General features: G+C 68.1%; 110 protein-coding genes and 3 tRNA genes (2 of these 113 only partly in view). 46 read left to right on the plus strand and 67 right to left on the minus strand.

Translation table 11 applies throughout. The annotated features are described in order from the left end of the window. On the minus strand, window positions 1-2,512 hold the 5' portion of the coding sequence (gene aceE / locus AB0H50_RS19095; protein WP_357454042.1) for a pyruvate dehydrogenase (acetyl-transferring), homodimeric type. Its footprint begins 407 nt before the window's first position; only the first 2,512 of its 2,919 coding nucleotides appear in the window; the start codon lies at window positions 2,510-2,512; its stop codon lies beyond the left edge, outside the window. Between the two features lie 278 nt (window positions 2,513-2,790). On the opposite strand from aceE, the gene AB0H50_RS19100 reads away from it, so the two are divergent. The 8 genes from AB0H50_RS19100 to AB0H50_RS19135 all read left to right on the plus strand — a co-directional run bounded on the left by AB0H50_RS19100 (window position 2,791) and on the right by AB0H50_RS19135 (window position 8,554). Then, complete coding sequence (locus tag AB0H50_RS19100) at window positions 2,791-3,342, plus strand: hypothetical protein (protein ID WP_357454045.1); 552 nt, start codon at window positions 2,791-2,793, stop codon at window positions 3,340-3,342. 121 nt (window positions 3,343-3,463) lie between these two features. After that, a complete protein-coding gene (locus AB0H50_RS19105) occupies window positions 3,464-3,886 on the plus strand; it encodes a DUF3052 domain-containing protein (RefSeq protein WP_357455297.1) in 423 nt (140 codons plus the stop codon). Window positions 3,887-3,958: 72 nt separating this feature from the next. Then, on the plus strand, window positions 3,959-4,423 hold the full coding sequence (locus AB0H50_RS19110) for a peroxiredoxin (protein ID WP_357454047.1): 465 nt from the start codon (window positions 3,959-3,961) through the stop codon (window positions 4,421-4,423). 32 nt (window positions 4,424-4,455) lie between these two features. After that, window positions 4,456-4,527: transfer RNA gene (locus AB0H50_RS19115), tRNA-Val, on the plus strand. Window positions 4,528-5,125: 598 nt separating this feature from the next. Continuing rightward, the gene (locus AB0H50_RS19120) at window positions 5,126-5,995 is read left to right on the plus strand and encodes a metal ABC transporter substrate-binding protein (protein ID WP_357455300.1); all 870 of its coding nucleotides are present in this window, start codon (window positions 5,126-5,128) and stop codon (window positions 5,993-5,995) included. After that, window positions 5,992-6,741, plus strand: a complete 750-nt coding sequence (locus tag AB0H50_RS19125; protein WP_357454050.1) for a metal ABC transporter ATP-binding protein — start codon at window positions 5,992-5,994, stop codon at window positions 6,739-6,741. The genes AB0H50_RS19120 and AB0H50_RS19125 overlap by 4 nt, the downstream gene beginning before the upstream one ends. Before the next feature lies 1 nt (window position 6,742). Continuing rightward, on the plus strand, window positions 6,743-7,612 hold the full coding sequence (locus AB0H50_RS19130; protein ID WP_357454053.1) for a metal ABC transporter permease: 870 nt from the start codon (window positions 6,743-6,745) through the stop codon (window positions 7,610-7,612). A gap of 189 nt (window positions 7,613-7,801) precedes the next feature. Beyond that, entirely contained in the window at window positions 7,802-8,554 is a 753-nt protein-coding gene (locus AB0H50_RS19135; protein WP_357454055.1) for a TIGR02206 family membrane protein, read from the plus strand. 975 nt (window positions 8,555-9,529) lie between these two features. Here AB0H50_RS19135 and AB0H50_RS19140 read toward each other — a convergent pair. Continuing rightward, window positions 9,530-10,066, minus strand: a complete 537-nt coding sequence (locus AB0H50_RS19140; RefSeq protein WP_357454058.1) for a DUF3145 domain-containing protein — start codon at window positions 10,064-10,066, stop codon at window positions 9,530-9,532. Window positions 10,067-10,158: 92 nt separating this feature from the next. Further along, window positions 10,159-10,989, minus strand: a complete 831-nt coding sequence (locus tag AB0H50_RS19145) for a serine hydrolase domain-containing protein (RefSeq protein ID WP_357454061.1) — start codon at window positions 10,987-10,989, stop codon at window positions 10,159-10,161. A 111-nt stretch (window positions 10,990-11,100) separates the two neighbouring features. Here AB0H50_RS19145 and AB0H50_RS19150 point away from each other — a divergent pair, with 111 nt between their 5' ends. After that, window positions 11,101-12,291, plus strand: coding sequence for a serine hydrolase domain-containing protein (locus AB0H50_RS19150; RefSeq protein WP_357454064.1), 1,191 nt, complete (start codon window positions 11,101-11,103; stop codon window positions 12,289-12,291). Between the two features lie 573 nt (window positions 12,292-12,864). Further along, window positions 12,865-13,218 (plus strand): DUF1801 domain-containing protein, encoded by a 354-nt coding sequence (locus AB0H50_RS19155; RefSeq protein WP_357454066.1) that lies wholly within the window; start codon window positions 12,865-12,867, stop codon window positions 13,216-13,218. Between the two features lies 1 nt (window position 13,219). Here the strand turns inward: AB0H50_RS19155 and AB0H50_RS19160 are convergent, their stop codons facing one another. The 3 genes from AB0H50_RS19160 to AB0H50_RS19170 all read right to left on the minus strand — a co-directional run bounded on the left by AB0H50_RS19160 (window position 13,220) and on the right by AB0H50_RS19170 (window position 16,216). Beyond that, on the minus strand, window positions 13,220-14,350 hold the full coding sequence (locus AB0H50_RS19160; RefSeq protein WP_357454069.1) for an NDMA-dependent alcohol dehydrogenase: 1,131 nt from the start codon (window positions 14,348-14,350) through the stop codon (window positions 13,220-13,222). Between the two features lie 144 nt (window positions 14,351-14,494). Continuing rightward, complete coding sequence (locus AB0H50_RS19165; protein ID WP_357454072.1) at window positions 14,495-15,079, minus strand: DinB family protein; 585 nt, start codon at window positions 15,077-15,079, stop codon at window positions 14,495-14,497. Between the two features lie 72 nt (window positions 15,080-15,151). Then, complete coding sequence (locus AB0H50_RS19170) at window positions 15,152-16,216, minus strand: phosphotransferase family protein (protein ID WP_357455303.1); 1,065 nt, start codon at window positions 16,214-16,216, stop codon at window positions 15,152-15,154. 80 nt (window positions 16,217-16,296) lie between these two features. Between AB0H50_RS19170 and pabB the strand changes: the two genes are divergently transcribed. Then, complete coding sequence (gene pabB, locus AB0H50_RS19175) at window positions 16,297-18,621, plus strand: aminodeoxychorismate synthase component I (protein ID WP_357454075.1); 2,325 nt, start codon at window positions 16,297-16,299, stop codon at window positions 18,619-18,621. A 6-nt stretch (window positions 18,622-18,627) separates the two neighbouring features. Here pabB and AB0H50_RS19180 read toward each other — a convergent pair whose 3' ends face one another. Next, a complete protein-coding gene (locus AB0H50_RS19180; protein WP_357454078.1) occupies window positions 18,628-19,122 on the minus strand; it encodes a hypothetical protein in 495 nt (164 codons plus the stop codon). Window positions 19,123-19,255: 133 nt separating this feature from the next. Here AB0H50_RS19180 and AB0H50_RS19185 point away from each other — a divergent pair, with 133 nt between their 5' ends. Together AB0H50_RS19185 and AB0H50_RS19190 are read left to right on the plus strand one after the other, a co-directional pair. Further along, the gene (locus tag AB0H50_RS19185; protein ID WP_357454081.1) at window positions 19,256-21,166 is read left to right on the plus strand and encodes a TerD family protein; all 1,911 of its coding nucleotides are present in this window, start codon (window positions 19,256-19,258) and stop codon (window positions 21,164-21,166) included. 127 nt (window positions 21,167-21,293) lie between these two features. Next, entirely contained in the window at window positions 21,294-21,731 is a 438-nt protein-coding gene (locus tag AB0H50_RS19190; RefSeq protein ID WP_357454084.1) for a group II truncated hemoglobin, read from the plus strand. 73 nt (window positions 21,732-21,804) lie between these two features. Here the strand turns inward: AB0H50_RS19190 and AB0H50_RS19195 are convergent, their stop codons facing one another. Further along, window positions 21,805-22,098, minus strand: a complete 294-nt coding sequence (locus tag AB0H50_RS19195; RefSeq protein ID WP_357454087.1) for a hypothetical protein — start codon at window positions 22,096-22,098, stop codon at window positions 21,805-21,807. Between the two features lie 208 nt (window positions 22,099-22,306). On the opposite strand from AB0H50_RS19195, the gene AB0H50_RS19200 reads away from it, so the two are divergent. Continuing rightward, window positions 22,307-22,582, plus strand: coding sequence for a hypothetical protein (locus AB0H50_RS19200; RefSeq protein WP_357454090.1), 276 nt, complete (start codon window positions 22,307-22,309; stop codon window positions 22,580-22,582). A gap of 57 nt (window positions 22,583-22,639) precedes the next feature. On the opposite strand, the gene AB0H50_RS19205 is transcribed toward AB0H50_RS19200, so the two are convergent. Next, window positions 22,640-24,058 carry a VWA domain-containing protein gene (locus tag AB0H50_RS19205; RefSeq protein WP_357454093.1) on the minus strand — a complete coding sequence of 473 codons (1,419 nt, stop codon included), beginning with the start codon at window positions 24,056-24,058 and terminating at the stop codon, window positions 22,640-22,642. Between the two features lie 197 nt (window positions 24,059-24,255). Next, window positions 24,256-24,729, minus strand: a complete 474-nt coding sequence (locus tag AB0H50_RS19210) for an SRPBCC family protein (protein WP_357454095.1) — start codon at window positions 24,727-24,729, stop codon at window positions 24,256-24,258. Window positions 24,730-24,898: 169 nt separating this feature from the next. Between AB0H50_RS19210 and AB0H50_RS19215 the strand changes: the two genes are divergently transcribed. Continuing rightward, a complete protein-coding gene (locus AB0H50_RS19215; protein ID WP_357454098.1) occupies window positions 24,899-25,096 on the plus strand; it encodes a KGG domain-containing protein in 198 nt (65 codons plus the stop codon). Window positions 25,097-25,145: 49 nt separating this feature from the next. Here the strand turns inward: AB0H50_RS19215 and AB0H50_RS19220 are convergent, their stop codons facing one another. The 3 genes from AB0H50_RS19220 to AB0H50_RS19230 all read right to left on the minus strand — a co-directional run bounded on the left by AB0H50_RS19220 (window position 25,146) and on the right by AB0H50_RS19230 (window position 29,495). After that, on the minus strand, window positions 25,146-25,811 hold the full coding sequence (locus AB0H50_RS19220; RefSeq protein ID WP_357454101.1) for a trypsin-like serine protease: 666 nt from the start codon (window positions 25,809-25,811) through the stop codon (window positions 25,146-25,148). A gap of 114 nt (window positions 25,812-25,925) precedes the next feature. Next, window positions 25,926-27,542 (minus strand): ABC transporter substrate-binding protein, encoded by a 1,617-nt coding sequence (locus AB0H50_RS19225; protein ID WP_357454104.1) that lies wholly within the window; start codon window positions 27,540-27,542, stop codon window positions 25,926-25,928. Between the two features lie 24 nt (window positions 27,543-27,566). Beyond that, window positions 27,567-29,495: a hypothetical protein gene (locus AB0H50_RS19230; RefSeq protein ID WP_357454107.1), complete on the minus strand. Its 1,929-nt coding sequence runs from the start codon at window positions 29,493-29,495 to the stop codon at window positions 27,567-27,569. Between the two features lie 355 nt (window positions 29,496-29,850). Between AB0H50_RS19230 and AB0H50_RS19235 the strand changes: the two genes are divergently transcribed. Further along, window positions 29,851-30,783, plus strand: a complete 933-nt coding sequence (locus AB0H50_RS19235) for an alpha/beta hydrolase (protein ID WP_357454109.1) — start codon at window positions 29,851-29,853, stop codon at window positions 30,781-30,783. Here AB0H50_RS19235 and AB0H50_RS19240 read toward each other — a convergent pair. Then, window positions 30,761-31,357, minus strand: coding sequence for a TetR/AcrR family transcriptional regulator (locus tag AB0H50_RS19240; protein WP_357454112.1), 597 nt, complete (start codon window positions 31,355-31,357; stop codon window positions 30,761-30,763). The genes AB0H50_RS19235 and AB0H50_RS19240 overlap by 23 nt on opposite strands. A 146-nt stretch (window positions 31,358-31,503) precedes the next feature. Continuing rightward, a complete protein-coding gene (gene mraY / locus AB0H50_RS19245) occupies window positions 31,504-32,580 on the minus strand; it encodes a phospho-N-acetylmuramoyl-pentapeptide-transferase (RefSeq protein WP_357454115.1) in 1,077 nt (358 codons plus the stop codon). Between the two features lie 238 nt (window positions 32,581-32,818). Between mraY and AB0H50_RS19250 the strand changes: the two genes are divergently transcribed. After that, window positions 32,819-33,097 (plus strand): hypothetical protein, encoded by a 279-nt coding sequence (locus AB0H50_RS19250; RefSeq protein ID WP_357454118.1) that lies wholly within the window; start codon window positions 32,819-32,821, stop codon window positions 33,095-33,097. Between the two features lie 140 nt (window positions 33,098-33,237). On the opposite strand, the gene AB0H50_RS19255 is transcribed toward AB0H50_RS19250, so the two are convergent. Next, window positions 33,238-33,822 (minus strand): helix-turn-helix domain-containing protein, encoded by a 585-nt coding sequence (locus tag AB0H50_RS19255; protein ID WP_357454121.1) that lies wholly within the window; start codon window positions 33,820-33,822, stop codon window positions 33,238-33,240. 79 nt (window positions 33,823-33,901) lie between these two features. Here AB0H50_RS19255 and AB0H50_RS19260 point away from each other — a divergent pair, with 79 nt between their 5' ends. The 5 genes from AB0H50_RS19260 to AB0H50_RS19280 all read left to right on the plus strand — a co-directional run bounded on the left by AB0H50_RS19260 (window position 33,902) and on the right by AB0H50_RS19280 (window position 37,332). Next, window positions 33,902-34,327 (plus strand): tautomerase family protein, encoded by a 426-nt coding sequence (locus AB0H50_RS19260; RefSeq protein ID WP_357454124.1) that lies wholly within the window; start codon window positions 33,902-33,904, stop codon window positions 34,325-34,327. Next, entirely contained in the window at window positions 34,327-35,454 is a 1,128-nt protein-coding gene (locus AB0H50_RS19265; protein ID WP_357454127.1) for an alcohol dehydrogenase catalytic domain-containing protein, read from the plus strand. The genes AB0H50_RS19260 and AB0H50_RS19265 overlap by 1 nt, the downstream gene beginning before the upstream one ends. 180 nt (window positions 35,455-35,634) lie before the next feature. Beyond that, on the plus strand, window positions 35,635-36,312 hold the full coding sequence (locus AB0H50_RS19270; protein WP_357454130.1) for a class I SAM-dependent methyltransferase: 678 nt from the start codon (window positions 35,635-35,637) through the stop codon (window positions 36,310-36,312). A gap of 209 nt (window positions 36,313-36,521) precedes the next feature. After that, window positions 36,522-36,595, plus strand: a tRNA-Ile gene (locus tag AB0H50_RS19275). Window positions 36,596-36,900: 305 nt separating this feature from the next. Next, a complete protein-coding gene (locus AB0H50_RS19280; protein WP_357454133.1) occupies window positions 36,901-37,332 on the plus strand; it encodes a nitroreductase/quinone reductase family protein in 432 nt (143 codons plus the stop codon). Window positions 37,333-37,336: 4 nt separating this feature from the next. Here AB0H50_RS19280 and AB0H50_RS19285 read toward each other — a convergent pair whose 3' ends face one another. Together AB0H50_RS19285 and AB0H50_RS19290 are read right to left on the minus strand one after the other, a co-directional pair. Continuing rightward, window positions 37,337-37,489 carry a hypothetical protein gene (locus AB0H50_RS19285; protein WP_357454136.1) on the minus strand — a complete coding sequence of 51 codons (153 nt, stop codon included), beginning with the start codon at window positions 37,487-37,489 and terminating at the stop codon, window positions 37,337-37,339. Window positions 37,490-37,541: 52 nt separating this feature from the next. Further along, complete coding sequence (locus AB0H50_RS19290; protein ID WP_357454138.1) at window positions 37,542-38,537, minus strand: zinc-binding dehydrogenase; 996 nt, start codon at window positions 38,535-38,537, stop codon at window positions 37,542-37,544. A 548-nt stretch (window positions 38,538-39,085) separates the two neighbouring features. On the opposite strand from AB0H50_RS19290, the gene AB0H50_RS19295 reads away from it, so the two are divergent. Next, window positions 39,086-39,565, plus strand: coding sequence for a hypothetical protein (locus tag AB0H50_RS19295; protein WP_357455305.1), 480 nt, complete (start codon window positions 39,086-39,088; stop codon window positions 39,563-39,565). On the opposite strand, the gene AB0H50_RS19300 is transcribed toward AB0H50_RS19295, so the two are convergent. The 3 genes from AB0H50_RS19300 to AB0H50_RS19310 form a co-directional block, all read right to left on the minus strand. After that, window positions 39,558-41,330: an SDR family oxidoreductase gene (locus AB0H50_RS19300; protein WP_357454141.1), complete on the minus strand. Its 1,773-nt coding sequence runs from the start codon at window positions 41,328-41,330 to the stop codon at window positions 39,558-39,560. The two genes, AB0H50_RS19295 and AB0H50_RS19300, sit on opposite strands and share 8 nt — an antisense overlap. Before the next feature lie 37 nt (window positions 41,331-41,367). Continuing rightward, window positions 41,368-42,399: a PDR/VanB family oxidoreductase gene (locus AB0H50_RS19305; RefSeq protein WP_357455308.1), complete on the minus strand. Its 1,032-nt coding sequence runs from the start codon at window positions 42,397-42,399 to the stop codon at window positions 41,368-41,370. 71 nt (window positions 42,400-42,470) lie between these two features. Then, entirely contained in the window at window positions 42,471-43,373 is a 903-nt protein-coding gene (locus tag AB0H50_RS19310) for a metal-dependent hydrolase (RefSeq protein WP_357454144.1), read from the minus strand. A 275-nt stretch (window positions 43,374-43,648) separates the two neighbouring features. Here AB0H50_RS19310 and AB0H50_RS19315 point away from each other — a divergent pair, with 275 nt between their 5' ends. Further along, window positions 43,649-45,046: a wax ester/triacylglycerol synthase family O-acyltransferase gene (locus AB0H50_RS19315; protein WP_357454146.1), complete on the plus strand. Its 1,398-nt coding sequence runs from the start codon at window positions 43,649-43,651 to the stop codon at window positions 45,044-45,046. Window positions 45,047-45,156: 110 nt separating this feature from the next. Here AB0H50_RS19315 and AB0H50_RS19320 read toward each other — a convergent pair whose 3' ends face one another. Then, complete coding sequence (locus AB0H50_RS19320; RefSeq protein WP_357454149.1) at window positions 45,157-46,050, minus strand: alpha/beta hydrolase; 894 nt, start codon at window positions 46,048-46,050, stop codon at window positions 45,157-45,159. 177 nt (window positions 46,051-46,227) lie between these two features. Between AB0H50_RS19320 and AB0H50_RS19325 the strand changes: the two genes are divergently transcribed. Continuing rightward, window positions 46,228-46,968 (plus strand): glucose 1-dehydrogenase, encoded by a 741-nt coding sequence (locus tag AB0H50_RS19325; RefSeq protein WP_357454152.1) that lies wholly within the window; start codon window positions 46,228-46,230, stop codon window positions 46,966-46,968. A 148-nt stretch (window positions 46,969-47,116) separates the two neighbouring features. Here the strand turns inward: AB0H50_RS19325 and AB0H50_RS19330 are convergent, their stop codons facing one another. Further along, window positions 47,117-47,746, minus strand: coding sequence for a LysE/ArgO family amino acid transporter (locus tag AB0H50_RS19330; RefSeq protein WP_357454155.1), 630 nt, complete (start codon window positions 47,744-47,746; stop codon window positions 47,117-47,119). A 68-nt stretch (window positions 47,747-47,814) separates the two neighbouring features. Between AB0H50_RS19330 and AB0H50_RS19335 the strand changes: the two genes are divergently transcribed. Then, window positions 47,815-48,699, plus strand: a complete 885-nt coding sequence (locus tag AB0H50_RS19335) for a LysR family transcriptional regulator ArgP (protein WP_357454158.1) — start codon at window positions 47,815-47,817, stop codon at window positions 48,697-48,699. Between the two features lie 107 nt (window positions 48,700-48,806). On the opposite strand, the gene AB0H50_RS19340 is transcribed toward AB0H50_RS19335, so the two are convergent. The 4 genes from AB0H50_RS19340 to AB0H50_RS19355 form a co-directional block, all read right to left on the minus strand. Beyond that, the gene (locus AB0H50_RS19340; protein WP_357454161.1) at window positions 48,807-49,274 is read right to left on the minus strand and encodes a DUF4442 domain-containing protein; all 468 of its coding nucleotides are present in this window, start codon (window positions 49,272-49,274) and stop codon (window positions 48,807-48,809) included. Window positions 49,275-49,609: 335 nt separating this feature from the next. Continuing rightward, window positions 49,610-49,921, minus strand: coding sequence for a pyrimidine/purine nucleoside phosphorylase (locus tag AB0H50_RS19345; protein WP_357454164.1), 312 nt, complete (start codon window positions 49,919-49,921; stop codon window positions 49,610-49,612). 170 nt (window positions 49,922-50,091) lie between these two features. Next, on the minus strand, window positions 50,092-51,267 hold the full coding sequence (locus tag AB0H50_RS19350; RefSeq protein ID WP_357454167.1) for a serine hydrolase domain-containing protein: 1,176 nt from the start codon (window positions 51,265-51,267) through the stop codon (window positions 50,092-50,094). 134 nt (window positions 51,268-51,401) lie between these two features. After that, the gene (locus AB0H50_RS19355) at window positions 51,402-51,749 is read right to left on the minus strand and encodes a helix-turn-helix domain-containing protein (protein ID WP_357454170.1); all 348 of its coding nucleotides are present in this window, start codon (window positions 51,747-51,749) and stop codon (window positions 51,402-51,404) included. 68 nt (window positions 51,750-51,817) lie between these two features. Between AB0H50_RS19355 and AB0H50_RS19360 the strand changes: the two genes are divergently transcribed. Beyond that, window positions 51,818-52,636 (plus strand): SDR family oxidoreductase, encoded by an 819-nt coding sequence (locus AB0H50_RS19360; RefSeq protein WP_357454174.1) that lies wholly within the window; start codon window positions 51,818-51,820, stop codon window positions 52,634-52,636. A 416-nt stretch (window positions 52,637-53,052) separates the two neighbouring features. Further along, window positions 53,053-54,606, plus strand: a complete 1,554-nt coding sequence (locus AB0H50_RS19365) for an acyl-CoA carboxylase subunit beta (protein ID WP_357454177.1) — start codon at window positions 53,053-53,055, stop codon at window positions 54,604-54,606. 1,173 nt (window positions 54,607-55,779) lie between these two features. Here the strand turns inward: AB0H50_RS19365 and AB0H50_RS19370 are convergent. The 5 genes from AB0H50_RS19370 to AB0H50_RS19390 all read right to left on the minus strand — a co-directional run bounded on the left by AB0H50_RS19370 (window position 55,780) and on the right by AB0H50_RS19390 (window position 58,979). Then, on the minus strand, window positions 55,780-56,133 hold the full coding sequence (locus tag AB0H50_RS19370; protein ID WP_357454180.1) for a DUF6086 family protein: 354 nt from the start codon (window positions 56,131-56,133) through the stop codon (window positions 55,780-55,782). Next, window positions 56,133-57,554: a hypothetical protein gene (locus tag AB0H50_RS19375; RefSeq protein WP_357454183.1), complete on the minus strand. Its 1,422-nt coding sequence runs from the start codon at window positions 57,552-57,554 to the stop codon at window positions 56,133-56,135. Before AB0H50_RS19375 ends, AB0H50_RS19370 begins: the two co-directional genes overlap by 1 nt. 5 nt (window positions 57,555-57,559) lie before the next feature. Then, window positions 57,560-57,862, minus strand: a complete 303-nt coding sequence (locus AB0H50_RS19380) for a WXG100 family type VII secretion target (RefSeq protein WP_357454186.1) — start codon at window positions 57,860-57,862, stop codon at window positions 57,560-57,562. Then, window positions 57,862-58,200, minus strand: a complete 339-nt coding sequence (locus tag AB0H50_RS19385) for a WXG100 family type VII secretion target (RefSeq protein ID WP_357454189.1) — start codon at window positions 58,198-58,200, stop codon at window positions 57,862-57,864. The genes AB0H50_RS19380 and AB0H50_RS19385 overlap by 1 nt, the downstream gene beginning before the upstream one ends. 497 nt (window positions 58,201-58,697) lie before the next feature. Further along, window positions 58,698-58,979, minus strand: a complete 282-nt coding sequence (locus AB0H50_RS19390; RefSeq protein ID WP_357454192.1) for a hypothetical protein — start codon at window positions 58,977-58,979, stop codon at window positions 58,698-58,700. A 288-nt stretch (window positions 58,980-59,267) separates the two neighbouring features. Between AB0H50_RS19390 and AB0H50_RS19395 the strand changes: the two genes are divergently transcribed. Beyond that, window positions 59,268-59,885, plus strand: a complete 618-nt coding sequence (locus AB0H50_RS19395) for a hypothetical protein (RefSeq protein ID WP_357454195.1) — start codon at window positions 59,268-59,270, stop codon at window positions 59,883-59,885. A gap of 268 nt (window positions 59,886-60,153) precedes the next feature. Then, window positions 60,154-61,026 carry a hypothetical protein gene (locus AB0H50_RS19400; RefSeq protein ID WP_357454197.1) on the plus strand — a complete coding sequence of 291 codons (873 nt, stop codon included), beginning with the start codon at window positions 60,154-60,156 and terminating at the stop codon, window positions 61,024-61,026. Here the strand turns inward: AB0H50_RS19400 and AB0H50_RS19405 are convergent. Then, window positions 61,023-61,499, minus strand: coding sequence for a DUF488 domain-containing protein (locus tag AB0H50_RS19405; RefSeq protein ID WP_357454200.1), 477 nt, complete (start codon window positions 61,497-61,499; stop codon window positions 61,023-61,025). The two genes, AB0H50_RS19400 and AB0H50_RS19405, sit on opposite strands and share 4 nt — an antisense overlap. A gap of 478 nt (window positions 61,500-61,977) precedes the next feature. Then, window positions 61,978-62,988, minus strand: coding sequence for a DUF3644 domain-containing protein (locus AB0H50_RS19410; protein WP_357454203.1), 1,011 nt, complete (start codon window positions 62,986-62,988; stop codon window positions 61,978-61,980). A 397-nt stretch (window positions 62,989-63,385) separates the two neighbouring features. Between AB0H50_RS19410 and AB0H50_RS19415 the strand changes: the two genes are divergently transcribed. Beyond that, a complete protein-coding gene (locus tag AB0H50_RS19415) occupies window positions 63,386-64,840 on the plus strand; it encodes a hypothetical protein (protein WP_357454206.1) in 1,455 nt (484 codons plus the stop codon). A gap of 458 nt (window positions 64,841-65,298) precedes the next feature. On the opposite strand, the gene AB0H50_RS19420 is transcribed toward AB0H50_RS19415, so the two are convergent. Next, window positions 65,299-65,371, minus strand: a tRNA-Asn gene (locus tag AB0H50_RS19420). Between the two features lie 222 nt (window positions 65,372-65,593). Between AB0H50_RS19420 and AB0H50_RS19425 the strand changes: the two genes are divergently transcribed. Next, window positions 65,594-65,839, plus strand: coding sequence for a hypothetical protein (locus AB0H50_RS19425; protein WP_357454208.1), 246 nt, complete (start codon window positions 65,594-65,596; stop codon window positions 65,837-65,839). A 280-nt stretch (window positions 65,840-66,119) separates the two neighbouring features. Here AB0H50_RS19425 and dnaG read toward each other — a convergent pair whose 3' ends face one another. From dnaG to AB0H50_RS19475, 10 genes are all read right to left on the minus strand, one after another. Further along, window positions 66,120-68,030, minus strand: a complete 1,911-nt coding sequence (gene dnaG, locus AB0H50_RS19430) for a DNA primase (protein ID WP_357454211.1) — start codon at window positions 68,028-68,030, stop codon at window positions 66,120-66,122. Between the two features lie 67 nt (window positions 68,031-68,097). Further along, window positions 68,098-69,243 carry a Fic family protein gene (locus AB0H50_RS19435; RefSeq protein WP_357454214.1) on the minus strand — a complete coding sequence of 382 codons (1,146 nt, stop codon included), beginning with the start codon at window positions 69,241-69,243 and terminating at the stop codon, window positions 68,098-68,100. Between the two features lie 32 nt (window positions 69,244-69,275). Beyond that, window positions 69,276-70,535, minus strand: coding sequence for a deoxyguanosinetriphosphate triphosphohydrolase (locus tag AB0H50_RS19440; RefSeq protein ID WP_357454217.1), 1,260 nt, complete (start codon window positions 70,533-70,535; stop codon window positions 69,276-69,278). A 4-nt stretch (window positions 70,536-70,539) separates the two neighbouring features. Then, a complete protein-coding gene (locus AB0H50_RS19445) occupies window positions 70,540-71,118 on the minus strand; it encodes a YdcF family protein (RefSeq protein ID WP_357455310.1) in 579 nt (192 codons plus the stop codon). A gap of 323 nt (window positions 71,119-71,441) precedes the next feature. Next, window positions 71,442-72,425: a hypothetical protein gene (locus AB0H50_RS19450; protein ID WP_357454220.1), complete on the minus strand. Its 984-nt coding sequence runs from the start codon at window positions 72,423-72,425 to the stop codon at window positions 71,442-71,444. Between the two features lie 8 nt (window positions 72,426-72,433). Continuing rightward, on the minus strand, window positions 72,434-72,649 hold the full coding sequence (locus AB0H50_RS19455) for a hypothetical protein (protein WP_357454223.1): 216 nt from the start codon (window positions 72,647-72,649) through the stop codon (window positions 72,434-72,436). Window positions 72,650-72,703: 54 nt separating this feature from the next. Further along, window positions 72,704-73,702: an alpha/beta hydrolase gene (locus tag AB0H50_RS19460; RefSeq protein WP_357454226.1), complete on the minus strand. Its 999-nt coding sequence runs from the start codon at window positions 73,700-73,702 to the stop codon at window positions 72,704-72,706. A gap of 121 nt (window positions 73,703-73,823) precedes the next feature. Further along, window positions 73,824-75,074 (minus strand): helix-turn-helix domain-containing protein, encoded by a 1,251-nt coding sequence (locus tag AB0H50_RS19465; protein ID WP_357454229.1) that lies wholly within the window; start codon window positions 75,072-75,074, stop codon window positions 73,824-73,826. A 32-nt stretch (window positions 75,075-75,106) separates the two neighbouring features. Then, on the minus strand, window positions 75,107-76,252 hold the full coding sequence (locus tag AB0H50_RS19470; RefSeq protein ID WP_357454232.1) for a serine hydrolase domain-containing protein: 1,146 nt from the start codon (window positions 76,250-76,252) through the stop codon (window positions 75,107-75,109). Window positions 76,253-76,283: 31 nt separating this feature from the next. After that, window positions 76,284-76,961, minus strand: a complete 678-nt coding sequence (locus AB0H50_RS19475; RefSeq protein ID WP_357454235.1) for an MBL fold metallo-hydrolase — start codon at window positions 76,959-76,961, stop codon at window positions 76,284-76,286. A gap of 50 nt (window positions 76,962-77,011) precedes the next feature. Between AB0H50_RS19475 and AB0H50_RS19480 the strand changes: the two genes are divergently transcribed. Next, window positions 77,012-78,994: a TPM domain-containing protein gene (locus AB0H50_RS19480; RefSeq protein WP_357454238.1), complete on the plus strand. Its 1,983-nt coding sequence runs from the start codon at window positions 77,012-77,014 to the stop codon at window positions 78,992-78,994. Window positions 78,995-79,049: 55 nt separating this feature from the next. After that, window positions 79,050-79,868: a MerR family transcriptional regulator gene (locus AB0H50_RS19485; RefSeq protein ID WP_357454240.1), complete on the plus strand. Its 819-nt coding sequence runs from the start codon at window positions 79,050-79,052 to the stop codon at window positions 79,866-79,868. 25 nt (window positions 79,869-79,893) lie between these two features. On the opposite strand, the gene AB0H50_RS19490 is transcribed toward AB0H50_RS19485, so the two are convergent. Next, on the minus strand, window positions 79,894-81,333 hold the full coding sequence (locus tag AB0H50_RS19490; protein WP_357454243.1) for a molybdopterin-dependent oxidoreductase: 1,440 nt from the start codon (window positions 81,331-81,333) through the stop codon (window positions 79,894-79,896). A gap of 88 nt (window positions 81,334-81,421) precedes the next feature. Beyond that, window positions 81,422-82,753: an acyltransferase gene (locus tag AB0H50_RS19495; protein ID WP_357454246.1), complete on the minus strand. Its 1,332-nt coding sequence runs from the start codon at window positions 82,751-82,753 to the stop codon at window positions 81,422-81,424. A 63-nt stretch (window positions 82,754-82,816) separates the two neighbouring features. Here AB0H50_RS19495 and AB0H50_RS19500 point away from each other — a divergent pair, with 63 nt between their 5' ends. After that, window positions 82,817-83,428 (plus strand): TenA family protein, encoded by a 612-nt coding sequence (locus AB0H50_RS19500; protein WP_357454249.1) that lies wholly within the window; start codon window positions 82,817-82,819, stop codon window positions 83,426-83,428. 76 nt (window positions 83,429-83,504) lie between these two features. Beyond that, window positions 83,505-84,230, plus strand: coding sequence for a DUF899 domain-containing protein (locus AB0H50_RS19505; RefSeq protein ID WP_357454252.1), 726 nt, complete (start codon window positions 83,505-83,507; stop codon window positions 84,228-84,230). A gap of 93 nt (window positions 84,231-84,323) precedes the next feature. On the opposite strand, the gene AB0H50_RS19510 is transcribed toward AB0H50_RS19505, so the two are convergent. Continuing rightward, entirely contained in the window at window positions 84,324-85,709 is a 1,386-nt protein-coding gene (locus AB0H50_RS19510; protein WP_357454255.1) for a glycine--tRNA ligase, read from the minus strand. A gap of 332 nt (window positions 85,710-86,041) precedes the next feature. On the opposite strand from AB0H50_RS19510, the gene AB0H50_RS19515 reads away from it, so the two are divergent. The 3 genes from AB0H50_RS19515 to AB0H50_RS19525 all read left to right on the plus strand — a co-directional run bounded on the left by AB0H50_RS19515 (window position 86,042) and on the right by AB0H50_RS19525 (window position 87,902). Beyond that, entirely contained in the window at window positions 86,042-87,025 is a 984-nt protein-coding gene (locus AB0H50_RS19515) for a hypothetical protein (RefSeq protein WP_357454258.1), read from the plus strand. Between the two features lie 94 nt (window positions 87,026-87,119). After that, window positions 87,120-87,470 (plus strand): metalloregulator ArsR/SmtB family transcription factor, encoded by a 351-nt coding sequence (locus AB0H50_RS19520; RefSeq protein ID WP_357454261.1) that lies wholly within the window; start codon window positions 87,120-87,122, stop codon window positions 87,468-87,470. A 3-nt stretch (window positions 87,471-87,473) separates the two neighbouring features. Further along, window positions 87,474-87,902 (plus strand): Fur family transcriptional regulator, encoded by a 429-nt coding sequence (locus AB0H50_RS19525; RefSeq protein ID WP_357454264.1) that lies wholly within the window; start codon window positions 87,474-87,476, stop codon window positions 87,900-87,902. Window positions 87,903-87,968: 66 nt separating this feature from the next. Here AB0H50_RS19525 and AB0H50_RS19530 read toward each other — a convergent pair whose 3' ends face one another. Beyond that, window positions 87,969-88,949: a hypothetical protein gene (locus AB0H50_RS19530; protein WP_357454267.1), complete on the minus strand. Its 981-nt coding sequence runs from the start codon at window positions 88,947-88,949 to the stop codon at window positions 87,969-87,971. 103 nt (window positions 88,950-89,052) lie between these two features. On the opposite strand from AB0H50_RS19530, the gene AB0H50_RS19535 reads away from it, so the two are divergent. Next, complete coding sequence (locus AB0H50_RS19535; RefSeq protein ID WP_357454270.1) at window positions 89,053-89,661, plus strand: TetR/AcrR family transcriptional regulator; 609 nt, start codon at window positions 89,053-89,055, stop codon at window positions 89,659-89,661. A 29-nt stretch (window positions 89,662-89,690) separates the two neighbouring features. On the opposite strand, the gene AB0H50_RS19540 is transcribed toward AB0H50_RS19535, so the two are convergent. From AB0H50_RS19540 to AB0H50_RS19560, 5 genes are all read right to left on the minus strand, one after another. Continuing rightward, window positions 89,691-90,101 (minus strand): hypothetical protein, encoded by a 411-nt coding sequence (locus tag AB0H50_RS19540; protein ID WP_357454272.1) that lies wholly within the window; start codon window positions 90,099-90,101, stop codon window positions 89,691-89,693. 14 nt (window positions 90,102-90,115) lie between these two features. Next, on the minus strand, window positions 90,116-90,925 hold the full coding sequence (locus tag AB0H50_RS19545; protein ID WP_357455312.1) for an isoprenyl transferase: 810 nt from the start codon (window positions 90,923-90,925) through the stop codon (window positions 90,116-90,118). A gap of 121 nt (window positions 90,926-91,046) precedes the next feature. Then, window positions 91,047-91,808: a DNA repair protein RecO gene (recO, locus tag AB0H50_RS19550; RefSeq protein ID WP_357454275.1), complete on the minus strand. Its 762-nt coding sequence runs from the start codon at window positions 91,806-91,808 to the stop codon at window positions 91,047-91,049. 45 nt (window positions 91,809-91,853) lie between these two features. Continuing rightward, entirely contained in the window at window positions 91,854-92,453 is a 600-nt protein-coding gene (locus AB0H50_RS19555; RefSeq protein WP_357454278.1) for a helix-turn-helix domain-containing protein, read from the minus strand. Beyond that, window positions 92,440-93,306, minus strand: a complete 867-nt coding sequence (locus AB0H50_RS19560) for an alpha/beta hydrolase (protein WP_357454281.1) — start codon at window positions 93,304-93,306, stop codon at window positions 92,440-92,442. The genes AB0H50_RS19555 and AB0H50_RS19560 overlap by 14 nt, the downstream gene beginning before the upstream one ends. Before the next feature lie 225 nt (window positions 93,307-93,531). Between AB0H50_RS19560 and AB0H50_RS19565 the strand changes: the two genes are divergently transcribed. Then, the gene (locus AB0H50_RS19565) at window positions 93,532-94,980 is read left to right on the plus strand and encodes an amidase (RefSeq protein ID WP_357454284.1); all 1,449 of its coding nucleotides are present in this window, start codon (window positions 93,532-93,534) and stop codon (window positions 94,978-94,980) included. 49 nt (window positions 94,981-95,029) lie between these two features. Here the strand turns inward: AB0H50_RS19565 and AB0H50_RS19570 are convergent, their stop codons facing one another. The 7 genes from AB0H50_RS19570 to AB0H50_RS19600 form a co-directional block, all read right to left on the minus strand. Beyond that, window positions 95,030-97,927 (minus strand): hypothetical protein, encoded by a 2,898-nt coding sequence (locus tag AB0H50_RS19570; RefSeq protein ID WP_357454286.1) that lies wholly within the window; start codon window positions 97,925-97,927, stop codon window positions 95,030-95,032. An 87-nt stretch (window positions 97,928-98,014) separates the two neighbouring features. Then, on the minus strand, window positions 98,015-98,932 hold the full coding sequence (era, locus tag AB0H50_RS19575) for a GTPase Era (RefSeq protein ID WP_357454288.1): 918 nt from the start codon (window positions 98,930-98,932) through the stop codon (window positions 98,015-98,017). Further along, window positions 98,925-99,284 carry a cytidine deaminase gene (locus tag AB0H50_RS19580; RefSeq protein ID WP_357454289.1) on the minus strand — a complete coding sequence of 120 codons (360 nt, stop codon included), beginning with the start codon at window positions 99,282-99,284 and terminating at the stop codon, window positions 98,925-98,927. Before AB0H50_RS19580 ends, era begins: the two co-directional genes overlap by 8 nt. After that, window positions 99,277-100,629: a hemolysin family protein gene (locus AB0H50_RS19585; RefSeq protein ID WP_357454292.1), complete on the minus strand. Its 1,353-nt coding sequence runs from the start codon at window positions 100,627-100,629 to the stop codon at window positions 99,277-99,279. The genes AB0H50_RS19580 and AB0H50_RS19585 overlap by 8 nt, the downstream gene beginning before the upstream one ends. Continuing rightward, the gene (ybeY, locus tag AB0H50_RS19590; protein ID WP_357454295.1) at window positions 100,626-101,180 is read right to left on the minus strand and encodes an rRNA maturation RNase YbeY; all 555 of its coding nucleotides are present in this window, start codon (window positions 101,178-101,180) and stop codon (window positions 100,626-100,628) included. The genes AB0H50_RS19585 and ybeY overlap by 4 nt, the downstream gene beginning before the upstream one ends. Before the next feature lie 168 nt (window positions 101,181-101,348). After that, on the minus strand, window positions 101,349-102,407 hold the full coding sequence (locus AB0H50_RS19595; protein WP_357455315.1) for a PhoH family protein: 1,059 nt from the start codon (window positions 102,405-102,407) through the stop codon (window positions 101,349-101,351). 139 nt (window positions 102,408-102,546) lie between these two features. Continuing rightward, complete coding sequence (locus tag AB0H50_RS19600) at window positions 102,547-103,479, minus strand: LysR family transcriptional regulator (RefSeq protein ID WP_357454298.1); 933 nt, start codon at window positions 103,477-103,479, stop codon at window positions 102,547-102,549. 100 nt (window positions 103,480-103,579) lie between these two features. Here AB0H50_RS19600 and AB0H50_RS19605 point away from each other — a divergent pair, with 100 nt between their 5' ends. Then, window positions 103,580-104,815 (plus strand): MFS transporter, encoded by a 1,236-nt coding sequence (locus tag AB0H50_RS19605; protein ID WP_357454301.1) that lies wholly within the window; start codon window positions 103,580-103,582, stop codon window positions 104,813-104,815. Window positions 104,816-104,822: 7 nt separating this feature from the next. Here the strand turns inward: AB0H50_RS19605 and AB0H50_RS19610 are convergent, their stop codons facing one another. The 4 genes from AB0H50_RS19610 to AB0H50_RS19625 form a co-directional block, all read right to left on the minus strand. Further along, window positions 104,823-105,563 carry a 16S rRNA (uracil(1498)-N(3))-methyltransferase gene (locus AB0H50_RS19610; protein ID WP_357454304.1) on the minus strand — a complete coding sequence of 247 codons (741 nt, stop codon included), beginning with the start codon at window positions 105,561-105,563 and terminating at the stop codon, window positions 104,823-104,825. A 4-nt stretch (window positions 105,564-105,567) separates the two neighbouring features. Further along, on the minus strand, window positions 105,568-106,722 hold the full coding sequence (gene dnaJ, locus AB0H50_RS19615; RefSeq protein WP_357454307.1) for a molecular chaperone DnaJ: 1,155 nt from the start codon (window positions 106,720-106,722) through the stop codon (window positions 105,568-105,570). 140 nt (window positions 106,723-106,862) lie between these two features. After that, a complete protein-coding gene (hrcA, locus tag AB0H50_RS19620; RefSeq protein WP_357454310.1) occupies window positions 106,863-107,894 on the minus strand; it encodes a heat-inducible transcriptional repressor HrcA in 1,032 nt (343 codons plus the stop codon). A gap of 245 nt (window positions 107,895-108,139) precedes the next feature. Beyond that, on the minus strand, window positions 108,140-108,355 hold the full coding sequence (locus tag AB0H50_RS19625) for a hypothetical protein (RefSeq protein ID WP_357454313.1): 216 nt from the start codon (window positions 108,353-108,355) through the stop codon (window positions 108,140-108,142). A 143-nt stretch (window positions 108,356-108,498) separates the two neighbouring features. Here AB0H50_RS19625 and AB0H50_RS19630 point away from each other — a divergent pair, with 143 nt between their 5' ends. Continuing rightward, a complete protein-coding gene (locus AB0H50_RS19630; protein WP_357454316.1) occupies window positions 108,499-109,254 on the plus strand; it encodes an NAD(P)H-binding protein in 756 nt (251 codons plus the stop codon). Between the two features lie 30 nt (window positions 109,255-109,284). Here AB0H50_RS19630 and hemW read toward each other — a convergent pair whose 3' ends face one another. Next, complete coding sequence (hemW, locus tag AB0H50_RS19635) at window positions 109,285-110,445, minus strand: radical SAM family heme chaperone HemW (RefSeq protein ID WP_357455318.1); 1,161 nt, start codon at window positions 110,443-110,445, stop codon at window positions 109,285-109,287. A gap of 301 nt (window positions 110,446-110,746) precedes the next feature. On the opposite strand from hemW, the gene AB0H50_RS19640 reads away from it, so the two are divergent. Next, window positions 110,747-111,520, plus strand: a complete 774-nt coding sequence (locus AB0H50_RS19640) for an SDR family oxidoreductase (protein ID WP_357454319.1) — start codon at window positions 110,747-110,749, stop codon at window positions 111,518-111,520. Window positions 111,521-111,692: 172 nt separating this feature from the next. Here AB0H50_RS19640 and AB0H50_RS19645 read toward each other — a convergent pair whose 3' ends face one another. Beyond that, entirely contained in the window at window positions 111,693-112,100 is a 408-nt protein-coding gene (locus AB0H50_RS19645) for an SgcJ/EcaC family oxidoreductase (protein WP_357454322.1), read from the minus strand. A 214-nt stretch (window positions 112,101-112,314) separates the two neighbouring features. On the opposite strand from AB0H50_RS19645, the gene AB0H50_RS19650 reads away from it, so the two are divergent. Together AB0H50_RS19650 and AB0H50_RS19655 are read left to right on the plus strand one after the other, a co-directional pair. Beyond that, a complete protein-coding gene (locus tag AB0H50_RS19650) occupies window positions 112,315-112,407 on the plus strand; it encodes an Ms4527A family Cys-rich leader peptide (RefSeq protein ID WP_355000761.1) in 93 nt (30 codons plus the stop codon). Between the two features lie 127 nt (window positions 112,408-112,534). Beyond that, window positions 112,535-113,773: the 5' portion of a nitrite/sulfite reductase gene (locus tag AB0H50_RS19655; protein WP_357454325.1), read on the plus strand. It continues 558 nt past the right edge of the window; only the first 1,239 of its 1,797 coding nucleotides appear in the window; the start codon lies at window positions 112,535-112,537; its stop codon lies beyond the right edge, outside the window.

Raw genomic sequence — 113,773 nt, forward strand, 5'->3', positions numbered from 1 at the left:
ACGAGGTCACCGACCAGACATCGGCCTGCACACCCCACTCCTCGGCGAGCAGCGCCTGCGCGCGCAAGCCGTCGGGCACCGTGACGCCGGAGACCAGAATCTGGGCGCGCACGTCGCCCTCGCCGCCGCGCCGGTACAGGTACAGGCCCCTGAGCAGGCCCGCGACGTCCAGGTCGTCCGGCTCGGCCGGCTGTTGGTACGGCTCGTTGTAGAGGGTGATGTAGTAGAAGATGTCCTCGCCGCCGAAGGTGTCGGTGTCGGGCCGCTCCATGGGCTCGGTGCCCGGCAGCGCGGCCTGATGCGACGGCGTGACGCCGCCGCCGTACATCCGGCGCAGACCGTCGCGCACGATGTGGGCGATCTCGAAGGCGAAGGCCGGATCGTAGGTCACCACCGCGGGATTGGTGGAGGCGAGCAGCAGCGAATGGCCGTCGTTGTGCTGCAGGCCCTCACCGGTCAGCGTGGTTCGCCCGGCGGTCGCTCCGAGCACGAATCCGCGCGCGAGCTGATCCGCGGCCGCCCACAGTCCGTCGCCGGTGCGCTGGAAGCCGAACATCGAGTAGAAGATGTACAACGGGATCATCGGCTCGCCGTGCGTGGCGTAAGAGGTGCCCGCCGCGGTGAACGACGCCGTCGAACCGGCCTCGTTGATGCCCTCGTGCAGGATCTGTCCGATCGCGCTCTCTTTGTAGGCAAGCATCAATTCCGCGTCGACCGATGTGTACAACTGGCCGTTGCGGTTGTAGATCTTCAACGAAGGGAACCACGAGTCCATACCGAAGGTACGGGCCTCGTCGGGGATGATCGGCACGATCCGCTTGCCGATCTCCTTGTCCCGCAACAGTTCCTTCATCAGGCGCACCAGCGCCATCGTGGTGGCCACATTCTGCTTGCCCGAGCCCTTGCGCACCGAGCGATATGCCTCGTCGCCCGGCAGTTGCAGAGGCTTCGCCAGGCTGCGCCGCTCGGGCAGGAAGCCGCCGAGCGCCTGGCGCCGGTCCAGCATGTATTGGATCTCGCGGGCCTCCATGCCGGGGTGGTAGTACGGCGGCAGGTACGGATCCTTCTCCAGCTCGGCGTCGGAGATCGGGATGCGCTGCAGGTCGCGGAAGTCCTTGAGATCCTGCAACGTCAGCTTCTTCATCTGGTGCGTGGCGTTGCGGCCCTCGAAGTGCTTGCCGAGGGTGTAGCCCTTGATGGTCTTGGCCAGGATCACCGTCGGCTGACCCTTGTGCGCCATCGCGGCGGCGTAGGCGGCATACACCTTGCGGTAGTCGTGACCGCCGCGCTTGAGATTCCAGATGTCCTGATCGGACATGTTCTGCACGAGCGCCTTGGTGCGCGGATCGCGGCCGAAGAAGTGGTCGCGGACGTAGGCGCCGTCGTTGGCCTTGTAGGTCTGGTAATCACCGTCGGGGGTGGAGTTCATCAAGTTCACCAGCGCGCCGTCGCGATCGGCGCCGAGCAGCGCGTCCCACTCGCGGCCCCAGATCACCTTGATGACGTTCCAGCCCGCGCCGCGGAAGAACGACTCCAGCTCCTGGATGATCTTGCCATTGCCGCGCACCGGACCGTCCAGGCGCTGCAGGTTGCAGTTCACCACGAAGGTCAGGTTGTCCAGGCCCTCCATGGCGGCCACGTGCGCGAGGCCGCGCGACTCCGGCTCGTCCATCTCGCCGTCGCCGAGGAACGCCCAGACGTGCTGGTCGGAGGTGTCCTTGATGCCACGGTCGTGCAGGTAGTGGTTGAACCGCGCCTGGTAGATGGCGTTCATCGGGCCGAGACCCATGGACACCGTCGGGAATTCCCAGAAATTGTTCAGCAGCCGCGGGTGCGGGTAGGACGGCAGCCCGTGGCCGAGGCCGCCGTGGCTGTACTCCTGCCGGAAGCCGTCGAGCTGGTCGGTGCTGAGCCTGCCTTCCAGGAAGGCGCGCGCGTAGATGCCGGGCGAGGCGTGACCCTGGATGAAGATCTGGTCGCCGCCGCCGGTGTGGTTCTTGCCGCGGAAGAAGTGGTTGAAGCCCACCTCGTAGAGCGCCGCGGAGGAGGCGTAGGTCGAGATGTGGCCGCCGACGCCGATGCCGGGCCGCTGCGCGCGGTGCACCATGATCGCCGCGTTCCAGCGGATCCAGGCCCGGTAGCGCCGCTCCACCTCCTCGTCGCCGGGGAACCACGGCTCGTTCTCGGTGGGAATCGTGTTGACGTAGTCGGTGGAGGTCAGCGACGGGATGGCAATCCGGCGTTCACCGGCCCGCTCCAGCAGGCGCAACATCAGGTAGCGGGCCCGGCCGGGGCCCTCGCGATCGAGCATCTCGTCGAAGGATTCGAGCCACTCGCTCGTCTCCTCCGGGTCGATGTCAGGCAGGTAGGACGCCACCCCTTCGCGGATCACCCGCACACGTCCACCCGACTGCGGCTGCGAACCGTTCGATTCGCGTCCGGCGGCGGTGGCGGGGGCGGCGGCGTTCGCAGCGGATTTCGCTGGAACGGAAGAGTCGATCAGGTCGGTCAAATCTGCTCCTCGTACAGGGGTGGACATGCTGTGGCGTCTGTTTCCCCGGGCGGGCGCGCTGGTGGGCGGACCACCCGTTACGTAAGGTTCGGGCGCACCCTCCATCCTTGCCGAGGATGCGTCCCAGGTCATCATGTCAGCAGGAAATCCAGTACCGTTTGCAGGAAACTGGTTACTCCCCAGTTGCCCCGGCAAGCGCCGGGAACTTGGCGTCGCTCAGCCGCCTGAACACCTGTTTTTCGATGACCGCCGATGGACCACCGAGAGTGGAGAGGACGATGAAGCTGCTGAACCCACGCGGGTTCGGACTGGTGTGCGCGACCGCCGCCGTCGCGGCCGGATTGACGGTCGCAGGCTGCGCCGATCGGGTGGCGGGGAACGCCTATCCGAACACGTCGGAGCTGGCCGCGTACAAGACAGAAGCGGCGGCATCGTCGGCCGCCGCCACCTCCTCACGGCGGGCGGCGGCGCAAGCCCAGGCGATCAGCGACAACTGCGCGCAGTTCCCCGCCATCACCGGCGCGGGCGTGACGAGCTACAACGCCTTCGTCGACGCGCATGATTCCAACGCACCCGACTACGCCGCGAAGCGCGACGCGGCAGTGCAAACCCTCGAAGACGCCGCAACGAAGGTCGAAACCGGAGTGAACACCGCCGCGGAGCCTCTGCCGCCGGATCTGGTCGCGAACCTCACCGAATATGTCGCCGCCGCACGCGCGTTGGCCGCGGAGACCCGCACCATGACCTACACCGCGCCCGTCGGCGCGCTCAACGAGGCGAGCAAGCGGGTGAACGACGCGCGCAACGCCGTCCGCACCGCGTGCCCGTAACGCGGACGACACGGCGTCCGACGCGACATTCGTGATCATTTCGGCCGATCGGCTTGCGCTCGAGCCGATAACCATGTTCGCTTGCAACTATCTACTGTCTGGAGTTGAGGAGGACACCACCGTGGTCGCCGCGGCGGACGCGCAGAACTACGCTCAGAAGCTTGGCATTACACACGGCATGGTTGTCCAGGAGCTGGGCTGGGACGAGGATACCGACGACGACCTGAGGGCCGATGTCGAGGACGCCAGCGGTGGTGAAATGGTCGACGAGGACTCCGACGAGGTCGTCGACGCCGTACTGCTGTGGTGGCGAGACGGGGACGGCGATCTGGCCGACGAGCTGATGGAGGTCATCAGCCCACTGGCCGACGACGGTTTCATTTGGGTCCTCACTCCCAAGACCGGCCAGCCTGGCCATGTCGATCCGAGCGAGATCGCCGAAGCAGCGCCGACCGCCGGTCTGACCCAGACCTCGGCGATCAGCCTCGGCGCCTGGACCGGCAGCAGACTGGTACAGCCGAAGGCTCCGTCGAAGCAGCGCTGAGCCTTTCGCTATGGTTTCGCCGGGCGGTGTTACCGCCGCCCGGTGGAGACCCGAACCGATGGAGGATCGCGTATGCCGCTCGAGGTGGGCACCCTCGCGCCGGATTTCACGCTGCGGGACCAGAACAACCAGGACGTCACGCTGTCGGACTACCGCGGCAAGAAGAACGTGCTGATCGTGTTCTATCCGCTCGCGTTCACCGGCATCTGCCAGGGCGAGCTGTGCAAGGTGCGCGACGAGCTGCCCAAGTTCCAGAATGACAACGCCGACATCCTCGCCATCTCCGTCGGCCCGCCGCCAACCCACAAGATCTGGGCCGCCGAGCAGGGCTACACCTTCCCCCTGCTCTCCGACTTCTGGCCGCACGGCGCCATCGCCCAGGCCTACGGCGTCTTCAACGAGAAGTCCGGCTATCCCAACCGCGGCACCTTCGTCGTCGACCGCGACGGATACATCCGCTTCTCCGAGATGAACGGCCCCGGAGAGCCCCGTGACCAGGCGGCTTGGGAGAAAGCGCTCTCCGCGCTAGATTCATAGACCGTTGCCCGTCGGCCCCACCGACGGGACACGGGCGTATAGCTCAGCGGTAGAGCACTGGTTTTACACACCAGCGGTCGGGGGTTCGATCCCCTCTGCGCCCACTTCACTCGATGCGAGACCCATGCCCACGGAGGGCGCGGGCCTTGTCTCGTTTCGTCGTGTTTTGCGGGGGCGGAGCCCCCACCCCCCACCCGGCGGGCTCCGCCCCCGGACCCCCGCCTCTGGCTCACCTACCCAAAGCCGCTCCCCCCGGACCCTCATGCTTGTGGTTGCGTCGGGTGGTCAGTGTCCGGTGGGTGTTCGCTCGGCGGGCGCTGCTCTAACCCGGACCGCAGCAAGCCGTGACCACTGCTTTCCTGACTGCTGATCGGATGCGCACGGGCCTCAAAGGAAGCGCTCGGAGGGTGGTCGACGGCGGACCTCGACGGCGCACGTCATCGGCCTTTGCCATCTCGCCGACAGTGCTGTCGAATACCGTTCGAGGCAGCAGACACGGCGGCCGCTTTGCTGGACGCCGCTGACCCCGGGGTTCCCAAGTTGTCACCCTCGGCACCGGGCGGGAGCGAAAGCACTGTTCGGAACGCTCCAACTTGAAATTTAGGTACGCCGAACTTTACTATTCGGCCTGTGAAGGTTTGGCTCCATCCGTTGTTCCGCACCCCCGCTCGTGCGCTCGCCGCCCTGCTCGGCACGGTCGCGATGACCGCTACCCTCGCCGCCTGTGGCGAGTCCGCGAACCGGAACGAGAAGCCGGTGGTGCTGACCACGTTCACCGTGCTCGCCGATATCGCTCGTCAGGTCGCGGGTGAGCATCTCGCCGTCGAATCGATTACGAAGGTGGGCGCGGAGATTCACGGCTACGAGCCGACTCCGGGCGATGTGCGCCGGGCCTCGACCGCCGATCTCATCCTCGACAACGGCATGAACCTCGAGGCTTGGTTCGCGCAGTTCGTCGAGGATGTCGACGTGAAGCACGTCGTCGTCAGCGATGGCGTGACGCCGATGTCGATCACCGAAGACGCATACCAGGGCAAGCCGAATCCGCACGCGTGGATGTCGCCGCTGAACGTGAAGGTCTACGTGGACAACATGATTCGCGCGTTCAGCGAACTCGATCCGGAACATTCCGCCGACTTCGAAGCCGCAGGCGCGGCTTACCAGGCCGAACTTCAGAAGATCCACGACGAACTGGTATCCACCCTCGCCACGCTGCCACCCAACGAGCGCGCTCTGGTGACCTGTGAGGGCGCGTTCTCCTACCTGGCTCGCGACGCCGGGCTCACCGAGAAGTACATCTGGGCCGTCAATGCCGAACAGCAGGCCACACCGCAGCAGATCACCTCGGCCATCGATTTCGTCCGTGCGAACCGGGTGCCCGCCGTGTTCTGCGAATCGACGGTCTCGGATGCGCCCATGCAGCGCGTGGTCGAGGCGACCGGGGCACGGTTCGGCGGCGTGCTCTACGTGGACTCGCTGTCGGAGGCGAACGGCCCGGTGCCCACCTACCTGGATCTCATCAGGCACGACGCCAAGACCATCAGTGCGGCGTTGACGGGAGCCCGGCCATGACGCCCAGCATCGAAATCCGTGATGTCACAGTCCACTACGGCGAGGTGCTTGCGCTCGACGGCGTCGATCTGACCCTGCAACCAGGACGCGTGTGCGGACTCGTCGGCATGAACGGCTCCGGCAAGTCGACGCTGTTCAAGACGATCATGGGTCTGGTGCGACCCGATCGGGGCACGGCGCGCATCGACGGAGCCGATCCCGCGGCCGCGCGGCGCGCCGGAAAGCTCGGCTATGTGCCACAGAGCGAGGCTGTCGACTGGAGTTTCCCGCTCTCGGTGCGCGATGTGGTGATGACCGGACGCTACGGCCATATGGGTTTCACCCGCCGCCCCCGTCGCGCGGATCGCGAGGCCGTGGCACACGCTCTCGAGCGTGTGGAACTGACCGACCTGGCCGACCGCCAGATCGGTCAATTGTCCGGCGGACAACGCAAACGCGCCTTCGTGGCGCGCGGAATCGCCCAGGGCGCAACGATTCTGCTGCTCGACGAACCGTTCGCCGGAGTCGACAAGCGCTCCGAAGCCACCATCACCACGCTGCTGCGTGAACTCGCCGCCGACGGCGCCACCATCCTGGTGTCCACCCACGACCTGCACGCACTTCCCGATCTCGCCGACGAATCGGTACTGCTCATGCGAAAGGTCCTCGCGCACGGCGACACCCACGAGATCCTGCGCCCGGAGAAACTGGCCCTGACCTTCGGACTCGATGTGCTGGAACGCGATTCACTTCCGAAGGCGGGTTGAGATGTCCCTGGTCGAGTTCTTCGTCGATCCGCTGCGCTACGAGTTCATGGTCCGGGCGCTGACCACCACCCTCGTCACCGCCGTGGTGTGCGCGACGCTGTCGTGCTGGCTGGTGCTGATCGGCTGGTCCCTGATGGGCGATGCGGTGTCGCACGCGGTGCTACCCGGTGTCGTCCTCGCGTACATCGTCGGCGCGCCGTTCGCGGTGGGCGCGGTCGTCTTCGGCTTCCTCGCCGTCGGACTCATCGGCGTCGTCCGCAATACCAGCCGGGTCAAGGAAGACGCGGCGATCGGCATCGTGTTCACCACGCTGTTCGCCTTCGGCCTGGTCCTGGTCTCGGTGACACCGAGCCAAACCGACTTGAACCACATCATCTTCGGCAACCTGCTCGGCGTGAGCCGTGACGAACTCGTCCAGATCGCCATCCTCGCCGTCATCGTCCTCACCGCCCTCGTCCTGAAGCGACGCGACTTCACCCTCTACGCCTTCGACGCCACCCACGCGCACGCCATCGGCCTGCGCCCTCGCATTCTCGGCACCGCGCTCCTCGCGCTGCTCGCCTTGACCGCGGTCCTCGCGCTCCAGGCGGTCGGGGTCATCCTGGTGGTGGCCATGCTGATCATTCCCGGAGCCACGGCGTACCTGCTCACCGATCGCTTCGGCCGCATGCTGCTGATCGCCCCTGCGGTGTCCGCGCTCTGCTCGGTGATCGGCCTGTACGTCAGCTACCACCTCGACACCGCACCGGGCGGGATGGTGGTCGTGGTCCAGGGTGTTGCGTTCACGCTGGTGTACCTGTTCGCCCCACGCCAGGGCGTCATCGGCCGCCGCATCACCGCGGCGCGCCGCCGCACCGCGGTCGCGGCCTGACCACGCGATCGCGGACCGGCTGACCTGCCCCCAGTTCCACGCCCTGGCGAATGCTCGACGTGGAGTTGTGCACGCCGGGTGGTCGGACTGAACGCAGACAGACCAGCCGACGCCATCGATGCGCTGCTCGGGGACTCGCCCCGCACCGCGTCCACAAAATCCACGCCACGGCACCACTAAACTGGCTAGGTGGACGCACCCACGGCGCAGCGGGATTTCTCCGCATACGGGCTGTCGCACTGGATCGTGCTGGCCTTGTTCGCGGTGGGCGCGGTGCTGGTCGTCGTGATCGGACGAAAGCACCGAAACGACACCGCCGCACGCCGTTTCAGCCGGACGTTCGGGGTGGTGACGCTGGGGCTCTATCTGGCGATCTATCTCTCCACCCTGTTCCCGCCAGCCCTCAGCCGCTCGGTGCCGCTGCGCCTGACCGATCTCGCGACCATCGTCGCCGGCTACGCGCTGCTGACACACGAGCGCTGGGCATACGCGCTGACCTACTACTGGTGCCTCACCCTGAGCACACAGGCGCTCATATCACCGGCGCTGCAGAGCCCCGACTTCCCGAACTACGAGTTCCTGGCTTTCTGGGCGATCCACCTGGCCGTCGTCTGGGCCGCGATCTACTTGACCTGGGGCATCGGCATGCATCCGACCTGGCGCAGCTACTGGTTCGCCGTGGCGGTCACCGTGGCGTGGGTCGCGGTCACGTTCGTCTTCAACTCCCTCGCCGACACCAACTACGGTTTCGTCAACCGGAAGCCCTCGACCCTGTCGCTGCTCGACGTGCTCGGACCGTGGCCTTGGTACCTGGCGACCGTGGCCGGTTTGCTGCTCGCCGCGTGGGCTTTGATGACGTGGCCGTGGGTGCGGTCCGCGTCGAGGTCGGGGGCGCTTGCTCCGAGCCATCGGGTGAGTTCGCAGCGGACCGAAGACAGCTGATCCTCATGGGCTTTCGCGGCTGGCATGTGAGGCCACCCGGAAGCTAGCCGGTTGGTGTTACCCAGGCTGAGGCGGTGAGGGCTTGGCGTGGCATGTCCGGTTCGTCGACGGTTCCCAGTGCTGGGGCTCGACCGGGTGCGCCTACCGTCGGGTCCTTGGGTTTCGTTTGGGCGGAGGATTGCGTCGGGTTGACGGGCCCAGCGTTGGGGGTTCCCAGAGGGTGGGCCTGCCCGGGTTTCGGACCCAATGTTGCCGGTGCTCAGTAGGTCTACCTACCCAGGTTTGCCTCGGAGCAGTGCTGGGCACGTCGTGTGCCGTACCCGGCTTACCTCCCGCAGTTGTGGTGCGCGATCCGGGCTTCCGGCGTGGTCGACGGGCTGTGGTTGCGTCCAGAGAGTGCAAATGTGAAGAGCTCGTCGGTCTGTCAAGGCCCCAACCACCATTTGACTACGGTCGATAGAGAAATGGATTCGACGGTAGTCATATGGTGGCCGTTCAAGATCGAATAGCCACCATATGACTACCGTCGATTTTCCGAACCGGCACGTGCTCACCCGCGACGCGCGCCACCGTCGCACCGACTGCCTCACACGCACTTACCCGTCACAGCGCCAGTGCGAGTGTCAGGAGTGCGAACTCCGTGTGCGATCACCGCACCCACCGCACTCCGACGCCGGAACCCCGCCCGCTCCCGACCAGAACGGGACCGCAGCCAGATGACTACGCCGGAACTCGAGCCCACGCCCACCGACTGCGGGAGGTAAGCCGGGTACGGCTCCCGACGCGCCCAGCACCGTTCGAGGCAAACCTGAAACAACCGCGCGTGAACTAGCAGGCCAAGCCCCCGGAACCACGTTCCCCAACGCAACGACCAACCCCAACGCAACCCATGAACGCCAAAGCCAACGAAACCCCACACCGCACCACCGGAAACCCAAGCGGCGGAACCCAATTCGCGCGGGTCTAACCGAAGACCTACCCCACGTCCCGCCGCAACCACGTCACTTCCGCACCCGCACCACACTCCCCGGAGCGGAAGACCTCCAGATCCTCATCCCACGCGGTCCCCAACGCGCGATCGATCTCTGAAGCCAGGTCGTACGCCGAGTACTTCCCCAGCTCCCGCGCCGCCTGAAGCATCGCCCGCAACCGCATCTCGCCAAGGGTGACATCACCATTGGCACTGGTGGACCCGTGCCACAACCCCAGCCCGGGCACGAAGCTGTAGCGCTCCCCGTCCACCCCGTCGCTGGGGTCCTCGGTGATCTCGAATCGAAGCACCGGCCAAGAGCGCAACGACTGGGCGATCCTGGCGGCGGTGCCGACGGGTCCGATCCAGTCGCTGGTGGCGCGCAGTTGACCGTCGGCGGGTTGGGTGGTCCAGCGCAGTTTCGCGGGGGAACCGAGTGCCGAGGTGAGTGCCCACTCGACGTGCGGGCACAACGCGGCGGGCGACGAGTGGATCCACACCACACCCGCCGTCGCGTCCGCGAACTGACTCGATGCGCGCACCACTACCTCCAGCTCAGACGAGGGACGTCTTCCCCAACGACCCGTCCAGCTGGCGTTGCCTGAGTGTACTGGAGTGCCCGAAGTTACGTATGTTACTTCGCGAGCGTGTTGCCCGCGAGTCTCGCTTCGGCGATCACCGCGTCACTCAGGACCGGCCACACCTCCCGTGCCCAGTCGCCGAAATTCTCGTCCGCCAACGCGACACACGCCACCCCAATTGCCGGATCGACCCACAGGAAGGTGCCCGACTGGCCGAAATGGCCGTAGGTGCGCGGGGAGTTCGCGCCGCCGGTCCAGTGCGGGGATTTCCCATCGCGGATTTCGAAACCGAGTCCCCAGTCGTTGGGCCGCTTCGAGCCGTAGCCCGGCAAGATGCCGTTCACGCCGGGGAATTGCACGGTGGTCGCCTCGGCGTGGGTCTGCGTGGAGATCAGCCGCGGGTTCAGCAGTTCGGCGGCGAACAGCAGCAGGTCGGCAACGGTGGACCGGCAAGCGTGTCCGGCGGATCCGGTGAGCACCGAGGATTCCATGCCGAGCGGTTCGAACACCGCGTCCCGCAGGTACTCGTCGAACGCGATACCGGTTTGCTCGGTGACGAATTCGGCGAGCACCTCGAAACCGGAACTCGAGTAGATGCGGCGGGCGCCTGGTTCGGCGAGCACGTCGGTGGTGTCGAAGGCTAGGCCGGAGGTGTGCGCGAGCAGATGGCGGACGGTCGCGCCCGGCGGTCCCGCGGGTTGGTCGAGCTCGATCGCGCCCTCTTCCACCGCGACGAGCACGCCGTAGGCGACCAGCGGCTTGGTGACCGAGGCCAGCGGGAAGACGCGCTCGGCGTCGCCCTGCGAGACCGCGCCCGCGCCGGTGACCACACCGGCGGCCGCGTGTCGAACCGGCCAGTCCTTGATCTGCTCGAGTGCACGCACGAAACGAGCCTAACGAGACCGCGCCGGCGCCGTGCCACCGCGACCGGAAATCGGTCCGGTGTGCACAGCCCCGGGGGAAGATCTCGGTACCGCCGGTACCATCGACGCACCATGACTGCACCCACGATCCACGGCGAGGTGGCCCCCGGCTTCGGCCCGGTCGCCGACGCGTTCCGTCGCAATTTCTCCCGGCACGGCGAAATCGGCGCGGCCGTAGCCGTTTTCGCGGGCGACCAGCCCGTGGTGGACCTGTGGGCCGGGTACCGCGACCGGCATCGCACGCAGCCGTGGGAGCGGGACACGATCGTGCCGGTCTTCTCCTCGACGAAGGGCATGGCGGCGTTCGTGGTCGCGTCCGCCGTGTCGAAGGGCGTCCTGGACTACGAGAAGCCGGTCGCCGACTACTGGCCGGAGTTCGCCGCGCACGGCAAGGGCGCGATCACGGTACGCCAGCTCATCGATCACCAGGCCGGACTGTCGGGACTCGACACCATCGTGAAACTGTCGCAGATCGCCGATCTCGACGGCCTCGCGAAGATCCTCGCCGCGCAGAAGCCCGCGTGGCGGCCCGGCACCCGGCACGGCTATCACGCGATCACCCTCGGGCTCTACCAGGGCGAGCTGGTGCGCCGCGTCGATCCTCGTGGCCGGACGCTCGGACGCGTCTTCGCCGAGGACATCGCCGAGCCGCTCGGCGCGGACTTCTTCATCGGCCTGCCCGCCGACGAGCCGATCGAGCGCGTCGCCGTGCTCTCGGCCACCAAGGGCATGGACATCCTGCGCTACGAGCGCGACGTGCCGCTGCGCATCGGCGTCGAGGTCTTCCTGGAGCGCGGGTATTCCCATGCGGCACTGACCAACCCGCGCTGCGGCGCGCCCGCGCGAGCGACTCGCCGCGAGTTCCTCGGCGTGGAATTGCCCGGCCACGGCGGCGTGGGCAATGCCCGCTCGCTGGCCAAGATCTACGGTGCGGCCGCGGCACGCACCGGCGCGCTGCCCATCGCCGACGACTTGCTCGGCCTGCTCGCCGCGGCCGACACCGCCGACGACGTGCCCGCCGAGGATCTGGTGTTGCACACCAAGAGCCGCTATCACCTGGGCTTCCGGAAGTCGCGCGGTTCGTTCCGGTTCGGCTCCGACAAACGTGCCTACGGCACCACCGGCCTCGGCGGCTCGTTCGGCTTCGCCGATCCGAGCACCGGTCTCGGCTTCGGCTACACCATGAATCGCCTCGGCATGGCCGTCCTCGACGACGTGCGCAGCCGCAACCTGCGCGAGGCACTGCTGCGCTGCAAGGTCTGATCGCACGCAGCGCTACTGATCGGTCCCACACTGCTGATCGCACGCGGCCACGTACCGGCGACGCCACGCCGCCTCGGCATCGCCGTCCTCGACCATGCGCAACCGCACCGCGCGCGAAGCACTGCTGCGCTGCAGAGTCCGATCGCCGCAGCGCTACTGATCGGCCCAGCGCTGCTGATCGCATGCAGCACGCGGCCACGTACCAGCGGCGGCGATGTCGCCTCGGTATGGCCGTCCTCGACCATGCGCAATCGCACCGCGCGCGAAGCACTGCTGGGCAGCAGAGTCCGATCGCCGCGGCGCTGCTGATCGCACGCAGCACGCAGTCGACCGGCGGTGTGGACGCCGATCCGACATACAGGACCGGGCGATTCCCGCGACATGGCCGTTCCGTGACACGGTCCGGATCGGCAGCGATCGTGCGTCGCCGAGATCACCTCGACCGGTGACTGCGACACGACCGACGCGACCACGGCCGATTCCGCCTGGATGAGCCGGGTAACCCGCCCATGGCTGCGTACACTGACGACGCTCGACCTACTCGTCGGATCGATCACCCGATCGGAGGACCTCGTGGCAGGGCGTCCCGCGACCATCGACGCCTACATCTCGGGCTTTCCGGAAGAAGTGCGCGCCGCCCTGGCCGAGCTGCGCAGGACGATCCACACCGCCCTGCCCGGCGCCGTCGAGTCGATCAGCTACGACATCCCGACCTTCAAGCTGCACGGCCGTAACATCGTGCACTTCGCGGGATGGAAGGAGCACGTCAGCCTCTACCCGATCCCGGAGGGCGACATGGCTTTCGAGCGCGCGATCGAGCCCTACCGCGCGGGCAAGGGGACGTTGCGGTTCCCGCTCGGCGCGCCGATGCCGCACGATCTGATCACCCAGGTCGCGGTCCGGCTCGCCGAGCGGGTCGGCCGCTGATCTACCAGTCGGCTTCGGTGTAGCGGATGATGCCGCGAATATTCTTGCCGTCCAACATGTCCTGGTAGCCCTGATTGATCTCCTCCAGCTTGTAGCTGCGAGTCACCATGTCGTCCAGGTTGAGCTGGCCGGACTTGTACAGCGACAGCAGGCGCGGCGCGTCCTGGCGGGCGTTGCCGCCGCCGAAGATGCAGCCCTTCACCGTCTTCTGCAGCATGGACAGCAGGAAGCTGTTCATCTTCACGTCGCCGGCGTCCATGCGGCCCATGGAGGTGACCACCAGGGTGCCCGCCTTGGCGGTGAGGATCAGGCCCTCTTCGATGTAGTCGCCGTGCATCTCGCCCATGGTGAGGATGACCTTCTCGGCCATCCGTCCCTCGGTGGCGTCCATCAGCGGCATGATGGCCTCGGCCATGCTGGCGTAGGTGTGGGTGGCGCCGAACTTCTGCGCCTGCTCCCGCTTCCACGGGTTGGGGTCGATGGCGACGACCTTGGACGCGCCGGAGAGCACCGCGCCCTGCAGCGCGCTCATGCCGACGCCGCCGATGCCCGCGATCACCACGGTCTCACCTGGCATCACGTTGGCCACGTGCGTCGAGGAGCCGAACCCGGTCGGCACGCCGCACCCGACCAGGCAGGCCACCTCGAACGGGATGGTCGGGTCGATCTTCACCACCGAGGTGTGGTGCACCGTCATGTACGGCGCGAAGGTGCCGAGCAGGCACATCGGGATGACGTTCTGGCCGCGCGCCTGGATGCGGTAGGTGCCGTCGCTGATCGCCTGGCCGAGCAGCAGACCCGCGCCGAGGTCGCACAGCGCCATGTTGCCCGAAACGCAAGCCGGACAGCGGCCGCACGCCGGGATGAACGACAGGATGACGTGGTCACCGACCTGGAGATCGCTCGGCACGTTCGGCCCGAGTTTGGTGATCACGCCCGCGCCTTCGTGGCCACCCATCACGGGGAACGCGGGCATCGGTGTCGCACCGGTGACGATGTGGTGATCCGAGTGGCACATACCGGCGGTTTCCATCCGGATCTGCACCTCGCCGGCGACCGGATCGCCGACCTCGATCTCTTCCACCGACCACGGCTCGTCGATCCCCCACAGGATCGCGCCCTTCGTCTTCATTCCTGTCGACCTCTCGCGTGCACAGTGCTTCAATGTGACTGCACCCACAGTACGAGAAAAGTGGAACGCGTTCTAGTACCGGCCGTAAAAATCATCGGTGCGAAAGGACGCGATGCCCGAACACGTTCTAGAATTGGCCCCCGTTCAGCCGCGAACGTCGTGGACGTGATGGACGAGGTCGTGCACGAAGTACTTCGCCAGCGAGTCGACGGTGAAGAACGACCCGTCGCCGCGCCGCACCCGCAAACCGCGGTCCGCTATCGGCACCGCTTCGAACGCCCGGGCCGCCGTCTCGGCCGCCAGCGCCAGCTCACCCGAGACCGCAGCAGGCTCCTGCGTGTCGTAGCGGTCGGCGATCGCGGTCGCGTCCTGATCCCAATTCGAAAAGACCGGAACGCCGTCCGGCGTCTCGTCCGCGGCGAGCCCGCGAGCGTCGAAGGCGGGCACCCGCGGATCCACCGCGGCGGTGCGCGTGGCCACCGCGGCCCGGTACGCGAAGATCCGGCACACATCGCGCACGTGGGCCGCGTACTCCAGTGGCGCCCAGGTCGACTCGTCCGGCCGATGCCGCGCATCGGGGCGTTCGAGTACTGCGCGCAACCGGTCGGCGCTCTCCCGCGCCAGCGCGGGCACCCGCTCGTATACGGTCGCGGCGGCGTCGAATCCGCATTCGGGGCAGGCGCGCTCCAGCACCCAGGTCCAGTTCTTCACATCGGGAACGATCGGCATGCGTCGAAAATAGAACTGGCCGTATATGAATCGCCATCCATATACGGCCAGACTTCGTCGAGATACGGTCCGTCACTCCATCAGACGATGCGCCCGCTCGAACAGCTCCAGGGTGATGGCGTGCAGAAAGTCGCCGACCTGCTTGGGCGCCTTCCCCGCGAAGGCGCGCGCGTGCGTGCCCTCCAGCACGATGCCCAGCTTGAAGCAGGCCAGCACGGTGTACCAGGTGACGTGGCTCAGATCGCGATCGGAGAACCGGCCGTAGTGCTCGACCATCTCCTCGGGGGTCGGCAGACCGCCGACCGCGCCGAGCTTGCCGACCAGCGCCGCTCCGGTGGTGCCCGGCTCGGGCCGGGTCGCGATCTGCCAGCCCAGATCGAGCAGCGGATCGCCGATGGTGGACATCTCCCAGTCCACCATCGCCGCGACCTCCGGCCCCTCGTAGGAGAACATCATGTTGGCCAGGTGACAGTCGCCGTGCAGGATGCCCGGCGTCCAGTTCGCGGGCCGGTTGCGGTCCAGCCACTCCCCGACCTGCCGCACGCCGGGAATCTCCGGACCCGGGTAACCCTCGTTGACCGAATACGATTCGAGCTCGCCGAGCCAGCGCGGCACCTGACGCTCCAGGAATCCCTCCGGCTTGCCGTAGTCCTCCAGGCCGAGCGACCGGTAGTCGAGCGCACCGAGCCGGGCGATCGCCTCGACCGCGGACAGGCCCATCTGCCGCCGGATCTCGGGATCGTTCGCGTGCAGCTCGGGCAGCTCGTTCTGCGGGTTGAAGCCGATGATCGGCTCCATCAGGTAGAAGACCGCGCCGATGACCGACTCGTCGGTGCAGGCTGCGACGACCTCGGGCGCGCGAACGCCGGTCCCGCTGAGCGCGCCGAGCAGTCGCGCCTCACGACGGATGACCTCGTTGCTCTTGGCCCGCAGATGCTTCGGCCCGCGCCGCAGCACATAGTCCCGGCCGCCGCGCTGGAACCGCAGCATGATGTTCTGCGTGCCGCCGCCCAGCGAGGTCACCCCCTCGAACGCGCCGCCGGGCAGGCCCTGTTCTTCCATCCATTTCCCGACGATCGCGAAATCGACGACCTCGCGATCCACTTCGACCGGTTGCGCAACAGACATGCCCCACATTCTGCACCACTCGCCCACAGCAACTGAAGGCATGTGACAACAGTTCGCGCCGCCGGGCCAGGCGTAGGGTTTGGCACACCATGCACACGCTGTTGATCGACAACTACGACTCGTTCACCTACAACCTGTATCAGCTGATCAGCGAGGTGAACGGCGTCGAGCCGACGGTCGTGCGCAACGACGAGGTCGACGACCCGGCCCGGCTGGATCTGCATCGCTTCGCCAATGTCGTCGTCTCCCCCGGCCCCGGCCGTCCCGACATCGCGCGTGACGTCGGCATCTCCGCCGCCGTCATCGCCACCACCGAGCTCCCGTTGCTCGGGGTGTGCCTCGGCCACCAGGGCATCGTCGTGGCGGCGGGCGGTCTCGTCGCGCCCGCCCCGATCGCGCGACACGGTTACCTCGACCAGGTCCGCCACGACAACAGCGAGCTGTTCACCGGTCTCCCGCAGAACTTCACCGCCGTCCGGTACCACTCGCTGTGCGCGATCCGGCCGTTGCCCGGCGACCTGGAGATCACCGCGAGCACCCGGGACGGCGTGATCATGGGCGTGCGCCACCGGATCAGACCCCAGTGGGGCGTGCAGTTCCATCCCGAGTCCATCGCCAGCGAGCACGGCGCCACGCTGCTGCGCAATTTCGCCGAACTCACCGCGGCGCACCACGAACGCTCGAGCACCGGCACTCGACGCAGACCCGTCGGCGTGACGGCCGGCCGAACGGTGACCGTCGAACTCCAGCGACCAGCCGAAGCGGCGAACATCACCACGGCTCGACAACTCCCGGCGGTGTCCCTTTCGGCCGCGGCGACCCGCCACCGACCGGCCCGCGCGGCCGATGCTCCCGAACCCGCCTGGCCGGCCGACAGCTCCGGCTTCGCCACCGAGCGCACGGTGATCGACCTCGGCCCCGGCGCGGTCAAGACGCCGCCCCGAATGTCGCCGGAGTCCGACATCGAAAGTCCTTATCGCAGCGGCGAACCCGAGCGGCCCTGGCAGCTGCGCCACGAGATCATCGATCGGGCCGTCGACACCGAGGCCGCGTTCCTGCGCCTCTATCGTGATTCGCCGACCGCGTTCTGGCTGGACAGCGAGCACGTCGAACCCGGCCTCGACCGCTTCTCCTTCCTCGGCGACGCGAGCGGGCCGCTGGCCGAGGTGGTCCGGTATCGCGTCGGCGACGGTTCCGTTGTCGTGGAGACCGCCGACGGCGAGCGCCGCACCGTCGCGGGCGACGTGCTCGACTACCTCGCCGCCGAATTGCGCTGGCGCACCGTCGAAATCCCCGATCTGCCGTTCGACTTCGCGTGCGGGTACGTCGGCTATCTCGGCTACGAGGTGAAGGCCGACTGCGGTGCGAACGCGGCGCACCGCGCCCCGACACCCGACGCGCAGTGGATCTTCGCGGACCGGCTGGTCGTGGTCGACCACGTCGCCGGACGTACTCATCTGCTGGCCCTCACCGATCCCGCAGGCGACACCGCGCGGGCGGCGGCGGACTGGCTGCGCGATACCGCCGAGGCGCTCGCCGCCCTGCCGACCTGGTCCAATCCGCCTACGCTCGAGGTCGATTCGGATATCGCGGCGGTCGAAGGGCTGCTCACCCGTGGCCGCGCGCGGTATCTCGCCGACATCGACGTCTGCCTGGACCGGCTGCACGCGGGCGAGTCCTACGAGATCTGCCTGACCGACAATCTCACCGTCGCCGCCGACACCACCGGCCTCGATTTCTACCGCACCCTGCGCCGCTGCAACCCGGCGCCGTACGCGGCGTTCCTGCGCTTCGACGACCTGGAGATCGCCTGTTCGTCGCCGGAACGCTTCCTCAAGGTCGACCGGGCGCGCACCGTGGAGAGCAAGCCGATCAAGGGCACCGCGCCGCGGGGTGGGAACCCGGCCGAGGACGAGCGCCTGCGCCGCGAACTCGCCGACAGCCCCAAGACCAGGGCAGAGAACCTGATGATCGTCGACCTGTTGCGCAACGATCTCGGACGCGTCTGCCAGATCGGCAGCGTGCACGTGCCGAAACTGATGGCCACCGAGACGTACACGACGCTGCACCAACTGGTTTCGACGGTGCGCGGGACACTGCGCCCCGACGTCGACGTCATCGACTGCGTGCGCGCCTGCTTCCCCGGCGGCTCCATGACCGGCGCGCCGAAGCTGCGCACCATGGAGATCATCGACGAACTGGAGACCGAGGCACGCGGCGTCTATTCCGGCACCATCGGGTTCCTCGGTCTCGGCGGCACCGCGGACCTGAACATCGTCATCCGCACCGCGGTGCGGCACGGCGGCGAGTGGCGCATCGGTGCGGGCGGCGCGATCGTCTTGGACTCCGACCCGGAGGAGGAGTACCGCGAGGTGCTGCTGAAGGCGGCGGCCACCTATCGCGCCGCCTGCTGAATCCGGTCAGCGCCGCCGTTTCGGCGGCTTGGGCGGCGGTTCCTCCTCGCCGGGCCGCCTGCCGCCCAGTCCCGTCACCTTGCCGAGCATCGAAATGCCGGGCAGCCTGGCGAGTTTGCCGAGCACGTCCTCGCCGAGGGCGATCATCGCCTCCAGTCGCGGCAGCAGCCGGTCGTAGGCCGCGAAGGCCGGGTCGGCCAGCGCCAGCGTCCGGTCCAGCCGGTCGATGGTCGAGTTGAGCCTGTCGATGGCCACCGAGAGGCTCTCGATCAGATCGGGCAGCTGCGCGGCCAGCTGGGCCGAGGCCGGTGGCAGCCGGACCGCGGCGTCGAAGGCGTGTTCCGCGGTCAGCTGCGCCGATTCCAGCGCCTGACCCGCCACCGACTGGGCCGCCTCCACCGCCGACTGCGCGGCCGCCAGAATCTCCGCGGGGCCGGGGACGCGCGGTCCCGCTGTCTTCGGGGTCTGCTTCTTGCGGCCCGACCCCCTCGGGGTAGTCATGGCACTACTGTGCCCGACCGGACGCCTGAACACCGGTAATTCCCCGACCGCCCGGTCTGTGTCGCCTCGGCGCGCCCGCGCGCGGACCCGACGAATTCGGCGTGTCGGAGGGGCGTGGCAATATTCGAGCACGATGAAACTGAGCAAGGGCGCGCACGCGCCGGTACCGACATCCCTTCTAGCCGTTGTCGTTTCATGGCGGTCGGAGCATGTCGTCGACGCGAACGCGCTGTTGCTGGACGACACCGGCACGGTGCGCACGGACCGGGATCTGGTGTTCTACAACGCGCCTCGGCACGTGTCGCAGGCGGTGACCCTGGACCAGGAGCCCGAGCCGGGGACCGCGCGGCTGAGCGTCTCGCTGCCCCGCACCGAGAGCGACGTGGACCGGATCGTGGTCAGCGGCTCGCTCGACCACGGAACATTCGGCGAGATAGCGGGTTTGACGGTGACCGTCTTCGCCGCCGACGGCCCGGTCGCCCGCTTCGACATCGAGGACGCCGACGCGGTGGCCGCCATGATGTTCGGCGAGTTCTACCGCCGGGAGGGGCGCTGGCGGTTCCGCGCCATCGGTCAGGGGTGGAGCAGCGGCCTGGCCGGGCTGGTCACCGAGTTCGGCGTCGCGGTGGACGATTCGCCGCGTCGGGCCCGCACACCGCGGCCCGCGGATCCGTTCTCGGACCGGCATCTCCCTTCGGGCGCCCCTTATCCGGCGCGGCCGGTCCAGGAGACCGTGCCGCACCGAGCCGAGCACGGCGATGCCGCGGGAACCTCCGCGCGCCACGCGGGCGCCGCGCAACCTGTCGACTCACAGGCGACATCGAGGCGAGCGCTGTCGCCAGGACACGAATCCGCCGGAGCGGCGGGCCCTGCGTCCTCCGCGCCCTCCCAACCCTCCGTCGCGGGCGGACCGCCGCGCATCCCGCAGCACGTCGACCTGACCCGGCGCACCAGCCAACCGGCTCCGCCACCGCCACCGCCGAATCCCGAACGCGCCGACTGGCATTCGGACCCCGAGGACCCGACGCGCCTGCGCTGGTGGGACGGAGCCGAATGGACCTCGGCGACCTTCCGCCGTATCCCATCCGGCCCACGTGCCTGCGCACGCTGTGGAAACGCACTGCGACGCAAACTGTTCGGCGGCGCAGCGCCCTGTCAGTTCTGCGAGGCCGAGATCGAGGAGTTCCTCACCCATTGGCACACCAGAGCCTGGCGGGTGCTGATCGCGTCGGGCCCGCAGGGCGAGCCGTGGGAGGCGCTGTGGGCGTCGCTGCGGTACCAGCGCATCGACGAGAACATCGGCCGCACGGCGCTGCGCGAGGTCGGCCTCAGCTATGTGGAGCGGCTGGTCACCTTCGCGTTCGCGGACGGTGCGATCCAGCAGGACGAATACGACACCTTCGAACGCGCCATCGGCGAGCTGCTGCTGACCGGCCCGCTCGTCGAGGATCTGCGCAGGCGGATGCACCGCGGGCGCACGCTGTGCAGGCTGCGCGAAGGCGATCTGCCGGTGGTCCGCACGCCCGGCCTGCACCTGGACTCGGAGGAGAAGGTGCATCTCGACCTGGTCGCCACGCACGTGCGCCAGCTGGCCCGCGGACCGAAGCTCACCGAGGGCAGGCTGATCGCCAGCAACAAGAAGCTCCGCTTCGTCGGCAGCGGCGCGGGCGTGGAGATGCCGTGGTCGCGGGTCGTCTCGGTGCACGTCGAGGCAGGTGTCGTGATGATCGCGGCGACCTCGGCGCGCGGCGGCGCGAGCTTCGAAGTCGCCGACCCCGATTACGTCGCGGCCGCGTTGGAAGGCGCGCTGCGGGTCGCGAAGCGCCTGGTGCTCACGCCGGGGCAGCGCGACACGCGCAGCATCTCGCAGGAGGTGAAAGCCGAAGTGTGGCAACGTGACGGCGGCAAGTGCGTCGAGTGCGGCAGCGGTCACTACCTCGAGTTCGACCACGTCATTCCGCTCAGCCGCGGCGGCGCGACCAGCGCGAGCAATTTGCAGATCCTCTGCCGCGCTTGCAATCGCGCCAAGGGCGCGCGTATCTGAAGGCGGGAGCGCGGACCCGCGGCAACGGAGGGCGGATTTCGGGTCCGCTCTGCGCGAAACCACACGCGAACTCCGGCGCGCGGGCCTCTAATGGTTGGCACAGCCGTACGAAGGGGAGAGGTCACCCATGACGAGCATGTACGAACACGCCGGAGGCGAGGAGGCGCTGCGCCGAGTGGAGTCCGCCTTCTACGACAAGGTGCTCGCCGATCCGGTGCTGAAATCGCTGTTCCCCGAGCGCCGCCCGACCCACGTCGACCACCTCACCTGGTTCACCTCGGAATCGTTCGGCGGCCCGGATCGATTCAGTCGCGAACTGGGGTTCGATTACCTCATCGAGGTGCACCGGCACCTGAAGATCACCGACGAACAGCGCGAGCGCTTCGCCGAGTTGTACCTGGCGTCGTTCGAGGAGGCGGGCCTGCTGGAGTCGGAGGCGTTCCGCGACGCGGTGCGCTCGCACGTGGAGTTCGGTGCGCAAGTGGCGCAGCAGAACTCACACGCGAGCACCGACGAGGAATTGCACCCGATCCGCGCGGTGCCGCTCTGGACCTGGGAGAGCTGAACCGGCCCATTGCGCTGAACGGCCAGTTGCCCAGAGAACGCACGCGAGCGCACTCCGGGGCAGCCGGTCTCCGTCAGCTGCCGACGACGGCGTTCATGATGGTGCCCGCGCTGGTCGCGACGACACCGCCGAGCATCGCGCCTGCCACCATCTTCGGCGACTGCAACGCCCCGCCGGACCATTTCTCCCAGGCGAATCGGCCGCCCGCGTAGATGATGCTCGTGACGCCGGACAGCATCGCGAACCAGGTCCCGTAGCGGACGAACTGCATCAGCTTGTCCGACAACGGCGGCGCCTCGGGAGTCGGGTTACCGATCTGCGCCAGGATGGAATACGTGTCCCCGACCGACATCAAGATCATGCTCATTGTTGGTTACCTCGGGATTCACCGGTTCGTGGCGACCGGGTCGACCACCACGTTCCCACCCATGATCCGGACGGACCCGGTCGCTCGCAAGACGCTGAGGGACAACGGCGTCCGCACGACGTCACGAGGTTTCTGCGTCACGCCGAAGAACCGGATACCATCCATTCAGCGATTCTTCTTGTCCCGAACCCGGAATGAGCAGCACACGATGATCCTGGCCATCGCACACGACACCCTGGCGCAGATCGGCAATCCGACGCCCGAGGCGCCGCCGGTGTCCGACAAGATCCTCCAGCTCGTCCGCTACCTGACCTGGTTCGTTCTGCTGTCGGGTGTCTGCGGCATCATCTACGCGGGCGGCCGGTTCGCCTGGGAGAAGTGGTCCGGCGGCGGCCTCGAGTCGCCGAAGATGGTGGCAGGCGCGATGATCGGCGGCGTGGTCGCCACCAGCGCGGGCACCATCATGAACGCCGTCATCGGCTGAGCTTCATCAGCGGGTGAATTCGTCATCGGCTGAACTCGAGAGGCGCAGCGGCGCGGGTCAGCTCGCCACGCCCGCGGCCCGCGCGGCGCGCAACCACTGCGGGAACTCGCCTAGCAACCTGGCGTAGAGCTGCGCGTCGTCGACGCGGTCGATGTCATCGAGCGCGAAGAACCCGGCGTTGTCGATTAGCCTGCCGTCCATCTCGTCGATGCTGCGCAGCAGTCCGTAGTTGGCCTGACCGAGCCCGACGAACTGCCAGAACGCGGGCAGCCGAGAGGCTTCCCGCATCAGGGCGGTGATCTCCTGCTTCTTTGCGAAGCCGCCGTCGGTGAAGAACAGCACCAGCGTCGGACGGCCGCCGGGCCGCAGCGTATCGATGACCGCGCGCATGATCGGCAACTCGTCGTTGCGGCCGCCGAGCCCGCTGTAGTCGATGCCCGCGTGCGTGCCGCTGAGATGCAGGTAGGTCTCCGACCAGCGATCGCCCTCGGCCACCGCGATATCGGGCAGCCTGGTGTACGACAGCGCGTACAGGTAGGCCTCGAGCGTTCCGTCGTCGTCGAGCTGGGTGGCGATCGGAATCATCCGCTCCACCACGCGGTGCACCACCTTCTTCCGGTACTGCTTGACCATGCTGCCGGTCTTGTCGATGACCAGCACCACCCGCGCCCGAACGCCAAGCGCGTCCTCGTCGATCAGCACCTTGGCCACCTCGCGCTTGCGCAGATCCAGCACGGTGCGCTTCTCGAAGGAGAGCATCGCCTCGCCGGGCACGGTGCGCACGTCCGGCTCGCGCGTCCGGTTCGCCTGAGCCGGGACGGTTTCGGGATGCTGCGCGGCCGCGGGGATCGGGACGAACTCGGACGCCGACGACGGCAGCGCTCCGGCCTGGGGGTGCGGTGCCTGCCGTGCGGCCGGGTCGGCCGCAGCCTCGCGGGACGGTGTCGCGGGCGACAACCGCGACGCGGGGTCGGCGGGTTCGTCGTCCACGACGACACCGTGATCGGTCACGAGCGCCGCGAACCCGCCCGCGTACCCTTGCCCGACCGCGCGCACCTTCCACTGCGCACCGCGCCGGTACAGCTCGAGCGCGATGACCACCGATTCGGTTCCGAGCCCCTCGATGACGTACTCGTACAGCACGTTTCCCCGGTCGTCCGCGACGGTGGCGATCGGCGGCGCGAAGCGTCCGAAGGTGTCGGCGGAATCGTCCAAGGTGAGCACCGCGCGCACCTGCGCGATCTCATCCGGCAGCGCCCCGGGGGATATCGCCAGCGCGGCGGGCACGCCCGAGGTCAGCTCGACGCCGGGCGCGACAGGCTGGTTGAAGAACACGAAGTCCGCGTCGGAGCGCACCGCGCCGGATTCGGTGACCAGCAGCGCCGACAGGTCGACCGCCGCCTCGGTACGCACCGACACCACGACCCGCGCCGCCGCCACGGGCCCGTTCTGCCCCTTGACCAAGGATGTAACCACCGAAACTCCTGTGCTCGCGACCGGCTCAGCCTACGACAGGCAGCGCGGCGTCCGGATGGTTCTCACGGCGGCGGTTGAGTCGGCGCTCGCGTCGGTCTCAGCGCTCGGATCGTCTCCGGGCACGGTCGTCCTCGACGCCAGCGTCGTACTCAACGCCCGGATTGTCGAGCGCTCGGTTGTCTCAGTGCTCGGTTGTCTCAGTGCTCCGGTGTTCTGTCGAGAGACTCCCGGTATGCGGCCAGCACCTGCTCGCGCAGGCTGTTCTCGGTGTGCCGGATGGCCGGACCGACGAACGCCTGGATGATCTTGTCCAGTGCCCGTCCGGCCAACCCGCCCGGCACCCGGTAGTCGACCACAACGCCGATCTTGGTGCTCCGCTCGCCGACGGCCTCGAAGCTCCACCGGACGGTGCCCTCGATGCCTTTGATCGCGTGCAGCGAAAGTTTCGCGCCGTCTTCCCATTCGATGATCTCGGCGCGCAGCTTCAGCGTCGTCGGGCCAAGATGCACCGCCGTGTCGAACACCGCGCCGACACCGGAGGTCTGCGCGCCGACGGGCGTGAAATGCCGAACACCGAACATCCACTTCGGCACAGTGCGATAGTCGGCCACGTAGTCGAACGCGAAATCCACCGGCGCTTCGCCGATCCCCGAATGCTCGACACGACCCATGATTACTCCCCTTCCACGGTTCTCCGCCGATGTCGAGAGTAAGCGGAACCGACGACAAGCGCTCGACATCGGAACGCACACGTTTGCTCGCCACGGTCCCGGGTAGCGCCACGAGTGGTGGCGGGATCCGGCGCCATCGCAACCGCCGACCTTCCGAGGGAGGATGAGCATGGCAGGCAACCAACGAGGTTTCGCGGCAATGGATTCCGAGCAGCAGCGCAGGATCGCCAGTCAGGGCGGCAAGGCCGGCGGCGGCAGCTTCGACAACGACCCGAGGCGGGCCGCCGAAGCGGGTAAGAAGGGCGCCGCGGCCCAGCCGACCGAGGCCAAGCGGCTCGGCGGGCTGAACAGCCACCAGGGCCGCTAGCGAGCCGTGCCGGGAGAGCGGGACGGCCTGTCCCGTTCTCCTTTCCGAATCACTCGACGTACCAACGGAAGTGGTCGGACCCCTGTGCATGGGCATCGATGGTGTCGCGCAGATAGTTGGCCGACTCGACCAGCACTCCGCCGGATTCCAGGGTGCCGATCACGATGCCGAGAAAGGCCGCGCGGCCCTGCGGCGTCGGGAAGTAGACGATGCCGCCCGAATCTCCCTTGTCGGCCGCGAAATCCGCGACGAAGAAGGTATCGCCGGCCTCGCTGACCCGGCCGCAGGTCCAGTTGGTAGCCCAGCCGACGTGGCAGACCTCCTGTCCCACTTGGGCATCGGTGTAGGTGGACTCGATGCCGAAGTTGCCGAGCGAGGCCGAGACCCCTACCCCTGCGGCCAGCCGGATGAGCGCGAAACCGATCCCGCCGATGGTGGCGTCGTCGCCGTGGCTCTGCTCGTACCGGCCGATCAGCCTGCCGTTCTCGTCGTAGACGCGCCGCCCTTCTTGGAAACAGTGCGCGGCGGTCACCGCGTATTTCGCTTCGCCCATGTGCCCGGTCGCACCGACCGAGCAGATGCTCTCGCCGGTCGTGATCGTCATGCCGGGATAGGCGACTCCCTGTGCGTGCGCGGTCGCGGGGAACACCGCGCCGAGACCCGTCGCCAAGACCGTCGCCAGCAGGAGCTGCGTCAGTTTGTTGCGATAGATCATGTTCAGGCACTCCCCCTCACCCGTACGGACGACCTTTCGCCGTCCGCGCCGTACCGTATCACGCACCCCCGACGGATCCGCTCAGCTGTCGAATCGTCAGCGCCCCTTGCGAAATCACGCTCCGCGCACACACTCGGGCGTCGGCTCGCCGGGCTTCGCCTCGACGGTCGGCACGTACGACCGAGCGCCGGAAATGTCCACCGGACACAGCCGGACAACCGCCGGGACGGAATCGACGCGGTTACCGCTTTTGTCGAAGACAACGCGGTTACCGCTGTTGTCGAAGAAGATGGGGCCACCCGCGCCTGCCACGGCCAGCTCGGGCGAGGTGAACCCACCGATGGTGATGTTGACCTGACTGCGCTGCACCGTTGACGCGGCCGGGAGCGCGCGCACCGCCGTGACGACGGTGCTCAGCGCGTCGTAGGCGTTGACCGCCCAGCCGTCGCCGGTGTGCGCGAGATCGAATCCCGCTGCGGCATAGGCCTCTTCGAATGCGAACCACTGCGGGTTGTCTTGCTCGGGCCCGTCGGCGCCCGCCACGAGGGTGAACAGCAGACGTACCCGTCCGCCGGTGAAGCTCGGCGAGCTCAGCGCCTTGCTGCGCAGGTCTTCCAGCGCGGCATCGGATTCCACGGTGCGCAGCCGGTTTCCGTCGGAGGTACTCAGCACCGTGATCGAGGTGGCCGCGCACTGGCCGTTGGCATAGGCCTCGTCCAGGCTGTAGAGCAGGCGGCCGAGGTCGCGTCCGCGAGCCAGATAGGCGATCGTCACATCCTTGGCTGTCGCGCAGACCCGCCGGGCGGTCTGCGACACGGTGGTCGGCTCCTCGGCGTCGAATTTCACCTCCAGCAAATCGCCGCCGTACTGTCGATGCAGGAACGGCAGCGTCGTGCAGGTGTAGGGGTCCGATCCACCGGTGGGGACCATCACGAAATCCGGCCTGATCGGCGCCACCGCGCCGAGCGCGCGGACCTGCACCGCGACACGGAAGGCGACCCGGTAGAAGTAGTCCTTGCCGATGCCCTGCGGGTAGGTGATGTCCTTGTCGCACCGGGTGAAATCGGGATCGTCGCCCGCGGAGCCGGACTGGTCGAAGCCCTCGGCGGTGACCACGTCCGACACCATCGGAATCTTCTCGGCGGCAAGCAGATCGGCAACCTCCGCCGTGGTCTGGTCGCTCAAACCGATGCCAGCTACGGCGACCACGTCGCCGCGCTGCGCCAGCTTTCGCGCCACTGCCGTCGCCGCGCTGTCGCCGTAGTCGCCGAGATTGCCGACGACGAGCCGCATCGGATGCACGCATCCGGTGTCGTTGGCCCGCCGCTGGCCGACGGCCATCCCTTCCAGTTCGTGCACCGCGCGGCTGCCCGCCAGCTCGTCGGTCATGGTCAGCAACACACCCACGGTCACCGGTGTGCCGGGACATCCGTCGGGCGCGGTGCGGTTCTGCTCGTCGATCACCCGCATCACGTGTTCGAAGGCGGGCAGCCCGAAAGAGTAAGGCCCCTCGGACAATCCGACGCACTCGTCGCCCGCCGCCCACGCCGCCGTGCTCGGCCACCCGTCGTTGCAGGTGGCCAGGCGCCGCAGCGGGTCGCGGGCCGCGAACCCGCTGAGCGTGCCGACCACCAGAATCACCACCGCGCCCAGCCGCACCCAGTCCGTCCACGGGCGCGGCATCGACCTGCGTCGCTTCGGGAATATGCCTGCCCAGTAACGCGACTCCACAACGGGCTCCTCATCGAGGTCGGGTCAACGGGATCGGCGCGCACGATCGTGATAGTCGTTGGCGCGCAGAAGGATCGGAGTTCGGTCCGTGGCGTGGTCGGCGAGCCGGTCGAAGCTGTGCGCCGCCCGCGCGCACAGGATCTCCCTGCGCCGCACGGTCGTGATCCGCAGGTCCGACTCGATCGCGGGCACGACGGCGAGCAGCACCGCGATGTGCTCGGCGGGGCTGGTGGCGTGGTCGCTGCCGTCGATGAGCGCCGCATCCGGTCTGCGCGGATCCGAGATCTCCACGATCTCGTCGAACAGCGACAACCACTTGCTCGTGTCGGAGGCCGACAGCAGTTCGGCGAGTTCGTCCACGATGGCGCCGCCGCCGTGCAGCAACCGGGTGTAATGCAGCCTGCTCGCGCGATCGCCCGAGCCCACCGTGTCGAGCAGCATGCCGAACACACGGTCCCAGCCGGGCGGCGTGTCGAGTCTCCGCACGCCGAGCTCGCGCAGTCCCATGCGCCGCGCGAAGGCCGGCAGTACCCCGTCTTCGGTGGGTGCGCTCCACAGCGTCGGCGATCGGAACAGCGGTGAGCGGTCCCCGAATTCGGCAGGCAACAGGGTGAGCAGCCGAAGCGCATGGCCTTTGGTGCGCGCCGCGGACACCGTGACGAGCGCGTCGATGCTGCTTTCGTCGAGTTGCTTGCGCGGATGCAGATCCCTGGCGAAGAGCCCGAGCAGATGGCGTTGGACGCTGGTCGCCGGCCCTGCGTGGTTGTCCCGTAACAGCGATTCCAGGTCGTCGGCCCGATGACGCGCCTGCTTGATCCGGTTCAGCACGTAGCCGGTCGCGGCGGGGTGGCCCTCGGTGAGCCGATAGACCTGCGCGCCGATGCGATCCGCCTCGATCGTGGTGACGTCCTTGGCGAGGGTCTTCACCTCGAATTCGGAAAGATCGCTCAGCGGCAACCGCGCCCACGCGTCGCGGGCGGCGGGGTCGGCGCGTTGCCGCGGCGTCCATGCCGCGGCGGCCGGAACCTGTCCGTCGAGTTCCTCGGCCAGGACGCCGGAGCTCGTGGTGATCAGCGTCAGCGGATCCATCAGCGGTGATCCGGCGGCGGCCATCGCCTTGCGCGAGCGCAGCAGCGCGCTGGTGAACGCGACCGCGGCAGGGGCGTCGCCGTCATCGAGCAGCACGACGACGTTCGACGGGCGTCCCGCGACTCGCGCCCCGCTGTTGCGCAGGTCGGCGAGGAAGGCGCTGATCAGCAGGTCGTCCACGCCGCGCCGGATCTCCAAATCCTCGCTGGCCGCTTTGATGGCGAGTTCGATGAGCTCGGTCTCGGCGTCGGCCCGCAGCCCGAGATCCTGGTGTCCGTACCACGAGACCGCCGAACCCCAGGTGATCTTGGTGATCAGCCTGCCGCGGGTGAGCCTGCCGACCACGAGGTTCGACAGGTGCTGGCTCAGCGTCGGCGCGATCACCGCGGCGCCGGGCAGCTTGATGTTGGCGGCCTGCGCACCGACCAGCCCGACCAGATCGCCGATGAAGCCGACCAGCGCCGCGCGGTCCCGGTACCGATTCAGCACCGTGCGCAACCGCTCCCGATGCTCGGTCGCCGGAACATCCGTGAAGTTCTCGTTGATCGCGAGCTGCGCCACCAAGATGCGCGGAAACGCGATCGGAAAGCCGGGCAGATCCATGCTCAGGCCGAGCATGGCCGCGGCGAGTACCGGACGGGCCGGATTGTGTTGGTCGTAGGGACGTTCCAGCGGCCGGACCAACACGGTCGGCGTCCGTCGCTGCCACCGGTCCAGTACCTGTTCGAGCACGGTGGTGCGCCCCGCGCCGCCGTACCCTTCCAGCACCAGCACAGGGTTCCCGGCCGTCTCGGTATTCCCCCTCGGAACCCGCACCAGGGTGTCGATCAGTTCGAGCAGCTCGGCGCGCCCCACGATCACCAAGCCTCACCTCCCTCAGGCTTGCGCGCGACTCTAGCAGCGCGACGCCGATCCCGCTGTGAGACAACTCGATCCGTGACAACCCGCCACTCGCGACGACCAACGACGCCTACTCCCGGCCTCGCAGAGGTTTCCTACGCTTCGCACAGGCTGCAACCTCTGCGAGGCGTACGAACAGCCTGCGAGGTCAGCCGGCTACGGCGAGGTGGTCGGTGTAGCCGACGCCATGAATGTGAGCCGCAGGCTCCGTCGCCGCGCTTTCCGATTGATCGGCCCAGGTCACGGTGGTCGCGCGGGGCGCAGGAGGCGGGGACGAACGCGAGTTGTCCGCGAGTCCGCCGGGCCCGAGGCTGAAGGCATGGAATACCTGCGATACGCCGAGTTCCTGCCCGCTGAGTACCGGCGCGAACCGCTCGTCGAACCGGTCTCCACCTGGTGGCCGTGGCGGGGTCGGCGCGTGCACGTCGCCAGGGCGGCGCGCCCCGACGCGACGGTGCGGGTGCTGGTCGTCCACGGCGCGGGTGGGCATGCCGGACTTCTCTGGCCGTTCGCGGCGCTCGCCGCGGCCGAGGGCGTCGACGCGATGGCCATCGACCTGCCGCTCTACGGCGACACCACCGAACCAGCCCCGAGCTCGGTGCGCTACTCCGACTGGGTGCGGTTGCTCACCGAATTCGTCCGTGCCGAACGGGAATCCGATGAACGACCGCTGATCGTGTTCGGCGCGAGCATGGGCGGGATGCTCGCCTACGAGATCGCCGCGCGCACCGGGGCCGTCGCCCACGTAGTCACCACCTGCCTGCTCGATCCGGCCGATCCCGCGGCCCGGCGCGCGGCGGCGCGCTGGTCGTGGACCGGCGGCTTCGCTCCCCGGCTGCTCCGCTCGCTTCCGCCGCGGGCTCGGCGACTGCGGGTACCGATCCGGTGGTTGGCCGATATGCGGAACATGAGTCTCGATCCCGCGCTGTCCGCCCTGTGCGGCAGCGATCCCCGGGGCGGCGGGGTCCACGTCCCGTTGGGATTCCTCGCCGACTTCATGAATTACCGGCACACGCCGCCGGAGGAGTTCACCTCGACTCCGGTCACGCTGGTGCACCCGGCCGAAGACCGGTGGACTCCACCGGCGCTGAGCCTGCGGTTCCTGGCCCGGATCCCCGCGCCGACGAGAACCGTCCTGTTGGAAGGCTGCGGACATTTCCCGATCGAAGAACCCGGCCTTGGCCAGCTGGCCGCCGCACTGCGCGACGTGCTCGCAGGCACGGCGACCGTCACGCCGCCGGATCGGCGGTGATTCGAGAGACCAACTCCAGCAACGGCTCGGTGTCGAGCCGATGCGGGATCAGCACGCGGTGCACCTGGACGTCGACGGCGTGCACGACGGTGCGCGCCAGGTACACCGGATCGTCGCCGCCCCGGCCGCACCGCACGAGCTGACCGGCGATCTCCTCCACCAGCCGGTCCTCGAACGCCCGCAGCGCGGCCAACTCCCCCACCGACCGCGGCGCCACCCGATGCAGCAACGCGTGCAGCGTGGGCCGATCCCGATGCAGATCCACGACGACGTCCAGAATCGCCCGCATCGTCTGGTCGAAACCGGGCTCGGTTTCGCGCACCTCGGCGAACACCGCCTCCAGCCGCACCATCCCCTCGGCCACGTGTCGTTCCGCCAGCGAGTGCAACAGCGCGTGCTTGTTCGGAAAGTATTGGTAGAGCGACCCGATCGACACGCCGGCCCGCTCGGCGATCCGGTTCGTCGTCGTCGCCAAACCCTCGCGCCCGAACATCTGCGCGGCCGCCTCGAGCAGCGTGTCCACGGTCTCCCTGGACCGCCGCTGCCGCGGCGCCTTACGCGGTGAATCGGTCATGATTCCTTCACGCTAGCCCAAACGCGTACTCGACACCTGACCTCCGACCCCTCCGAGCCCGTTCGCACCCCACTCCGGCCTCGCAGAGGTTTCGTACGCCTCGCACAGGCTGCAACCTCTGTGAGGCGTACGAACAGCCTGCGAGGTCAGCCGACAACGGCGAGGTATTCGCCATAGAAGAGCATGAGGCCGAGGGCGGCGGCTATGCCGGCGAGCAGCCAGAAGCGGATGATCACCGCGGTTTCGGCCCAGTCGCTGAGTTCGAAATGGTGATGGAACGGCGCCATTTTGAAGAAGCGACGGCCCGTTGTGCGGAAGACGGCGATCTGCAACAGCACCGAGAGGATCTCGGCGCAGAACAGTGCGCCGACCACCGCCATCAGCACCTCGGTGCGGGTGGTGATCGAGAGCCCCGCGAGCAGGCCGCCCAACGCCAGCGAACCGGTGTCACCCATGAAGATCTTCGCCGGCGCGGCATTCCACCAGAGGAATCCGATGCACGCGCCAACGCCCGAGGCGCACACCATCGCCAGATCGAGCGGGTCGCGGACCTCGTAGCAGCCGACCGCGGGCCCGGTCGAGCACGCGTTGGTGTACTGCCAGAACGTGACGATCACGTAGGCGCCGAGCGCGAAGCTCATCGATCCGGCCGCCAGCCCGTCGAGGCCGTCGGTGATGTTCACGGCGTTGGACCAGGCCACCACGAGGAAACAGACCACGAGCAGAAAGGCGATCAGCCCCAACGACACCGCGGTGATATCCCGGACATAGGACACGTGCCGACTGGCAGGCGTCAGCCCGGTGCTGTCGGGGAAGCGCAATGCCAGCACGCCGAAGAGCACGGCGGCGGCGAGCTGGCCGACGTACTTGCCGGTGGCGGTCAGACCGAGATTGCGCTGTTTGCGCAGCTTGATGGAGTCGTCCAGGAAGCCGACGACGCCGAGCGCCGTCGCCAACCCGAGGACGAGCAGCGCGGAAGCCGACAGACCTTCCACGCCGTCGTCCCCGACCAGCAGGTGTGCGCCGAGGTACCCGGCCCATAGACCGGCGATGATGGCGATGCCGCCCATCGTCGGTGTGCCGCGCTTGGCCTGATGGCTCGCCGGTCCGTCGACCCGGATCTCCTGGCCGAAGTTCCTGGTGGCGAATGCCTGAATCAAGAAGGGCGTCACCATGATCGAGACCGCCAACGCGATCATCGCCGAGAACAAAATCTGTTTCATGGGCCCCCGTGCCGCCGCTGAGCTTCCGCCCATTCCGCCAAAACCCGTACGTTTCGGTCAGATGCTAGCCAAAGCGCGCCTCGCACGCGCGAATCGGGCAAGTCCGCTATCGATCGACCCACTGCGCACGACTCGATCTGCGCGGCTCCGCGTACCGGTCCGATGTCCAGCCGGACAACGCATTCCGTCATACTCTGAGATTGCAAGGGGCACACGGTGATACAGGGGAGGACGCGCGATGCGCAGTCTGGAAGACCGGTTCGGCGACGCCATCGATGAGCTCGAGCAGTTGGGCGAGCAGCCGTCTTTGGCAAGGATCGAGGAACTACTCCGCCAGGTCGACGATCTCGACTACGAGCTGCAGACCACCACGAGCCTGGGAGCTCGCCGCTACGAGCTGACCAAGCGCAGCAGGCACTCCCACGCTCTCCTCGCCGCAGCCCGACGCCGCGCCGAGAACGCCCTCGCCATCACCGACGAATGGGAGATCCAGGAAACCGTCGACCGGCGCTACTGACCGGCGGCGGTGTCGGCCATAGGACGCGAGAGCGCCGGCCTGTTCGAGATCGTGGCCGCCTCACTCGCGGCCGCGCGCCGGCCGACCGCGTTGCACCTCGACCACCGGTCCACTGAGTACATCGGACCCGGACCAATGGCTCAGTCCCCGGCGGAATCGGTGACGGCGCGGACGACCGATTCGAGGGCGTCCGCGGTCTTGTCGAGCGCGTCGATGCTGCGCTGAGCCCGGCACATCGCGACGGTTCCCTCGATCGCGGCGACGATCAGCGTGGCGGTCTGCTGCGCGGCGGCCTCGGTCGCGCCGTGCGCGCGGAGTGAATCGGTCAACAAGGCCGTCCACCGATCGAAGGCTTCGGCCGCCGCGCGGCGCGGTTCGTCGTCCTCGTCGGGCTGATCCTCCACCGAGACCGCGAGGACCGGGCATCCGGCCCGGAACTCGCTGTCCAGCACGACCTTTCGCCACATGTCCACGAATGCCCGCAGCCCGGCGATCGGCCCGGCGTGCAGTTCCTCGGCCAGTTTGCGCGCGGCAAGGGCGTCGGCGAAGCGGACCGCCTCGGCGGCCAGCTGCGCCTTGCCGCCGGGGAAGTAGTGATAGGTCGAGCCGAGCGGGGCGCCGGAGTGCTTGGCCAGCTCCCGCACGCTGGTCGCGTTCAGGCCACGCCGCCGCAGCATGTCGGCCGCACCCGCCACCATCCGATCCCGCGCCTCCGACTGCGCCATCACACACCTCTCTTGCCCATAACGACTGTCATAGCGTACCGTCCGCACTTATAACGGTCGTTATAACGGAGGTGTTGTCATGCCGATGATCCAGCTCACCCTGCCCAGCGGCATCCTGTCCGCCGAGGTCCGCAGCGGGTTGCAGAAGACCCTCGCGGCGACGCTGCTGCACTGGGAGGGCGCGCCCGACACGGCGTCCTTCCGCGCGCAGGCCTGGTGCCGGATCGACGAGACCCCCGAGGGCGCGTTCGTCAACGCGGAGGACGACTTGCCGCGCTTCCGGGTGGACGTCACCGTGCCGGAGGGCGCGCTGTCCGATCGCCGCAAACAGGGCCTGGTCGAGCAGGTGACCGCAGAGGTGCTTGCCGCCGCCGGTCTCGACCAGACCGCGGCGTTGCGGGTGTGGGTGCTCATCCACGAACAGCCCGAAGGCACCTGGGGCGCGGCGGGAAACATCGTGCGCTTCGCCGAACTGAAGGCCATGGCGCAGGGACAGCGCGGCTGATGCGGGAATTGCAATTCATCCGCGCAAACCACCTCGAGTGGCGGGAACGGCCCGACCCGGTGCTGCAAGGACCGCGGGACGCGATCGTTCGCCCATTCGTCGCGGGCCGCTGCGACGGGGACATCATGCCCATCCACCGGCATGTCTCACGGGCCATGCAGATCGGTATCCGCGTCGGCATGATCGACCCGGTGGTCGCGACCATCTGCGGACCGGTCCCGTTCCAGGGGCCGTTCGGCATCGGGCACGAATGCATCGCCGAGGTGCTCGAGGTCGGCCCGGAGGTCACCGGCCTCACCCGCGGCGATTTCGTCGTCGTGCCGTGGGCGGTCTCGTGCGGGGACTGCCTCGAATGCCTGCGCGGACTCACCGCCAAGTGCGCCACCACCCGCACCGGCACTCTCGCCGCGTTCGGATTCGGATCGGCCAGCGGACCCTGGGGCGGCATGGTCGCCGATCGCTTGCGCATCCCGTACGCCGACCACATGCTCGTGCGCCTGCCCGAACGTCTCGACCCGCTGCGCGTGGCCGCCGCCAGCGACAACCTCGCCGACGCCTGGCGCTGCGTCGTCCCGGCGCTGGCCACACGGCCGGGAGGCTCGGTGCTCATCCTCGGCGGCGCGGCACAGAGCATCGGGCTCTACGCCGCCGGGCTGGCCGCCGCGCACGGCGCCGAGGTCGTCGATTACGTCGACCACCGCCCAGAGCGTCTATCGATCGCCGAAAGGCTCGGCGCCCGAGCGCATCCGGTCAGCAAAGGCAAACTCCGCCGCAAGGATCTGCCCGCGCGCCGCTACGACGTCGTCGTGGAAGGCACCTCCACCGCCGCCGGCGTCGACCTCGCGCTGCGCGCACTGCAACCGGGCGGAATCTGCGCACCGGTCGGCTACTACCTGCCGCCCGGGACGAAGGTGCCGCTGATGCACATGTACGCCAATGACGCGACACTGAAAATCGGTGTCTCGCATGTACGTCCGGTTCTGCCGGACCTGCTCGACTTCGTCGCCAGCACCGGCTTCTCCGCCGAGGACGTCACCACCCTGCTCGCCGACTGGGAAGACGCACCCGAGGCGTATCGAGCGCACACCACCAAACTCGTGCTGCACCGGGCTCCGCTCGGCGCCTGACCTTCTCGGCTCTCCCGGCCCTCGATGACGCGCCCGCCGAGGGCGGGGACAGCACCAGTCCGCTCGTCTCCGTGCGCTATCAGGACAGGTCGCCGACCAAGTCCGCCGGACGCTCTCGACCGAGAGTCGAACCACTCCGCCTCTGCGGACCGGCCGGGACACGTGGCGATAATGGTGACCGTGACGAACGAGGCTGCGGCGAGCGGCGACGACGCTGACCTGGGTGATATCCAGCGTCAGCACTGGCAGTCGACCTATCTGGCCAACCCCGGTATGTACGGCGAGAAGCCCTCGACATCCGCGATACAGGCCGCGCAGATCTTCGGCGCGGCCGGCGCCCGCACGATTCTCGAGCTGGGGGCGGGCCACGGCCGGGACGCACTGCACTTCGCGCGGGCTGGGTTCACCGTGCACGCCACCGATTTCAGCGACGTCGGACTCCGCCAGCTGCGCGAACGCGCCGACAGCGAATCCGTCGAGGGGCTCACCACCGAGATCGTCGACGTCCGCGCGCCGCTGCCGCTCCCCGACGCATCGTTCGACGCGGTGTACGCCCACATGCTGCTGTGCATGGCACTGTCGAGCGAAGAGATCGTCACCCTGGTCCGTGAGATACACCGTGTGCTGCGCCCGGGCGGCACCCTCTTCTACACGGTGCGCCACACCGGCGACGCGCACTACGGCAGCGGTATCGACCACGGTGACGACATCTTCGAACAGGGCGGATTCGCGGTGCACTTCTTCGCACGCGCCTTCGTCGACGAACTCGCCGAGGGCTGGGAACTGCGGCGGATCGATGACTTCGAAGAAGGAGCCTTGCCGCGACGGCTGTGGAGCGTGGTTCAGACGCGGCGTTGAGCCTTCGATTCCGCCGCCGAGGACAGCTCGATCACCGACACGCCCGACCAGAATTGTCGAATCATCCGCACTAGCAGTCGTATTCAGTCGAGCCGACCGCACAGCGCCACCGAAGCCAGGACGGCCGGAGACCGTGCTCGGGGAGTCAACTGGTGCCCGCCCCGCCACTCCCGGTAGCATCCCTGAGGTCGCGGTTCCACCGCGAAAGCGGGGCGGTAGCTCAGTCGGTTAGAGCCGTGGACTCATAATCCATTGGTCGCGGGTTCGAGCCCCGCCCGCCCCACAAATTATCTTCTACCAGCGGAAACGTTCGAGATTGCCCCGGAGTCGGCGCCTCGCCTGCCGCGCATTCGGATGGTGCGGTCGATCGCCGGTGTTGCCGGATGCTGTTCCACGTCCGCGGTGTAGAGCGCCCGGTTGTCGCTGCCTCGACGGTGGCAATCCAGCTGCGGACGCTTCTGAGTGGCTGACCTCTTCTCACTTCCGGCGGACGGGCGCAGCGGCGGTCACGCGCGGGGTTTCGTACGGCGTTCGGCCGCCAGAGTCCACTAGGGTGGGCCGAAACCGAAACTTACTGGAGGGTCAGATATGGCCAGTGTGTTCGCGAATGTGCTGTGGGTTCATCAGTGGGTGTACGAGAACAGCGGTGGGCTGGTCGGCCACAAGCTGTTGTTCGGGAATCCGACCCTGTTGTTGCGGACGGTGGGGCGGAAGACGGGTCAGCAGCGAACGTCGGCGTTGACGTACGGGCGCGACGGCGAGGCGTACTTGGTGACCGCGTCGAACGGCGGCTCACCGCGCCCGCCCGGGTGGCTGGCGAATGTGAAGGCGACGCCCGAGTGTGAGATACAGGTCGGGCGTCGCCGAGTGAAAGTGGTTGCAAGAGCGACGTATCCGGATGATCCGGACTATGCACGACGGTGGGCGATCGTCGACAAGGTGAACAAGGGCCGCTACAGCGCCTATCAGCAGATGACCAAGCGGCCTATCGCGCTGGTGGTGTTGACGCAGGCGAGGTGACCGGTCAGTCGCCGCCCTCCCCCCACTGCCCCTTGTCCACCGGCACGCTGTCATCCCATCGGCTCTTCATTCTCGGTGGGCGGCTTGCGAATTGGACGACGGCGAAAACGAGAAAGAGGACAGCGGCGACAACACCGATAACGATCAGAGTTTGCACGGCAGGCACATTAGCGCTGTCTCAGACCGAGTGCACAGAATGCCTGGACATGTCACAAAATGAGCAGCGTTCGTCCGAGAGATTTCCTGAATTCGATTGCGGCATGGGCACTGTGGGCGTCTTCGAGCGGGAAGGTCTGACCGATCACGACCTCGACGTCACCGGCGAGAACGGTCGCTTGGATGCGGCGCGAGAGCGCGTTCCAGTCGATGTCGGCGCCGGTGAGGTCGAACAGGCCGAGGACGGCGACATCGCGGGCGGTCAGCGCGTCGCGATCCAACTCGGCGAATTCGCCTGCTGCGGCACCATATCCGAGGAATCGGCCGTGGTCGGCGATGGTTTCCGCGGCCGCCGTGCCGAGCTCGCCACCCGCGCCGTCGAGCACGATGTCCACCCCGGCTCCTCCGGTCGCGGCGCGCGCCTTGGCGGTCCAGTCCGGTTCGGAGTAGTCGACGACGGCGTGCGCGCCGAGCCGCTCTGCGAGCTCGAGCTTGGCGTGGCCGCGGGCCGCCGCGACGACGTATGCCCCTGCGGTGCGGGCCAATTGGATGAGAAGCGTGCCGAGCCCACCGCCCGCCGCGGTGATGAGGACTCGCTCCCCCGGCTGGATCGCGGCGCGATCGAACACGGCGAGTGCGGTCTTGCCGTCGTGAGTGAGCGCGACGGCCTGGGTCAGCGAAAGTCCTTCGGGCACTTCGATGAGAGTCTCGGCCTTGGCGAGCGCCTTCTCCGCGTAGCCGCCGATGGGCTGTCCGCCGCCGATTCCGCTCGCGGCGGTGCTGGTGGCGACGCGCTTGCCGAGCCACGCGGGGTCGACGTCCGCGCCGACCTCGACGACCACCCCGGAGATCGCTCCGCCAGGCACGTAAGGGGTTTCGATCTTGAAGTATTCGCTTCCCCAACCCGCGCGCAGCCGGGTGTCGAGGAACATCACGTCGGCCGCCGCGACCTGGACGACCACCTGCCCCGGACCTGGGGCGGGATCGGGTACTTCGCGGACCACGAGTACCTCCGGTCCACCGAATTCCATTGCCTGCACTGCTCGCATCACTGATCTCCTGACGACATCCGGTCGAACAGGACCCAGCATGAAACCTGAAGTTTGGTCGAGGTCAAGCGCCGGGAGCGAGATCACTCGAGCGCGCGGGAGGGCATGACGCCGCGGTTCAGGAACCCCCGCCGCAACTACTGCCTCCACCGCAACTGCTACCACCGCCGCCACAGCTACTGCTGCCCCCTCCGCCACAGCTGCTGCTACCCCCGCCGCACCCGCTGCCGCCGCCGCTGCCGCCCGAACAGCCGCTCCCCGAGTCCCCGGCGCCGCACCCGCTGCCGTGGCTGCGGTGTCCCATCCCGGCGCCGCCCGCGAACCAGGGACCCTGGCCGTGATTCGGCGGCCACCCGGGGTGCCGCGGCGTGCTGGCCGCCTTGACCAAACCCACCACGAGCGCCACGACAGCACACACGAACAGCAGGGTCAGGATGAGAGTCAGGACGATGAGCGCAGCCGCCATGACGGAATGGTAGCGGCGCGCCGCCGTACAGTGAATCGTGCAGTTCTTCCGTTCCCGACAGCGCCTCCGCCGCCAGGCGGACCTGCGCGACGTCGAGCAGGCCGTGGCCGCGCTGGAACTTTCCGAGGCCGTCTTCAAGACGTGCCCGTGGCAGCCGCGCGAGCTGGTGGAGACCGGGCTGCGCCAGTGGCTGCGCTGCTGCGGCGCGGCGATGCGCGACGGCCAGGTCATCGGCATGCCCTCGCACGCGGTGGACGAGGCCTGGCACGGCCTGATTCTGTGCACCGAGCGGTACGCCGCGTTCTGCACGGCCGCTTACGGCCGCTTCCTGCACCACTATCCGGACGAGGACGCGCCGCGTGAACCCGCCGCGCACGGCTCGATGGCCGAGCAGCTGGGCCGCACGGTGGTGGCGTGGTCGATGGTCGCGCGACCGGACGAGACCTGCGTGCTGTGGGATCTCGACAGCAAGGTCGGGGTCGACCACCCGTGGGGCATCGACGCCCGGCGCGTCGCGGCGATCGAGGCCGAACTGCACCGGGCGTCGACGGACCCTAGGTGAGCTTCACCCGCGCCGCGAGGAACCGCACCACCGCGGGAGCGAAGCGGTTGAACTGGTACTGCAACCGCGCCTCCGGGGTGACCGGCACGATGCTGCGGTCGCGCCGGACGGCCCGCACGATCTGATCAGCGACCTTGTCCGGCGTGTAGCGGCGCATCCGGTACAGGTTGTCGTACTTGGCCTGCTTACGCTTCTCCTCCTCGGCGCTGACGCCCGAAAAGGTCGTGGTGGCAACGATATTGGTGTGCACGATGCCCGGGCATATGGTGTGCACCGAGATACCGCGGCCCGCCAGCTCGGCGCGCAGGCAGTCGGAGAACATGAACACCGCCGACTTGCTGGTCGAGTACGCGCTGAACCCCTGCTGCGGGCTGAAGGCGGCCATGCTGGACAGATTGACGATGTGCCCGCCGAGGCCCCGCTCGGCCATGGCGGCGCCGAAGGCGCGGCAGCCGTTCACCACGCCGCCGAGGTTGATCCGCAGTACGCGATCGAACTCCGCCGAGGGCGTGTCGAAGAACCCGCCCGCCTGGCCGATGCCCGCGTTGTTGACCAGGATGTCGGGCACGCCGTGCGCGGCGATCACCTCGGCCGCGTGCGCGGTCACCGCGGCCTCGTCCGAGACGTCGAGCCGATAGGCGTGCGCCACACCGCTTTCCGCGGCGATCAGCTCCGCGGTCTGCTTCGCCGCGTCCAGATTGATGTCGGAGAGCACGATTTCGGCGCCGAGCCGGGCGAACGCCAGCGCGGTCTCGCGGCCGATGCCGCTGCCGCCGCCGGTGATCACCACCAGCTGGTCGTCGAACTCCTTTCGGGTCCCGTCGGTTTCGGCGCGGCGCAAACCCCGGGGCGCCGCACCGCCGTCGAGGGTGTCGATCAGCTCCGTGGTGGCGGTGGCAAGCAGTTCGGGATGCGAGAACGGCATCCAGTGCCCGGCGGGCACATCGCGCCGCCAGAGCCGCGAGACCCACTTTCGCTCGTCGTCGAAACCCGCGGGGCGCACCGCCACGTCGCGTCCGGCGACGATCAGTTGAACCGGCACCTCGGTGTGCCGATCGCGCGGAGCGAGCATCCGCTGCACGATATTCGCGCGGTAGATGAGCAGACCGTCGACGATGTCGCGCCGGAAGGTCGGAGCTAGGGTGACCGTCGACGTCGGCGTGTCGTTCATCAGGGAAACCGCACGCCGCCAACGCTCTTCGGTGCCGAACGCGCCGAAGGCGGCCCGCGGCAGTCCGGGCGACATGAAGAAGGCCATGTACGCCGAGGACAGCAGCTGGGTGAACGGCTGCCACACGTTGCGCGGTGTCGGCCGGGACAACCTGGCGCGCACCCACTTTCCGATGTGATCGAGATTCGGGCCGGACACGGAGGTGAACGACGCGATCCGAGCGGCGCCGCGCGGGTCGCAGACCGCCTCCCACACCTGGATCGAACCCCAGTCGTGTGCGAGCACGTGCACCGGCGCGTCCGGGCTCACCGCGTCGGCGACGGCGAAGAAGTCGTCGGCGAGCGCGTCCAGCCGGAAGTCGGCGGTGCGCCGGGTGCGAGTGGACCGGCCGTGCCCGCGGGTGTCGTAGATGACGACATGGAACCGCCGCGCCAGCAGCGGCACCACGGCGTTCCAGAGGTGGTGGGTGTCCGGCCAGCCGTGCACGAGCACCACGGTCGGGGCCGCCGGATCGCCGTATTCGTAGACAGCGAGCTCGAATTCACCGTTCCGTACGATCCGTTCGATCGCTTCCGAGTCGATATCCGTCGTCATCGATCATCTCCTTGTTCTCCTGGTCGGAGGGGTCCCGCTACAGGTCGAGCACGAGACGCCCACCGTCACAGCGCGATACGCAGGCCAGCATGTCGCCGTCCGCGCGTTCGTCCTCGGTGAGCACAGTGTCGCGATGGTCCGGATCGCCGGCCAGTACGCGCACCTTGCAGGTCCGGCAGAAGCCCTGCCGACACGAATATGGTTGATTCGGACGGGATTTCAAGAGGGTGGCCAGCGCCGACTCGTCGGCGGGCACCTGGAGCACCTCCCCGGTGGAGGCGAGCTGGATCTCGAACGGCCGCCCGTTCACGACGGGCGGCGGCGAGAAGCGCTCGGAATGCAGTTCCACGCCGCGCATCCGGCGCACCGCGCCCGCGACGGTTTCGGTCATCGGCACCGGGCCGCAGCAGTAAACCGCGGTGCCCGTGGTGACGCCGGGCAGCAGCGCGGCCGCGTCCGGCAGTCCGTGTTCGTCGTCGGTGCGCACGGTGACGCGGTCGCCGAACGTCTCGATCTCATCGAGGAACGGGATGGTCTCGCGGCTGCGGCCGACGTAGACCATGGACCAGTCGAGGCCGAGCCGCACCGCCAGCCGCGCCATCGGCAGGATCGGGGTGATTCCGATGCCACCCGCTACGAAATGCAGGTGCACCGAGGGCGAGCCGTAACCGGGCACCGCGAACGGGAAGGCGTTGCGCGGACCACGCACCACGATCGGCGTGCCGACCGGCAGAGCGTCGTGCACCTCCACCGAACCGCCGCCACCCTCCGGGATGCGGCGCACCGCGACCCGATACGCGCGGGTGTCGGCCGGGTCGCCGCACAGCGAGTACTGCCGCAGCTTGCCGGAAGGCAACTCCAGATCAAGGTGCGCGCCAGGCCGCCACGCGGGCAGTTCACGCCCGTCCGGCGACTCGAGCCGCAGACTCACCACGTCCTGGTCGTGCGCTTCGACCCGGCGCTCGGTGACGACGAGCGCAAGCCTCCGGTCGTCGACCTTCGGTCGCAGATCCCGCCGGTTGACCAGCGTGGCCCAGCGCAACCGGGCCGAGGCGACCGCGTCGAACACCCGCACCGCCCGGTCCCGATCGCGCTTGCCGAACAGATCGGCGGGCAGTTGCTCGGGGACGGCCCGCGGGCTCACGAGGCGACCGCGCGCGCCGCGGGCGACGTCGCCAGGTACGCCACCGCCTGCGCGGTGGAGCCGACCGTCTCCGGGTTGTAGCCGGGCTCGAACGTGGACAGCGCACTCCACAGCAGCGAGGGTACGCCGGGCAGGGAGCCGCGCCACATGGCTCCGAAAACACGCTTGATCAGCCGCGGGTAGCCCAGATCGGGCAGCGCGGGGTCCTGCTGGACCATGAACTTGGTGCCGCGAACCACCAGCGAGATGAAGATCGGGAACACCAGCACCATCAGCGCCGACCTGCGGACGTATCCCGCGCCGAAATACACCGCCACGTCGTGGGCGACATGCCGGTGCTCCACTTCCTCCGCACCGTGCCAGCGGAACAGGTCGGCCACCCGTGGATCCGCGCCGAACTTCTCCAGGTCGGCGTTGAGCACCCAGTCGCCGAGAAAGGCGAAGAAGTGCTCGAGGCAGGCGATGAACGCCAGCCGCTCGACCATGATCTGGCGCTGCGCGATGCCCTCGGCGCCCTTGGCCCCGAGCGTCTTGCGGAACAGGTATTCGGCCTGCCGCACATAGGGCGTCGGGTCGATGCCATTGGCCGCGAGCACCTCGTGCAGCACTTTGTCGTGAGTCTCGGCGTGCATCGATTCCTGGCCGATGAAACCGAGCATCGCCTCGCGGAGCTTCTCGTCTTTGACGTAGGGCAGCGCCTCGGCATACGCGGCGCAGAACATGCGCTCGCCTTCGGGGAGCAGCAGGTTCAGCGAATTGATCAGATGCGAGGCGATCGGCTCGTCCGGCATCCAGTGCAGCGGAGTGCCTGCCCAGTCGAACTGGACATTGCGTGCGTGGAGGGCCACCTCGCCCGGGTCGGTGTCCGAGCGCTGGTGAGCCCTGCGAAGTAGCTTCATCGGTACTCCTCGATCCTCATACATGCACCTCAGCGGCAAATCGGCACGGCGGCGCGCCGGTTCCTGCGCTGGTGTAGAAATGATCATACACATATATGCAACTAGCGGTAACATACATGCGCGTCACCGAACGGGCTCGAGAGCGCTACAACGGGCTATCGCCGGGCATTCGTCCGATGAATTTCGTTATCCAAGTTGACAATAGAGTTCGCCACTGTGACCGATCTCCCGCCGTTCCGGCCCGAAATTAGAACACGTTCTAGTAGTCTTTCGCTATGGAACGTTTAACCGGATTGGACGCCAGTTTCCTCTATCTCGAGACCGGGACACAGCATTTGCATGTGTGCGCGCTGCTCATCCTCGACCCGACGGCGGACGGCGTGCGGTACTCCTTCGACTCCTTCAAGGCCGAGCTGGGCCGCCGGGTGCCCTTGATTCCACAGATGCGGCGGCGGTTGCACGAGGTGCCGTTCAACCTGGACCATCCGGTCTGGGTGGAGGACCCCGACTTCGATCTCGACTACCACATCCGCCGCATCGGCATCCCGAGTCCGGGCGGCAGGAGCGAACTGGCCGAACTGGTCGGCGACATCGCCAGCAGGCCGATGGACCGCGACCGGCCGCTGTGGCAGATGAATGTCGTCGAAGGCATCGACGGCGACAAGGTCGCGGTGATCTGCAAGTACCACCACGCCGCCGTGGACGGCATCACCGGCACGAACATGATGATGCATCTGTGCGACATGGAACCGGGCATGACGCGACCGGAGCCGACCGAGGAATGGCGGCCCGAGTCCGCGCCGAACGACTGGAAACTCTTGGCGGAGGCGGCCGTTCGGCTGCCCGGCAAGGCGGGCATCGTCGGCATGCTGCCCAAGACCGTGGGCATGCTTGCCGGTTTCGCGCAGCGACGGCGAAACAACCAGGCGGGCATGGCGATTCCGCTCACCGCGCCGCGCACCCCGTTCAACAAGGCCATCACACCGCATCGCACGATCGCCTTCGCCGAGGCGGATCTGGCCGCCATCAAGGAGATCAAGACAGCGTTCGACGTGAAGGTCAACGACGTGGTGCTGACCGTCGTCGGCGGCGTACTGCGCGCCTATCTCGACAAGCACGACGAGCTGCCCGATCGCTCGCTCATCGCTTCGGTGCCGGTCTCGGTACACGAATCATCCAGGCACAAGGCCGGAATCAACAAGGTCTCCTCGCTGTTCTCCGAACTCGGCACCGACATCGCCGACCCGGTCGAGCGGCTGCGCACGGTGGCCGCGGCGAACCGCAACGCCAAGGACGAACACGACCTCATCGGCGCCGACTTCCTCCAGGACTGGTCGCAGTACGCCCCGCCCAACACTTTTCAGCTCGCCGCGCGGGTCTACTCGTCGCTGAAGCTGGCCGAGCACCATCCGGTGGTGCACAACCTCGTCGTCTCGAACGTGCCGGGACCGCCGATGCCGCTGTACTTCCTCGGCGTGAAGGTGAACGCGATGTATCCGTTCGGGCCGGTCTTCCACGGGGCCGGACTCACCGTCACGGTGCTGTCCAACAACGGCGATCTGGACTTCGGGTTCATCGCCTGCAAAGAGCTCGTGCCCGATCTCGCTGCGATGGCCGATGCGGTGCCTGGCATCATCGACGAATTGCTTTCCGCGGCACGCGAAGCGCAGTGATGACGAATTGCACACTGCGGCAGGCGGATCGATACCTGCTCAGGTGATCCGGTGCCGCCCTGTTCGCCACCGGAGTCGAACAGGGTGCTCCCGCTATAGGTTTCGCGGCTTCAACGTCGCGAGGCTACCGACGCGCAGCCGTCCAGCAGTGCGGGAACGAAGCGCTCCGCGCCGAAGACGCAGCCCGTATGTCCCGTACCGGCCAGGTGGATGGTCGCGCTGGGAATCATGGTCGCCATCTCCAGCTGCCGATACACCGGAATCGCCCGATCGCGGGTCGTGATGACCACCGCCGTCGGCGCCGTGATCGTGTCGAGCCAAGCGGACGAGTCGAAGCGACCGACCTCCGCGATCACCTGGGCCAGCGCCCAAGCGCTCGTGCTGCGGAATTCACCGAGTGCCCACTTCTCGAAGCCACCCGGCGGCCACGAATGTTCCGGCAGCTCGGACAGTTTGGTCGCGAATCTCTCGATGCGCCGCAGCGAATACGGTCCGATGGCGTCGGCGAACGCACCGAACGCCTGGTGAAATGCCTGCTCGCGCCACTTCTCCCGGAACCGGTACGGCGTCGCGCACAGCACCAGCCCGCCGACACGGTCCGGGTGCCGGTGCGCGGCGGTCAACGTGACGACGCCGCCGAGCGAATAGCCCGCGCAGATCGGGCGCTCGACCCGCATGGCATCGGCGACCGCGATGACGTCGTCGGCGCAGTCGTCCACCGAGAAGCGCGGGGATCGGATGCCGCGGCCGTGCCAGCGCTGGTCGAACAGGATCACCCGGTACCGCTCGGCGAGTGCTTCCAGCGCGGGAAACCAGGTGAGGCAGGCGGTGCTCGCGGTGCCGTGCAGCAGGATCAGGGTTTCCGCGCCCTGGGGGCCCGGCATGTCGACGACGTAGGTGCGTCCCCGGCCGGGCAGGTCGACCAGTCGGCCGCCTGGCACCTCCGCGATGTCGGGGACGCCCGCGTGCCGGATCAAGCGTCGGACCCGGTCGGGATTCACCATCCTCGGTCTCCTCCGGACGAGCCAATATTGAAACACGTTCTATTCGATGATGCCATACGGTTGACACCGGTCGTTGCTGTGCCATCGACTCTTCGGGGTGCAAATACCCGGACGTTATGTAACGTGTTCACGTCGGCTTCCGCCGGCAACTGTTCCGCGACGGACGGAGGTATCGCGATGGGGCGACTTACCGGCAAGGTGGCGTTGATCAGCGGCGGAGCTCGCGGCATGGGCGCCGCACACGCCAAGAAGTTCGTGGCCGAGGACGCGCACGTCGTGCTCGGCGACATCCTCGACGACGAGGGCATGGCGCTGGCCGAGGAACTCGGCGGCCACGCCGCCTACGTGCACCTCGACGTACGAGAAAAGGCCGACTGGCAGGCTGCCGCCGCCGAAGCCGTGCAGCGGTTCGGCGCGCTGAACGTTCTGGTGAACAATGCCGGGATCGTCAACGGGAACCTGCTGATGGATTTCGCGCTCGAGGAGTGGCAGCGCATTATCGACATCAACCTGACCGGAACCTTCCTCGGCATGCAGGCGGCGACCCCCGCGATGATCGAGGCGGGCGGCGGCTCGATCGTCAACATCTCCTCCGTGGAGGGCATGCGTGGCAGCCCCGGCCTGCACGGGTACACCGCGACCAAGTTCGCCGTCCGAGGGCTCACGAAATCGACCGCGCTCGAGCTGGCGCAGTACGGGATTCGGGTGAATTCGGTGCATCCTGGTCTCATCAGCACGCCGATGACCGAGGGGATTCCGGCGGATTTCCTGCAGATTCCACTGGGGCGGGCGGCGGATCCGGAAGAGGTGTCGAATTTGGTGACGTATCTGGCGAGTGATGAGTCGTCGTATTCGACGGGGGCCGAGTTCGTCATCGACGGCGGGCTGACGGTAGGGGTGCCGCACAAGACGTTCTAGAGGTCTGGCCAGTCGGTCGCGGCTGATTGCTCACAGCCCTTTCACACGCTTCGCAGAGGCTTTGACCTCTGCGAGGCGTTGAAACGGTCTGCGAAGGCTTGCGTGGCCTGCAGCGTGAGCGCGATCGTGGGGCCGACGGGCTCGGTCGTCAGCCGGCGAGCAGCAGACTTCCCGCTAGCGCGAACATCACCAGCGCGATCGCCGAATCCAGTACCCGCCAGGCCGTCGGGCGCGCGAAGAGCGGACCGAGGAGGCGGGCGCCGAAACCGAGCCCGACGAACCACAGGATGCTGGCCAGCATCGCGCCCGCGCCGAGGAACCAGCGGTCGGGCGGGGCGTAGGTGTTGGCGAAGGAGCCGAGCAGCAGGACCGTGTCCAGGTAGACGTGCGGGTTCAGCCAAGTCAGTGCGAGGCAGGTGAGGATTGTCGCGCCGAGTGCCACCGACGCACCCGCGCCGTCGGCGGTGAGTGTGCCGCCGGACAGCGCGCGCCGCGCGGCGAGCACGCCGTAGCCGATGAGAAACGCCGCACCCGCGTAGCGCACCGCCGTCACCACCGAGGGCAGTGATTCCACCAGCGCCCCGAAGCCGGCGATGCCCGCGGCGATCAGCACGATGTCCGACAGCGCGCACACCGCGACCACCGCGGCGACATGCTGACCGCGCACGCCTTGACGCAGCACGAAGGCGTTCTGCGCGCCGATCGCGACGATCAGCGACAGCCCGAAGCCCAAACCGGAGAGTGCGGCGAAGCCCGCCGAGGAAACCGTCACGTGCATCGACGCTAAGGCCGGGCCATCTAGTCAGACAAGCTAAAGATTCTGAAGCATCATTAGACTTTCTTAACATGGATCTGCAGTTCGAACAGCTCAGGGCGCTCAACGCGGCGGTCACCGAAGGAACCTTCGAAGCCGCGGCCCGCAGTCTCCGGGTCACCCCGTCGGCGGTCAGCCAGCGCATCAAGGCGCTCGAGGACGCCGCGGGTCGCATTCTGCTGCAACGCACGAAACCGGTGCGCGCCACCGAATCCGGGCTCGCCGTGCTGCGCCTCGCCCGCCAGATCGACCTGCTCACCGGAGACACCGCTCGCGAACTCGGCGACGCCGACCACCCGGTCGATCGCCCGATCCGTCTCCCCATCGCGGTCAACGCCGACTCACTGGAGACCTGGGTCATGCCGGCCCTCAGCGAGGCGCCGCCCGGCGTGTGCTTCGAAATCCATCGCGAAGACGAGGAACACACCACCGCACTGTTACGCGACGGCACCGTCATGGCAGCCATCACCGCCACCGCGAAGCCGGTGCAGGGCTGCAAAGTCGACAAGCTCGGCGCCATGCGATACCGCCCGATGGCCAGCCCGGCGTTCGCCCGCAGCTGGTTCGCCGACGGGCCCACCGCCAAGGCTTACGCCGCCGCACCCGTCGTCCTGTTCGACCGCAAGGACGACCTGCAGGACCGTCATCTCCGTCGCCGAACTCGGCAGCCGATCGATCCGCCCCGTCACTACGTCCCCTCGTCCACCGCCTTCGGCACCGCCGTTCGCCTCGGTCTCGGCTGGGGCATGATGCCCGATTTGCAGACCGCCGACGACCCGGTGGCGAGTTTGGTTCCGATAGACGGGGATTCGTCTATCGACGTGCCGCTGTACTGGCAGCAGTGGAAGTTGCACTCCCCCGCGTTGAGCGCGATTGCGGAGGCAATTGCAGAGGCGGCGGCAGCGGCGCTGCGGTGAGTTGCCGGGCGTGCTGAGCCGATCCTGGCCCGCGGTATGGCAAGCTGCTCGGCGCGCGGCGGAACGTCACGATGCGGGCTCCACAGTCAGCCGCGCGCTGCGGTGAGCTACCGAGAGTGCTTGCGCACGTATAGTTCCTGGCTCGTGCGAGCGACCAGCTCGCCATCGGCGCTGACGAGATCGGCGGAATGGTTGGTGCGAGAGACGCCGTCCACCTCGAGGTTTCCGCGGATCTTCGCCATGTCCTCCGGCGGCATCAGCATCGTCACGCGCACCAGCCCACGGCCCGGGCGGACGAAATCCGTTGTGGCCGTGGTGTTCCAGACCCGATGTCCGTCACCCAGCTGCCACAGGGCCATCAGACCGAAGAACGGGTCGGTCATCATGGACAGGATGCCGCCGAACGCCACGCCTGCGTGGTTCTTGTTCCAACCGCTCACCTTGTGCCGCACGGTGATGCTGGACCAGTCGTCGGCCACGTGCTCGATGCGGATGCCACCCATCAGGAAAACCGGGTAAGCGTTCGTCATGAGCCGGAACTGCCCGGCCGACAACTTCCGCAGAGTATTCGCCATGACCATGGGTCCCCCTCGGCTGTTCGATACCGATCGAGACAGTACCCACACCCCAGGGCCGCGTAAACCTCTTGCGGCACACCGGCTTTTGCTCCGAGCCGCAGGGAGGATGGAATCGACGGGAGAGAAATGGTGGTCCCAACCGGGGGCTGAACCACCATTCGACTACGGTCGGGACCATTTCTCTATCGACGGTAGTCGAATGGTGGTTTGCGGCGGTTCGGGCGCCGCTGACTCACCGTGCCCGTTGCCGAGGACACGGGCTTCCCTACCACCGTCGGCTCGATTGCTCGCGCGGATGTTCAGCGTCAGGCGCTGCGGCCGCCCTCTAGAGCTCAGCCGAAGTGGCAGACGTAGTGCACCGTGTCGAAAACCTCGATCTGGAACGAGCTGTCGCCGGGCACGCTGAACGACTCGCCGCCCTTGTAGGTGACGGCCTCGGTCGCACCGGCGAGGGTGACCTTGCACTCCCCCTCGATGAGTTCCATGGTCTCCGGCGCGCCGGTGGTGAAGGTCAGAGTCGAGGGCAGGATGACGCCCACCGACTTGGCGGTGCCGTCGGCCAGCTCGATGCTGTGGCTGACGCATTTCCCGTCGAAGTAGACGTTGGCCTTCTTCGTGACGCTGACGTTCTCGAACTGCGACATGGTCTCTTTCCCGTGCTGAAGTGGAGCCGTCAGCCTACTGCAGTGGCGCGGCGGCGCCCGCGCCTACCTGGGAGAACCCGAGCCGCCAGGCCGGTCGTTGCACGCTCGCTCTCCCGGCTCAGCCAACCGCGTCCTCGGTCCACGGCGCGGGATCACGGGGGTGCGGATCGTCACCCGATAGGCCACCATGTACCGACCGCAGGCATTCCGGAGCCGGCGGGGCCGCACAGCGCCGTGAACAGCAGCCGCATCACGGCTACGGCGAAGGCGCCGCTCAGCGGGTCCGGAGCTCCTTCGGTGACCGATACCGTCACGCGCGCGCGGCCGTCGTCGGTGCCGTACATCTTGGAGGTATAGCCGGGCATGCGGCCGTCGTGCCCCTGCGCGACGCACTCGGGACGGAACGCGTACTGCGCCATCCCCAGGCCGTAACCCACGATGGACTCCACCGGGTGAAAATCGCGCATCGCGGCGACCAGGGCGGGCGGAAGGAGCCGACCTCCCTGCAGCGCCGCCAGGAAGACATCGAGATCTTGTGTGGTGGAGATGATTTCGCCGGAAGCGCTGACAAAGGATGGATTCAAGCGAGTGACGTCCACGAGCGTCGCATCCTCGCCAGGGGACGCCAGGTACCCATGGGCGTGGGGCCCGAGGATCTCCCTGCCGGTGCCGGGCAGCTCGGTACGCCACATGCCGAGCGGCGCGACGATTCGCAGGTACACCTGCCACGCATACGGGGTTCCGGTGAGTCTCTCGATGAGCAGTCCCGCCAGCACGTAGTTCGTATTCGAATACGCCCAGCTCGTGCCGGGCTCGAATTTCAACGGTTTTGCCGCCACGAATCGCACCGTGTCCGCGGGGAGGTAAGTGCGTTCGAGATCGTCGACCAGCCCCGGTTCGTATGACCCGTCCGGGTTCAGCTCCGTCGTATGGGTGCGCAGGCCGCTGGTGTGCTGCAGGATCATCCGCACGGTGATGCGCGGATCCAGTCCGAACTCGGGTAGATACCGATGCACCGGATCGTCGAGCTGGAACCTGCCCTCGGCGACCAGCTGCAACACTACGGTCGCGATGAACGTCTTCGTGATGCTGCCGACCCGGAACCGTCCGTCCGTCGGAACACCCTCGGTACGGCCCCTTTCCGCGACGCCGGCACTGCTTGTCCAGTCACCCGATTCGTCGTGGATTCGAATCTGGACACCGGTCGCACCGGCCGCGATGACCTCCTGCATCGCCTGCCGCACCGCGCCTCGATCGGTACCGGGCGCGGCAGCGGCGCTCGTCGCGACCGAGCCGGTCAGCGCGACGACGGCAACAATGGCCGCAGCACATCCTCGTATTCTCAATGTCCCCCCTCGACGTACACCGCTTCGACGAGAATACCGATATAGCAATGTGGTTCGCGTTCGAGTGCCTGCGCCCCGTGCCGCGCCAGGGTCGCTGTTCGCGGGCGATCGGCGGCGCTACACCACCCGCCCGCTCAGTCGACCACCTCAGGGAACGACGACGCCCACCGCCGCGACCACTCCCACACCGGACGCAGCGACTCGCCGAGTTCCCTTCCGGCCGTGGTCAACTCGTACGACTTGTCGGGCTTCTTGACGATCAACCCCGCGGCCTGAAGGTGCTGCAACCGCACCGACAGCATGCTCGACGAACACTGCCCCATGCGGCGCCGCAGTTCGAGAAAGCCCAGCGTGCCGGGCTCCAGCTCCCACACGATGCGCAGCATCCACCGCTGGCCGAGCAGTTCCATGGCGGCCAGCATCGGTTCGTTCGCGGGGTCGGCCTCGCCCCGCGACGGCTTCGCACCGCTTGCGCTTCTCATTTCGAACTACCATAGTGATTCTGATTTAGAAGCAACGGAGCGGGCGGTGGTCCGCGGAGGAAAGGAACGTGGTGCACGAACGGGACAGCTCGACCGACCGGCGAATCGCCCTCATCACCGGCGCCTCCCGCGGCATCGGCGCCGACGCCGCCCGCATCCTGGCGGCTCGCGGCGACCACGTGATCGTCAACTATCGCGAGAAGCGCCGCCGCGCCCAGACCATCGCCGACGAGATCGCGGCAATCGGCGGAAGCGCATCGATCGCGGGCGCGGACGTCTCCGACGAAGCCGCTGCCCGCACCATGATCACCGACATCGCCGAGCGCTTCGGCCGTCTGGATGTCTTGGTGCTCAACGCATCCGGCGGCCTCGAGCGCGACGCGGCACCGGACTACGCCATGTCCATCAACCGCGACGCGCAACTACGCCTGACCCGGCTTGCCTTGGCGCTCATGCCATCCGGGTCCCGCATCGTCTTCGTCACCAGCCACCAGGCCCACTTCCACGGCCGCAAACCCGTCCCCGCCGACTACGAACCCATCGCCGCCAGCAAACGCGCAGGCGAGGACGCCCTCCGCGCCCTCATCCCCGAACTCGCCACCCGCGGCATCACCCTCACCGTCGTCTCGGGCGACATGATCGACGGCACCATCATCGTCCGCCTCCTCGAACGCCGAGATCCCCACGCCGTCACCACCCGCCGCGACCACGGTCCTCTTCCCACCATCGAAGAATTCGCCACCGCCATCGCCGACGCCACCACGGCCCCAACCGAATCCGGCCACACCGTCTACATCGGCGGACAGGATTACCTGGCGATGCCCGAGCCGACCGGCCGCGGCGACCAGCAGTTCGGCAACGACCGGGGGCGGATGCTTCGCGATTAAGCTCTTCCGCCGCAATCAGCTGACGCTGGCACGGCTCGGTCTGTGCCTCGACGATCCACACCCGCAGCGTTTGTCGACCTGCCCGGATCCGCGCATCTCGCCTTGCCCGAAGGGCGTCGCGCTCGGTTGTCAGTGGCCACTAGCCGACCGATGGACGGGCTCATGGGGGCGGCATTGGTTGGCCTCCTGAGCTGGGAGAGGTTGGCCTGAGGGTGGCGGACTGCCGCCGCTCAGGCGACTCTCCCGAGGTGGCCAGCGATAACCGCTGACTGTGTTCGACCTTGTTGGGTGGGAGGTGATGTGTGCCCGGCCTCGACTGTGATTTATCCCGTATCTCCGGTTCAATGACGCGTTCGGCGTCGATACCGCTTAACGTCGCGACGGCACAACAGTTGGTTTGGAAGGTGGCAGCGAGCGTGGCAGGTACTCAGGCGAAGATCGATGAACTGGTCAAGATCCTGACGATCGCTGAGGAACCGGCGGGTGAGGCCGGCGTCGCCAAGCGGGAGAAGAAGGGCGTTCCGAGCGTTCGCCAGCGTGTGGACATGCTGCTCGACCGCGGGACGTTCATCGAGACCGGTGCGTTGGCTCGTCAGCCCGGCCAACCGGATGCTCTCTACGGTGACGGGCTGGTCACTGGTCGCGGGCTGATCGGGGCCCGTCCGGTCGTCGTGATCGCCCACGATCAGACCGTGTACGGCGGGTCGGTCGGTATCACGTCCGCCCGCAAGTTCATGCGGGCGCTGCAACTCGCGTTCGACAACGCGTGCCCGGTGGTGACGATCAATGATTCCGGCGGTGCGCGAATCCAGGACGCGGTGGGTTCGATCGCTTCGTTCGGTGATATTTCCCGGGTGTTGGAGAAACTGTCCGGGTATGTGCCGCAGGTGTCGATCATTCTCGGCAAGTGCGCCGCGGGTTCGGTGTACGGGCCGATCAACACCGACGTGCTCATCGGCACCAAGGATTCCTACATGTTCGTCACCGGGCCGGAGGTGATCAAAGCCGTCAACGGTGAGGACATCACCGCCGAGGAGCTCGGCGGCGCCAAGGTACAGGCCGAACGCGGCACCCTGCATCACGTCGCCGACACCGAGCAGGAAGCCTATGACTGGGCCCGCAACTACCTGAGCTACATGCCGACGAGCTGCCTGGAGCAACCGCCGATCGTGAATCCCGGACTGGAGCCGGAGATCACCGCTTCCGATCGGGAGCTCGACAAGATCATCCCGGATTCCGATCGCTCCGGTTACGACATGCACGAGATCCTGCTCCGGATCTTCGACGACGGTGAGTTCCACGAGGTCCGCGAGGCGTTCGCCCCGAATCTGATCACCGGGTTCGCCAGGGTCGACGGATATCCGGTCGGCGTGATCGCCAACCAGCCGTTGGTGCTGGGTGGTTCCATCGACGCCGCCTGCTCGGACAAGTCGACCTACTTCATCCGGCTCTGCGACGCGTTCAACATCCCGCTGGTGTTCGTCGCCGACACCCCGGGCGTGCTGCCGGGGCTCGAGCAGGAAGCCAATGGTGTGATCATCCGCGGCGGCCGGGTTCCGCGCGCGATCATCGAGGCGACGGTCCCGATCATCAACCTGGTCGTACGCAAGTCCTACGGTGGCGCCTACGGCATGATGGCGGCCCGGCAGGTGGGTGCCGATATCAGTTTCGCCTGGCCGACGGCCCGGATCGCGGTGATCGGCGCCGACAGCGCGGTCGACCTCATCGGCAGGCGGCAATTGGCGGCGGTGCCGGAGGAGCATCGGGCAGCGGCGCGCGAGTTCATGGTCAACCAGTACAACGAGACGATCGCCACCCCGTGGATCGCGGCCGAGCGCGGCTACATCGACGCGGTCATCGAACCGGCGACCACCCGTCTGGAGATCCGGCGCGCGCTGCGCCTGTTGCGCGACAAGCCGCCGGTCAAGCCGGAGTTCAACCCGCGCAAACACCCGGTGTACCCGATGTGATCTTCCCGGACCACTCATCGGTCCGGGCAGTGACAGGATGATCCATCGTGGCTATGGATTCCGCCGTTTGCATTCAACAGGTTTCGGTCCCCGTGCCGCGCACGACCGCGGGCGGGAATGGGCAGGGCGCCCGCCGCTGAGCAAGCACAAGTCAGTGGCGGGTAGCCGGATTCCCTTGGGGCTGTACGGGATCAGCGGGCATGGTGGCAGCGGGTCATCCAGTCGGAGATGAGCATGGCCTGTCCGCCACGACGCCATCGACCGCAACCCGGTCCGCAATATTCGGTTCGGAGTCGGCGCTGTGCGACGGCGACGGACAGGTCGCGGGTTCTGGCGACTTTCTGGCCGCTTTTCGCGGTCTGGAAACGAATCCGGCCCCTGACCATGTACGCTAAGCGCTGGTCAGGGGCCGTTCTCGGCTCCCCCATCTGGACTCGAACCAGAAACCTGCCGATAACAAGCTCCGGAAACGCACTGGTCACGCCAAGCATTGAAGGCATTGCGCGCTTACGGGGTCGAGTTGAAACGCACGAAACGCCCCGCGTACCCAGGAGGTTTCGCACAAGGAACCCCCAGGATCGACTCGAATCTTTGGCGAATATTTGGGCAGGGGTCGAATCCGAACGCGCGCCGATCACACCGAAACAATGGACGAGCGGCACGTGATCGACATCCGCACCCCCATACGGCCAGCCCGAGTGTGAGGCAGGCATGGGTGATCTTGCCGACGTTCCCGAACTTGGTGGGCACCAGGTGGATTGGTGGGCCTGCGGTGCGGATGACGGATACATCGGGTGGGCGGGTGCCGGTCCGGGTTGTGGCCGCGAGGCCACGTGCCGGTCAGTACTGAGCAGTTCAGGCCGGTGGTACTCGCCGTGGCCGCATCGCAGTTCGCGATGCGGCTGAGCGGACGCCTCGTAACGCGTGGATGGACCACAACGGACGGGTTCGAAGGCAGACGAACAGCGGCGACCATGGCATGCAAGTAGTGACTGGCCAGCTCCGCCGCGGTGAGCCGAGACCACCCCCGCGCGCCGACCGACCGCTGAATCGCCCCCGCAACGCGATAGCGCAAGACGGCTGTCGACCCGGGCCGCCTGACCGCTTCTCCACGAGCCGCCGCAGCACGCCCAGCAGCTTTCCGCAACGCGCGGGCGATCTGTGCGACCAGCACTATCTGGGCATACTGAGGCCATTCGCCCAGGAGATAAAAGCGCTTTCTTCATCAGACCTAGGGGTCAGTGGACGCTGGCAGTAGGTGAGGATATTAACCGCTGGGCCCAGCGTTGCGCCCAGCATCGCCTTGAAAGTGGCATTCTGGGACGAGGAGTACTCATTGAAGACGACCAACGTCGCGCGTTCAAAGACCTCGATATCTATCTCGTACATATCGCTGGCGATCGCTGTCAAGCCGGTTGCAGTACCCAACACTGAGCAAGTGTCGGTATGCATGCGTACGAACAGGTCGCCTACCCGCAACGACGGACTCCATACCGTCTGATCACCAACCTCGAATGCGTAGCTCATCATGCCCACTCTACTAGAATCTGGACGCCGGGATTTTCGGCACGCATCTTCTCAACTGCAGCCTCTACCTGCGCCCGGAAATTCGGATCGGCGCCAGGGGTCGTGAACCGGAGTCCGATGGGAGCCTGCTCATAGCCATCGATATACTGTCGAGCCTCGATGTAGGACCCCAACTTCTTTTCCACCTGTTTCGCAATCCATTTGTCAACATCGGCGGCATTCGTGGCCGACTTCTCCTCCCATAGGACTCCATTCTTGACCTCATCAATATCGGTGATTGTCTTGGACGTATCATTCGGATTGTCGATCTGTACTTCTCGATCCCCATCCTTCACATGATATTTTCCGTCGCTACCCAGGTGTGGTCGGCGTGGATCAGTGAACGTGACATCCGTTTTCGGGTCCGATGTAGTGAGGAGTATCGGTAGCTCGACAATGGTGGGCAGCCCGCCCGTCGTCAGAACAGCCACGGAAAAGGTGAAGCCGCCGAGCGCGGTGAGGAATGTGTTGGCAGGACCAGCCAAAGCTCCGGCAGCCTGGTTCAGGAAGTCAATCTCTTCTTGGCGATCGCTGGGTGTTTTTTGCCCATTCGGTGTCTTTTGCTTCGTTGGTGGCTCTTTTACCTGCACCATCGAACGCCCGATCTGAATGGCGGTGACGACCACCACCATGGTGAACTGGGTGTTCATGTCCGAGCGCATTGTCGTCAAAGCGACCTTGTGAGTGTCGACCGCGGCTGCGATGTCTTGGGCTGCGGTGAAGATGTCGCGGAGGCTGTGGGCGAGTGTACGAAGGTTGGCTACGTGGTTCGGAATGTCTTTCGGTGCGTTGGAACCGTAGCCACGCTCAAGCCCGGAGGCGACCGTCAGTAGTCGTGATGTGCCGTAGTAGACAGGGTCCGACTGGGCGAAGGTCTTCCATGCGGTTGCGGCGCGCGCCAGCTTGTCGGTGTCCCCGTCGGGGACTTCGCCGCCAGAGACAAGCGCGGTAACCTTGTCCTGCAGTTCGGTCCAGTCCGTCTCGAGTCCGCGACTGTAAGCCCCCGACGACGCGACACCAGTAACTATGCCCGCGCCGTAGGGTAGTTCCGAGGGGAAACCGCTGGGCAACGATGGTGGAGCACCCTTGTTGGGGTCGCGGTTGGCCTTGTACTCTCCACACTTCCAGTTGTAGCCAGACGCGGTCAATACGTCGCCGAAGTGCTGCAATGCCCGCGCGAAGCTGGTCGCCACCAGCGTCACTGCGGCGGCGCGGTCGTCGTAGGCTTTCGACCACGTCTTGACCGCCTGGTAGCCACCGGCCATCGCGCCGGTTTCCAAAAGGACGCCTTGCAGCGCGTTGTAGACGGTTTGGAATTTCTCCGAGAGGTCATAGCATTCTTTGGCCGCGCTCTCATAGGACTGCAGGGAGATCGAGCCCACCGAGCTCAGCCACCACTCATTCTCAAATTGATTTCCTCTGCCGCACTATAGGCGTCTCGGGCGGTGACGGCGGCGGTGTACATCTCAGTGATTCCTTCAACCACTGCGGCAGCTCCGATCGCCCATTCTCGGTAGGCTTCCTCCTGGGCGGTGGCAGCGGCTCCCTGCCAGTTATTTTGAATGGTGGCGATTCGACGGTTGAGTCCGTCGAGACTTTCGGTGAGGAACCCGACGAATCCATTGACGCGGGTCACGAGCTGGTCCAACTCGTCGATATCGAACGTGAAGTCCCGGAAGTCGTCGACCATTACAGGTTCAGTTTTGGCAGGTCCAGCGACGACAAGTTCGTGGCACTGGATATATCTTGGTCAGCGATGGCCTTGCTCGCCACGCCGAGAAGTTCGCCCATGGCCGCGAGTGCATCCAACACCGTGGCGGCACCATCCTTGGCGCCTGTCCAGCCGTCACCGAATGCGTCTGCGGCCGCACCTTTCCAATTATCAAGGACACTCGTGACCTCGCGGTCGAGCGAATTGAGTCCGTTGATCAGTGAGGTGGCGACTTGCTCGACGTAGACGCCCGCGTCGGTCACCTCGGCTGGAACAATCGCGAAATCTGTTCCCGGCGTATCCTGTTCGGTTGACACCCGTGCCCCCTCCTCACGACAACATCGCAAAGCCTAGCCACAACAGAGCCGAGGAGGCAACGGCGTCGATCTCGCGGCTCCTACAGTACGCCACGGGAAGGGCGATCCAACCAGCGGTCGGGCACAGCGCACCGATGTGCGCGGCCGATATTTTTGGGCCACCGAGCCGATACGCCGTCAAACCTGGAGTAGTGGCCGAGGACCCGAGAGGAAGACCTCATCGGGGCTCAGCCCAAGGCGAGATCTTTCGACTACCAGTCGACCAGAGCAGATTCCCAGGTCGCTTGCGTTCCCATCTTCGATGTGCCCCGCCGGGGCGCCAACCTGCGCATCATTTGCGCAGGTCAGGGCGATGCATGGAGAGACCAGTTATACGAACCTCACAAGAAACCCCAGGTCACGCGTCGCAGGTTCGCGCTAGGCACGCATGACACACCGACCACACTGCCATGACACGCCGATAACCAGATCGGCTGCCTGGCCAGCACCGTCCGGATTCAGCTCACACCGTCGCCATCTCCATGATCGCGGAGCCGGACCAACAGCTCGGCAATCGCCTTGGCCTGCACCGCAGCGAGGCGCTCTCCTTCCGCGCCGTCGACGTGGCGAACATCTAACGACGCCGAGAAGCCACCGCGCACACCAGGTCGCTCGCCCAGACAATCACGACGGGCATCCTGGCCTTCCGCACTTGTGGCACCAGCCAACCCCTCACTCGGCGATATCTCCAACCCCGATGCCGTCGAGTCGGCGGGATCGCCCTGTTCCTCGCCAGCCATACCGACGATTATCGGCGATCCATGCACCGAGCGAGGGCAACTACGCGACCATTCTCGCCGACAAGCTCACACAACGCGGTCGACTACCCACATTTCGCAACGGCAGCCGACGACCGTCGTGAACCTGGCTCCATGCGAGTACCCGAACTCGAAGCTGTGCTGAATGCCTGGAGTGGACCAGGCTTTCGACGCTCGCAGCCGTCCACCGAAGGCCCTACGATCAACGGAACGGGTCGCGTGCCACTTCGCCTGTGGCGGGCGAACCATGGACGCGCGAGGGAGCCCGCTGTGGAGAACATCGACATCGAAACCCTGCGCGCGGCATTCCGGAGCACCGTCGGTGACGAGGCAGATCCGGTGCTATTTGCCGCAGCAGCGATCGCTCAACGGGCGTGGCGCAACTCCGAGGTCGAGCTCGCTCACGCCGGTGACGGACTCAACCGGATCAGCGGCGAGATGTTCGCGGCGAACGTCGTGATGTTTCGGATCGTGCGTGATCATCTGCGCATGGCCGGGAGTGAGTGGTCAGAGCTGGAATCGGAATTGATTCGGGTAGACAGAATGATCGCTGGCCGCACGGTCGCCGACCTCCTCGGCACCCTCCACGAGCCCTGGACCCACACCGTCACAAGCGTGTTCGACACCTGTTCGCAGATAGAAGGCCAGCACGGACGCGGCTACTTGATCGCGATGAACGCTGCGCTGGCGTTGGTAAACGTCCGTGACACGGCCTGGGGGATGCCGCGATGGCCCGCCGTCGTCGAGGCTTTCATCAACGACCTCGACAGTACGCCACCGGTGAACGCCGAGGATCTCCGTCGCGGGTTGCTGACGGCTCCTGACACGCTTGGAGGGAAGGTTCTCCAGTGGTGCATCGACAAAGGAATCGGATTCATCTCTCCCTGAGACCCGCGGGACTCCCACATCTTCGGCGCAGCAGACCCGCGCACCGCAACGTTCATGTTGCAGGCCAGCGGATTCGGCGACGAGTCGCTGAACTCGGCGATCTCGTTGGCTAGGTTTCCTGCGCGAGATAGATTGCGCGTGACCTCGCAACCTTCGATGGATGTGAACTGCTGTAGCCCAGCAAGCCCAGCAATAGTCCCGGAACGCCGCGAGTGCAGTGATCCGCACCACCGATTTCAGCGTCAATGCTCGATGAGCATTACTCTGGTTGAGCGAGGACAGCCATCGGCCGGATTCGGGGGGTTCAATGGGCATCAGGTCACCGCGCGCGGGCGACGTGACAGCAACGGTGATGATCACGGTCAAGACCTACCCGAATCCCAGCGACACCTATGGCGAGACCGTCTGTGTCGCGGGGGTGCGGCTCGATCGCGGGCGGCCGGAGTGGATCCGGCTGTATCCGGTCAAGTTTCGTAACGAGGACTTCGACAAGCGGTTCAGGAAGTACGAAATCCTACGGTTGAACGGAACATACGAGACGAGGAACGACAATCGGCCCGAATCGTTCCGTCCACGGCAGGACGAGTTGGAACACGTCGACCAACTGGGCACTCGGGGTAACTGGCAGCAGCGACGGATGAACCTCGACGGCCTTCTCGGTGCCACCACGATGTGCGAGCTCCTCGAAGCCAACCCTGCGGGCGGTATGGGCACCCCCTCACCGTCGCTCGGACTGATCAAACCCACCAACGTTCAGGTGAGCGTAGTCGCCGGGGACCCGTGGAGCGCAGCGGAACAGGCCAAGGTCGAGGCAGCATCCGCGCCGGATCTGTTCGGTACTTCGCTCAAACCGCTAGAACCGGCTCCCTACGCAGTGCGCTACAAGTACCGCTGCCAGTCACCGACCTGCGGCGGCCATGATCAGAAAGTGCTCGACTGGGAGACCGGGCAGGCTGGTCGGCGGTGGCTCCGAGACAACGGTGACCGCCGGGCGCGAGAGATGCTGATCGCGAAATGGGGTGACGAGATGCTGTCTCCCGACCGCGACGTCCACTTCTATGTCGGCAATCAGAATATGCGCCGCCGGTCGTTCTCCGTCCTGGGCGTCTGGTATCCGAAGACCGAGTTTGCCTTGTTCTAGACGTGCACCACCGCAGCGTTAGGCCGGGCCTCCAGGAGTCGATGCACAACGATCTCTCGGTGGCACTCGGCATGATCATGCTCGAAGCACAGCAACGCCACTACCCCACCGTCGAGAAGCTCCGTCACATGCGCGAGCGCGTCGGTCGCGGCGGCGGTGTCGAGCACATCACGGTACCGGGCACGCGACTCCGGCTCACCGGCACGGAACCCCTCCCGGTTGCTCTTCGGATTGCCGAGTGCACGATGGTGAACGTAGGCGATGCCCACTGCGGCAAGCGCCTCAGCCAACCTCGTTTTCGACAATCCAGGCTTGCGACTCAGCGGAGTCAGACGTACATCCACGAGCACCTGCACGTCCTGTGCGATGAGCTGGGCAACGAGATCCGCGGCGGTCTTGCCCTCGTAGCCGATGCTGACCAGTGTTGCTCCTCCGGCGGCATCGTGCTCGTCGGCGGTATCAGAGGCTCCCATGGCTACCTATCGTGCACCAAACACCGCAACACGACGTTGCGGGACCCGCAAAAGGCCGCGACCCATCGAGCATTTGTCGACCGCTGCCCGCTCGCCCGAGCACGATCACTACTACAGGGTGTAATCGCGGTAGCCGTGGGTGCCGCGTGGAGCGACGTGCACCTTGAGGATCAACCCGGTCAGCCACTGGCACCTCAGCTGGGCGGGTGTGGTCTGGAGCCGGTTGTGTTTGTAGGAGGTCCGGCGGGTGATCCCAAGGATTCGGCAGCATCGGTCCACAGCTGCACCGGCAACCACGAGAGCGTCGATTACCGGGTAGCGCCGTTTGGGCGCGGCTTGCCCTCACCGAGGAACTTCGCGGCCTGGCGATCCAGGCCTGGGCTAAAACCGCTTGACACATTCCGGAACGGCACAGCAGGAGGCGGGGCGCATCCGGGCCGTATCCGACCGACGAAGTTGCTCATTCGCGCAGATCTGGCTACTCATCCTTCGCGTCTCGCGTCTGCTGATACTGCCGGTATTCCGCTCGGAGCTTGTCGAACCGTTCGTCGGAGATCGAACTCAGATAACTGACCGCGTCGCCGGACCAGACGTGGGTCGCGGCATTGCTGTGTTTCCACGCGTACCGTCGGTTGTCGCGCAGCGATTCCTTCCAGCAGACCACCAGGAGGTCATGGCCGTTCAGTGCACGGCCCGACCGCTTACCGTTTACTCGCCGCATCAGCTCGGTCGCGCTGAACGGATGCGTTTGATTCGGGTCGGTCTTCTGGATCGCGATCTGGCCGTCGGCGGTCGTAGACACTGCGACGACGAGATCAGCGCTGGTCATCTTCTTCTGAGACTGTAGGTGGATGTCGTAGACCACCGCCAACCGTCCCATGTCCGCGCCACCGGCCTCCGCGTCATCCATGAGCTTGCGCAGTTCGTTGATGAAGTCCTCGACCTCGGCGACCATCGTCGAGCTCTTGTCCGCCCTCATGAACTGCACGGCGTCGGCCGGCGCGGTCGCCCCGAGCGGCAGCAGTTGCCTGGTCATCGAATCGGCCAGGTCCTTCTTGAACTTCGCCAGCACAAAATCGCGGTAATTGAGAACGTTCTGTTGCAGGAACGGGTGAATCAGCGCACCCAGACCCTGTGCGTTGTACAGGTGAATCGCGCGGTCCCGGTACTCCGTGAGCGCCTTGATGTTGACCATCGTCGCGGTGCCGTCGACTCCATCCGGCCATAGGTTCTGTGCGTTCATCCGCCCGAGCGCGTCATCAATCGAAACCGACAGGTACCGCTGTCCCGGCTTCTTGGGGTAGAAGATCGACTGCCTCTGCTGCCGCAGCGCCGCCTTCAGGGCGAGTTCCCACGCGTTGACCACGAGCATCACGGTCACCTCGTCGCGGTAGGTCATTCGCGGCTTGTTGTAGACCTCAATGGCCGCAAGCATCGCGGCAAGTGAGTTGTCAGCCAGCCGGTTGATCGAGACATAGGGCGCTCCCACGTCATCCTCCGATTTCCTCGAGAAGAGACTACCGTCGGCCTGCATAGACGAGCGCATTACTTTGCCGTACTGATGTCGGTCGGCTCTGGATCGCTCAGCGTCCAAACGCCCTGCGCACGGTGTAGCCACCATCGGTGTCCTCGGCACCGTACGCGACCGAATGGCTCGCACCCAGATCAACGCCCACCACTTGCTGATGACTGTGAAGAGTCACCGACCCCGGTACACGCAAGCTGGTATCGGCTGGCCGAGCTGGTCGACGGCTGCACCGATCTCGCCGAGACGCTGATACAGCGAGCGGCCCGGCCGCCCGCGGTCAGCATCGTTTCATCCGCGCCTCCGGACCGATCCAGCGAAGTCCCGGACGGCGGGAAGCCAGGCCGCGCACCATAGTCAGATGACGCGGCGAAGCGATCAACTCAATGACCGGCAAGGCGATCTCCTGGAACGGATTGCAGACGGCGACGACCTGAGCAGCCCGGAGAGTGCACCCCTGCGGGTCTCGGCTCACGCACTACATTCGCGCGGCCTGATCGCGATCTCGAAGCGCAAGGGGCTCTTCGCGGCCAGCATCACCGACGTCGGCAGATACTACCTCAGACATGGCTACCATCCCGAGAACGATCGACCATCAGGCTGGCACGCCCCCGGCGATTCGGAGAACGCGGAGGAACTGATCAGTCGGCTTGGCAAGACATCGAACGGGACCGTGCGGGTTGTGGAACCGGACGAGAAGACGCGAGCCGCCTATCGTGGTGCCGTAGACGCCGCTCGGCGAAGAGGACTCGTCCCGGAAGGTCAGGCGATCCGATACACCGGTCGATCAGAGGGTGACATCGTCGTGCGCCTGCTCAATACCGACGAGGACACCGACACCGACTGGTACCGGATACGACAACAGGCTCGAAAGTCGAAGGCGGAGAACAAGAAGATTACACCGCAGGATCTGCGCCAACTGCTGATCGACAATCCGGCAGCGCTGCAAGTCAGCAACGGACAGCGGGAGCGGGCGATGCAGTTCCTGATCGATCTCAATGTCGCAGCAGCCAAACATGATCAAGAAGTTCGGCTGACTCGTCGCGGTGAGCACGCCAAACTGGGCTATCGCATCGGCACCGAAAAATGGGAGCTGACTTTCGACGAGGAGCATCTCAACTCCCACGGCCGCCCTGCCGACTACTGGGAGATCAAGTCCTCGTACAGCAAGACGACGCCGACAGGAAAGCTCCGACTGAAGATCGGCGCGTACCAAGGGTCTACGAATACCCACACTTGGCAAGACCAGAAGCGTTCACCACTCGAACGACGAATCCGCTCGATCATCACCGACATCAAAGCCAGCCACGAGGAAGCGGCACGCAAGGCAGAGGACAACTATCCGAAGCACCAAGCGTACTTGGCTGAGGCGAATCGCAAACGGATGGAGGAGCGTCGACAATGGGAACAGATCACGGCTTCCGCGCGGCCGCAGGCACAAGCAATGCTGCAGCGCAGAACCATGGTCGCAGCGCTGGATGCATGGCGCAATGCCCAGGACCTGCGCGAAATCTGCACCATCCTCGACGACGCCGCCGCTGCCGCGGAGCAAACGAACGCCCCGCACTCGGCGACGAACCTGCGCAACTGGTGCATCGTTGGCCGCGAACTGGCCAACCGCCTCGACCCCACGACAGGCCCGGCCTCTCTGGCCAACATAGCGTTCGATATCGAGCCCGGCGTCGACGACTTGCGGCCGTATCTCGAAGGGTGGAGCCCAGACGGCCCGCACCAGGACTACCAACGAAAACCGGTCGAGCAGCTGACATTGAGCAAGCCGTGGCCCTCAGACTGGGAGCTCGGAACGCTTCCGTAGATCATCGGGCACAGAGGTGAAGGCGCTGTTCATTGAAAGTCAACAGCGGCGCTCCGCTCACACTGAGTGGCGTCGGCGACAAACCCAATACGCCATTGAGGCCCCGGGGCTGACGAGGAGGCATACTGCTGGTACCCGATGGCTGACGCTACTCGGCGCCCGGACGGCGCCGCGCGGCCGCCAGGCCTTCCCTGGCCGCGCAAGAGGCCGAGCCGTCCTCAGCTCTACTCACCCGAGAGCGAAATCGGCCTCGACAATCAGCTGACCGGAGCAGATCCCCAGGTCGACCGCGTTCCCTTCTTCGATGTGCCCCGCCGAGGGCACGAACCTGCGACGGACGATCGCCAGGCCGTACAACTGAATGGAAGTCTGGCGCGGAAACTTTGGTGTATTCCTGGTTAAATACCGAGAAAAAAAGCAGGTCAAGCCGAGCTATCGGGCTTGACCTGCTGTTTCTGCTCCCCCATCTGGACTCGAACCAGAAACCTGCCGATTAACAGTCGGCTGCTCTGCCAATTGAGCTATAGGGGACTATCCTGGGTGGCTCTCCCGTACTGGGCGGGCCGAGGAGAAACTTTAGCGTATTGCTGGGCGGGTTCCCAAATCGCGCGTCTACCTGGGGTGATGGCGGGGTGCGCGTGGGGTTGGTGGGGTACCTGGTGTCTCAGGGGTAACTCGGTGCCGGATCGACAGGTGGACCGAGCGTCGGGCAGGATAGTAGCCGCGCACAGGCGATTGGGAGGAGCTCGAGGAATGCTGCGGTTGATCATCGGCATCGCGGCCGGTTACGTGCTCGGCAGTAAGGCCGGGCGGGCTCGCTACGAACAGATCAGCGCGGCGACGCGCGCGGTCACCTCGAGTCCGGTGACCCGCACGCTGATGCAGGCGGGGCGGCAGAAGCTGTCGGACAAGTTGAGCACCCGCCCGAAGCTGGAGCCGATGGTGCCGTTGGACGAGCGCACCACCGTACTGGTGCCGCACGATCAGCTGCGCCGCTGAGCTGCTACATCGCCGAGCTGCTACATCGCCGAGCTGCGCCGCTGAGCTATCCCGATCGGGGCACAGCTGCGCCGCTCGGTGATCTCGACCGGGAACAGTGCTCAGTGAATCGAACAGGGCTCAGTTACGCTGCCGAAAGATCCTGAGCGTGAACTGCTGCGCCACAATCGATCCGAACCGAATCGACCCAAGCAGCGCCGCCTAGGGGCCGAAATGCGCGAACCCCGGCCAACCAGGACGATGTAACCAGTAGCCGACACCGCTGACCAGCCAGCGCCGCTCAAGCAGGCGCGAAATCGTCGGAGTTGCCCATCGCCTGAGCTTCCAGGCTCTTCCGGTACTGCTCCAGCGCGACGAGATCGCCGAACAGCGCCATGTAGGCGTCGGTCTGTTCGGTGGCGGACAGCCGTTGCAGCTTGGATTTCAGCGTCGCGATCTGACGGCCGACCCACGCCTCCTGCGCGCGGGCGAGCACGCCGGTGATGAAGCGCGGGATGTCGTCGACGGATTTCACCGGCAGCGGCTCGTTGGCGAGTTCGGAGACCAAGGCGCGCAGGGTGAGGTCGTCGGTGGCGTCGGCGACCGCGTTGACCCATTCCGCGCCGCTCAGTCCGGCGGACGCGCCGCCCGCCTCGGCGACCATGGTGCGGACCGCGACGTAAGCGGGGTGGGTGAACGCCTCGGTTTCCAGCGCGTCGAACACCGTGCCCGCGATCGCCGGGTATTGCAAAGCGGCGCACAGGACTTGGCGTTGCGGCAGCAGCACCGGATCGTTCGGGCTGGGGCGGGCGGCGGGGTGCTCGGTGACCTTGGTGGCCGGGGTCGGTGCTTCGGCGCGGCGGGGGCCGCCGAGGCGGACGCGCTTGGCTTCCTCGCCGACGCGGCGCACCACGGTCTGGATGTCGTCCCAGCCGACCCAGCCCGCGAGGCGAGTGGCGTAGGCCTTGCGGGTGGCGTTGTCCTTGATCTGCGCGACCACAGGGACGGCGCGGCGCAGCGCCTCCACCTGACCTTCGACCGTGTCCAGGTTGTGTTCGGCGAGCAGGCCGCGAATCACGAACTCGTACAGCGGGGTTCGCCGCGCGATCAGGTCGCGGACCGCGCCGTCGCCGGAGCGCTGGCGCAGCTCGCACGGGTCCTGCCCGTCGGGCGCGACGGCGATGTAGGTCTGGCCCGCGAGCTTCTGATCGCCCGCGAAGGCCTTCAGCGCCGCCGCCTGACCGGCCGCGTCGCCGTCGAAGGTGTAGATGATCTCGCCGCGCCAGAAGTTGTCGTCCATCAGCAGGCGGCGCAGGATCGCCATGTGCTCGTCACCGAATGCGGTGCCGCAGGACGCGACGGCGGTCTTCACGCCGGCGAGGTGCATGGCCATCACGTCGGTGTAGCCCTCGACCACGACGGCCTGGCGGCCCTTGGCGATCTCGCGCTTGGCGTGATCGAGTCCGAACAGCACCTGGGACTTCTTGTACAGCAACGTTTCCGGCGTGTTCACGTACTTGCCGGGCATGGTGTCGTCGTCGAAGAGCTTGCGGGCTCCGAAACCGATGACCTCGCCGCCGAGATTGCGGATCGGCCACAGCAGGCGGCGATGGAACCGGTCGATGGGGCCGCGTTTGCCCTGCTTGGACAGGCCGGCCGCCTCCAACTCCTTGAAGTCGAAGCCCTTGCGGAGCAGGTACTTGGTGAGCGCGTCCCAGCCGTCCGGTGCGTAGCCGCAGCCGAACTGGAGGGCCGCGTTGCCGTCGAAGTTGCGGTCGGTGAGGAATTTGCGCGCCGCCTCGGCCTCCGGCTCGCGCAGCCGCGCCATGTAGAACTCGTGCGCGGCGGCGTTGGCGGCGACCAGGCGGGTGCGGGTACCTCGGTCGCGCTGCACCGAGGTGCCGCCGCCCTCGTAGTTGATCTGGTAGCCGATTCGGTCGGCCATCTGCTCGACGGCCTCGACGAAGCCGATGTGCTCGATCTTCTGCAGGAACTTGTAGACGTCCCCGCCCTCGCCGCACCCGAAGCAGTGGAAAAGGCCGTGGTTCGGCCGCACGTGGAACGACGGCGACTTCTCGTCGTGGAACGGGCACAACCCCTTCATGGAGTCCGCGCCGGCACGCTTCAGCGCGACGTACTCCCCCACCACGTCTTCGATCCGGACGCGTTCGCGTATTGCCGCGATATCGCGATCAGGGAGTCGTCCGGCCACCCGACGAGTCTAGCCAGTCCGGGCGGAGTCGTCGGACGCACTCCATCGAAAGCTCGCGCGCTGCCGGTTATCGGTGCAGCGCGCGGTATGGCTCAGTCAGGGACATCGGCGTACGAGCGATCTCGAGCACTGATTCGGGGAAGCGCGACCCCGCGACGTAATAGCGTGCGCGCGTCCGACCGACCGGTTCGAGCACACCGGCGTTGGTCAGATCGCGCAGATCCCGCTGCGCTTGCTGAAGGTTCAATCCCTCGGCCTGCTCGTAGCGGGAGCGCCGGACACGTCCGGACAGCGCGACATCGTGCAGGGCGCTGACCACACGGTCGTCCATCCGCAGACCGCCGGCGAACTCGGCGAGCTCTGCCCAGACTCGACCGGACCGCTCGAACCGCTTGTGCACCGTTTGCGCCTGCTGGTGATACGCGGTGAGGTTGAATCGGATCCAGTCGGCCACGTCCTGGTCGGGCTGATACTCGCTGCCGCACGATGAGAGTTCGCGGTAGTACTCCCAGGTGTTGCCGGGACGGCCGAGCCACGCTTCGATCGAGGAGAACTCCGGAGCGAGCACGCCGTCGCGGGCGATCATGAGCGTCTGCAAGGAGCGCGACATCCGGCCGTTGCCGTCGGCCCACGGGTGGATCGAGACCAAGTGCAGGTGCGCCATCGCGGCGCGGACTAGCGGGTGCGAATCGTCATCGGTGTTGAGCCAATCCACGAGTTCGGAGATCAGCGCGGGCACGTCCTCGGCGTCGGGCGCCGTGTACGCCGCAATGCTCGGGTCCCGAGCGTCGGTGACGTAGACCGGCCCGCGCCGCCATTGCCCGGCGGGCTTCCGTGCCGTATGCCGATGCCCTTGCAACATCCAATGCAACCCGTTGAGCAGACCCTTGCTGTAGGAGAAGTCGCCGACGTCGTGCAACGTCTGGATATAGGTCATCATCTGCTGATAGGCCAGCGTCTCCGCGCGGTTCTCGTCGGAGACATCGACATCGCGCTCACCCGCCATCAGGTCTTCCACATCGACCGTGGAGACCCGGAATCCTTCGATCGAATTCGAGGCGGCGACCGCGTCGGCGGTGAGAAATTTCCGGAGTCCCCCTGTCCATTTGGTCAGGGCGCCGTACAGCTGATGCCGTAGTTCCTCGCGCATGCGATCGACCTGGCCCAGAACCTCCAGGTCGTCACTCGTCAACGTAGGCGTGGGGAACAGCACGCATTCAATGATGCAATGACGTAATGATTACGTCAAACGCCGAAGTAGTCGGCGAGGCGTTCGAGGCGGCTTTCGGTGTAGGAGGCGATCTGGTCGACGATGACGCGGATCTCGGCGGTGGGGGTGGTGGCGGCGTGCCACCACGGGAGGAGTTGGGGGTCGAGGTGGCGGGGGGCTTCGGCGTGCAGGCGGGCGGCGACGGCGAGGAGGCGTTCGCGCTGGGCGGCCTGGCGGCGGCGGTGGTCCGGGTCGGACATGACGTAGCGCAGGGCGACGGTTTTGAGCATGGCCACTTCGGCGGCGGCGACCGGCGGGATCTCGAGGTCGGCGGCGTAGCGGGACAGCGGCCTGCCGCCCGCGACGGTGCGGGTGGCCATGATGGCGGCCGTGGCGAAGCGGCCGACGAGCTCGCTGGTGAGGCGTTTCAGGGCGACCGAGGCGGTGAGGGTGCCGTCGTAGCGGAAGACCGCGGCGACCACCGGCAGTTCCGACAGGCGCTGGGCGGCCTGGATCAGTTCGTCCGTGGTGAGACTGCCGTGCTGGGCGTGGCCCATCCGAGCGAGCTCGCACCGTTCGGAGGGGTCGGCGAGGGCGCGCAGATCGATGCGGCCCGCGATGATGCCGTCTTCGACGTCGTGCACCGAGTAGGCGACGTCGTCGGACCAGTCCATGATCTGGCATTCCAGGCTGCGCCTGCGGTCCGGCGCGCCTTTGCGTATCCACGCCAGCCGATCGAGGTCGATGTCGTAGGCGCCGAACTTGGTGCCGGATCCCGTTCTGCCCCACGGGTATTTGATCGCCGCGTCGAGGGCGGCGCGGGTCAGGTTGAGCCCGGCGCTCGCGCCGTCGGGGGTGAGCACTTTGGGTTCCAGGCGGGTGAGGATGCGCAGGTTCTGCGCGTTGCCCTCGAATCCGCCGTGCGCGTCGGCGAATTGATCGAGTGCCATCTCGCCGTTGTGGCCGTAGGGCGGGTGGCCGATGTCGTGGGCGAGCCCGGCCAGGTCGACCAGGTCGGGATCGCAGCGCAGACCGTCGGCGATGCTGCGGCCGATCTGGGCGACCTCCAGCGAGTGGGTGAGCCTGGTGCGCGGGGTGTCGCCGTCCCGCGGGCCCATCACCTGGGTCTTGTCCGCGAGCCTGCGCAGCGCCGCCGAGTGCAGAACGCGGGCGCGGTCGCGGGCGAACTCGGTGCGGTGGCCGTTCTCGAACTCGCTGCGGGGCGGGGCGAGGCCTGCGGTCTTGGTGCTCTCGGCGGCCATCCGTTCCCGGTCGTGGTCGGTGTAGCTGTCCATCGAGTCACTGACCCGCGGTATAGGGGAAATCGGCGGAGAAATGCGTCAGCTGATACCACAGCAGCGCGAAGGTTTCCCTGGCGATGCCGTGTGCCTGGGATTCGCGGGTGTAGACGGCGGGACCGGTGCGGGTGGGCGCGGTCCACGCGTGCAGCCCGGCATCGCGCGCCATGGTGCGAGTGCGCAGTGAATGCCACGGGTCGCTGACCAGCACGGCGGAGGACATGTCGCGCGCCTTCATGGCCAGGGCGACGGCCTCGACGCTGCGCAGCGTGTCCGAGCCGGTCTCGACGGCCAGGATGCGCTCGGCCGGTACGCCGCGCTGCTGGAGGTAGTTCTTGCCGGAGGCGGCCTCGGTGTAGAGATCGCCCTCCTGCTTACCGCCGACGGTGATCACCTGCGGCGCGACGCCTGCTTCGAACAGCTCATACGCCTGGTCGAGGCGAGCCTCGAACACCGAGGACGGTGTGCCCGAATACTGCGCGGCGCCGAGCACCACGATCGCGTCGGCCTTGGTGTAGTCGTCGATCCGCGCGACCTGCCAGACCCGGAAAGCCGTGCCGCCGACCAACACCAGGCCCATCAGCACCGCACCGATCAGGATCCGCCGTGCCCAGCGCAGCACCCCGGCTCCGGCCCCGCGCGCGAGGCCGGATTCGTGCGCCGAGGCCGGCGTGCTGCGCGGGGGTGCCGAAATCACGCCACCAAGTTTGCCAGGTCACCCCGACACCCGGCGGGGCTGCGCCGCGGGCGTGGCCGCATCGGTACGCGGCGGAATCCGTTCCGCAGCGCGCAGCCACCGCCGGGAAATGCATCGGCCCGGCCCGGCCGTCGCGAATCGCACTGTCGCCCCGGCGAATCCGCCCTCGCCTAGCGATACGAGGCGGAGGCGCGACGTTAGGGTCCTTATTTCGTCCGTTCGACGAGATCGATGAGATCAGCCCGCTCGGCAGGCTCGAGCAGCTCGCCGATGGCATGCAGCGTGCGCCGTGCCGCCGGCGTGGTCGCCTGGTCGAGCAGCGCACCGACCACCGCGCCGTCGCCTCGGCTCAGCTGTTCGGCGATGGCCCGCAGATGGCGTCCGTCCACCTCGGACAACACGGTGAGCAGCTCGACCGCCGCTTCGTCTCGGGTGGCCACGGTGAGCAGCCGGTCCAGCCCCGCGTCGTCGAGGTCGTCGAGGAGTTCGTCGCCGAGTTCGCGGCGCAGCTCCGGCTCCAGCCGGGACAGCACCGAGATGCCCGCGATCAACGTCTCGTCCGAGCTCGCCGAGGCGGCTCGGACGATAGCACCGCGACGCGCCGGGGGCAGCACCCGGACGACGTCGTTGAGCCGATCCGCCGACGGTGTCAGTGCGGCGGTGCGCAGGAGCCCTTCGTCGTCGGCGATGCCGCGCTCGAAGCCGCGGACCAGCTCGTCGGTGGCGTGCTCGAGGAACCGCGACGCGGTGACGTAATCGCGCCTGCGCAGCAGCTCGTTGGCGGTGGGAACGAGTACCTCCGCGGGCACCCGAGGGGCGAGCACCGGGATGACCCGCGGATCCAGATAGGGCGCGGCGTCGGCCAGGTACTCCGGGGTGAGCTCGCCGAGCATTCCCGCCGCCCGCTCGGGGTGGTCGAGGCCGAGCGCTCCCCCGGCCCGTCCGCCGACCTCGGCGGGCACCGCTTGGAGCGTCACCTTGGCGGCCAGAGCGTTCGGCATCAGCGGTGCGAGCTTGCTCACCCTGGCGAAGGTGGCCGCGTGCGCATCGAAGAGCCGGTCGGAGATGCGCTCCCGCAATTCGCACAGATTCTGCGCGCCGAGGCGGGTCAGTCCGGCGAGGTCGGCGGGGTCGGCGTTCAGCGTCTGGGCCAGCATCTCCAGCTGGCCGCGCGTCAGCAGATCGGTCATCGTCTCGTCTACCTTCCGAACAGGATCTTGCGGGCCGGGATGCGCACGAGCCGGGGCAGCACGTCGAAGGCCGCGTCGATGGCGGCGTCGAGGCTCTGCCGTTGCTGTTCTTCGGCGCGGCGCAGCAGGGTCAGCAGGGTCGTGGCCTCCTCGTCGGTGAGCTGGTCGAGGATCTCGCGCGGCTCGGTCAGTTCGGCGAGCAACTCGCTTTTCGGGTCGGTCATCCCGGTGGGATCTCCTGAGTGTCGAAATACAGTGGGCTGAAGTGGTATTCGGAATCAGGCGCTGCGGCGTTCGGAGCGCTGCCACAGCGTGCGATCGAGGAACCCGCCGATCTCCGCGACGGCTTGCGCGGCTTCCGGCACGATCGAGGCCGCCGCCTGGAACACGTGCACCTGTCCCGGCCAGATGTGCAGTTCGCACGGCACGCCGTGCTCGGCGAGGCGGGCCGCCATGAGTTCGGCGTCGGGATAGACGAATTCGCTGGAACTGGCCTGAATCAGGGTGGGCGGCAGCCCGGTCAGGTCGGCGTGCACGGGGGAAACCAAAGGCGTTGTCCCACAGTTGCGCTCGGCGAGCATGCCGAACATCGGCACCGCTCGGACCGGGAAGACCGCACAGACGCCGCCGGTGGGCGCCGCGAGCTTCGCGGTGGGATCCCAGTCGGTGAGCGGCGCCATGGCGACGATCGCGGCGGGCATCGGCAGGCCCTGATCGCGAATCTCCAGAGCGGTGACGAAAACCAGGTAGCCGCCCGCGGAATCGCCCATCAACGTGATGTTCTCCGGTGCGACGCCCATCTCGAGCGCGTGCCGGTATCCGTCGACGCAGTCCGAAACCGCGTCGGCAATACCGTGTTTGGGCAGCTTGCGGTAGCCGGGCGCGAGGATGCGCGCCGAGAGCAGGTCGGCGAAGCGGCCGATCATCTGGTGGTGCAGTGCCCGGTTCCCGATGAGGAACGCGCCGCCGTGCAGGTAGAGCACGAACCGGGTGTCGTCGACGACGCGCGGCGTGGTGAGTTCGGCTGCGCAGTGCGGCAGGGCGATACGTTGCCTGACCAGCCCTGGCGAGGTGCGCAGCGCGCGCCCGAGATGGTCGACCGCGTCGTACGGCCACGGCAGATCGGGATAGCGCGACCAGAGCGCGATGAGCGGACGCACGGAGTACCGGATCGCCGCGTCGAGCAGCCGGGAGCGGCGACTGCCGCCCGGGAAGTCGGTGCGCAGCGGATTCGGTTGGGGGTGTTGGGCGGAACGGTCCACGTCGACCGAGTTCATGGTGGCGACCCTTCTCGTACATTGTGATCGTGTCACAAGTATTGGCAACCGTCTGAGTCGGTGTCACTGCACTGATACGAGAATACGGCCCGCCGTATTCGTCACGCGGAACGAACCGCCGTCAATTCGAGTCGATGTTCGCACTCGCGGCGGGCGGGTAGAGCCGGTAGACCATCAATGCCGCGGACAGCAGCCGGGATTCGCCGGGGTCGGAGGGATCGAAGCCGGTCAGCGTTGCGATGCGGCGCAGGCGATAACTGAAGCTGTTGGGGTGCAGGTGCACTTCGGCCGCCGCCGCCTTGCGATCGGAACCGTGCCTGATGTGCGCGACGAGCGCCTCGAGCAGATGGGGATACGGTTCGAGCGGGACGATGCGTTGCGCCAGTCGATCTCGCGACCGTCCCGGACGGGTCAGCTGGTATTCCAGCATCAGGTCGTCGAGCACGTAGGTGCCCGTCGGGAGATCGAGGGCCCCGGCGAGATCGTTGAGTTCGGCGGCTTCGCTCGCGGCCGCCGCCAGCTCGCTGCGCGGCACCGATCCGGCGTCGATCACGACGACGGAGTCGCCGAGCCTGGTCGCCAGCGCCGCGCCCAGCTCCGTGTACGGCGCATCGGCCGAGGGGGCGGCGGCCGTTGGGAGCAGTGCGATGCCGGTCGTGCCGTCGAAGGTGTTCAGCGCGGTGGTTCCGGCGAGCGCGTCGAGCGCCTGCTGCACCAGCCGGATTCGGCGGCGGGCCACCACGGCATCCACCATCGGACCCGCCTGGTTGAACGGGACGACCTGGATCGCGAGGATGTCGTAGCGATCGGCCAGCGTGATATCGGCGCGTGCGGCCAGTTCGGCCGTCTCGACGCCGCGCAGCAAGGCGGCGCACAGCAGCCTGCGGGCCTCCCGTTCGCTGCCGTAGATGGACTGCTCTACGTCGCTGTGCGTCTCGGTGATCGACACGGCCACGTTGGCCAGCAGGTCCAGCAGCAGGTCGGAGAAGGCCAGCAGGTCCGGCAGGTCGTCCGGCTCGGCGAGCGACCCGGCCTCCGCCCACAGCCGCCGCACGGATCCGAACAACGCCAAGATCAAGACCCGCAACGGAATTCGGTCTTCGGCGTGCCGCTGGACCACCGGAACCATGAGTTCGGCGACTTCCTCGGGAGTGCAGGCCCGCCCCTCGTCGAGCGCTTCGAGGAACAGCGCGGCGCCCGCCACGATCGCGGGGATCACCTCGTCGGTGAAATGCCCGTCGGGCAACCCCTCGGCCTCCGGGATCGCCGCGATCCCGGCGTCGAGCAATTCGGTCATCAGATCGGCGAGGCGAGGGACGAGCCGGTTGATGATCGGAGCATCGACCGACAGGCGTGGCTGCACGGCGGACATGGCGGCATTGTGACCGCCTGTGCGCCGCCGCGCTAGAGCGCCGCGTAAACCGCCGCGATGAGGTCGTAGGCGCGACGGTCGCCCGCGAGGCCGTCGCGGCGCAGGTTCGGGATGAATGCCAGTGCGAGGTCGTGTTCCAGGTCGCCGAGGCCGACGGAGCCACCCGCGCCGGGATGACCGAACGCGGTCGTCCGTGCGCTCTTCGGGAGCAGGAAGTTCATCGAGGGCCGCATGTAGCCGAGGGCGAAAGCGCTTTCCAGGGAGAGGACTTCGTCCGGGCCGCGCACTCGTTCACGCACCGCGTCGCGCAGCGTCCCGTGGCGCAGCAGATCGCCATGGATCAGGTCGCGGTAGAAACGGGCCAGCGCGCGCGGCGTGGTGACCAGCCCGGATCCGGGCCAGCCGCCTGCCAGCACGGTCGGATCATTGTACGAGCCCGCGGGATTCGTCGTTCCGCGCATCAGCAGCGAGTCGGGGTCACGATACGACTCGGCGAGTCGTCGCACGGCGTTGCCCTCGGGCAGCTCCTCTATCCGCCAATCCAATTGGGCGGCAGGGGGAAAGCCGAGCCGAGCTGCGCGCGAAATCTCGTTCGGGCCCGCCCAGAGTTCCGCGCCGAAATGCTCCCTGACGAATTCCGGGACGGTGCGCCCGGTGCGTCTGCGCACCAGCTCGCCGACCAGCCAGCCGAAGGTGAGCGCGTGATAGCCGTGCTTGGAGCCGGGCTCCCAGACCGGCGTCTGAGCGGCGAGCTCGGCCGCCATGGCGGCCGGATCGGCCGCGTCGAACTCGGTCAGCGCCCGGTCGAAGGCGGGCAGGCCCGCGCGGTGGGTCAGCAGGTCCTCTACGGTGACCGCATACTTGCCGTGCGCCACGAATTCCGGCCACCAGCGACGCACCGGCTCTTCCGGCCCGGTCCCTTCACGCTCCATGACCAGCAACGCGGCGGTGGCGGTGACGGCCTTGGCGCAGGAGAACGCGACGCACGGCGTATCCGACAGCCATGGCCGCCCGGTCCGCGCGTCGGCCACCCCGCCCCACAGATCGACCACCGGCCGTCCGCCCGCGAACACCGCCACCGCCGCGCCGCGGTTCTGCCCGTCGGCGAAGCTCGCCGCGAACACCTCCCGCACCTCACGGAAGGCGGGATCGCAGGTACCGGCGATGGCATCCGTCACCCAGAAATTAGAACACGTTTCAGTTCCGCTGTCACCAGCCGCGCTCGCGCCACTCCCCCAGGTGCGGGCGCTCCGCGCCGAGGGTGGTGTCGTCGCCGTGACCGGGGTAGACGACGGTGTCGTCGTCGTAGCGGTCGAAGAGCTTGGTGGTGACGTCGGTGTAGAGGGAGGTGAAATCTTCGGGGCTGTGGGTCTTTCCGACGCCGCCGGGGAAGAGGCTGTCGCCGGTGAAGAGGTGGATGCGGCCGGGTTCTTCGGGGAGGGCGAGGGCGATCGAGCCCGGGGTGTGGCCGCTGAGGTGGATGGCGGTGAGGGTGAGGTCGCCGATCTCGACGGTGTCGCCGTCGGCGAGGAGGCGGTCGGGGGTGACGGGCAGCGAGCCGGCGTCGAGCCGGTGGGCCGCGGTGGGGACGTCGAGCTCGGCGGCGACCTCCTTCAGCGCCCACCAGTGGTCCGGGTGCTGATGGGTGGTGACGATCAGGCGGACCTTGCCGGGCGCTTCCTGGGCGATGAGCTCGAGGATACGGTCGGGTTCGTTGGCGGCGTCGATGAGCAGCGCGGCGCCGGTGGCCGCGCATTGCACGAGGTAGACGTTGTTGTCCATCGCGCCGACGGACATCTTGACGATGCGCGCGCCGTCGAGATCGCGCTGCTGCGGGTTCGATCCCGCGGACACGTGGCCTGTGTAAGGGCGCTCGATCGTGATCACGCCATGATGCTATCCACTGATTCGGCGGGAACCGGGGATAGATTCGTGGGATGCCGTCGCAGCCGAAACGTCGCGCCCGCCGGACCGCCCCGGTGGTGGCTTGTCTCCTGCTGCTGGTCACGGCGCTGCTCGGCGCGCCGACCGCCGCGGCGGAGCCGCCGAGCCGGATGGACAACTATGTCGTCGACAGCGCGGGCGCGTTGGACGGCGGTCAGCTGGACAGCGTGCATGCCGCGGTGGACCGTCTCTACGACGACCGGCAGATCCGGCTGTGGATCTGCTACGTGCGCGATTTCGACGGGCTCGGTCCCGAGGTGTGGGCCGAACGCACCGCAGCCGCATCAGGTTTCGGCACCCGCGATCTGCTGCTTGCGGTCGCCACCGGTTCGCGCGACTACTGGTTCTACGGCGAGCTGCCGGACGGAGTCAGCGATAGCGAACTGGAGGAACTGCTGACCCGCAGGGTCGAGCCCGCGCTGCGCGACGGCGACTGGGCCACCGCGGGCATCGCGACCGCCGACGGCCTGAACTCGGCGATGAGCGCGGGCGGGGTGAGCTTCCGCACGCTGCTGGTCCCGGCCCTCGTGGTCGCGGTGGCGGTCGGCGCGCTGCTGCTGTACACGCGCAAACGCCGCCGCGATCGGCAGCGGGCCGAGCTGGACGCCGCGCGGCGCGTGGACCCGGGCGACAGCGCCGCCCTCGCCGCGCTTCCGTTGGAGGCGCTGCACGCGCGCTCGCGGGAGGTGCTCGTCGAGCTCGACAACGCGGTGCGCACCAGCGGCGAGGAATTGGAGCTGGCCGTCGGCGAATTCGGCGCGACGGCCGCGACACCGTTCACCATCGCGCTGAACGACGCGAAGGCCGCGGCCGCCAGGGCGTTCGCCATTCGCCAGCGGCTCGACGACGACATTCCCGAGACCGCCGACGAGCAGCGCGGTCTGCTGATCGAGCTGATCGGCACGGTTGGTCGCGCGGATCGCGAACTCGATGGGCGGGTCGCCGAATTCGACGCGATGCGCGACCTGCTGGTCGACGCGCCGAGCCGATTGGACGCGCTGACCAGGGATCTGGTCGACCTCACCGGCCGGGTGCCCGCGTCGGAGGCGGAGTTGGCCAGGCTGACCGCCGCGCATCCGGCGAGCGTTCTCGCCTCGATTCGGGACAACCCGGCGATGGCCCGCGAACGGATCGTCTTCGCCGAACAGAACATCGATGCCGGACGCGAGGCCATGGCGCTGCCGGTCGGCAAGCAGGGCGGCGCCGTCGGCGCGATCCGGGCCGCGGAGGGAGCCATCGGCCAGGCGCGCACACTGCTGGACGCGGTCGACAACGCGGCGACCGACATCGAGCAGGCCCGCGACGGCCTGCCCGCGGTGCTGGACGAACTGCGCAAGGACATCGCCGCCGCCACCGAACTCGCCGCGTTCGGCGGCCAGGAACTTGCCAACGCCACCGCCTCGGCACGGCAGGCACTCGACGAAGCGTCCGCCAAGGCCGACGCCGATCCGCTGGACGCCTTCCACGACGCGGTGGCCGCCGACGGCGATCTGGATCGGACCCTCGCCGCCGCCACCGATCGCAAACTCGCCGCCGAGGATCTGCGCCGCCGCCTCGACCAAGCGCTCACCGACGCGGGCGCCAGGGTGCGTGCGGCGGGCGAATTCGTCACCACGCGCCGCGGCGGCATCGACGCCACCGCGCGCACCCGGCTCTCCGAGGCGCAGCGGAATCTCGATGCGGCGCAACGGCTCTTGGCCACCGACCCCGGTGCGGCGCTGCGGCACGCGCAAGCGGCGGCCGAACTGGCGGGTCACGCGCTCCAGGAGGCGCAGGCCAACGTGCGCGCCTGGGAGACGAGCAGGCCGCCCTCGGGCGGTGCGCAGGCCGGTGCGGTGCTCGGCGGCATCCTGCTGGAGGGCCTGCTGCGCGGCGCGGCGGGCGGGATGCGGCACGGCTCGGGTGGCGGATACCGGCCCGGCTCCTACGGTGGTTCCAGCGGGTCGCGGCGGGTCAGCCGGGGCGGGCGGTTCTGAGCACGCCCGCGACGCTTGACCCTGACACCGTGTGAGGCCGTAAACCGGAGGCGTCATGTTCAGTATCGGAGATTTCGCCAGACACGGACGGGTGTCGGTGCGCATGCTGCGCCACTACGACGGCATCGGGCTGCTGCGGCCCGACGTGGTCGACCCGGCCACCGGCTATCGGTCCTATGCGGCGGGCCAGCTGGCCCGGCTCAACCGGATCGTCGCGCTGAAAGAGCTCGGCTTCACCTTGGAGCAGGTGCGCCGGATCCTCGACGACGAGGTGAGCGGCGCGGAACTGCGCGGCATGCTGATCCTGCGCCGCGCGGAACTCGAGCAGCGCATCGCGGCGGACCGGGACCGGCTCGTCCAGGTCGAGACGAGACTCCGGATCATCGAGAAGGAGGGCGCCATGCCCGTGCACGATGTGGTCGTCAAGTCAGTCCCTGCCGTCCGGGTCGCCGAATTGACCGGCGAGGCGGGCGATTTCGAACCGCGGTCGATCGGTCCCGTGGTGGGTCCGCTGTTCGAGGAGTTGTGCGCGCGGCTGGAGCGCGCCGGGGTCGAACCCGTCGGGCCCGCCATCGCCTACTACGACGAGCGCCCCGACGGCTCGGTGCTGGTGCACGCCGCCCTGCCGGTCGCCGCGGAACCCGAAGCGGGACAAGACTTCTCGATCGTCGACCTGCCCGCGGTCGAGCAGGCCGCGACCGTGGTGCACCGCGGCAGCATGGACGAGGTGCTGGAACCGTGGCAGTCGCTCGGCCGGTGGATCGACGCCAACGGCTACCGCTCGCACGGCCCGGCGCGCGAGGTGACCCTGGAGTTCACCGAGGACCCGAGCGGGTGGGTCACGGAGTTGCAGGAGCCGATCGCGCGCCGGTGAGCGGAGCGCGGATTCGCACAGTCGCTCAGACCTGCACGGTTACGGTGTGAATTCCGGTGGGCCCCACCGGGAACGGGGCGCGGGTGGCGCTTTCCTGGACCTGCCCGGAGCGGCTGATGGCGCGGGCGCGCAGCGTGTGTGTGCCGGGTGGGAGCTCGAGGGTGGTGCGCCACCGACGCCAGGCGGCGGGTGCCAGTTCGGTACCGAGATCGACCGGGCGCCAAGCGCCGTCGTCGACGCTGAGCTCCACCTCCGCCACGCCGTGCGGTGGGGCCCAGGCGACGCCCGCGACGGTGAGCGTGCCCGCGATCGTGCGTCCCGGGGCGGTGGTGTCGATGCGGGCGTGCGGCTCGACCCACAGCAGATCCGTCGGCCACCCGCGGCGCACCCAGTAGTCGGTGTGGCTGTCGTCGGTGAGTTCCAGTTCGGACAGCCATTTCGCGCCGGTGTACTGACCGTAGAGTCCGGGCACGAAGACGCGGGCCGGGAACCCGTGCTCGGGCGGCAGCGGCGCGCCGTTCATGCCGATCACCAGGTAGCCGGGCAGTTCTCCGGTGCGCAGCGGCTCGACCGGCAGCGAGATGGTGTAGCCGTCCACGGCGCGGGTCATCAGGCGGGTGGCGGCGGGCTCCGGAATGGCGTGCTTCAGCAGGTGGGCCAGCGGCACGCCGAACCAGCGCGCGTTGCCCGCCCTGCCCTGACCGGCCCGGTTGTGCACGCAGACCATGACCGCGTCGAATTCCACCGCGTCGGCGGCCAATTCGGCCAGCGAAAGCCGCAGCGGGTGGGCGACCATGCCGGTGACGGCCAGCCGCCAGCGGTCCGGATCGATGCGCGGCGGACGCAGGTTCACGTCGGCGACGTAGAACCGGCCCGCCGTGGTGATCAGCGGGGAGAGACCGGGCTCGTCGAGGCCGTCGTCCGGTACCAGGCCGATGCCGCCCAGCGGGCCGAGGTTGCGAATCGCACTGTTGCGCACGCGATCCCGATCACGGTGCATGGTCAACGCCGCGGCGAGCAATCCCGCGCCCGCGGCCGTCCATGCCAGCGCGCCGAGCAAGCCGCGCGGTCGCTTGCGCAATCCCGCCGCGAGCACCGCGCCCGCCGCCGACGCGCCCGCGACCGTGGACGCGGACCGGGTCGGTGTGCGCAGCGCCAGCGCCGCCGCTCCCGCCCCGAACGCCGCCGCGGCCGGTGCGCGCAACCGCGGCGGCAGCGCGCCCAGCGCGGTGGTCGCGGCGATCGCGCCCGCACCGACACCGAGCCGGACGATCTCTTTGTCGTGCCTACCCGACAGCGCGACAGTTGCCTCGACGACTGGCACCGGTGCGGTGTCGATCATGCCCCGGCCCAGGGTGTCGATCAGCGATCCGTCCCCGGCGGCGGCGATCGCCTCCCCCAACCCGAGCGCGGCCACTCCGACCGCGGCCGCTCCGAGGCCGCCGCTCTTTCCGTTCGTCCGCACTGCCGAAACACCCGCTTCCGCCGCATCGCCTTCGATGTTCTCTCCAGCATTGTCCACGAATCGGCGAACTCGGCCAGCCGTCAGCCCGTCACGCGTCGATCGACACGGCCGCCAGGTGAGCGAGTTCGCGGGTGACCGCGTCCGGGAGTCGCGGGGCGAGCCGTCCGCCACCGAGCACGCCGATACTGAGGCGGTCGGCGAAGGTGTAGACGAGGAACGTGACGGCCGCCGACGGTCCGGCCGACGGGCGCGGGTGGGCGGAGAGGTAGACGATCTCGTAATCGGTGAGTGCGAGTTCCGGCGGGGTGCGGAAGCGTGGCACCCTGCCGGTGTTGGTCACCGCGATGTGCCCGGCCAGCGAATGAATCGCGGTGGACCCGAAGAACTCCGGGAAGTGCAGCACCGACTGCTGCACGATGCCCTCGGCCAGGTCGTGGCGCAGCCGCGCCGAAATGCGCTGCGCCAGTTCGACTACGTCGGTCGCGGTGGTGACGTCGGCGGCGAAGGCGGCGAGCCCGGCCATGTTGGTGCCGTCGGCGGCGGGCACCGGTGGATTCAGCCGGGCGCGCATGTCCACCGGGTACACGCACCCCAGCGACACGGAATCGCCCGGCCCCGCATCACGCGAGTGCGTATCGACCCGCCCGGAATCGGCGCGCTCCGAAACTCCCGGCTCCGAGGCGATTTCGCCCGCGCATGCCCGCAGCAGCGCGGCGGTGAGCAGCGCGTTGACGGTGACGCCGTGCCGACGCCCCAGTTCCACGATCCGCGCCGTCGCCTCCGGCTCGAGGATGGTCCGCTCCGGCCGCGCCAGCGCGGCGGGCGCGGGAGCCGGCGGATCGGGCGGCAGGACCGGCGGATGCGCCAGCGGCCGCGACGCGGACTCGAGCCCGGACACCGCCGACCGGGGAATGCCGTGCCGGGCGGCGTACCACTCCAGCGGACGCGGATAGTCCTGCGGCGCAACGTCCTTTGCGACCCCGGACACCTCGTCGGTGTAGCGGTCCCACAGCCCGGCGAGCAGTGCCACACAGTGGCCGGCGTCCGCGACGGCGTGGTGCGCGTACAGCGTCACGCGCGCGCGGGCGTCCTCGGTCACCACGTCGAGGTAGGCGAGCTGAACAGCCGGATCGAGCGTCTCGTCCGGCAGCCGGATCGTCGCGGCGTCACCGGCGCGGATCCACGCCCCCACCGCGTCGCCGGCTGGACGCAGGAGATGACCGGTACCGGCGGCATCCTCGCCGATGCGGCAGGCGAGGATCGGATGGGTGCGCAGCAGCGCGCCGAATGCGCTTCGCAGCACGGCGATGTCGAGGTCGCCCTCGACCAGAACGGAGCGACCGGTGTAGGTCGCGTGCCGCACGAAACGCTGCTCGGACGGCGCGAGCACCCGCACCGTATCGTCCACTGTCCACCGCACACGCCCAGCGTGCGGCACCGCCGGGGTTCCGCGCAAACCGAACAGTACGGAAGACTGACGGGCATGAGTCTCGCCGCACATCTGGAGGACATCGGCGGCCCGCTGGTCGCCGCGCAGCGCGCGCACCCGACCGTGGCGGGCATCGCCGCGGGCGACCTGCCCGAGCCGGTGTTCCGGTCGTGGCTGGAGCAGGACTACCTGTTCCTGCTCGACTACGTGCGGGTGTTCAGCAGGCTGGCCTGGCAGGCGCCCGCCGCGCATCTCGGCGACCTGGTCGACTTGGCGCACGCCACCTTCCACGACGAGCTAACCCTGCACCGCTCGCTGGCCGCCGAGTTCGGCGCCGATCTCGACGGCGCGGTCAAAGGCGGCCCGTGCGCGGACTACACCGCCTTCCTGTTGGACTCGGCCGCGAACTACGGCGAAGGTCTGGCCGCGCTCTACCCGTGCATGTGGGGGTACGCCACGCTCGGTGGCCAGCTTGCCGCCGACCCGCCCGCCGAGCCACGCTTTCGGCGCTGGGTGGACACCTACGCCGACCCCGGCTTCGCCGCGCTGACCGGCCGCTGCGCCCAGATGCTCGACGAGTCCGGCGTCGATCCCGGGCGCGCCGAGCTCCTCTTCCGCGAAGGCATGCGCCACGAACTGGCGTTCTGGGACGTTCCGCTCGGCTGACGGCCGACCGATGAATTCCGCGCGCCGATCCTGTCTACCCAGGTGAACAAGTGCGCCGAATTCGAGGAGGACCGTCATGACCCGTCCGGCCGAAGCGTCGAGGCAAGAATGGCTGAGCGCGCGCAAGCGACTGCTCGCCGAGGAGAAAGAGCTCACCCGCAGGCAGGACGCGCTGGCCGCGGCGCGGCGCGAACTGCCGATGGTCCGTATCGAGAAGGACTACGTCTTCGAGGGCGAGTCGGGCAAGGCGAGCCTGGCCGACCTGTTCGACGGCAGGCGCCAGCTGATCGTCTACCACATGATGTGGCGCTGGGATCTCGACGCGGGATGCCCGAGCTGCGCGATGGTGCTCGACAACGTGGGCCACCTGGCCCACCTGCACGCGCAGGACACGACCTTCGCATCCGTCTCGCGCGGACCGTGGGAATCGTTGCGGCTCTACCGGGAGCGGATGGGCTGGGCGTTCCCGATGTACTCCTCGTTCGGCGGCGACTTCAACTACGACTTCCACGTCACGCTGGACGAGTCGATCGCGCCCGTCGAGTACAACTACCTGAGCAAGGCCGAGCTGGAGCAGAAGGGCCAGACCTGGCACGCGGAGGGCGAGCAGCCGGGGACCAGCGTCTTCTGGCGCGATGACGACGACGCGGTGTTCCACACCTATTCGTCCTACAGCCGCGGCGGCGACATCCTCATCGGCACGCACAACTACCTGGACCTGACGCCGCTCGGCAGGCAGCGGCACGTGGGCGAGGCGATGCATCACGACCGCTACGGGATCGACCAGACCCCTTGCCACTGAACGCGATTCGATCATCGCGCGGTCGAGTCGAACACCGCGGAAACGCGACGACCCGCGACCGGTGCACCGGTCGCGGGTCGTCGCGCGGAAAACTCAGACGCCGATGAGGTGCTGGGCCAGGTAGCCCTCGACCTTGTCCAGCGCGATCCGCTCCTGCGCCATCGAGTCGCGCTCGCGGATGGTCACGGCCTGGTCGTCCAGGGTGTCGAAATCGACGGTGATGCAGAACGGGGTGCCGATCTCGTCCTGGCGACGGTAGCGGCGGCCGATCGCGCCCGCGTCGTCGAACTCCACGTTCCAGTGCTTGCGCAGCTGGGCGGCGAGGTCCTTGGCCTTCGGGGTCAGGTCGGCGTTGCGGGACAGCGGCAGCACGGCAGCCTTCACGGGCGCGAGCCTGCGGTCGAGGCGCAGGCTGATCCGCTCTTCCATCACGCCCTTGGCATTCGGCGCTTGGTCGACGGTGTAGGCGTCCACCAGGAACGCCATCAGCGAACGGGTCAGACCGGCCGCGGGCTCGATGACGTACGGGATGTAGCGCTCGTTGCTCGCCTGGTCGAAGTAGCTGAGCTCGGTGCCGGAGTGCTCCGAGTGCGTCTTGAGGTCGAAGTCGGTGCGGTTGGCGACGCCCTCCAGCTCACCCCATTCGCTGCCCTGGAAGCGGAAGCGGTACTCGATGTCGACGGTGCGCGTCGAGTAGTGCGACAGCTTGTCCTTCGGGTGCTCGTAGAGCCGCAGGTTCTCCGGGTCGATGCCGAGCTCGGTGTACCAGGCCATGCGGGTGTCGATCCAGTACTGGTGCCACTGCTCGTCCTCGCCCGGCTTGACGAAGAACTCCATCTCCATCTGCTCGAACTCGCGAGTGCGGAAGATGAAGTTGCCCGGCGTGATCTCGTTGCGGAAGCTCTTGCCGATCTGGGCGATGCCGAACGGCGGCTTCTTGCGCGCGGTGGTCTCGACGTTCTTGTAGTTGACGAAGATGCCCTGCGCCGTCTCCGGGCGGAGGTAGTGCAGGCCCTCCTCGTCGTCCACCGGGCCGAGGAAGGTCTTGAGCAGGCCGGAGAAGTTGCGCGGCTCGGTCCACTGGCCAGGGTCGCCGGTCTCGGGGTCGCGAATGTCGGCGAGGCCGTTGGCGGGCGGGTGGCCGTGCTTCTCCTCGTAGGCTTCCAGCAGGTGGTCGGCCCGGTAGCGCTTGTGCGTGATGAGCGACTCGACCAGCGGGTCGGTGAAGGTTTCGACGTGGCCGGAGGCCTGCCACACCTGGCGCGGCAGGATCACCGACGAGTCGAGGCCGACGACATCCTCGCGGCTGGTGACCATGGCCCGCCACCACTGCCGCTTGATGTTCTCCTTCAGCTCGACGCCGAGCGGACCGTAGTCCCATGCCGATTTGGTGCCTCCGTAGATCTCACCGCACGGGTACACCAGACCCCGGCGCTTGGCGAGGTTGGCAACGGTGTCCACCTTCGACTTGGGTGCCACGCGAGATTTCTCCATCCACTGTGAGTTGGATTAGCTTTCACACAATCCAATAGCCTTCGGACAAGACTAGGGATTGCGTCCAAGCCTATCGGCACCACGCAACCGACTTTGCACCGCCAGTCGTCTGAGCCGGATCGTGTCGGCGGTCCCGCCCGGACGAGTTTCCACCGCGCACACCTCGGCCCCGGGACGCGCACCCGTCCACCAGGTGCGATCATGTTTCGACGGATTGCCGGGAATGCCCCGGCGCCAACGTTTTTGCCGAAAACGGCCGGGGCGGGGTGGGGTGCTGAACCCCGAACGATTCGGCATGGAGCACTGGGGGTGGGCTCGTGGCCGATTTGCCACCGGATCTGTTCGACGCCGACTGGGCGCGCGAGGCCGAGCGCCGCGCGCTGCGCGACCACCGGCGCGCGACCAGGGCGCGCAAGGCGCGCGGGCTGACCCTGCCGAGCCGCGGCGCGCTGCTCTCGGCGCTCTCGTTCAGCGCCGCGGTGGCACTGGTGTGGGCGGGCTTCGCCTTCCTGGACGGAACCGCGCCGAGCACGAGCGCACCGACGACGAGCGCGACGACCACCTCGACCGCGCCGCTGCGGACGCGCGCGGAGGTCGACCTGACCCGGCCGTTCGCCGACACGCCCGCCGCCATGTGGCGCGAGGGCGCGGGCGGCATCGAAGCGCCGCCCGCGCATCCCGTCGGCCCGTACTCCGCCGAGCAGGTCGGGCAGTTCATGGAGCGCGTGCGCAGGCTGATCATCACCGCGCGACTGGATCGCACGGTGCTGGAGACCCGCGATCCGAGCCCGATACTCGACCAGCTCGCGCCCGCGCTGGTCGAGAAACTCCGGCCGGATCTGGCGCCCGGCAACGAGAAGGAATCGTGGTACGTGGCCGAGCGGATCGCGGAGGGGGCGCGGCTGCTTCCGGTGCAGCCGCGCGTCACCGGGTGGATGACTCCAACCGTCAACGAGCATGGCGAGCTGGCGATCCGGACCAACTACCTGGTCGCCTACGCCTTCGACGTTCCCGATCCGAAGAAGATCGACGGCCCGATGGACATCGTGGCGGTGGTGCGGCAGGAGATCGAGTACCGATGGATCGATGATCCGAAGTACGCTGCCGACGCACGGGGCGTCTGGTTCGGCGAGGCGCGCGGTTTCAGCTACTCGGTCGACTGCGCGCAATCCGAACGGGGTTTCCTCGCGCCGGGTTACAACAACCCTCGGGAGACCGGCGCCACGGTCGCGCATACGCGCCGAAGCGAGGAGTACTTCGACCCGACGATCCCGCTGCCGACCGAGGACGGTTGCCGGTGATCCGCGGCCTACCCCCGCACCCGGCGCGCCGCGTTTGACATGCGCAACTATGCATATCAAAATGGGATCGCTTTCCAATAAGGAGTTGGTTCCGATGACCGCCGAGACGGCCGCAGCGCACGCGCACACACCCTATCGATCCCCCGGGCCCGCGCCGGTACCCGCGCGCACCGTCTTGGAGGACGCCGGTGAGCTGCTGCGCGCGCTCGCCGCTCCCGTCCGCATCGCCATCGTGCTCCAGCTTCGGGAATCGCCGCGCTGCGTACACGAGCTGGTGGACGCGCTCGGGGTGACCCAGCCGTTGGTCAGCCAGCATCTGCGCATCTTGAAGTCCGCGGGCGTCGTGCACGGCGAGCGGTCCGGCCGCGAGGTCCTCTACGAACTCGTCGACGACCACCTGGCACACATCGTCGTCGACGCCGTCGCGCACGCCGAGGAAGGATGATCCGTGCAGGAGAAGACGTTGGATCCACAGAAGCCGGTCGGGATACGCAGCACGCGCCAGCGCAGTGCGATCGCCGCGCTGCTCGGTGACATCGACGAATTCCGCTCCGCGCAGGAACTGCACGACGAACTGCGCAAACGCGGCGAGGGCATCGGGCTCACCACGGTCTACCGCACCTTGCAGTCGCTGGCCGACGCGGGCTTCGTCGACGTGCTGCGCACCGACTCCGGCGAGTCGGTCTACCGGCAGTGCTCCACCGGCCACCACCACCATCTGGTCTGCAGGCGCTGCGGCAGCACCGTCGAGGTCGAGGGCCCGACGGTGGAGGCGTGGGCCGAGGCGATCGCGAGCGAACACGGCTTCACCGACGTGAGCCACACCATCGAGGTCTTCGGTACCTGCCGGACCTGCGCCGAGACCCCCTGCGACTGATCGATTCACGACCGAAGGCCACCCGCTCCCCGATCCGGGAAGTGGGTGGCCTTCGGTGTTGCCGGATCAGGTCGCCGGAACGGGTTCGGCCGTCGGCGCGGCCTCCCGCTGAGCGTCGGCGCCGCGACCGCGCAGCGCGGCCACACCGAGCAGAGCGAGTGCGACGGCGGCCCAGACCGCCAGCACCACAAGCGGTTTCGCGGCTCCGGCGCCGTCGAAGAAGGCGACCGAGCGGAACAGCGAGGCCGCAGCGCCCGGGGGCAGCAACTGGCCGATCGCACCCCACGGCTGCGGCAGCAGCTCCGGCGCGGAGGTGGCGGCCGAGAACGGATTGCCGACCAGCAGCATGGTCAGCGCCGCCACGCCGATACCGGGCGGACCGATGACCGCGGCCAGCCCTGCCACCGTGCCCGCGACCGCGAAGGACACCAGCCCTGCGACGGCGGCCAGCGCGAGGTAGTTGCCCGGCAGCACCGACATCCAGCCCTGGACGATCGCCACGCTCAGCAGTCCGCCGACCAGACCGAAGCTGACGAGTCCGGCCGCCTTCGCCCCCGCCGTCGGGATCAGCAGGCTGAGCAGGACGCCCGCCGCGAGGCCCGACATCACCAGCGGCAGCACCATCGCGCCGAACGCGGCGCCGCGCGGGTCGTCCGGATCGGCGGCGACCACGTCCTCGACCGCTGCCCCGGGCACGCCGGAGAGCTGCTGGGCGATGGCGGTGAGCTGCTGGGCCACCGCGGGGCTGGCTCCGGAGGCGACGAGCACCGTCGGCGCTCCCCCTCCGGTGACGATCGCGCCGTAGACCTCGCGGTTCTCGATGGCGGCACGCGCGGCCGCGGCGTCGGAAGCCGTGGTGATCTCGAAGGCGTCGGGGTCGTGCTGCCCGAGCCGCTCGGCGACCGCGGCCCCTTGCGGACCGGCGACGGCGATGGGCAGGTCACGCGGGGCGATATTGGCCGCGGGCCATGCGAAGGCGATCAGCATCAGCGCCTGGAGCAAAGCCGCGCCCAGGCCGAGGGCGACCGCTCGCTGCATGGTTTTCATGACGTTCTCCCAATAAATCGAATGCTCGTTCTCTTTCGATGTCACCACCGTCGCACGGGGGGATCATGTTGTCAAGAACGGATATTCGTTTTACTTTGGGTTCATGCCACGAGTCAGCGAAGAGCACCTGGAACGCCGCAGACAGCAGATCCTCGACGCCGCGCAGCTGTGCTTCGCTCGCAAGGGCTTCTTCGAGACTTCGATGCAGGACGTGTTCGCCGAATCGGGGCTTTCCGCCGGTGCGGTCTACCGGTACTTCAAGAGCAAGAACGAGATCATCGCGGCGCTGGCCACCCAGACCACCGTCGACCTGCGCAGGGCGATGGCCGAGGCGGTGCGCTCCGAGCCGCTGCCGACGCCCGCTGAGCTGGTACGCGGCATCGCTGAGGAAGTCGTGCGCCGCAGTGGGCCCGACGGCCCGGTGCGCTTGGCGCCGCAGGCGTGGGCGCTGGCCTTGGTGCACGACGGGGCAGCCGAGCCGGTGCGCGAAACCATGTACGCGATGCGCGACGTCTGGCGCGACTACGCCGTGCGCATGCGCGAGAACGGCTGGCTACCGCCCGACGCCGACACCGACGCCGTGGCCAAGGCGATCATCGGCTTCCTGCCCGGTTTCATCCTGCAACACCTGATCTTGGGCGACCTCGACCCCGAGACCCTCGCCCGCGGCGTCGACCTGCTCATCCCGACGAGCAAACCCGCCGCCCGCTGAGGGTGAACGTCCGCACTCGGCGGGACCGCTCAGGGCAGCAAGCCCTGGCGCGCGCGGCCCGCGCCGGAGAGGACGAGCAGCAGCATCGTGGTGAGCGCCTGGTCGTTCAGCCCAGCGGCCGGGAAGGTGTAGCGCAGGATGACGTCGGCGAGCTTGCCGTGACCGATCACGGTGAGCAAGCCGAACTGTAAGTTGTTGTTGCGCTCCGCAACTCGCTTGTGCAGCTGCGGTTTCAGCGGCCGGTCCCAGGCCAGCACGCAGGTCATGGACACCACGTCGAGGCCGGGCGCCAGATTCACCGCGCGCAGTGAGCACAGGGCGCCCTCGTACTCGAAACCGAGCGAACCATCCGAGTCGACACGCACGTCGACGTCGTACTGGGAAAGGCAGGCACCCGCCCGCGCTTGAAGCTCCTGGTCGGGGGTGACCGCTGCGTCCATCGTCGTGCCGCCGTTCACTTCGTGCCGCCGAAGCGGCGGTCACGCGAAGCGTACTGGAGACAGGCCTCCCACAGGTTGCGCCTGTCGAAATCGGGAAACAGCGTGTCCTGGTAGACGTATTCGGCGTAGGCCGACTGCCAGATGAGGAAGTTCGAGCTGCGGAATTCGCCCGAGGGACGCAGGAACAGGTCGACGTCGGGCATGTCCGGCTCGTCGAGGAACCGCGCGACGGTCGCCTCGGTGACCTTCTCCGGATCGATCTCGCCCGCCGCCACCCGCCGCGCGATCTCCCGTGCCGCGTCGGCGATTTCGGCGCGGCCGCCGTAGTTGACGCACATGGTCAGCGTCATCACGGTGTTGTCCTGGGTGAGCTCCTCGGCGATCTCCAGTTCGTTGATCACGCTGCGCCACAGGCGCGGTCGTCGTCCGGCCCAGCGCACCCGCACACCCATCTCGTGCATCTCGTCGCGGCGGCGGCGGATCACATCGCGGTTGAAGCCCATCAGGAAGCGCACCTCGTCCGGGCTGCGCCGCCAGTTCTCGGTGGAGAAGGCGTAGGCCGAGAGCCACTTCACGCCGATCTCGATGCAGCCTTCGACGGTGTCCATCAGCACCGCCTCGCCGCGCTCGTGTCCCGCGGTGCGCGGCAGCCCGCGCTCCTGGGCCCACCGGCCGTTGCCGTCCATGACCAGCGCCACGTGGTTGGGCACCAGTTCCGGCGGCAGCTGCGGCGGTCGCGCGCCCGAGGGATGCGGCGACGGCGGGCGGACGGTGCGGCCCGCGCGGCTCGACCTGGTCGCGGTGGAGGAGTCTCGACGGAGGATCACGGCCTCTATCCTGCCTGATCGGGCTCGCGGGGTGAGACGACCTCCGCGGATCTCCCCGCCGACCGGGCGGTCGTGCCATCGCCGTGCCTGCGAACAGGCCGCCGACCTGCCCGAAGTCTCAGCTTGCGTGGCCCGCGGGCGCCGGCGTCCTGGTGCGCTCGACGAGCGGCAACGTCCGCAGCTGACGTTCCAGATGCCATTGCAGGTGAGCGGCGACCAATCCGCTCGCCTGGCGGCGGACCGAATCGGGCACCGTCTCGATGTAGTCCCACTCCCCCTTCAGCAGGGCGACGAGCAGATCCAGAACGCCCGGTGCGGGAGTGGCCGCTCCTGGCGGACGGCAGTGCACGCACACCGCCCCGCCCGCCGCCACATGGAACGCGCGGTGCGGACCTGGGGTCGCGCACTTGGCGCATTCGTCCAGGGCGGGCGCCCATCCCGCGAAACCCATGGCGCGCAACAGGAATGCGTCGAGGATCAGTTCGTGCGGGCGCTGCTTGGCGGCGATGGCCCGCAGCGCGCTCGCGGTCAGCGCGTGCAGCCGGGGCGCGGGCGCGCGTTCCTCGCCCGCGAGGCGTTCGGCGGTCTCCAGCACCGCGCAGGCGGTGGTGTAGCGGCCGTAGTCGTCGATGATGTCGGCCGCGAAGGATTCGACGGTGTGCACCTGGGTGACGGTGTCCAGCGTGCGGCCCGGGTGCAGTTGCACGTCGATGTAGGAGAACGGCTCCAGCCGGGCGCCGAACCTGGACTTGGTCCGCCTCACCCCCTTGGCCACCGCCCTGACCAGCCCGTTCCTGCGCGTCAGCAGCGTGACGATACGGTCCGCCTCACCCAGCTTGTGCTGGCGCACCACGACCGCCTCATCCCGATACAAACGCACACGGTCATCCTCCCACGAACCGGCGACAGGAGGAGGTCGCCTCGCCTAGGTGCGCAGCAGGCCCGCGACCAGCAGCAGCAGTGATTGCTGCGCCTGGGCCCGCGCGGTGTCCTTGTCCGCGGCGTGCGCGACGATCAGTCCCGCTTCGGTCACCGCGCTGAGCAGCAACCTGGCCAGGATCTCGACAGGTGCGTCGGCGATCAGCTCGGCGGCGCGCGCCCGTTCGAGCGCGGCGGTGATCAGGCCGAGTCCGTGCCTGGCTTCGAAGGCTCGCCACTCCTCCCAGCCGAGCACGGCCGGTGCGTCGTAGAGCGTGATGCGGATCATCTCGGGGCGCTGGCAGATGTCGAGGAAGGCGTTCAGGCCGACGGCCATCGAGGCCAGGATGTCGTCGGGTCCGACGGCGGCGATGGCACGTCCGATCTCCGCGGTGCTGTCCGATTCGACCCGCTCCAGCACCGCGAGGAACAGCCCGCGCTTGTCGCCGTAGTGGTGGTGCAGGGCGCCTCGGGTGACGCCCGCCTCGGTCACCAGCTGCTCGGCGGAGGTGGCCGCGAAGCCGCGTTCGCCGAACAGCCGGCGCCCCGCGTCTTCCAGGGCGGCCCTTGTCGTACGGGAACGGTCCTCCTGGCTACGGCGCGGCATGCAGCCGAGTGAACTCCAGAATCCGCTGCGCGAGCAACTCGGGCTGATCCTCGGGCAGGAAGGTGTAGGAGTCGTCGATCAGTTCCAGCGTCGCGTTGGGGAACTCGCGGGCCAGCCGCTCGGCGTAGGCGACGGGGAACAGCTTGTCCTCGCGCGCCCAGACCAGCAGCACCGGGAGGCGGACCGCGCCGAACCGGGTCGCGGCGTCCAGCGTGTAGCGGCGGTGCGCGGATTTCAGGAAGCGCCGCAGGTCTTTTCGGATGGCGCCGGACCGGCGGCTCGGCAGCAGGTACGAGTCGACGTACTCGTCCGGCACCGGCCGCTTGCTCACCCAGCCGAATGCCAGCGGCAGCCGGTGCAGCGCGCGCAGGCGCAGCGTCTCGGTGAGCGGGCGGACCGATCCCGGGATGCGAGCGAGCAGCGGCAACAGCGTGAACGGCTGCGGCAGGAACTTCTCGTGGCTGTCGACGGAGGCGAGCACCACGCGGCCGATGCGGTCGGTGTTGCGGGCCAGCAGTACCTGGGTGATCGCGCCGCCGGTGTCGTTGGCGACCAGGGTGACGTCGGTCAGGTCGAGTCGTTCCAGGAAGGCGGCGATGAGGTCCGCTACGCCGGTCGGCGTCAGGTCCGCGTCCGGCACCGGTATCGAGTGCGAGCCGAGCGGCCAGTCCGGCGTCAGGCAGCGGTAGCCCGCGGCGGCGACGGCGGGCACCACCCCGCGCCAGAGATCGGCGTTGACGAGCAGGCCGTGCACGAAGACGACCGGCGCTCCGGTCCCCGTCTCGTGGTAGCGGATGCGGCCGCCGGGCAGGGCGATCTCGTGCGCGGGACCGAGTGAGGGGCTGATTCCCATGGCTTCCTCCAGATGTCGGGCGTCCTATCCACCTTTACATACATTCCGTATGTATGTCTAGAGTCGCCCGGCGCACCAGCGGAATTCGCGACGTGCGGGCATAACGAACGGTCATCGAAAGCCAGGCGCCGATGCGCTTCGGCGCAGCTCGGCGATAACCCATGTGGACGGTCGTCCAGGACAGCGCTACCGTTCACATCGAACGATCCAAGAGAGGGAGATCACATGACCGTGCCGAACCCAGCGCTCAGGTCAGACCCCGCCGACGGCGCGCCGCCCGCGGGCGATCCCGGCCTCGCCGGGCTGGCCGACGCGCTCGCGGCGGGCACGATCAGCTCCACCGCGGCGGTCACGGCGGCGCTCGATCGGATCGAGGCGAGCCAGCCGACGCTCAACGCCTTCCGTGTCGTCCGCCGGGACCGGGCGCTGGCCGAGGCCGCCGAGTCCGACCGGCGACTAGCCGCGGGCGAGCGCCTGCCGCTGCTCGGCGTGCCGATCGCCGTCAAGGACGACACCGACATCGCGGGCGAGCCGACGGCCTTCGGCTGCGGTGGCGACTTCGCACCGAAAACCGAAGACGCCGAAGCGGTTCGGCGGCTGCGCGCGGCGGGCGCGGTGATCGTCGGCAAGACCAACACCTGCGAACTCGGGCAGCTGCCGTTCACCAGCGGCCCGGCCTTCGGCCACACCCGCAATCCGTGGCATCGCGAGCACACGCCGGGCGGCTCCTCCGGCGGCTCCTCGGCCGCCGTTGCCGCCGGATTGGTGCCCGCCGCACTGGGTTCCGACGGCGCGGGCTCGGTCCGGATCCCCGCGGCATGGACCAACCTCGTCGGCATCAAGCCGCAGCGCGGACGCATCTCCACCTGGCCGGAAGCCGAGGCGTTCCAAGGCCTCACGGTGAACGGGCCGCTGGCCCGTACCGTTGCCGACGCTGCTCTGCTGCTGGACACGGCCGCGGGCCCGCACCCCGGCGACCGGCACACCCCCGAGCCGATCCGCGTCTCCGATGCTGTCGGGCGTGATCCCGGACGCCTGAAGATCGCTCTCTCCCTGCGTATTCCGTTCACCGCGACCAAGACGACGCTGCACCCTGAGGTCAGGGCCGCGGTGCGCGGGATCGCCTCGACGCTGCGCAAGCTCGGCCACTCGGTCACCGTCGCCGACCTGCACTACGGATTGCTCATCGGCGCCTCGTTCCTGCCGCGCTCGATGGCGGGCATCCGCGCCGTGCACGACCGGATGCCCGGCGCCGAGGTGGACCCGCGCACCCGCGCCAACGTTCGCTTCGGCCGGGTGCTCGGCGGACCCGCGCTCTTCGCCGCGCGCCAAGCGGAACCGTTGCTGCACAAGCGCATCGGCACCTTCTTCAGCGACTACGACTTGGTGCTCGCGCCCACCACCGCCACTCCCCCGCCGCGCGCCGAAGAGATCGACGGCATCGGCGTCAACGCCACCAACAACCTCATCACCGCCGCCTGCCCGTACACCTGGCCGTGGAACGTGCTCGGCTGGCCGAGCGTGAACGTCCCCGCCGGTTTCACCGACGCGGGCCTGCCCGTCGGCGCGCAGTTGATGGGCGCCGCGTCGTCCGAATCGCTGCTGGTTTCCGTTGCGGCGCAACTGGAGTCCGAGCTGCACTGGGAGCGGCACCGCCCCGAACCGTGGTGGTGATTCGGCGCCGCGGAGGCGTATCGACTCGGCGCCGCGGAGGCGTATCGACTCAGCGCCGCGGAGGCGACCAGTCCTCCACCGCGCTCTTGGTGCCCGAGGGACAGCCGTCCCCGTCGTCGGGGCGCGGCGACATCACCAGGCACTGCTGCGGGCCCGGCTGACCGACGCCCGCGGTGACCAGCACCGCGATCGACGAGCCGTCGGCGACCCGGCTGGTCGAGAAGCCCAGGGTGCCGGTGACGCCGCTATAGTTGGACTCCCGCAGCTGTATCGCGATGGCGGTGCGGTTCAGCGAGCCGTCGGTCTGCTGCGGCCTGGTTCGCACCGCGTCCAGGAACAGCCCGACCACGTCGTAGGCCAGTCCGGTGCGGTCGCCTGGCCAGGACGGCTGGTAGTCGGCCATCTGCGAGTAGGCGCGCAGATCGCCGATCAGGGCCGCCAGTTCGGCGCACAGCTGCTCGTAGTCCAAGGAGACCTGCTCGTTGCCGAGTTCGCCGTTGCCGCGGACGCATTCGGCGCCGCCGAGCATCACCGGGGCGGCCTTGGCGATATAGCGCACCGACAGATTGGCGGGCAGCGCCGCCATCGCCTTCTGATCGGTGATCAGCCGGGTCACCGTGTCGTTGCCGAGGATGGCGGGCGACTCCCCCGTCAGGCAGCCGCGGCTGACCGATTTGGCGAAGGTCGCGAAATCGTCGTTGCGGCCCGCGAAGAACAGCAGCGTGCCGCGGTCGAAACCCGTTGTCTCGCAAGGGGCGGGAAAGCGATTCAGCTCGTGCTGCGCGGCCCATTCCATGCGGCGGTACGGCACGCCGCGGCCTTCCAGTTCGGCGCGCAGATCCGCGACCAGGGTCTCGACGTAGATGTCGTTGTCGGTCTTCGGGTGGTAGATGGTGACCTGGTTGTAGCGCGGCTGCCCCGCCCGCGGCGAGCCCGCGGGATGGCGGGCGCCCTGCACGTAGTCGGCGACCAGCTTCGCCTGTGTCTTGTTGCTCGGCGCCGCTTGGAAGTACAGCGGCGACGCCTTCTCCAGGCCGTCGGCCGAGAGCGTCGTCGCCACGACCGGCACGCCGAGTTCGCCGAGTCGTCCGATGGCGCTGCGGGTTTCGGCGTTACTGCGGTCCATGCCGACCACGCCGAGAATGCTCGGCTCGTCGGCGAGCAGGCCGCGCAGCTGGTGTTCCACCACCCAGGTCGCGTGCCGCATGTCGGAGCCGCCGTTGGCGACGACGACGCGCAGCAGCGGTTCGGACTCGTCGGAGGCCAGCAGCGCGCGGCGCTGCTGCACCGCGAGTCCCGCGAGCTCCTCGACCTGGGCGTGCGGGTATCGCACGTTGGCGTCGACGTAGCTGAGCCCGGAGAAGTAGATCAGCGTGACGACCGGGCGGCGCGGGTTGCCGCGGCGTGCGTCGGCGGCGGCGACGTTGAGCCGGAAGACTTCCCGCTGCATCGCCGAGAGCTCGGGATCGTCGGCGAAGACCTGATCGGCGTTGTCGCTGTAACCGACGCACTCGCCGTCCCGCTGCTGCACCGAGATGCCCGCGGTCCACGGCCAGTGCGCGCACGACGCGCCGCGCAGCGGCGGAATATAGACCAGCGCGGCGGCCACCAGCAGCGCGATCGGAATCAGCACGCACATCGCGACGAACCACGTGCGGGCGGCCAGCGGCGGCGCGGGCGGCACCGCGAGGTGAGCCAGGCTGGGGTCGCGGACGCGCCCGTTCAGCGGATCGGGCAGCCGCACGCGCAACGGCAGGAACCAGGCGTCGCTCGCCCGGTTGGTGCGCATGTTGTCGATATCGCGCAGCCAGCGTTGCAGCGGATCCGGCTGCTGCCCGGAATACGGGCGGTCGACCAGGCTTTCGAGGGTGTCGAGGTGCTGGAGGTCGCCGATCCTGGCCAGCTCGTCCGTCGACGACACGCCGGTCTCGTCGTTCGGGCCTGGATCGTAGTCGAGGCAGGCGAGCACCACGAGGGGATCGAAATGCCCTGTCTCGTTGCGGATGTCGTTGATCCAGCCGATCAGGCGCTTCGCGGCGCCGTCGCGCTCGACACCGCCGAGCAGCGCCACCGGATACGCGGTGCGCCGCCAGCTCGACGGCCGCCACAGCCGTTGGCGGTAGGCGTCGCGCAGGTCCTCGAGGAAGGCGTGCACCAACAGCTTGGCGACCTGCTCCTCGTTCTCGTCGCCGCGCCGTGATGCGGTCAGCCGGGTCGCGAAACCCAGGAAACTGTCGGAGTATTCGGGCGCCAGGTAGCGCTGGCGCATGAACCAGCGGGTGACCTTGGACATGCCGGGGATGCGCCCGCTGATCCACAGCCACAGCCGCAGCACCGGCCACAGTGCGAGCACACCGAACACCAGCCGGGAGATGGTGTCGCCGCTGACGCCTTCTGCGGTGTCGGAGCGGTCGGCGGGGGAACCGCTGCGCAGCAGGCGCGGCAGCCGCGACCGCAACTCCACCGTGGCCTCGGTCTCGTCGCTCGTGACGCGCTGGCGGGTCAGCCAATCGGCGGTGCGGTAGCGCGGGAACTTGATCGGCCCCATCGCCGTGTCGTCGGTCGAGAAGCCCTCGACCAGCCGCTGCACGATGGGCAGGCAGTGGCCCTGGATCTCCTCGCCCGTCGCGTTCGGATCGGGCGTCAGCGCGTCGGGCGGCAGGTCCGCCGCCTGCAGATCCACCCGCGCCCGCGGCGTCGCCCGCCTGCCGCCGGATTCGCCGAGCCAGCGGTAGATTTCGACGAGCAGCGCACCGCCAGCGCCCGCGCCGACCAGACCGACGATCGGGCGCGGCAGTGGACGCCTACGCCGCAGCAGCGTGCGGAACACACGCGGCTTCGCGTCGGGCACCTCCAGCGCGCGCAGCAGCTCCAGCAGTTTGGGGACATCGTTGGCGGTATCGGGCAATTCGACGGCCTCCCCGTGCGAAGCGTGGCTGCGACGCACACGGGCGTCATCGGGGACTGTACCGGTACAAATCCGGCTCAGGCACCTTGTTCGCTCGAGTTGGCGACCCGCGAACGGGCCGATCGGTCAGAAGCCCAGCTTGCCAAGCTGTTTCGGATCGCGCTGCCAGTCCTTGGCGACCTTGACGTGCAGATGCAGATAGATCCGCACACCGAGAATGTGCTCGATCTGCTTGCGCGCGTTGGTGCCGACCTCCTTGAGGCGGCTGCCGCCCTTGCCGATGACGATGGCCTTCTGGCTGGGGCGTTCGACGTAGAGCAGCGCGTGCACGTCGAGCATCTCCTCGTTCTCCTCGCGCGGGAGAACCTCCTCGATCACCACGGCCAGCGAGTGCGGCAGCTCGTCGCGCACGCCCTCCAGCGCGGCCTCGCGGATGAGCTCGGCCATCAGGGTTTCCTCGGGCTCGTCGGTGAGCTCGCCGTCGGGGTAGAAGGCCGGGCCCTCAGGCATTTTCGAGGCGATCACGTCGACGAGCACCTCGACCTGCTCGCCCTTGACCGCCGACACCGGCACCACGTCGGCGTCGGGGCCGAGCAGTTCGGAGACGGCGAGCAGCTGGGCGGCGACCTGGTCGCGACTCACCTTGTCGATCTTGGTGACTACGCCGAGCACCGTGGTCTTGGGCGCCATCTGCTTGATCTGCTGCACGATCCAGCGGTCGCCGGGCCCGATCTTCTCGTCAACCGGGATGCAGATCGCGATCACGTCGACCTCGGAATAGGTGTCCCGCACAAGGTCGTTGAGCCGCTGGCCGAGCAGCGTCCGCGGGCGGTGCAGACCCGGCGTGTCGACCAGGATCAGCTGCGCGTGGTCGCGGTGCACGATACCGCGGATGGTGTGGCGGGTGGTCTGCGGCCGCGAGGAGGTGATCGCGATCTTCGCGCCGACAAGCGCGTTGGTCAGCGTCGACTTGCCGGTGTTCGGCCTGCCGACGAAACAGACGAAACCGGAACGGAATTCGGCGGAACCGGAGTTGTCAGCCACCCTGCACCTCGGTTCCCGCCGCGTCGTCGACGATGTCGAACACCGCGCCCGCGCGGTCGGTGAAGATGATCCGCGCCGCGCCTGCCACCTCGCGCACCGCGGCGACGCCGGCGTCGGAGAACCGGCCGCCGACCACCACGGCCGCCTCGAAACCCTCCGCGCCGCTGGAGATCGCGGCCGCGACGGCGGCCTGCAACGCGGTGAGCCGCAGCGCCTGCAGGTCCACCTCGCCCGCCGCGTAGGTGCGGCCGTCGGTGTCGCGGATCGCCGCGCCGCCCGTGCCGCCGGTGCGGCCCATCGCGCCGCGCGCCAGGGTCAGCAGCTTGGTGTCCTCGGCGTCCAGTTCAGTCATCGGTTGCTCCGTCCTCGTCCTCGTTGTCATTGCGCTTGCCGCCGTTGGATTTTGCGCCGTCGGCAAGCACGGCGCCCGCTTTCCCGGATTTCTCCGGCGCCTTGCGCACCAAGACCGTGTTGACCCGCATCCGGCCGCGCTGATCCGGACCGCCTTCGGCGCGCAGCACCAGCCCGTGCACCACGATCTTCGATCCGGGCAACGGCACCCTGCCGAGCTCGTGGGCGAGCAGACCGCCCACCGTGTCCACGTCCTCGTCCTCGATGTCCATGCCGTAGAGCTCGCCGAGATCCTCCACCGACAGCCGGGCCGATACCCGGAAGCGGCCCTCGCCGAGCTCCTCCACCGGTGGGGTCTCGCCGATGTCGTACTCGTCGGCGATCTCGCCGACGATCTCCTCGAGCACGTCCTCGATGGTCACCAGACCCGCGATGCCGCCGTATTCGTCGACCAGCAGTGCCATGTGATTGCGGCGGCGCTGCATCTCGTCGAGCAGGTCGTCCAGCGGCTTGGAGTCGGGCATGAACACCGCGGGGCGCATCACGTCGCGCACCCGCACCTTGCGGCTGCGATCCGCGTACGGCACAAGGTCTTTCAGGTAGACCACGCCGAGGATGTCGTCGACGTTCTCACCCACCACCGGGATGCGGGAGTGGCCGCTGCGCACCGCGAGCGACATGGCCTGCGCGGCGGTCTTGTCCGCCTCGATCCACACCATCTCGGTGCGCGGCACCATCACCGCGCGGGCCGCGGTGTCGCCGAGCTCGAACACCGACTGGATCATGCGGCGCTCGTCGTCGGCCACCACGCCGCGCTCGCCCGCCATCTCGACGACCTCGCGCAGCTCGATCTCCGAGGCGAACGGACCGTTACGGAACCCCTTACCCGGGGTGATGGCGTTACCGATCAAGATCAGCAGCCTGCTCACCGGGCCGAGCAGCGCGCCGATGAACTGCAACGGCAGCGCGGCGGCCAAGGCGAGCGAATAGGCGTGCTGGCGGCCCAGAGTGCGCGGACCGACACCGATCACCACGTAGTCGACGAGCACCATCACCGCGGCGGTGAGCAGCAGCGCCCAGTTGTCGTCCCAGATCTCGATGAGCGCGGCGGCGAGCAGCACGGTCGCGCCGATCTCGCACAGGACGCGCAGCAGCACCATCAGGTTCACATAGCGGGCGCGGTCGGCCACGATGCGGCTCAATCGCGCGGCGCCAGGGCGATCGACGCGCACCATGTCGCCGAGGCGCGCCGGGGAGATCGTGTTCAGCGCCGCGTCGACACCGGCGAACAAGCCACCCGCGGGCACGAGCAGGACGGCCAGCAGGATCAGGTTCAGCGAGCTCACGCCGGGCCCAGCGCGTCACCGGGTCCGGTGAAGCCCGCCTTGCCGAGCAGGCGGGCGTCGCGCTCGGCGAGTTCGGCGCGCCGCCTGGCCTCGCGCAGGCTCTCGTACCACTCCTCGAGCAGCCGGGCCTGCAGGGCGAACATCTCCTTCTCCTCCTCCGGCTCGGCGTGGTCGTAGCCGAGCAGGTGCAGCACGCCGTGCACGGTGAGCAACGCGAGCTCGTGCTCCAGCGAATGCCCCGCTTTGCGCGCCTGCGCCCCGGCGAATTCCGGGCACAGCACGATGTCGCCGAGCATGGAGGGACCGGGCTCGGGGCTGTCCGGCCTGCCGCCCGGCTCGAGCTCGTCCATCGGGAAGGACATCACGTCGGTGGGGCCGGGCAGGTCCATCCAGCGCATGTGCAGGTCGGCCATGGTGTCGAGATCGACGAGCACCATCGACAGCTCGGCCGCCGGATGCACATCCATCCGGGCGATCACGAACCGCGCAACACTGACCAGGTCTTCTTCGGGTACGTCGATACCCGACTCGTTGGCGATCTCGATGCTCACCTGAACAGCGTATTAGACGCAGCCGGACGCAGTCCGCCCGCAGCCCCGCGCCGGGCCGAGCGAAGGCGAAGCAGCCGTCAATCCGGTAACGCCGACCGGCCGCCGATGGAAAGGCGGCGGCCGGTGGATTCGCTGTGTACCGGACGCAATCCGCCCGCGCGGGTACGCCTAACGACGGTCGCGGCCCGCGGCGCGGCGCTGGGCGCGGTTACCCGGGTAGTGCGGTGGGCCGACCTGAGGCCGGGTGGCTTCGAAGCGGTCGTAGGCGTCCACGATGTCCGAGACCAGCCGGTGGCGGACGACGTCGCTGCTGGTGAGCTCCGCGAAGTGGATGTCCTCGATCTCGGTGAGGATCTCCGCGGCCGCGCGCAGGCCGGAGCGCGCACCGGTGGGCAGGTCGACCTGGGTGATGTCGCCGGTGACCACGATCTTGGAGCCGAAGCCGAGACGCGTCAGGAACATCTTCATCTGCTCGGCCGTGGTGTTCTGCGCCTCGTCGAGAATGATGAAGGAGTCGTTGAGGGTTCTACCGCGCATGTATGCCAGCGGCGCGACCTCGATGACGCCGGCGGCCATCAGCTTCGGGATCGCCTCCGGGTCCATCATGTCGTGCAGCGCGTCGTAGAGCGGACGCAGGTACGGGTCGATCTTCTCGTTGAGCGTGCCGGGCAGGAAGCCGAGTCGCTCGCCCGCCTCGACGGCGGGACGGGTGAGGATGATCCGGTTGACCTGCTTGGTCTGCAGCGCCTGCACGGCCTTGGCCATGGCCAGGTAGGTCTTGCCGGTGCCCGCGGGTCCGATGCCGAACACGATCGTGTTGGCGTCGATCGCGTCGACGTAGCGCTTCTGGTTCAGCGTCTTGGGGCGAATGGTCTTGCCGCGCCGGGACAGGATGTCCAGGCTCAGCACCTCCGCCGGGGAATCCGAGGAACCTTCGGTCAGCATCGACACCGTGTGCCGCACCGCTTCCGGCGTCACCACCCTGTTGCGGCCGGTCAGCGCGATGAGCTGCTCGATGACCCGCTCGGCCAGGGCGACGTCGGCGGCCTTGCCGGTGAGGGTCACGGAATTGCCGCGGACGTGGATGTCCGCGTCGAGCAACTGCTCGAGCTGACGCAGATTCTGGTCGGCCGAACCGAGGAAGGGGAACACGGATTCGGGAGCGAGTTCGATGCTGGAGCGCACGGTCCGTGCTGCGGGGCCCGAGCCGTTGTCGCGGGCGCCAATGCCTGCTGTGGGGTTGGTCGGGTCGCCGATCTCGCCTTGTGTTCGCAAAAGTGGTTACAGCCTGCTTTCCGGTCTCGACAGCCGTGGTGAATGACCAAAGTTTAACGCGCCCCACCGACACCGCACAGTGAATAAACGGCTACCGATGCGGCGGCCATTCCCGCCGTGTGCTGGATATTCCCCCGTGCCGGTCGGACCAATCCTCGGCGAAGTCACGGAACCGTTTCACCGCGTCCGACGGCGCGGTGGCGGCCGACCAGATCAGTCCCACCTCCCGCGCCGCGCCGTCGTCCGCCAACGGCACCAGCACCGGCCCGGAGCGCGCGGCGGCCGGGGCAGGATCCTCCAGTGGGAGCACCGCAACCCCGAGTCCCGCCGCCACCAGCCCGGTGCTGGTGACCAGGTCGGTGGCCTCGAAGGCGACGTGCGGGCGGATGTCCGCGGCCGCGCAGAGTTCGTCGAAGATCCGCCGCATGCCGAACCCGGGCGGCATGGAGACGAATTCGTCGCCGCCCAATTCGGCCATGCGCACCTGTCTGCGCCCGGCCAGCCGGTGCTCCGCGGGCACGGCGAGTACCAGCGGCTGCCGCAGCAGACCGCGCCACCCGACGCCGGGTGCCGCCGGACGCGGGGAGACGACGGCGAGATCGGCCGTACCGTCGAGCACCTGCCCGGTGATCTTCTCGGCGCCGCCCTGGCGCAACGTCACGGTGACCCGGCCCGCATTGCGCCGGAAGCCGGCGATCAGCTGCGGCACCAGCCAGCCGCCGAAAGAATGCAGGAACGACAGCCGCACCACTCCGCGCGCGGGATTGGCGAGATCGGCGACGGCTTGACCCGCCGCGTCGAGTTCGGCCTGCGCGCGGCGCGCGTGTTCGTAATAGACGCGACCGAATTCGTTGAGCGCGATGCGCTTTCCCTTCCGATCGAACAATTCCGCGCCGAGCTTGCGTTCCAGCCGGGCGAGCATTCGCGACAGCGTCGGCTGCGCGATGTGCAGGCGCTCGGCGGCCGCGCTCATCCGCTCGAGTTCGGCGAGTGTCGTGAACCACCGGAGATCTTCGCCCAGCAACTCGCTACCTCCCTATATGTCATAGAGGCATCAACTCGGTAATTATTATTCATTTCCTTTCGGAACGCGCGGCGACAATCCTCGAAATCAGGAGGTAGCCATGACCAGCACAACGGCACAACCGTCGACCAACGCCAGCGCGCAGAGCCTGTCCGCCGATGTGGCGCGTAACCGCAGGATCACCCTCGCGCTGTTCGCGGCAGGCCTCACCACCTTCGCCTCCATGTACAACGCGCAGGCGCTGCTGCCGAGCCTGTCCGAGGCGTTCGGCGCTACGCCCGCCCGCGCCGCGCTTGCGGTCTCGCTCACCACCGGCTGCCTCGCGCTGGCCATCGTGCCGGTGAGCGCGCTGTCCAGCCGGATCGGCAGGACCAAGGTGATGATCGGATCGGCGGTGGCCGCCGCGGTCATCGGTCTGCTGCTGCCGTTCAGCCCGTCGCTCGACGCGCTGCTCGCGGGCCGGGCGCTGCAGGGCATCGCGCTGGCGGGTGTGCCCGCGGTGGCGATGGCGTATCTGGCGGAGGAGATCGGTACCGAAGGTCTCGGCGCGGCGATGGGCGTGTACGTCGCAGGCACCACGATCGGCGGTCTCGCGGGACGTCTGATCCCCTCGTTCACCCTCGACGTGGCGTCTTGGCGCTGGGCCACGGCGGCGGTCGGCGTGGCCGCGGCAGCCTGCACAGTGTGGTTCGTCCAGCTGCTGCCGCCCTCGCGGGGATTCGTGGCCCGGCCCGCCGGATTGCGCACGGTCCTCGGCGACCTCGGTACGCAGCTGCGCCACCGTCAGTTGCTGGCGCTGTTCGGCCTTGCCTTCGTCTTGATGGGCGGTTTCGTCTCGATCTACAACTTCCTCGGCTACCGGCTCACCCAGCGCCCCTTCGAATTGCCCGCGGCGGTGGCGGGTTCGGTGTTCCTGCTGTATCTGGCGGGCACCGTGGCCTCGGCGTGGGGCGGCAGGCTCGCCGACCGCGTCGGCAGACACCGGATGCTCACCGCGTCGATGGCGCTGATGGGTGTCGGGTTGGCGTTGAGCCTGCCGGACCGGTTGGGCTGCGTCGCCGTCGGTGTCTTGCTCTACACCGCGGGCTTCTTCGCGGCGCACACGGTGGCGAGCGCCTGGGTCGGCACGCTCGCCCGCGACAATCGCGGGGCGGCATCCTCGCTGTACCTGTTCTTCTACTACCTCGGCAGCGCGGTCGTAGGCGGCCTGTCGGGCTTGGCCTTCGCGCACGCGGGCTGGCTCGGGCTGACCGGCACCGTCGCCGCGCTGCTCGCCGCGGGAGCGATCCTGTTCACGGTCGCGACGATCGGTTCGCGGGCCGCGCGATCGGCGTGACGGCCGCTCACCAGCGCGGGGTCAACGCGCCCAACGCACCGAGCGCGACCGCGGCCGCCGTGGAGGTGCGCAGCACGGTCGGCCCGAGCAGCACGACGTCCGCTCCGGCCGCGGCAACTTCGGTGAGCTCGCCCTCGTCCAGTCCGCCTTCGGGGCCCACGATCAGCACCACCTCCGGCGCCTCCGCGAACGGCAGCTCGGTGAAACGACCGCGGCCGGATTCGTGTAGCGCGGCCACGATCGCGCCCTCGGCCTTGGCCTTTCGGATCAGCTCGAGCAGGTCGCGGGTGCGGTGCAGGTCGGCGACCTCGGGGATGTAGGCGCGCCGCGATTGGCGGGCGGCAGAGCGCGCCGCGGCCCGCCACTTGTCGACGGCCTTGGCGGCCTTACCCTCCCAGTTGGCGACGCAGCGCGCCGCCTGCCACGGCACGATCGTGTCCGCACCCGCCTCGGTCATCAGCTCGACGGCCAGCTCCGAACGGTCCGATTTCGGCAGCGCCTGCACCACGGTGACGCGCGGCGAAACCGGCTGCGCCACGGTCTTGTTCAGCACCCTCAGATCGAGCCGGTCGCGCTGGGCGGCGACGACTTCCGATTCGGCGAGCACACCGCGTCCGTCGGACAGGGTGATCGGCTCGCCGACCCGGATACGCCGCACGGTCGCGGCGTGCCGCCCCTCCGGGCCGTCGAGCACCGCGACCGCGCCGGGCTCGGGAATGTCGTCGAGGTAGAAGACCGTGGCGGCCAACGGCTCAGCGCCCGCTGAACGAGGCGCGCAACCGGGCGAACAGCCCGCTGTTGTGCTCGGACTGCGCCGACATCACCTCGGCGCGGTCGCGCTCGCGCATGCCCTTGTACTTGCGCAGCAGATCGGTCTGCTTGCCGTCCAGCTTGGTCGGCACCACGATGTCCAGGTGCGCGATCAGGTCGCCGCGCGCGCCGGAGCGCAGCTTCGGCATGCCGTGCCCGCGCAGCACCGACACCTCGTTGGGCTGGGTGCCCGGCGCGATGGTCAGTTCGGTCGGGCCGTCCAGGATCGTGTCGATGACGACGGTGGTGCCGAGCGCGGCGTCCACCATCGGGACCCGGATGGTGCAGTGCAGGTCGTCGCCGTCGCGGACGAATACGTCGTGCGGCTGCTCCACGATCTCCACGTACAGATCGCCCGCGTGACCGCCGCCGTGGCCGACCTCGCCCTGGGCGGCCAGCCGGACGCGCATGCCGTTGGCGACACCTGCCGGAATGGGCGCCGCGATCTCGCGACGGGCGCGAACCCGGCCGTCGCCGCCGCACTTGTGGCAGGGATCGGGGATGGTCTCGCCCGCGCCGCGGCAGGTCGGGCAGGGCCGCGAGGTGAGCACCTGGCCGAGGAACGACCGCTGCACGGACTGGACTTCGCCTGCGCCGCCGCAGGTTTCGCAGCGCACCGGCTTGGAGTTGCCGTTGGTGCCTGCACCGTGGCAGCTGTCGCAGAGGATGGCGGTGTCGACGGTCAGGTGTTTGGTGACGCCGACCGCGCATTCGGCGAGGCTGAGGCGGGTGCGCAGCAGCGAGTCGGCGCCCGGCTGTACCCGGCCGCGCGGCTTGCGCTGACCGCCGCCCGCGCCGCTCATGCCGCCGAAGAACGCCTCGAACACGTCGCCGAGACCGCCGAAGCCCGCGCCGGAGAAGCCTGCGCCGCCCCCGCCGGACTCGAGCGGGTCACCGCCCATGTCGACGATCCGGCGCTTCTCCGGATCGGAGAGCACCTCGTAGGCCGCCGACACGTCCTTGAACTTGGCCTGGGCGGCCTCGTCGGGGTTGACGTCCGGGTGGAGTTCGCGCGCCAGCTTGCGGTAGGCGCGCTTGATCTCCTGGTCGGTCGCGTTCTTCGCGACGCCGAGCAGTCCGTAGTAGTCCCGTGCCACTTGAGTTCTCTAGTCCTTGGTCGCTGTGACTCGCCTGTGCCGCTCCAACCGAATGCCGACCTCGTCGACATTAGTCGGATGCACTCAACTTTATCCGGCCAGAGGTTCGAGGGTAGCAGCGCCGTGGGCACGGTTCGGCGTCAGCGCTCGGCCAGCACCTCGCCGATATAGCGCGCTACGGCCGCGACCGAGGCGATGGTGCCCGGGTAATCCATCCGGGTGGGGCCGAGCACGCCCATGCCGCCGAGCACCGCGCCCTCGACGCCGTACCCCGTCGACACCACCGACGTGCCGCGCATCTGCTCGACCTGAGTCTCCTCGCCGATGCGCACGGTCACCGTGCCAGGATGCTGGGCGGCGGCAAGCAGCTTGAGCACGATCACCTGCTCCTCCAGCGCCTCCAGCACCTGACGCAGCGAACCCGGCAGGCCGAAATCGGCCGCGTTGCGGGTGAGGTTCGCGGTGCCGCCGAGCACCAACCGCTCCTCGGGGTGTTCGACCAGGGTCTCCACCAGCACCGTGGACACCCGGATCAGCACGTCGCGCAGCTGGCGCGGGGCGCGCTCGGGGAGTTCGGCGACCGCGGCCGAGGCGGAGGCCAGGCGCTTGCCGTCCATCGCGCCGCCGAGCATCGCGCGCAGCGCGGCCAAGTCCTCGTCGTCGATCACCGCGCCTAGTTCCACGAGACGCTGATCGACCCGGCCGGTGTCGGTGATGACCACGAGCAACAGGCGCGCCGGATTCAACGCGACCACCTCGATGTGGCGCACCGTCGACGCCGAGACGGTCGGGTACTGCACTACCGCGACCTGCCTGGTCAGCTGGGCCAGCAGCCGCACGCCGCGGCGCAGCACGTCGTCGAGATCGACGCCGGATTCCAGGAACTCCATGATCGCGCGCCTTTCGGCGGGCGAGAGCGGCTTGACCTCGGAGATCCGGTCGACGAACTGCCGGTAGCCCTTGTCGGTGGGGATGCGGCCGGAACTGGTGTGCGGCTGGGCGATGTAGCCCTCGGCCTCCAGCACCGCCATGTCGTTGCGGACCGTCGCGCTGGAAACGCCCAGATTGTGGCGCTCCACCAGGGTTTTCGACCCGATGGGCTCCTTGGTGGCGACATAGTCCGCGACGATCGCGCGCAGGACCTCGAAGCGCCGATCCTCGGTGCTCGACATCGGCCCCACCTCCTCGCTTTCTCGATACGCCGCGGGCCCGCCGACGCATGCGGGGAGCGCGCGAAACACCGCGGCCTCCCGGTCGTCTGAGTATCCAGTTTAGTTGCCGACCCGCCAATTGCCCGGCCCCGCGTAGCGCGTGACCGGGCGATCGTGGCATTGTCGGCGACGAGATCGCGAACCGCAATTGGGGAGGGGACGGCTGTGCACGACCGGGTTATGCCGCTGTTCGTGTGGGCTGACTCTCAGCGACTGTCGAAACCCTTGGCGTGCTTGCCTGCTTGCGCGTCGAGGCCGAGCATGGCGAGCAGGGATTGGCAGTCGGCGGCGTCGTGGGCGTAGCCGGCGACCGTCCGGGCCGCGATCGCGCTCTTGCGTGCGTTTTCCGCCTTCTCGGCAGCTCTTGCCTCAGCGAATTCGCCAGGGCTCGGAACGAGATCGATGGGTCGGTCCTGGGGCATGGGACTCCTCCGTGTCGAGCCGGAGCCTACGCGGGTTCCCTCGCCTGCGATAGAGCTCACACCAGGACGTTCGTGGACACTTGTCACACCTCGGGCCGCCGCGTCGTCCTCCGGACGTAGGTATCGACTCGAAGGAGTACCGAATGCGAATCGCAGTGGTGGGCGCCAGCGGACGGATCGGCCGCGAAGTGATCGACGTGCTGAAGAACCAGGGCCACGAGATCGTGGCGATCACCCGGGCCTCGGGTGTCGACGTCTACACCGGTGCGGGATTGGCGGACGCGCTGGCCGGGGTGGACGTCGTGGTGGACGCGGTCAACGCGGCAACCACCGACACCGCCGCGGTGACGGACTATTTCGGCACCATCGCGCGCACCGTGCAGCGGGAAGCGGCCGCGGCGGGCGTGCGGCGCATCGCGGTCGTCTCGATCATCGGCATCGATCCGTTCACCGCGGGGCACTACGCGGGCAAGCTGGCGCACGAGGCGGGCTACCGCGAAGGCCCGGTGCCGGTGCGGGTGCTGCGGGCGGCCCAATTCCACGAGTTCACCGAGATGATGCTCGAATGGACGACCCGCGACGACACGGCCTACGTCCCGAAATTCCGCACCCAGCTCGTCGCCGCCCGCACCACCGCCGAAGAACTCGCGGCACTCGCCCTCGCCGACAACGCGGCCGACATGGTCGAGATCGCGGGCCCGGAGGAGCTGAACCTCGCCGCCGCCGTGGCGAAACTCGCTGCGCGCCGGGGTACTCCGGCACGGGTCGAGGAGATCGTCGACAACACGGACCCGAACCAGGAACTCCAAGCCGCTGGCGCACTGTTGCCCGGACCCGACGCGATCCTGGCGGGGCCGACCTTCGACGAATGGCTGAACCTGAAGTACCCCGCGCGGTAGTCGCCGCGAAAGTAGTTGCGGCCGTGCGGATCAGTCGAGCAGGCGGCGTACCACACCGTCGGCGAGGAGGCGGCCGCGGTCGGTGAGGACGAGGTGGTCGTGGGCGCGAATTGCCAAGCCGTCGGCGATGATTCGGTCCACGGACGGGGTGGCGGTGGGGGCGAGGTCGGTGAGGGGGAGGCCGGTGCGCAGGCGGACGGTCAGCATGACGCGTTCGAGGTAACGCTCGTCGTCGGTGAGCGATTCCCAGCCCGCGGCGGGCAGACCGCCGCGGGCGACGCGCTCGGCGTACCGCGCGGGATGTTTGACGTTCCACCAGCGCACCCCGCCGAGGTGGCTGTGCGCGCCGGGGCCCGCACCGAGCCAGTCGCCGCCGTCCCAATAGCCGAGGTTGTGCCTGCACCGGGCGGAATCGTTTGCCGCCCAATTGGATACCTCGTACCAGGTGAGCCCGGCGGCGGCGAGGCGGGTGTCGATGCGTTCGTAGCGGGCGGCGAGCACGTCGTCGTCGGGGGCGGGCAGTTCGCCGCGACGCACCTTGCGCGCCAACGCGGTTCCGTCCTCGACGATGAGCGAATACGCGGAGACGTGGTCAACGCCTGCGTCGAGCACGGCGTCCAGGCTGGCGTCGAGATCGGTGTCGCGCTCGCCCGGCGTGCCGTAGATCAGATCCAGGTTCACGTGCTCGAATCCCGCGGCCCGCGCTTCGCGGGCGGCGGCGACCGCGCGACCGGGCGTGTGGGTGCGGTCGAGCACCGCGAGCACGTGCCGGGCGGCCGACTGCATACCGAGCGAGACGCGGGTGTACCCCGCCGCCCTGATGCGGTCGAAGAACTCCGGCGAGGTGGATTCCGGATTCGACTCGGTGGTCACCTCGGCATCCGGCGCGAGGGCGAACGCCGACCGGACGGCGTCGAGCACGTCGGCGAGACCGTCCCCGCCGAGCAGCGACGGCGTGCCGCCGCCGACGAAGACGGTCGAGACCTCGGGCGTGGCCGACGGCAGACCGGCGAAGCGATCGGCGGCCGCGGCCAGTTCACCGCGCAACGCCGCGAGCCACGACTGCGGCGACGCCGAACTGCCGAGCTCGCCGGCGGTGTAGGTGTTGAAGTCGCAGTACCCGCAGCGCGTCGCGCAGAAGGGCACGTGCACGTACACGCCGAACGGCCCGCCGCCGAAGTCGCGCAGCACGGGCGCGTCGGCGTCGGTCTCCGAGAGGGGTACGGCGGAACTCACCTGTCCAGTGTGCCCGCCGAACCGCAACTCCCTCCGCCCGGGGACCACGCCGACACCGGTGGTGTGCCAACCGTCACCTCTATTCGCGAACCTGTGCCCCGACTCGGGCCGCTATCGAGGTCGGGATCGGTACCCGCGCGGTAACCGACTGACAAAAAAGTGCGGTCTTCCCAGCTCAGCGCTGGTGACCGAAGATCATCTCGGTTACCAGAAGTAACCGAGATGCTCATCAGGAACCAACGGGAAGGTGTCGGCAATGCACGAAGACAAGAAGGCAGTGGTCACGGGCGGCACGCACGGAATGGGCTTGGCGATCGCCGAGGCCCTGCTCGACCGGGGCGCGGAAGTAGTGCTGACCGGCCGCAATCGGCAGACGATCGAGCAGGCGCGCGAGCGGCTGGCCGGAAGGAACGCGCACGTGGTCGCCTCCGACGCGGCCGACATGGACGCGATCGAGGCACTCGGCGGCCTGGTCGAGGAGCGGCTCGGCCGCGTCGACGCGCTGTTCGTCAATCACGGGACCGCCGAGTTCCAGACCCTCGAAGAGGCCACCGAGGAATCGTTCGACCGGCAGTTCGCCATCAACACCAAAGGCGCGTTCTTCACCGTCCGCAAACTGGCCCCGCTCCTCGCCGATGGCGGGTCGATCGTCTTCACCACGGTGGCCAACGACGTGATCTTCCCCGGCCTCAGCGCGTACTCCGGCTCGAAGGAGGCGCTGCGCGCGATCTCCCAGGTGCTGGCCGCCGAACTGCTGCCGCGCCGGATCCGCGTCAACGCCGTGGCGCCGGGCTTCATCGAGACACCGACGATGGGCGTGGTCGGGCTGACCGCCGAACAGCGCGCCGATTTCCTGCGGCAAGGTGAGCGGAGCACGCCCCTGCGCCGCAACGGGACCGTCGAAGAAGTCGCGAAGGCGGCCCTCTTCCTCGCCTTCGACGCCACTTTCACCACCGGCATCGAATTGCCGGTCGACGGCGGCTGGGGACAGGGGCTCGGCGGCGCACACCAGGACGAGCAGGCCGCCTGACCAACTGGAACCGAAAGACGTTGCGGCACTGCGGATCCGAGGACGGGCGCGAGCCCCGAACCGGAGCCGCTGCCGCCTCGGACCTCGACGACGTCGCGGCGGTCGCCGAGCCGGACTGCACTGACGACCGACGACCGGGCCCAACCCGCCCGCGGCCGCGAGTGCGCAACATTCAGTCCGCGAGGATCGGCGTGTTCTGATTCGCCGTGAGCAGCCAGCGGCCGTCCTCCTTGGCCATCACGTACATCGGAGTGCCCTCGCTCGCCAGAACGCCCTCGTTGGTGAAGTACCGCTGGCGGACCTTGACCGCGGCCACGTCGGGACGGATGAACAGCACGTGCTCGAGCTCGTAGGTCGCCTTGCCGTGGATGGTCGCGCCGGGCAGCACGGCGGCGGTGAACTCGGCGATGGCGTCGCGGCCGAACAGGCGCTTGCCGTGGCCCGTGGTCCAGATGGCGTCGGCGCGGAACAGCGCGACGAATTCGTCGACGAGTTCGTGCTGCTGGACGTGCTCGACGGTGGCGACGATCTGGCGGATAGCGTCTACTTCGACTTCGGTGTCGACGGGTGCGGTACTCATGAGGAAGATACTCACACCTCGAGCGAACTCGAGGTCAACGGGCGGTGCCGCGGTTCACAACGGACACTTCGGGCGAATCACCGGCCCCGTTCGCGCCGGGAAATATGACGACCATCACAAATAGACCTCGCGGTCCAGGGAATTTCCCCCTATTTCGCGGGAAATACCGGCATGACGGTCGGAACGCCCGTTCTGACATGGCACAATGGGCCGCATGCGCGCATCGGGAGTACGACTTGTGGCACGTCGCCACGTCGACTACAAGCGCGTCTGTAGCGCCTGCTGTCTGCCCGGTTCTCACCGGTAGCTCAGCGGCGCCTTTCTTCCGGGTCTCCCGGCGACTCCCATCGCATCGGTCCGCTGACACCGCGGGCGTGAGCCAGCCCCTCACGCCCTCAGCACGGATGTACCACCCACCCAGCAGGAGCGACCTCATGACGTCGAGCACCGACGCCGGTCCCAGCGATCAGCCGACACCCAGGCAGGCGCGTCCCGAACGCCCGGCCACCGAGCGCCGCGTGCGGCCGGACCGCCCGCGGCCCGAGGCTTCGACGGCCCCGCGCGCCCGCACCGGCAAGCCGGTGCGGCGCAAGTCCGAGGGCCAGTGGGCGCTCGGCTACCGGGAACCGCTCAACCCGAACGAGCAGAGCAAGAAGGACGACAACCCGCTCAACGTCCGCGCCCGCATCGAGAACATCTACGCGCGGGGCGGATTCGACAGCATCGACAAGGCCGACCTGCGCGGCCGGTTCCGCTGGTGGGGCCTCTACACCCAGCGCGAGCAGGGCTACGACGGCACCTTCACCGGCGACGAGAACATCGATCTGCTCGAGGCCAAGTACTTCATGATGCGGGTGCGCTGCGACGGCGGCGCGCTGAACGTCGCGCAGCTGCGCACGCTCGGTCAGATCTCCACCGAGTTCGGCCGCGACACCGCGGACCTGTCCGACCGCGAGAACGTCCAGTACCACTGGATCGAGATCGAGAACGTGCCGGAGATCTGGCGGCGGCTCGAGGAGGTCGGCCTGCAGACCACCGAGGCGTGCGGCGACTGCCCCCGCGTGGTGCTCGGCTCGCCGCTGGCCGGTGAATCGCTGGACGAGGTCATCGACACCACCCCGGCGATCGAGGAGATCGTGCGCCGCTACATCGGCGACAAGCGGTACTCGAACCTGCCGCGCAAGTTCAAGACCGCGATCTCGGGTCAGCAGGACGTGGTGCACGAGATCAACGACGTCGCGTTCATCGGCGTGGAGCACCCCGAGCATGGGCCCGGCCTGGACCTGTGGGTCGGCGGCGGTCTGTCCACCAACCCGATGCTCGCGCAGCGCGTCGGCGCCTGGGTTCCGCTGGACGAGGTACCCGACGTGTGGGAGGCCGTGGTCTCCCTCTACCGCGACTACGGCTACCGCCGCCTGCGCACCAAGGCGCGGCTGAAGTTCCTGATCAAGGACTGGGGCATCGAGAAGTTCCGCGAGGTGCTCGAGGAGAAGTACCTGAAGCGCAAGCTGATCGACGGTCCCGCGCCGGAGCAGCCCGCCAAGCCGATCGACCACGTCGGCGTGCAGCGGCTCCGCAACGGCCTCAATGCGGTCGGCTTCTCCCCCATCGCCGGTCGCGTCTCGGGCACCATCCTGACCCAGGTGGCCGACGCGGTCGAGAAGATCGGCGCC

This window comes from Nocardia sp. NPDC050793 (assembly GCF_040654065.1).
GTDB lineage: Bacteria > Actinomycetota > Actinomycetes > Mycobacteriales > Mycobacteriaceae > Nocardia.

Excerpts from the sequence above, each read along its gene's own strand:
- AB0H50_RS19290 (WP_357454138.1), bottom strand. The coding sequence starts at position 38,537 with ATGCGAGCAGTGCAGGCAATGGAATTCGGTGGACCGGAGGTACTCGTG.
- AB0H50_RS19260 (WP_357454124.1), top strand. The coding sequence starts at position 33,902 with ATGCCGATGATCCAGCTCACCCTGCCCAGCGGCATCCTGTCCGCCGAG.
- AB0H50_RS19240 (WP_357454112.1), bottom strand. The coding sequence starts at position 31,357 with ATGACCGATTCACCGCGTAAGGCGCCGCGGCAGCGGCGGTCCAGGGAG.
- AB0H50_RS19300 (WP_357454141.1), bottom strand. The coding sequence starts at position 41,330 with ATGACGACGGATATCGACTCGGAAGCGATCGAACGGATCGTACGGAAC.
- AB0H50_RS19210 (WP_357454095.1), bottom strand. The coding sequence starts at position 24,729 with ATGGGTCGTGTCGAGCATTCGGGGATCGGCGAAGCGCCGGTGGATTTC.
- AB0H50_RS19630 (WP_357454316.1), top strand. The coding sequence starts at position 108,499 with ATGCGAATCGCAGTGGTGGGCGCCAGCGGACGGATCGGCCGCGAAGTG.
- AB0H50_RS19100 (WP_357454045.1), top strand. The coding sequence starts at position 2,791 with ATGAAGCTGCTGAACCCACGCGGGTTCGGACTGGTGTGCGCGACCGCC.
- AB0H50_RS19315 (WP_357454146.1), top strand. The coding sequence starts at position 43,649 with ATGGAACGTTTAACCGGATTGGACGCCAGTTTCCTCTATCTCGAGACC.
- AB0H50_RS19390 (WP_357454192.1), bottom strand. The coding sequence starts at position 58,979 with ATGGCTGGCGAGGAACAGGGCGATCCCGCCGACTCGACGGCATCGGGG.
- AB0H50_RS19340 (WP_357454161.1), bottom strand. The coding sequence starts at position 49,274 with ATGGCGAATACTCTGCGGAAGTTGTCGGCCGGGCAGTTCCGGCTCATG.
- AB0H50_RS19255 (WP_357454121.1), bottom strand. The coding sequence starts at position 33,822 with ATGGCGCAGTCGGAGGCGCGGGATCGGATGGTGGCGGGTGCGGCCGAC.
- AB0H50_RS19450 (WP_357454220.1), bottom strand. The coding sequence starts at position 72,425 with ATGACCGATCTGCTGACGCGCGGCCAGCTGGAGATGCTGGCCCAGACG.
- AB0H50_RS19160 (WP_357454069.1), bottom strand. The coding sequence starts at position 14,350 with ATGAAGACGAAGGGCGCGATCCTGTGGGGGATCGACGAGCCGTGGTCG.
- AB0H50_RS19130 (WP_357454053.1), top strand. The coding sequence starts at position 6,743 with ATGTCCCTGGTCGAGTTCTTCGTCGATCCGCTGCGCTACGAGTTCATG.
- AB0H50_RS19520 (WP_357454261.1), top strand. The coding sequence starts at position 87,120 with ATGACCGCCGAGACGGCCGCAGCGCACGCGCACACACCCTATCGATCC.
- AB0H50_RS19625 (WP_357454313.1), bottom strand. The coding sequence starts at position 108,355 with ATGCCCCAGGACCGACCCATCGATCTCGTTCCGAGCCCTGGCGAATTC.
- AB0H50_RS19480 (WP_357454238.1), top strand. The coding sequence starts at position 77,012 with ATGCCGTCGCAGCCGAAACGTCGCGCCCGCCGGACCGCCCCGGTGGTG.
- AB0H50_RS19265 (WP_357454127.1), top strand. The coding sequence starts at position 34,327 with ATGCGGGAATTGCAATTCATCCGCGCAAACCACCTCGAGTGGCGGGAA.
- AB0H50_RS19580 (WP_357454289.1), bottom strand. The coding sequence starts at position 99,284 with ATGACTGAACTGGACGCCGAGGACACCAAGCTGCTGACCCTGGCGCGC.
- AB0H50_RS19380 (WP_357454186.1), bottom strand. The coding sequence starts at position 57,862 with ATGGTCGACGACTTCCGGGACTTCACGTTCGATATCGACGAGTTGGAC.
- AB0H50_RS19445 (WP_357455310.1), bottom strand. The coding sequence starts at position 71,118 with ATGGGCCTGGTGTTGGTCGGCGGCACGGCTTTCCGGGTCTGGCAGGTC.
- AB0H50_RS19355 (WP_357454170.1), bottom strand. The coding sequence starts at position 51,749 with ATGAGAAGCGCAAGCGGTGCGAAGCCGTCGCGGGGCGAGGCCGACCCC.
- AB0H50_RS19535 (WP_357454270.1), top strand. The coding sequence starts at position 89,053 with ATGCCACGAGTCAGCGAAGAGCACCTGGAACGCCGCAGACAGCAGATC.
- AB0H50_RS19280 (WP_357454133.1), top strand. The coding sequence starts at position 36,901 with ATGGCCAGTGTGTTCGCGAATGTGCTGTGGGTTCATCAGTGGGTGTAC.
- AB0H50_RS19185 (WP_357454081.1), top strand. The coding sequence starts at position 19,256 with ATGAAACTGAGCAAGGGCGCGCACGCGCCGGTACCGACATCCCTTCTA.
- AB0H50_RS19485 (WP_357454240.1), top strand. The coding sequence starts at position 79,050 with ATGTTCAGTATCGGAGATTTCGCCAGACACGGACGGGTGTCGGTGCGC.
- AB0H50_RS19250 (WP_357454118.1), top strand. The coding sequence starts at position 32,819 with ATGCGCAGTCTGGAAGACCGGTTCGGCGACGCCATCGATGAGCTCGAG.
- AB0H50_RS19200 (WP_357454090.1), top strand. The coding sequence starts at position 22,307 with ATGATCCTGGCCATCGCACACGACACCCTGGCGCAGATCGGCAATCCG.
- AB0H50_RS19190 (WP_357454084.1), top strand. The coding sequence starts at position 21,294 with ATGACGAGCATGTACGAACACGCCGGAGGCGAGGAGGCGCTGCGCCGA.
- AB0H50_RS19170 (WP_357455303.1), bottom strand. The coding sequence starts at position 16,216 with ATGTGGGGCATGTCTGTTGCGCAACCGGTCGAAGTGGATCGCGAGGTC.
- AB0H50_RS19320 (WP_357454149.1), bottom strand. The coding sequence starts at position 46,050 with ATGGTGAATCCCGACCGGGTCCGACGCTTGATCCGGCACGCGGGCGTC.
- AB0H50_RS19455 (WP_357454223.1), bottom strand. The coding sequence starts at position 72,649 with ATGACCGACCCGAAAAGCGAGTTGCTCGCCGAACTGACCGAGCCGCGC.
- AB0H50_RS19235 (WP_357454109.1), top strand. The coding sequence starts at position 29,851 with ATGGAATACCTGCGATACGCCGAGTTCCTGCCCGCTGAGTACCGGCGC.
- hrcA (WP_357454310.1), bottom strand. The coding sequence starts at position 107,894 with ATGTCGAGCACCGAGGATCGGCGCTTCGAGGTCCTGCGCGCGATCGTC.
- AB0H50_RS19325 (WP_357454152.1), top strand. The coding sequence starts at position 46,228 with ATGGGGCGACTTACCGGCAAGGTGGCGTTGATCAGCGGCGGAGCTCGC.
- AB0H50_RS19345 (WP_357454164.1), bottom strand. The coding sequence starts at position 49,921 with ATGTCGCAGTTCGAGAACGTCAGCGTCACGAAGAAGGCCAACGTCTAC.
- AB0H50_RS19310 (WP_357454144.1), bottom strand. The coding sequence starts at position 43,373 with ATGAAGCTACTTCGCAGGGCTCACCAGCGCTCGGACACCGACCCGGGC.
- AB0H50_RS19530 (WP_357454267.1), bottom strand. The coding sequence starts at position 88,949 with ATGAAAACCATGCAGCGAGCGGTCGCCCTCGGCCTGGGCGCGGCTTTG.
- AB0H50_RS19640 (WP_357454319.1), top strand. The coding sequence starts at position 110,747 with ATGCACGAAGACAAGAAGGCAGTGGTCACGGGCGGCACGCACGGAATG.
- AB0H50_RS19565 (WP_357454284.1), top strand. The coding sequence starts at position 93,532 with ATGACCGTGCCGAACCCAGCGCTCAGGTCAGACCCCGCCGACGGCGCG.
- AB0H50_RS19555 (WP_357454278.1), bottom strand. The coding sequence starts at position 92,453 with ATGCCGCGCCGTAGCCAGGAGGACCGTTCCCGTACGACAAGGGCCGCC.
- AB0H50_RS19425 (WP_357454208.1), top strand. The coding sequence starts at position 65,594 with ATGCTGCGGTTGATCATCGGCATCGCGGCCGGTTACGTGCTCGGCAGT.
- AB0H50_RS19460 (WP_357454226.1), bottom strand. The coding sequence starts at position 73,702 with ATGAACTCGGTCGACGTGGACCGTTCCGCCCAACACCCCCAACCGAAT.
- AB0H50_RS19540 (WP_357454272.1), bottom strand. The coding sequence starts at position 90,101 with ATGGACGCAGCGGTCACCCCCGACCAGGAGCTTCAAGCGCGGGCGGGT.
- AB0H50_RS19505 (WP_357454252.1), top strand. The coding sequence starts at position 83,505 with ATGACCCGTCCGGCCGAAGCGTCGAGGCAAGAATGGCTGAGCGCGCGC.
- AB0H50_RS19195 (WP_357454087.1), bottom strand. The coding sequence starts at position 22,098 with ATGAGCATGATCTTGATGTCGGTCGGGGACACGTATTCCATCCTGGCG.
- AB0H50_RS19415 (WP_357454206.1), top strand. The coding sequence starts at position 63,386 with ATGACGCGGCGAAGCGATCAACTCAATGACCGGCAAGGCGATCTCCTG.
- AB0H50_RS19220 (WP_357454101.1), bottom strand. The coding sequence starts at position 25,811 with ATGATCTATCGCAACAAACTGACGCAGCTCCTGCTGGCGACGGTCTTG.
- AB0H50_RS19125 (WP_357454050.1), top strand. The coding sequence starts at position 5,992 with ATGACGCCCAGCATCGAAATCCGTGATGTCACAGTCCACTACGGCGAG.
- AB0H50_RS19165 (WP_357454072.1), bottom strand. The coding sequence starts at position 15,079 with ATGCCGATCGTTCCCGATGTGAAGAACTGGACCTGGGTGCTGGAGCGC.
- pabB (WP_357454075.1), top strand. The coding sequence starts at position 16,297 with ATGCACACGCTGTTGATCGACAACTACGACTCGTTCACCTACAACCTG.
- AB0H50_RS19330 (WP_357454155.1), bottom strand. The coding sequence starts at position 47,746 with ATGCACGTGACGGTTTCCTCGGCGGGCTTCGCCGCACTCTCCGGTTTG.
- AB0H50_RS19405 (WP_357454200.1), bottom strand. The coding sequence starts at position 61,499 with ATGGGAGCCTCTGATACCGCCGACGAGCACGATGCCGCCGGAGGAGCA.
- AB0H50_RS19180 (WP_357454078.1), bottom strand. The coding sequence starts at position 19,122 with ATGACTACCCCGAGGGGGTCGGGCCGCAAGAAGCAGACCCCGAAGACA.
- AB0H50_RS19335 (WP_357454158.1), top strand. The coding sequence starts at position 47,815 with ATGGATCTGCAGTTCGAACAGCTCAGGGCGCTCAACGCGGCGGTCACC.
- AB0H50_RS19440 (WP_357454217.1), bottom strand. The coding sequence starts at position 70,535 with ATGGACAGCTACACCGACCACGACCGGGAACGGATGGCCGCCGAGAGC.
- mraY (WP_357454115.1), bottom strand. The coding sequence starts at position 32,580 with ATGAAACAGATTTTGTTCTCGGCGATGATCGCGTTGGCGGTCTCGATC.
- AB0H50_RS19150 (WP_357454064.1), top strand. The coding sequence starts at position 11,101 with ATGACTGCACCCACGATCCACGGCGAGGTGGCCCCCGGCTTCGGCCCG.
- AB0H50_RS19605 (WP_357454301.1), top strand. The coding sequence starts at position 103,580 with ATGACCAGCACAACGGCACAACCGTCGACCAACGCCAGCGCGCAGAGC.
- AB0H50_RS19650 (WP_355000761.1), top strand. The coding sequence starts at position 112,315 with ATGCGCGCATCGGGAGTACGACTTGTGGCACGTCGCCACGTCGACTAC.
- AB0H50_RS19120 (WP_357455300.1), top strand. The coding sequence starts at position 5,126 with ATGACCGCTACCCTCGCCGCCTGTGGCGAGTCCGCGAACCGGAACGAG.
- AB0H50_RS19215 (WP_357454098.1), top strand. The coding sequence starts at position 24,899 with ATGGCAGGCAACCAACGAGGTTTCGCGGCAATGGATTCCGAGCAGCAG.
- AB0H50_RS19465 (WP_357454229.1), bottom strand. The coding sequence starts at position 75,074 with ATGTCCGCCGTGCAGCCACGCCTGTCGGTCGATGCTCCGATCATCAAC.
- AB0H50_RS19370 (WP_357454180.1), bottom strand. The coding sequence starts at position 56,133 with ATGAGCTACGCATTCGAGGTTGGTGATCAGACGGTATGGAGTCCGTCG.
- AB0H50_RS19110 (WP_357454047.1), top strand. The coding sequence starts at position 3,959 with ATGCCGCTCGAGGTGGGCACCCTCGCGCCGGATTTCACGCTGCGGGAC.
- AB0H50_RS19645 (WP_357454322.1), bottom strand. The coding sequence starts at position 112,100 with ATGAGTACCGCACCCGTCGACACCGAAGTCGAAGTAGACGCTATCCGC.
- AB0H50_RS19500 (WP_357454249.1), top strand. The coding sequence starts at position 82,817 with ATGAGTCTCGCCGCACATCTGGAGGACATCGGCGGCCCGCTGGTCGCC.
- AB0H50_RS19560 (WP_357454281.1), bottom strand. The coding sequence starts at position 93,306 with ATGGGAATCAGCCCCTCACTCGGTCCCGCGCACGAGATCGCCCTGCCC.